This is a genomic window from Ezakiella massiliensis, assembly GCF_059862345.1.
Genome location: NZ_JCBCEO010000002.1, coordinates 286492 through 389883 on the forward strand (window position 1 = coordinate 286492; position 103392 = coordinate 389883).

General features: G+C 38.2%; 96 protein-coding genes and 5 tRNA genes (1 of these 101 only partly in view). 91 read left to right on the top strand and 10 right to left on the bottom strand.

Going from position 1 to position 103392, the window contains the following annotated elements; translation table 11 throughout:
* From AC6FXG_RS04350 to AC6FXG_RS04445, 20 genes are all read left to right on the top strand, one after another.
* A protein-coding gene (locus AC6FXG_RS04350; protein WP_500571714.1) for a hypothetical protein crosses the window boundary here: on the top strand, positions 1 to 111 show its 3' portion. It extends 96 nt beyond the left edge of the window; the window shows 111 of its 207 coding nt (coding positions 97–207); the start codon falls outside the window, past its left edge; the stop codon is at positions 109 to 111.
* A gap of 66 nt (positions 112 to 177) precedes the next feature.
* Positions 178 to 1188, top strand: a complete 1011-nt coding sequence (locus AC6FXG_RS04355) for a hypothetical protein (RefSeq protein WP_500571715.1) — start codon at positions 178 to 180, stop codon at positions 1186 to 1188.
* Between the two features lie 154 nt (positions 1189 to 1342).
* Positions 1343 to 1624, top strand: coding sequence for a hypothetical protein (locus AC6FXG_RS04360; protein ID WP_500571716.1), 282 nt, complete (start codon positions 1343 to 1345; stop codon positions 1622 to 1624).
* A 280-nt stretch (positions 1625 to 1904) separates the two neighbouring features.
* Complete coding sequence (locus tag AC6FXG_RS04365) at positions 1905 to 2627, top strand: hypothetical protein (RefSeq protein WP_500571717.1); 723 nt, start codon at positions 1905 to 1907, stop codon at positions 2625 to 2627.
* A gap of 11 nt (positions 2628 to 2638) precedes the next feature.
* The gene (locus AC6FXG_RS04370) at positions 2639 to 4489 is read left to right on the top strand and encodes a VirD4-like conjugal transfer protein, CD1115 family (protein ID WP_500571718.1); all 1851 of its coding nucleotides are present in this window, start codon (positions 2639 to 2641) and stop codon (positions 4487 to 4489) included.
* 416 nt (positions 4490 to 4905) lie between these two features.
* Positions 4906 to 5316: a single-stranded DNA-binding protein gene (locus AC6FXG_RS04375; RefSeq protein ID WP_500571719.1), complete on the top strand. Its 411-nt coding sequence runs from the start codon at positions 4906 to 4908 to the stop codon at positions 5314 to 5316.
* Positions 5317 to 5596: 280 nt separating this feature from the next.
* Complete coding sequence (locus AC6FXG_RS04380) at positions 5597 to 8950, top strand: stalk domain-containing protein (RefSeq protein WP_500571720.1); 3354 nt, start codon at positions 5597 to 5599, stop codon at positions 8948 to 8950.
* A gap of 82 nt (positions 8951 to 9032) precedes the next feature.
* Entirely contained in the window at positions 9033 to 9950 is a 918-nt protein-coding gene (locus AC6FXG_RS04385) for a CD1107 family mobile element protein (RefSeq protein WP_500571721.1), read from the top strand.
* Positions 9943 to 10401, top strand: a complete 459-nt coding sequence (locus AC6FXG_RS04390; RefSeq protein WP_500571722.1) for a single-stranded DNA-binding protein — start codon at positions 9943 to 9945, stop codon at positions 10399 to 10401. The genes AC6FXG_RS04385 and AC6FXG_RS04390 overlap by 8 nt, the downstream gene beginning before the upstream one ends.
* Positions 10402 to 10413: 12 nt before the next feature.
* Complete coding sequence (locus tag AC6FXG_RS04395; RefSeq protein WP_500571723.1) at positions 10414 to 10821, top strand: Maff2 family mobile element protein; 408 nt, start codon at positions 10414 to 10416, stop codon at positions 10819 to 10821.
* Positions 10822 to 10854: 33 nt separating this feature from the next.
* A complete protein-coding gene (locus AC6FXG_RS04400) occupies positions 10855 to 11781 on the top strand; it encodes a VirB6/TrbL-like conjugal transfer protein, CD1112 family (protein ID WP_500571724.1) in 927 nt (308 codons plus the stop codon).
* 14 nt (positions 11782 to 11795) lie between these two features.
* The gene (locus AC6FXG_RS04405) at positions 11796 to 12176 is read left to right on the top strand and encodes a PrgI family protein (RefSeq protein WP_500571725.1); all 381 of its coding nucleotides are present in this window, start codon (positions 11796 to 11798) and stop codon (positions 12174 to 12176) included.
* Entirely contained in the window at positions 12124 to 14565 is a 2442-nt protein-coding gene (locus tag AC6FXG_RS04410) for a VirB4-like conjugal transfer ATPase, CD1110 family (RefSeq protein ID WP_500571726.1), read from the top strand. Before AC6FXG_RS04405 ends, AC6FXG_RS04410 begins: the two co-directional genes overlap by 53 nt.
* A gap of 19 nt (positions 14566 to 14584) precedes the next feature.
* Positions 14585 to 17296 (top strand): peptidoglycan DD-metalloendopeptidase family protein, encoded by a 2712-nt coding sequence (locus AC6FXG_RS04415; protein ID WP_500571727.1) that lies wholly within the window; start codon positions 14585 to 14587, stop codon positions 17294 to 17296.
* Between the two features lie 13 nt (positions 17297 to 17309).
* Entirely contained in the window at positions 17310 to 17603 is a 294-nt protein-coding gene (locus AC6FXG_RS04420) for a hypothetical protein (RefSeq protein WP_500571728.1), read from the top strand.
* A gap of 190 nt (positions 17604 to 17793) precedes the next feature.
* On the top strand, positions 17794 to 19140 hold the full coding sequence (locus AC6FXG_RS04425; RefSeq protein ID WP_500571729.1) for an MBOAT family O-acyltransferase: 1347 nt from the start codon (positions 17794 to 17796) through the stop codon (positions 19138 to 19140).
* A gap of 7 nt (positions 19141 to 19147) precedes the next feature.
* The gene (locus AC6FXG_RS04430) at positions 19148 to 20098 is read left to right on the top strand and encodes a hypothetical protein (protein ID WP_500571730.1); all 951 of its coding nucleotides are present in this window, start codon (positions 19148 to 19150) and stop codon (positions 20096 to 20098) included.
* Complete coding sequence (locus AC6FXG_RS04435; RefSeq protein WP_500571731.1) at positions 20098 to 20349, top strand: hypothetical protein; 252 nt, start codon at positions 20098 to 20100, stop codon at positions 20347 to 20349. Before AC6FXG_RS04430 ends, AC6FXG_RS04435 begins: the two co-directional genes overlap by 1 nt.
* A 4-nt stretch (positions 20350 to 20353) precedes the next feature.
* Entirely contained in the window at positions 20354 to 22240 is a 1887-nt protein-coding gene (locus AC6FXG_RS04440) for an ABC-F family ATP-binding cassette domain-containing protein (RefSeq protein WP_500571732.1), read from the top strand.
* A 12-nt stretch (positions 22241 to 22252) separates the two neighbouring features.
* A complete protein-coding gene (locus tag AC6FXG_RS04445; RefSeq protein ID WP_500571733.1) occupies positions 22253 to 22909 on the top strand; it encodes an SIMPL domain-containing protein in 657 nt (218 codons plus the stop codon).
* A gap of 281 nt (positions 22910 to 23190) precedes the next feature.
* Here the strand turns inward: AC6FXG_RS04445 and AC6FXG_RS04450 are convergent, their stop codons facing one another.
* On the bottom strand, positions 23191 to 25320 hold the full coding sequence (locus AC6FXG_RS04450; protein WP_500571734.1) for an adenosylcobalamin-dependent ribonucleoside-diphosphate reductase: 2130 nt from the start codon (positions 25318 to 25320) through the stop codon (positions 23191 to 23193).
* A 201-nt stretch (positions 25321 to 25521) separates the two neighbouring features.
* Positions 25522 to 26121, bottom strand: coding sequence for a TetR/AcrR family transcriptional regulator C-terminal domain-containing protein (locus tag AC6FXG_RS04455; RefSeq protein WP_075574066.1), 600 nt, complete (start codon positions 26119 to 26121; stop codon positions 25522 to 25524).
* 171 nt (positions 26122 to 26292) lie between these two features.
* Between AC6FXG_RS04455 and AC6FXG_RS04460 the strand changes: the two genes are divergently transcribed.
* From AC6FXG_RS04460 to AC6FXG_RS04475, 4 genes are all read left to right on the top strand, one after another.
* Positions 26293 to 28353 carry an efflux RND transporter permease subunit gene (locus AC6FXG_RS04460; RefSeq protein WP_500571735.1) on the top strand — a complete coding sequence of 687 codons (2061 nt, stop codon included), beginning with the start codon at positions 26293 to 26295 and terminating at the stop codon, positions 28351 to 28353.
* A 6-nt stretch (positions 28354 to 28359) separates the two neighbouring features.
* A complete protein-coding gene (locus AC6FXG_RS04465; RefSeq protein ID WP_500571736.1) occupies positions 28360 to 30315 on the top strand; it encodes a hypothetical protein in 1956 nt (651 codons plus the stop codon).
* Positions 30316 to 30414: 99 nt separating this feature from the next.
* Positions 30415 to 31305, top strand: coding sequence for a glycosylasparaginase (locus AC6FXG_RS04470; protein WP_500571737.1), 891 nt, complete (start codon positions 30415 to 30417; stop codon positions 31303 to 31305).
* Between the two features lie 158 nt (positions 31306 to 31463).
* On the top strand, positions 31464 to 32033 hold the full coding sequence (locus AC6FXG_RS04475; RefSeq protein ID WP_500571738.1) for a hypothetical protein: 570 nt from the start codon (positions 31464 to 31466) through the stop codon (positions 32031 to 32033).
* Positions 32034 to 32084: 51 nt separating this feature from the next.
* Here AC6FXG_RS04475 and AC6FXG_RS04480 read toward each other — a convergent pair whose 3' ends face one another.
* Positions 32085 to 32216 carry a hypothetical protein gene (locus tag AC6FXG_RS04480; protein WP_500571739.1) on the bottom strand — a complete coding sequence of 44 codons (132 nt, stop codon included), beginning with the start codon at positions 32214 to 32216 and terminating at the stop codon, positions 32085 to 32087.
* Positions 32217 to 32341: 125 nt separating this feature from the next.
* Here AC6FXG_RS04480 and secA point away from each other — a divergent pair, with 125 nt between their 5' ends.
* The 12 genes from secA to AC6FXG_RS04540 all read left to right on the top strand — a co-directional run bounded on the left by secA (position 32342) and on the right by AC6FXG_RS04540 (position 44571).
* Positions 32342 to 35065, top strand: coding sequence for a preprotein translocase subunit SecA (gene secA, locus AC6FXG_RS04485; protein WP_500571740.1), 2724 nt, complete (start codon positions 32342 to 32344; stop codon positions 35063 to 35065).
* A gap of 5 nt (positions 35066 to 35070) precedes the next feature.
* Positions 35071 to 36184 (top strand): peptide chain release factor 2 gene (prfB, locus tag AC6FXG_RS04490; protein ID WP_500571741.1). Its coding sequence is split into 2 segments (ribosomal slippage): positions 35071 to 35145 and positions 35147 to 36184, totalling 1113 coding nucleotides; the frame shifts between segments, so codons are not numbered across the junction.
* Entirely contained in the window at positions 36177 to 36593 is a 417-nt protein-coding gene (gene tsaE / locus AC6FXG_RS04495) for a tRNA (adenosine(37)-N6)-threonylcarbamoyltransferase complex ATPase subunit type 1 TsaE (protein WP_500571742.1), read from the top strand. Before prfB ends, tsaE begins: the two co-directional genes overlap by 8 nt.
* The gene (tsaB, locus tag AC6FXG_RS04500; protein ID WP_500571743.1) at positions 36590 to 37216 is read left to right on the top strand and encodes a tRNA (adenosine(37)-N6)-threonylcarbamoyltransferase complex dimerization subunit type 1 TsaB; all 627 of its coding nucleotides are present in this window, start codon (positions 36590 to 36592) and stop codon (positions 37214 to 37216) included. Before tsaE ends, tsaB begins: the two co-directional genes overlap by 4 nt.
* Positions 37213 to 37593: a GNAT family N-acetyltransferase gene (locus AC6FXG_RS04505; RefSeq protein WP_500571744.1), complete on the top strand. Its 381-nt coding sequence runs from the start codon at positions 37213 to 37215 to the stop codon at positions 37591 to 37593. The genes tsaB and AC6FXG_RS04505 overlap by 4 nt, the downstream gene beginning before the upstream one ends.
* Positions 37587 to 38585 carry a tRNA (adenosine(37)-N6)-threonylcarbamoyltransferase complex transferase subunit TsaD gene (gene tsaD, locus AC6FXG_RS04510; protein ID WP_500571745.1) on the top strand — a complete coding sequence of 333 codons (999 nt, stop codon included), beginning with the start codon at positions 37587 to 37589 and terminating at the stop codon, positions 38583 to 38585. The genes AC6FXG_RS04505 and tsaD overlap by 7 nt, the downstream gene beginning before the upstream one ends.
* A 70-nt stretch (positions 38586 to 38655) precedes the next feature.
* On the top strand, positions 38656 to 39585 hold the full coding sequence (locus AC6FXG_RS04515; RefSeq protein WP_500571746.1) for a 2-keto-3-deoxygluconate permease: 930 nt from the start codon (positions 38656 to 38658) through the stop codon (positions 39583 to 39585).
* Between the two features lie 145 nt (positions 39586 to 39730).
* A complete protein-coding gene (locus AC6FXG_RS04520; protein WP_500571747.1) occupies positions 39731 to 41122 on the top strand; it encodes an MATE family efflux transporter in 1392 nt (463 codons plus the stop codon).
* On the top strand, positions 41109 to 41990 hold the full coding sequence (locus AC6FXG_RS04525) for a DegV family protein (RefSeq protein ID WP_500571748.1): 882 nt from the start codon (positions 41109 to 41111) through the stop codon (positions 41988 to 41990). Before AC6FXG_RS04520 ends, AC6FXG_RS04525 begins: the two co-directional genes overlap by 14 nt.
* 103 nt (positions 41991 to 42093) lie before the next feature.
* Complete coding sequence (locus AC6FXG_RS04530; RefSeq protein ID WP_500571749.1) at positions 42094 to 42690, top strand: type IV toxin-antitoxin system AbiEi family antitoxin domain-containing protein; 597 nt, start codon at positions 42094 to 42096, stop codon at positions 42688 to 42690.
* Entirely contained in the window at positions 42687 to 43526 is an 840-nt protein-coding gene (locus AC6FXG_RS04535; protein ID WP_500571750.1) for a nucleotidyl transferase AbiEii/AbiGii toxin family protein, read from the top strand. Before AC6FXG_RS04530 ends, AC6FXG_RS04535 begins: the two co-directional genes overlap by 4 nt.
* Positions 43527 to 43755: 229 nt before the next feature.
* A complete protein-coding gene (locus AC6FXG_RS04540) occupies positions 43756 to 44571 on the top strand; it encodes a pirin family protein (RefSeq protein ID WP_500571751.1) in 816 nt (271 codons plus the stop codon).
* Between the two features lie 66 nt (positions 44572 to 44637).
* Here the strand turns inward: AC6FXG_RS04540 and AC6FXG_RS04545 are convergent, their stop codons facing one another.
* Together AC6FXG_RS04545 and AC6FXG_RS04550 are read right to left on the bottom strand one after the other, a co-directional pair.
* Complete coding sequence (locus tag AC6FXG_RS04545; protein WP_500571752.1) at positions 44638 to 45549, bottom strand: hypothetical protein; 912 nt, start codon at positions 45547 to 45549, stop codon at positions 44638 to 44640.
* Position 45550: 1 nt separating this feature from the next.
* Positions 45551 to 46933, bottom strand: a complete 1383-nt coding sequence (locus AC6FXG_RS04550; protein WP_500571753.1) for a sodium:solute symporter family transporter — start codon at positions 46931 to 46933, stop codon at positions 45551 to 45553.
* A 180-nt stretch (positions 46934 to 47113) separates the two neighbouring features.
* Between AC6FXG_RS04550 and AC6FXG_RS04555 the strand changes: the two genes are divergently transcribed.
* Entirely contained in the window at positions 47114 to 47758 is a 645-nt protein-coding gene (locus AC6FXG_RS04555) for a cupin domain-containing protein (RefSeq protein ID WP_500571754.1), read from the top strand.
* 14 nt (positions 47759 to 47772) lie between these two features.
* The gene (locus AC6FXG_RS04560; RefSeq protein ID WP_500571755.1) at positions 47773 to 48228 is read left to right on the top strand and encodes a GNAT family N-acetyltransferase; all 456 of its coding nucleotides are present in this window, start codon (positions 47773 to 47775) and stop codon (positions 48226 to 48228) included.
* 205 nt (positions 48229 to 48433) lie between these two features.
* Here AC6FXG_RS04560 and AC6FXG_RS04565 read toward each other — a convergent pair whose 3' ends face one another.
* Genes AC6FXG_RS04565 through AC6FXG_RS04575 form a run of 3 tightly spaced genes read right to left on the bottom strand, consistent with a single transcriptional unit; the run spans position 48434 to position 52240 of the window.
* On the bottom strand, positions 48434 to 50164 hold the full coding sequence (locus tag AC6FXG_RS04565; RefSeq protein WP_500571756.1) for an NADH-dependent [FeFe] hydrogenase, group A6: 1731 nt from the start codon (positions 50162 to 50164) through the stop codon (positions 48434 to 48436).
* An 11-nt stretch (positions 50165 to 50175) separates the two neighbouring features.
* Positions 50176 to 51753 carry an NADH-ubiquinone oxidoreductase-F iron-sulfur binding region domain-containing protein gene (locus AC6FXG_RS04570; protein ID WP_500571757.1) on the bottom strand — a complete coding sequence of 526 codons (1578 nt, stop codon included), beginning with the start codon at positions 51751 to 51753 and terminating at the stop codon, positions 50176 to 50178.
* A complete protein-coding gene (locus tag AC6FXG_RS04575; RefSeq protein ID WP_500571758.1) occupies positions 51746 to 52240 on the bottom strand; it encodes an NADH-quinone oxidoreductase subunit NuoE family protein in 495 nt (164 codons plus the stop codon). The genes AC6FXG_RS04570 and AC6FXG_RS04575 overlap by 8 nt, the downstream gene beginning before the upstream one ends.
* 192 nt (positions 52241 to 52432) lie before the next feature.
* Between AC6FXG_RS04575 and AC6FXG_RS04580 the strand changes: the two genes are divergently transcribed.
* From AC6FXG_RS04580 to AC6FXG_RS04710, 27 genes are all read left to right on the top strand, one after another.
* Positions 52433 to 53821 (top strand): ABC transporter substrate-binding protein, encoded by a 1389-nt coding sequence (locus tag AC6FXG_RS04580; RefSeq protein WP_500571759.1) that lies wholly within the window; start codon positions 52433 to 52435, stop codon positions 53819 to 53821.
* Positions 53814 to 54551, top strand: coding sequence for an ABC transporter permease (locus AC6FXG_RS04585; protein ID WP_296255840.1), 738 nt, complete (start codon positions 53814 to 53816; stop codon positions 54549 to 54551). The genes AC6FXG_RS04580 and AC6FXG_RS04585 overlap by 8 nt, the downstream gene beginning before the upstream one ends.
* Entirely contained in the window at positions 54544 to 55104 is a 561-nt protein-coding gene (locus tag AC6FXG_RS04590; RefSeq protein WP_500571760.1) for an ABC transporter ATP-binding protein, read from the top strand. Before AC6FXG_RS04585 ends, AC6FXG_RS04590 begins: the two co-directional genes overlap by 8 nt.
* 93 nt (positions 55105 to 55197) lie before the next feature.
* Complete coding sequence (locus tag AC6FXG_RS04595) at positions 55198 to 55791, top strand: superoxide dismutase (RefSeq protein WP_500571805.1); 594 nt, start codon at positions 55198 to 55200, stop codon at positions 55789 to 55791.
* 95 nt (positions 55792 to 55886) lie between these two features.
* Positions 55887 to 57020: a THUMP domain-containing class I SAM-dependent RNA methyltransferase gene (locus AC6FXG_RS04600; RefSeq protein WP_500571761.1), complete on the top strand. Its 1134-nt coding sequence runs from the start codon at positions 55887 to 55889 to the stop codon at positions 57018 to 57020.
* Positions 57013 to 58110, top strand: a complete 1098-nt coding sequence (locus tag AC6FXG_RS04605) for a PP2C family protein-serine/threonine phosphatase (protein ID WP_500571762.1) — start codon at positions 57013 to 57015, stop codon at positions 58108 to 58110. Before AC6FXG_RS04600 ends, AC6FXG_RS04605 begins: the two co-directional genes overlap by 8 nt.
* The gene (locus AC6FXG_RS04610) at positions 58097 to 58318 is read left to right on the top strand and encodes a S4 domain-containing protein (protein ID WP_075574850.1); all 222 of its coding nucleotides are present in this window, start codon (positions 58097 to 58099) and stop codon (positions 58316 to 58318) included. Before AC6FXG_RS04605 ends, AC6FXG_RS04610 begins: the two co-directional genes overlap by 14 nt.
* The gene (locus AC6FXG_RS04615) at positions 58315 to 58602 is read left to right on the top strand and encodes an FtsB family cell division protein (protein ID WP_075574037.1); all 288 of its coding nucleotides are present in this window, start codon (positions 58315 to 58317) and stop codon (positions 58600 to 58602) included. Before AC6FXG_RS04610 ends, AC6FXG_RS04615 begins: the two co-directional genes overlap by 4 nt.
* Positions 58603 to 58610: 8 nt before the next feature.
* Positions 58611 to 59993 carry an asparagine--tRNA ligase gene (gene asnS / locus AC6FXG_RS04620; RefSeq protein WP_500571763.1) on the top strand — a complete coding sequence of 461 codons (1383 nt, stop codon included), beginning with the start codon at positions 58611 to 58613 and terminating at the stop codon, positions 59991 to 59993.
* A gap of 9 nt (positions 59994 to 60002) precedes the next feature.
* Positions 60003 to 62393: a leucine--tRNA ligase gene (leuS, locus tag AC6FXG_RS04625; RefSeq protein ID WP_500571764.1), complete on the top strand. Its 2391-nt coding sequence runs from the start codon at positions 60003 to 60005 to the stop codon at positions 62391 to 62393.
* Position 62394: 1 nt separating this feature from the next.
* Positions 62395 to 62922, top strand: a complete 528-nt coding sequence (locus AC6FXG_RS04630; RefSeq protein WP_500571765.1) for a hypothetical protein — start codon at positions 62395 to 62397, stop codon at positions 62920 to 62922.
* 6 nt (positions 62923 to 62928) lie between these two features.
* On the top strand, positions 62929 to 64302 hold the full coding sequence (gene glmU, locus AC6FXG_RS04635) for a bifunctional UDP-N-acetylglucosamine diphosphorylase/glucosamine-1-phosphate N-acetyltransferase GlmU (RefSeq protein ID WP_500571766.1): 1374 nt from the start codon (positions 62929 to 62931) through the stop codon (positions 64300 to 64302).
* Between the two features lie 12 nt (positions 64303 to 64314).
* Positions 64315 to 65262: a ribose-phosphate diphosphokinase gene (locus AC6FXG_RS04640; RefSeq protein ID WP_500571767.1), complete on the top strand. Its 948-nt coding sequence runs from the start codon at positions 64315 to 64317 to the stop codon at positions 65260 to 65262.
* Positions 65262 to 65837: an aminoacyl-tRNA hydrolase gene (pth, locus tag AC6FXG_RS04645; protein ID WP_075574033.1), complete on the top strand. Its 576-nt coding sequence runs from the start codon at positions 65262 to 65264 to the stop codon at positions 65835 to 65837. The genes AC6FXG_RS04640 and pth overlap by 1 nt, the downstream gene beginning before the upstream one ends.
* The gene (gene mfd / locus AC6FXG_RS04650; RefSeq protein WP_500571768.1) at positions 65838 to 69242 is read left to right on the top strand and encodes a transcription-repair coupling factor; all 3405 of its coding nucleotides are present in this window, start codon (positions 65838 to 65840) and stop codon (positions 69240 to 69242) included.
* Complete coding sequence (locus AC6FXG_RS04655) at positions 69239 to 70144, top strand: SurA N-terminal domain-containing protein (protein WP_500571769.1); 906 nt, start codon at positions 69239 to 69241, stop codon at positions 70142 to 70144. The genes mfd and AC6FXG_RS04655 overlap by 4 nt, the downstream gene beginning before the upstream one ends.
* A gap of 77 nt (positions 70145 to 70221) precedes the next feature.
* Positions 70222 to 70860, top strand: coding sequence for a 50S ribosomal protein L25 (locus tag AC6FXG_RS04660; RefSeq protein WP_075574030.1), 639 nt, complete (start codon positions 70222 to 70224; stop codon positions 70858 to 70860).
* A gap of 70 nt (positions 70861 to 70930) precedes the next feature.
* Positions 70931 to 72493, top strand: a complete 1563-nt coding sequence (locus AC6FXG_RS04665; RefSeq protein ID WP_500571770.1) for a putative polysaccharide biosynthesis protein — start codon at positions 70931 to 70933, stop codon at positions 72491 to 72493.
* Complete coding sequence (locus AC6FXG_RS04670; RefSeq protein WP_500571771.1) at positions 72493 to 73320, top strand: SAM-dependent methyltransferase; 828 nt, start codon at positions 72493 to 72495, stop codon at positions 73318 to 73320. The genes AC6FXG_RS04665 and AC6FXG_RS04670 overlap by 1 nt, the downstream gene beginning before the upstream one ends.
* 146 nt (positions 73321 to 73466) lie before the next feature.
* On the top strand, positions 73467 to 73766 hold the full coding sequence (gene hbs / locus AC6FXG_RS04675) for a non-specific DNA-binding protein Hbs (RefSeq protein ID WP_075574027.1): 300 nt from the start codon (positions 73467 to 73469) through the stop codon (positions 73764 to 73766).
* A 124-nt stretch (positions 73767 to 73890) separates the two neighbouring features.
* On the top strand, positions 73891 to 74568 hold the full coding sequence (gene gpmA, locus AC6FXG_RS04680; protein ID WP_500571772.1) for a 2,3-diphosphoglycerate-dependent phosphoglycerate mutase: 678 nt from the start codon (positions 73891 to 73893) through the stop codon (positions 74566 to 74568).
* Between the two features lie 9 nt (positions 74569 to 74577).
* Positions 74578 to 75078: a cob(I)yrinic acid a,c-diamide adenosyltransferase gene (locus AC6FXG_RS04685; protein ID WP_500571773.1), complete on the top strand. Its 501-nt coding sequence runs from the start codon at positions 74578 to 74580 to the stop codon at positions 75076 to 75078.
* Positions 75078 to 75929, top strand: coding sequence for a DMT family transporter (locus tag AC6FXG_RS04690; protein ID WP_500571774.1), 852 nt, complete (start codon positions 75078 to 75080; stop codon positions 75927 to 75929). Before AC6FXG_RS04685 ends, AC6FXG_RS04690 begins: the two co-directional genes overlap by 1 nt.
* 143 nt (positions 75930 to 76072) lie before the next feature.
* A tRNA-Gly gene (locus AC6FXG_RS04695) sits at positions 76073 to 76146 on the top strand.
* An 11-nt stretch (positions 76147 to 76157) separates the two neighbouring features.
* Positions 76158 to 76234: transfer RNA gene (locus AC6FXG_RS04700), tRNA-His, on the top strand.
* Positions 76235 to 76239: 5 nt separating this feature from the next.
* Positions 76240 to 76315: transfer RNA gene (locus AC6FXG_RS04705), tRNA-Lys, on the top strand.
* Positions 76316 to 76482: 167 nt separating this feature from the next.
* Positions 76483 to 76567 (top strand) — tRNA-Leu (locus AC6FXG_RS04710).
* Positions 76568 to 76904: 337 nt separating this feature from the next.
* Here the strand turns inward: AC6FXG_RS04710 and AC6FXG_RS04715 are convergent.
* Together AC6FXG_RS04715 and AC6FXG_RS04720 are read right to left on the bottom strand one after the other, a co-directional pair.
* A complete protein-coding gene (locus tag AC6FXG_RS04715) occupies positions 76905 to 77174 on the bottom strand; it encodes a hypothetical protein (protein ID WP_500571775.1) in 270 nt (89 codons plus the stop codon).
* Between the two features lie 17 nt (positions 77175 to 77191).
* The gene (locus tag AC6FXG_RS04720) at positions 77192 to 77812 is read right to left on the bottom strand and encodes a hypothetical protein (RefSeq protein WP_500571776.1); all 621 of its coding nucleotides are present in this window, start codon (positions 77810 to 77812) and stop codon (positions 77192 to 77194) included.
* 313 nt (positions 77813 to 78125) lie between these two features.
* Here AC6FXG_RS04720 and AC6FXG_RS04725 point away from each other — a divergent pair, with 313 nt between their 5' ends.
* From AC6FXG_RS04725 to AC6FXG_RS04850, 26 genes are all read left to right on the top strand, one after another.
* Entirely contained in the window at positions 78126 to 79055 is a 930-nt protein-coding gene (locus tag AC6FXG_RS04725) for an ABC transporter ATP-binding protein (RefSeq protein ID WP_500571777.1), read from the top strand.
* Positions 79052 to 80071 (top strand): ABC transporter permease, encoded by a 1020-nt coding sequence (locus AC6FXG_RS04730; RefSeq protein ID WP_500571778.1) that lies wholly within the window; start codon positions 79052 to 79054, stop codon positions 80069 to 80071. The genes AC6FXG_RS04725 and AC6FXG_RS04730 overlap by 4 nt, the downstream gene beginning before the upstream one ends.
* Positions 80058 to 81140, top strand: coding sequence for an ABC transporter permease (locus AC6FXG_RS04735; protein ID WP_500571779.1), 1083 nt, complete (start codon positions 80058 to 80060; stop codon positions 81138 to 81140). Before AC6FXG_RS04730 ends, AC6FXG_RS04735 begins: the two co-directional genes overlap by 14 nt.
* 163 nt (positions 81141 to 81303) lie before the next feature.
* Positions 81304 to 82395 (top strand): redox-regulated ATPase YchF, encoded by a 1092-nt coding sequence (gene ychF / locus AC6FXG_RS04740; RefSeq protein ID WP_500571780.1) that lies wholly within the window; start codon positions 81304 to 81306, stop codon positions 82393 to 82395.
* Positions 82395 to 83645: a polysaccharide deacetylase family protein gene (locus tag AC6FXG_RS04745; RefSeq protein WP_500571781.1), complete on the top strand. Its 1251-nt coding sequence runs from the start codon at positions 82395 to 82397 to the stop codon at positions 83643 to 83645. Before ychF ends, AC6FXG_RS04745 begins: the two co-directional genes overlap by 1 nt.
* Before the next feature lie 46 nt (positions 83646 to 83691).
* The gene (gene recD2, locus AC6FXG_RS04750; protein WP_500571782.1) at positions 83692 to 85896 is read left to right on the top strand and encodes an SF1B family DNA helicase RecD2; all 2205 of its coding nucleotides are present in this window, start codon (positions 83692 to 83694) and stop codon (positions 85894 to 85896) included.
* Complete coding sequence (locus tag AC6FXG_RS04755) at positions 85871 to 86473, top strand: ComF family protein (RefSeq protein WP_500571783.1); 603 nt, start codon at positions 85871 to 85873, stop codon at positions 86471 to 86473. The genes recD2 and AC6FXG_RS04755 overlap by 26 nt, the downstream gene beginning before the upstream one ends.
* Positions 86473 to 87465, top strand: a complete 993-nt coding sequence (locus AC6FXG_RS04760) for an FAD:protein FMN transferase (protein ID WP_500571784.1) — start codon at positions 86473 to 86475, stop codon at positions 87463 to 87465. The genes AC6FXG_RS04755 and AC6FXG_RS04760 overlap by 1 nt, the downstream gene beginning before the upstream one ends.
* Complete coding sequence (locus tag AC6FXG_RS04765; protein ID WP_500571785.1) at positions 87462 to 87944, top strand: hypothetical protein; 483 nt, start codon at positions 87462 to 87464, stop codon at positions 87942 to 87944. Before AC6FXG_RS04760 ends, AC6FXG_RS04765 begins: the two co-directional genes overlap by 4 nt.
* A gap of 12 nt (positions 87945 to 87956) precedes the next feature.
* Complete coding sequence (locus AC6FXG_RS04770; protein ID WP_500571786.1) at positions 87957 to 88184, top strand: hypothetical protein; 228 nt, start codon at positions 87957 to 87959, stop codon at positions 88182 to 88184.
* Positions 88185 to 88193: 9 nt separating this feature from the next.
* A complete protein-coding gene (gene murJ / locus AC6FXG_RS04775; protein WP_500571787.1) occupies positions 88194 to 89735 on the top strand; it encodes a murein biosynthesis integral membrane protein MurJ in 1542 nt (513 codons plus the stop codon).
* A gap of 9 nt (positions 89736 to 89744) precedes the next feature.
* Positions 89745 to 90668, top strand: a complete 924-nt coding sequence (locus AC6FXG_RS04780; protein ID WP_500571788.1) for a C39 family peptidase — start codon at positions 89745 to 89747, stop codon at positions 90666 to 90668.
* A gap of 222 nt (positions 90669 to 90890) precedes the next feature.
* On the top strand, positions 90891 to 91277 hold the full coding sequence (locus AC6FXG_RS04785; RefSeq protein WP_500571789.1) for an ATP-binding protein: 387 nt from the start codon (positions 90891 to 90893) through the stop codon (positions 91275 to 91277).
* 76 nt (positions 91278 to 91353) lie between these two features.
* Positions 91354 to 93159 (top strand): translational GTPase TypA, encoded by a 1806-nt coding sequence (typA, locus tag AC6FXG_RS04790; protein WP_500571790.1) that lies wholly within the window; start codon positions 91354 to 91356, stop codon positions 93157 to 93159.
* A gap of 21 nt (positions 93160 to 93180) precedes the next feature.
* Positions 93181 to 94629: a cardiolipin synthase gene (gene cls / locus AC6FXG_RS04795; RefSeq protein WP_500571791.1), complete on the top strand. Its 1449-nt coding sequence runs from the start codon at positions 93181 to 93183 to the stop codon at positions 94627 to 94629.
* A 17-nt stretch (positions 94630 to 94646) separates the two neighbouring features.
* The gene (locus AC6FXG_RS04800; protein WP_500571792.1) at positions 94647 to 95321 is read left to right on the top strand and encodes a trimeric intracellular cation channel family protein; all 675 of its coding nucleotides are present in this window, start codon (positions 94647 to 94649) and stop codon (positions 95319 to 95321) included.
* A gap of 36 nt (positions 95322 to 95357) precedes the next feature.
* Positions 95358 to 95434, top strand: a tRNA-Pro gene (locus AC6FXG_RS04805).
* 25 nt (positions 95435 to 95459) lie between these two features.
* On the top strand, positions 95460 to 95720 hold the full coding sequence (locus tag AC6FXG_RS04810) for a hypothetical protein (RefSeq protein WP_500571793.1): 261 nt from the start codon (positions 95460 to 95462) through the stop codon (positions 95718 to 95720).
* Between the two features lie 30 nt (positions 95721 to 95750).
* Positions 95751 to 95966, top strand: a complete 216-nt coding sequence (locus AC6FXG_RS04815) for a hypothetical protein (protein ID WP_500571794.1) — start codon at positions 95751 to 95753, stop codon at positions 95964 to 95966.
* Between the two features lie 63 nt (positions 95967 to 96029).
* Positions 96030 to 96206: a hypothetical protein gene (locus AC6FXG_RS04820; RefSeq protein WP_500571795.1), complete on the top strand. Its 177-nt coding sequence runs from the start codon at positions 96030 to 96032 to the stop codon at positions 96204 to 96206.
* Between the two features lie 423 nt (positions 96207 to 96629).
* Positions 96630 to 96878 (top strand): type II toxin-antitoxin system Phd/YefM family antitoxin, encoded by a 249-nt coding sequence (locus AC6FXG_RS04825; RefSeq protein WP_500571796.1) that lies wholly within the window; start codon positions 96630 to 96632, stop codon positions 96876 to 96878.
* 271 nt (positions 96879 to 97149) lie between these two features.
* Positions 97150 to 97812, top strand: a complete 663-nt coding sequence (locus AC6FXG_RS04830; protein WP_500571797.1) for a hypothetical protein — start codon at positions 97150 to 97152, stop codon at positions 97810 to 97812.
* On the top strand, positions 97796 to 100132 hold the full coding sequence (locus AC6FXG_RS04835; RefSeq protein WP_500571798.1) for a homocysteine S-methyltransferase family protein: 2337 nt from the start codon (positions 97796 to 97798) through the stop codon (positions 100130 to 100132). The genes AC6FXG_RS04830 and AC6FXG_RS04835 overlap by 17 nt, the downstream gene beginning before the upstream one ends.
* 1 nt (position 100133) lies before the next feature.
* On the top strand, positions 100134 to 101903 hold the full coding sequence (locus AC6FXG_RS04840) for a bifunctional homocysteine S-methyltransferase/methylenetetrahydrofolate reductase (RefSeq protein WP_500571799.1): 1770 nt from the start codon (positions 100134 to 100136) through the stop codon (positions 101901 to 101903).
* Positions 101904 to 102145: 242 nt separating this feature from the next.
* Positions 102146 to 102775 carry an Hsp70 family protein gene (locus tag AC6FXG_RS04845; RefSeq protein ID WP_500571800.1) on the top strand — a complete coding sequence of 210 codons (630 nt, stop codon included), beginning with the start codon at positions 102146 to 102148 and terminating at the stop codon, positions 102773 to 102775.
* A gap of 127 nt (positions 102776 to 102902) precedes the next feature.
* A complete protein-coding gene (locus AC6FXG_RS04850; RefSeq protein ID WP_500571801.1) occupies positions 102903 to 103292 on the top strand; it encodes a bleomycin resistance protein in 390 nt (129 codons plus the stop codon).
* The last annotated feature ends 100 nt before the right edge of the window (positions 103293 to 103392 follow it).

Genomic DNA, 103392 nt, shown 5'->3' on the forward strand with positions numbered 1-103392 from the left:
GACATAAGAAAATTTGCAGCTATGATGCTTAGTTCAGTAATATTTACTTCTTTAGCGTATTTTATTAATTTAAGTAAAAACAAATCCGATGAAGAAGAAAAAGAAAAATAAGCTCTTGCAGAGGACAGGGCAAAAATAAAAAATCAAGATATTTCAAGGTGATATCAGGAGGATAAAATGAATGAACTAACTAACTTTAATCGTAAAAAAATAAGAAATATAATTTTTATAGTTTTTGCAATATTGCTATTGCTCGTATATCGAAATTTGATACTTGATAAAATAAAGATTGGAGATACAGAATACGGAGAAAAGTTATTAGAAAATATTAGTCAAAATATGACTATAAAAAAAGATAAAAATTACACAAGCATAACACTCCCACCGTATATAACGAAAATACCATCGTATGAAATTCCACCAAATACAATATATATGAGGGTATTTGTTTTACTCACTCCACTTACCATTTTTACAATGTTATTCTGGTGTCCTTATTATGATCTCGTTGAAGAAAAAAAGGGTTTAAAGATAGGGATAGCTACATTGGCTATACACATTTTTATATGCTTATGTGCGTTGCCAATGCAGAAAAAAGAAACTAATTTAATAAAAGAAGTTGCAAAAGAGTACTCTTCAATCGAAAATAAAAATAAAGACGAATTCATAAATATAATTGAAGGCAAGAAAATTTTTGAAGAATCAACAGAATTAGTTGAGATAACAATTAGCAGCAACATTTCTAACGAAAAAAATGGCATTGAATATGTAGTAAATTTAGTAATACCTGAGAGGGTGGCTATACCAAATTCTGAAATAAGATGGAAAACTAGCTTAATACCAGCAGAAGACTATTTCAGTTACATTAAAGCTTATGCTGAAAATTCTGGTGGTAAATATATAAACAAAGAAAATGAAATAGAAATTTTATATAAGTACATGGGAAAAACATTCAACACAAAAGAAGATGCCAAAGATTACATTGACAAACTTGGTTTCAGTGCAGATGAATATAAAAAAATAATAGAAGAAAATCTCACCAAAGGTAACATTGTAATAAAAGTTCCAAAAACAGCTTTAGCAACTACTGAAACAAGGCTAAATGAACTAATATTAAAATATGTTTTAGAAAAAGAAAACTATAATAATATAGAGGTAGTTCCTGCAAAAACATTATTTGGATATTGAATATGTAGGATATAGAAAAATAAAAGCGTTTCAAGTCTGGGACCTGATGATTTAAGATAATTCCCGCACACGCATGGGTGATCCTAGATTGCTGGATAGAGTTCAAAACGAAATAAAGGATCAAAATATTTTTAAGTAATACGAGGAGGAAAACATGAAAAAAACAACAAAAAATATTAAAACAGTTAATATTAATACAAAATATGATGAGGCGGTACCAAAAGAGTTCTATGATATTTTGTTAACATTTATATTTTTATTATTTGATGTCACAGTGATAGGAGGACTTGTTTATTTTATTTCTATAGACAAAAAAGCTCTTACCTTGGAAAAACTTGTTATCCTTCTTCTTGTTTGGGTAATACTTGGCTCTATGGCTTTTTTAGTTCGTTCAAAGAAAAATAAATCTGGTGAAGAGCCTGTTGTGGAAAAGTAAGAATATGCTATAAAATTTGACAACACACTTATAACGTGATAAAATATATTTACAGTCTTTTAAGATTGTATTCCAATCAAATGAGGATTGAAGGCTATGCTTGCCTTTAGCCGAGCGAGGGCGTCGGAAATATTCGTCATTGGAAAAAGCATATCCGTTAAAGTTAATCGGAGGACTTAGGAGCTAGGGTAATCTTTGTTATTTAAAAGCAACTAAAACTTATAAAAGAGTTATGAAGTGATTCATAGCTCTTTTTTATTTACAAAAAAGGAGGAGTAAAATGAGCCACAAAGTTAATGATTTATACAATTGGTTTAGTCAGTTTAATGATAGGACTATTAAAATAAAAAGTGATAGTTTAGGTTTTGAAATAGATTTAAACAAGCGTTCATTGCTGCACTTAATAGGAGCACATTATATATTTAAAAATCCTAAATTTCTTCGGGGAAGCGATTTAATAAACGAAGTAATTAATAATAGATATGATGACAAAAAAATTATTGGATTGATTGCAAAGAATAACCCCAATATGGTTAGGGCATTTAAAGTAAGAACAAAATATTTAAGACCATTTCTAGAAAATCTAGAAAATGCAAGATTAGTAGAAATGACTAAAAATAATACAAAAATAAAAAGTAATTATCTAGCTATGCAGTCAAAGGATAAAGATTTCTTATTGCTGGGACTAGCTAGCAATGACTATGAAGATTATTTTGAAACTTTTATAGTCAGGCAAGATGATTTATATTTTAAAAACACAACAATAAATGAACCAGTAAAATCAATTACAGAAATTTTAGACGATGGGACGGAGGTCCCTTTTTCATTTTCTGAAGAAAAACAAAAACAACATCAATTAGAAAACAATAAAAACAATCAAACTATTAATAAGAAAAAATCTTTTAGAGATGAAATGATAAGTTGGCAAGAAAAAGCAAATGATTCAAATAAAACAGAAATTAATATTAACAAAAAAGATTTAGATCAAGGACGAGATTTATAAGGAGGTGAAAAATGGAAAACTTTAAAAAAGCAATAGATAAATACGTAACAAGTAAAACTGCAATAATAGTTATTTTTACAACATTAATATTTCATTTTTTCAGCAAAATAAGCTATATATTTCGTCATCAATTGTTTGGGAACATTATTGAAAAATTTGTATTCACTCTATCTAAGATAGATCAAATTTATTCAGAACCCTTGTTTACATTTAATATAAAAGATTTAATTTTTGCTTCTATGTGTACTTTAATATTTATTTTACTAATAAGAGCAAGGGTAAGCAAAGACAAAAGAGAAACCAGAGAGGGAGAAGAATACGGCTCTGCCAGATGGGGAACCAGCAAAGAAATAGCTGGCTTTATGGATAAAGATAAATTTCAAAATATTCTTTTATCAAAGAGCGAAGGTCTTACAATGAATTCAAGACCAAAAAATTGGAAAACCGCAAGAAATAAAAATGTTTTAATTGTAGGCGGATCTGGCTCTGGTAAAACAAGATATTATGCCAAGCCTAATATTGCCCAAATGCACTCAAGCTATGTTATTACAGATCCAAAGGGAACGCTTTTAAACGAGCTTGGATATATGTTAGAAAAAGGTGGTAGAAAAGAAAAAAGAGATAAAAATGGAAACATTCAAAGAGATAATAAAGGAGAAGTTATATATTTAAAAACACCAGATGGAAAATATATGAGAGATCCATACAAAATAAGAGTGCTAAATTTAATTAATTTTAAAAAATCTATGCACTACAATCCATTTTCATATATCAGAGATGAAAAAGACATTATGAAATTAGTTAATACGATTATTATTAATACAAAAGGAGAAGGAGATAAAGCTGGTGAAGATTTCTGGGTTAAGGCAGAAAGACTTTTATATATGGCTTATATTGGTCTTATATACTATGAAGCTCCTCCAGAGGAACAAAACTTTGAAACCTTAATAATGCTAATAAATATGAGCGAAACTCGCGAAAGTGATGAAAATTTTGAAAATGGAGTAGATCTAAAATTCAAAGATCTTGAAAAAAAGGATCCTAATCATTTTGCAGTGCTTCAATATAAAAAATACAAGCTTGCAGCTGGTAAAACAGCAAAATCAATTTTAATATCTTGTGGTGCAAGGTTGGCACCTTTTGATATTAAAGATTTAAGAGATCTAATGAGTTATGACGAACTGGAGCTTGATAAAATTGGAGATAGAAGAACTGCACTTTTTGTAATTGTGCCAGATACAGATTCAACATTTAACTTTATAGTCGCAATGATGTATACACAAATGTTTAATTTACTATGCACAAAGGCAGACGATGTTTACGGAGGCAGATTGCCTTATCACGTGCGATGTATTCTAGATGAGTTTGCAAACATAGGGCAAATACCTCAATTTGAAAAGTTAATTGCAACAATAAGATCAAGAGAGATATCAGCAAATATTATATTACAAACAAAATCACAACTTAAAGCTATATATAAAGATAGTTGCGACACAATTATAGGCAACTGCGATACAAGCATATTTTTAGGTGGTAAAGAAGAAACCACTTTAAAAAGCTTGTCAGAAGGACTTGGAAAGCAAACTATCAAAGCTTACACAAAAGGAGAAAGCAGAGGACAGTCACGTTCATCAAGTACAAATACTCAAGGCATAGGCAGAGAGTTAATGACACAAGATGAATTAAAAACAATGGAAGGAGATGAGTGCATTGTAGAAATTAGAGGTCTAAGACCATTTAAATCGAAAAAGTATTCTTTGGAAAGTCATCCAAATTATAAACTGATGTCAGATTATAGTGATAAGAATACTTTTAATGTAGAAAAAATACTAAGCAGTGAAAGAAAATTTATTAAAAAATAGGAGAAAATTATGAACACGAAACAATCGAAGAAAGAGCTTACAAAGGATATAAGTATATTGTTAAATATGTTTATACAGAGGCTCTTTCAGAAGAGTTAGCTAAGCTATATCAAATTGAAGAATATCCTGCTTGGTATTGTGGATATGTAGTAATTCCAAAAGATCATATTCTTTATGGAATAAAAAGATTTGATGATAAAAGGCTTATAAACCTAGATGTTCATGGAGGCATTACCTTCTCTGGAGTTTTAACAACGCTTAATGGTAAGAATGAGTTTTGCATTGGATTTGATTGTGCTCATTATAACGATAGTCCATTTCTTCAAAATCAAGACTACTTAAGAGAAGAATGTAAAAGCCTGATTGATCAAATAATTAAGAAAGAAAATTTATTAGAAAAATAGGAGGAATTAAAAATGAGAGAATTTGAAGGAAGATTAGTTGCAGCTCCAACTGTAAAAACTCAGGTAAGATCTTCAGATGGACAAGAGTTTCCAGTTGCATATTTTACAGTTGCAAGAACTGGAGAAGATGGACAAACCATATATGCAGATTGCAGAACTACTGGCAAGCTTGCAAAAGCCGCAGGTAAGTTTTTAAAAGGTGGAAAGGTAAAAGTATATGGTGAAGAAAAAGAATATACAAATAAAGATGGGAAAAATAAAAAGTTTTTGTCAGTAAATAAGGTTGATCTAATCAAAAAAGAAAAAGAAAAAACGAAAAACTCTTTTGTTAATGAAATGAAAGAATATGACAAACAAGCCAAAAACCAAAGTAGCAAAGAGGTTAATCACGACATAAAAAGAAGTGAAATGAAGGAAATTTAAAAATAAAAAAGATGTCCTTTAATGTCCGTGCAAGTTATGGTATTATATAAGTGTAGAAATAGGTTATGGGATAAAGCAGTCGTTGGCGGCTGCTTTTTTGCTAACAAAAACAGGAGGGATACCAATGTAAAAACAACTAACAAAACATAATGATTAACTCAGCACCGAAAGGTGCTTTTTTTATGCAAAGAGGTGGTTAAAATGATTTAATTAAAAAATTATTTTAAAAATTTTATTAAAAAAAAGTAATGTTAAAAATAATAAGGAGGAAATAAATAACATGAAAAATTTTAAAAACATTTTATCAGTAGCATTAGCAGTATTAATGCTTGTAGCACCAAACTTGGGAATGATTAAGGAAATCAGTGCAGCTGGTGAAGGATATGTAATTCCTGTAACTACTGAAGAAGGATATACAGTAACAGGATTAGATACTGCAATTGACGGCGAAGTAGACAATAGACAAGTAACAATTTCCGTAGACAATCCAGAAGAATTAACAGTTTATAATTTTGAACTTGAAATTACTAACCCAAGCAAACCAAAAAGAATAATTTTTTCATCGATTATGTATGGAAAAGATAATAAAAAAGAAATTGATTCTTCAACATACAACTTAGTTGTATTTAAGGAGGACAAAATAAATCTTAAAATTAATAAGGAAAAATTTATTTTTAAAGATTCCACTTTTAGTGACTCAGAATCACCAGAAACAAAATTTATTACTGACAATACAAAGTATTATGGTGCTGTAAATGGTACTATTAGATCTCATTATCATCCTTATATTCTTAAGGATAGAAAGCTAAGTATTACTATAACAAATAGAACAGTAACAAACAAAGCTGAAATTAAACTTTTTGCTAAACCTATAGAAGTAGAGGGATATGGTATAAAATTCTCTGAACTTTTTAAGTCTATGTATCAAAAAGACGGAACTTATAAAGCTAAAGAAGTTGCTATTGACACAATTAAATTGGCAATAGGTACTGAAATCTTAGATAAACAAAATCCTTGGTGGGAACCAGTTTCCAGTGTACTAAAATTCGGCCAAATACAAAGAGACGGAGCGCATGGTTTTGATCTAGATGTACTAGTTAATCAAAGCTATACTAAAAATTTTGATATTCCAAATGATTTGGAATACAGATATTTCTTAGAAAGAGGCGCTAGAGGACCTGTTAAATTTAAATCAAATGTTCCAACAACTATCACATATAGTATAAGCAAAGACTCTAAGGGCGATGTAATCAAGAGTGGTCGATTAAATCCTACAGAGGAAACTACATTTGATTATTCAAATGGAACTCAATTCAAAGTCGTAGTTACTGGAGCTGAAGCTCTTGAACCAAAAGATGGAGAAGATGATACCAAGCCATCAAATCCGTCTGAAGATGAAGAAATCACAAAGAAAATAACAATTCTTGAAGAAAAGATTGTTAAATATGAAAAAGAAATTGAAGAAAAGGATAAAACAATTTCAGATAAGACAACAGAAAATGACAATCTTAAAGAAGAGATTGATAAGATTAAAAAGGAAATCGAAAATCTTAAAAAAGAAAGAGATGAGCTCAAAAAACAACTTGAAGCTGGCGGAACAGCTGATGAAGCTACTAAAAAAGAACTAGAAGATACAAAGAAAAAATTATCTGAAGCAGAAGATGACCTAGAAAAAGCTAAAGCTGAATTAGAAGCTCTAAAGAAAGCTGACGCTGAATCACTAGAAAAAGCAAAAGAAAATGCTAAAGATCAAATTTCAAAAGACGAAAATCTAGATGAAGCACAAAAAGCTGAAGCAACTACAAAAATTGATAACGCACAAACCGTTGAAGAAGTCAATAAGATTGTTGGCGATTTAGCACTAGCTGATTTAGAAAAGAAATTAGCTGAAAAGGATAAGGCTCTTGAAGAAAAAGAAGCCGACCTTACAAAAGCTAATGCAGAGCTAAATAGACTTAAAAAAGAAGTTGAAGCTTTAAAGGAAAAACTAGCAACAAGTTCAGGCAGTGACGAAGAAACACAAAAACTTATCGAAGAAAAGAATAAGCAAATTAAAGACTTTGAAGATAAACTTGCAAAAGATGAAGAAGAATTAGAAGCAGTTAAAAAAGAAAATCAAGATCTAAAAGAAAGAATTGCTGACTTAGAAAAATCTATCAATGATAGCGATGATGAAAAGCTAAAAACAATTGCTGAGAAAGAAAAAGAAATTACTGACCTTAACAATAAAATTGCTGACCTAGAAAAAGCAAAAGCTGAATTAGAGGCTCTAAAAAACGCCGAAGCTGAATCACTAGAAAAAGCAAAAACAAATGCCAAAGATCAAATTTCTAAGAATGACAATCTAGATGAAGCACAAAAAGCTGAAGGAACTACAAAGGTTGACAATGCTAAAACAGTTGAAGAAGTCAACAAGATTGTTGGCGATTTAGCACTAGCTGGTCTAGAAAAGAAATTAGCTGAAAAAGATAAAGCTCTTGCAGAAAAAGAAGCTAATCTAGAAAAGTCTAACAAAGAACTTAAAGAAGCTAAAGAAAAGCTTGAAGGAAATCTAAAAGAAAAAGTTGAAGAACTTGAAAAAATTAAAAAAGAATTAGCTGATTTAAAGAAAAATAAATCTGATGAAGAAGCTAAAGAAAAAGAAGACAAGAAAAATGAAAATGATCCTGCTTATCAAAAGAAAAAACTTCAAGATTTAGTTGAATCAGCAAAGAGAATCAGATATCCATCAGAAGACCTTGAAAAGGCTATCGATCAAGCATACGATGTTCTTTATAATAGATATTCAGAACTTGAAGATTATAAATGGGCAATTGAAAACCTTGAAAGAATTCTTCAAAACATGAAAGATAATAGAAGAAATCGTTATAAACTAGAAGTAGAAGATATCAATGTCTCAAATAAAGAAATTACTGGCAAAACAGAAACTAAGTGGTATATTGATATCTACAATGGCAAGAAGAGAATTTTGAGCGGCCAAGCAGACTACAAAGGCAACTTTAGCATTGAAGTTAAAAAAGACAAATTTAAGGCTAAAGATAAGCTAAAAGTTGTAGCAACAGATCCAATGGACAACAATAAATACAAAGAAGTTGAAATTGTTGTAGGTGGAGAAACTACTTCTGTTACAAATCAAGAAGGAACTGTTATTACTCCAGATATGCTAAAAGCTGAAGGTCACGATCCTAACGAAATGGCAGTGTTCCCAATCAATAAGAGTTATTACAACATTATTAAGAATGGCGAAAAAACAACTGTCTATATGGATGTAAATTCATATGCAGTAAATGGAAGGACAATGCTTCCAATTAGATTTGCAGCTAATGCTTTAGGATTTAATGTAGAGTATGATGAAGTAAATAAAGAAGCTATCTTTACAAACACTTCAAATCCAGTATTGGCTAAGGCAACATTTAGGATGAATGTATACACAGGATACATTTATGGATCAAATGGCACAACTTACCAAATGGATCAAAGACCAGTTGTTAACAATCAAAGAACATTTGTTTCTATCTCTAATTTAGCGAAAGCTTTTGGAGGCTCACATGGAAACATTAACGATGGTGTTAAAAACACAATTGAATGGGATCAAGCAAACTACTCTGCAATCCTATTTAAATTTGCTAAATAATAAAATAATAAACTATTGCAAAAGCTATAATCCTCGTGGTTATAGCTTTTTGCTTATAGTCTTAAATTAAAGGAGAGAGTTAATGAAAAGCAAAAACAAATTATTAGCGTATATACTCCTAGCAGCAATTACACTCAATATAAATTCTGGCATAAGAGCTGAAGGCGAAATAACAGATATTTATAGTGAAAATAAGGAATCAGAAGTTATTTCTGTAGAAACTTATACTCAACCTGCAAGTGATTATTGGAATGCAGATCCACAAGATTTTAGACCGACAAGAAATGAGGATAATATCGTAGATCCAAATCCAAACAACTCAATACCTTTAACAGATCTAGATACTCAAAATGTCATTAAAAAATTACCAAGGGTTGAGGGTCGAAATATAAAGGCAACAAATATTCTTGCAACCAAGCCTAGCAAAGCAAGGGCAACAGTTATAGAAAATGTTGATCAAAATGCTGAGGACGTAACACCTAAAGTAGAAGAAAAACAAAAACAACCAGAAGAAAAAACTGACAATGAAATTGATATGCGTCAATTTATGAGGATTAAAACAGCTTCTGGAAAAGAATTTTTAATTGTAGTTGATCATGGAAAAGATAAAGAAAATGTTCAAATGCTTACAGAAGTCAGCGAACAAGACCTTTTAAACTTAATTGAAGGTCAAAGTGTTGAAGATAAAATGAAAGCCGAACAAGAGGCTGCAAGACTTCAACTTGAGCAAGAGAGAAAAGAATTTGAAGAAAACAAAAAAGCTGAAGAAGAAAGACTAAAACAAGAGAAAAACAAAAAGCCTGAAAAGACTAAGTCAGGCAGTTCAAATTGGATAACATTTCTTCTAATAGCAATATTTGCAGGCGGATTCGTATATTACAAGAAGAAAAAATCAGAAGATTATATTTCTGATGAAGGCAATGACGAAGATGATGACTATTATTCAGATTCAGATGAAATAGACTATGATGAATATTTTGAGGAGGAAGATGATGAATAGCGTAACGTTAATTGGAAGGCTTGCAACTAATCCAGACATAAGAAGTATTCCCTCTAATGGACAAATCTTTACTAGTTTTATCCTTGCTGTTGATAGGGGATACTCGAAAGAAAAAAGACTAGAGTGTGAATCAGAGGGTCGGCCTACAGCTGACTTTATTAAAGTAACATTCTGGGGAAAAATTGGAGAAACAATCGCAGAATACTTTTATAAAGGCAGAAGAATTGCCATAAAAGGAGAGATAAGAACTGGAAGGTATGAAACTGCTGAGGGAATAACCAGATATACAACTGAAATATTAGGACAAACTTTTGAATTTGTTGACTGGGCAGACGAGGATAAATTGCTAAGTCCTCAACCATACGCATCAAGAGAGTTGGACAACAAAAGAAATAGAAATGAAAATGTAGTGGAAGATTTTATTCCACGCAATGATGACATTCCATTTTAATAGGAGGAAAATATGAAAACATTTAAATATATATCGCTAGCACTAGTGTTTATGTTAACAATTTTTGCCATACCAACACTAGCAGAAGGAGCTGGCATTGGCGAAGCCGCGCTTAAATACATCGAAATATTATTTGATGATGTAATTAAAAACGTCGTAGCACTTTTTGGCGCTGGATTTTTGTTGTCAGGTGCCATGCAAATGATTGAAGGAACACAACAAGAAAATGCAGCTGCAAAAACACAAGGCTGGAAAATGCTAGGCGCTGGAGCAGGTATACTGCTAATAGCTTTTACTGCTGTTCCAGGACTTAAAAATCTTGTATTAGAGTTATTAGGTGGAGGAAGCTCAACAGGTGCTTTAATTATCAATAGTAGTGTTCAAAAAGCAATGACCAATGTGTTATCACCTCTATTTTAGGGGTGATAATCACTTTCAAGAGGTGATTAGATTATGAATATAATTACAATGTTAAGCTCTTGGTTTATTAATAATATAGTTATTGGAATACTTGGCATTGATACTTGGTTTGACAACTTAGTAAGAGGTGCTATAAAAAACAACTTAACAAATATTACGGCAGGTGATGGAATGGTTTCAATAAACTCCGTATCCGAACAAGTTAAGTTTATTCCTACTGACTATGGCGGAGTTTACGACATACTAAATAGACTTAATAAAGAAGTAATAATACCAATAGGTATAATAATATTATCATCACTGCTTTTTTATACTCTTATAGATGAAATATTAGAAAAAAATAAAATACAAGAGAGCATTACAGTTGAATTTTTAATAAAGCTTTTTTTAAAAGCTACATTAGGATTGTTTGTAATAAATAATGCTTGGAATATATCTGTTGCAATACTAGATTTTTCTGCACAAATTATAGAAAAAGTTGCAAGTGTAATATCTGCTGGAAGCACATCAAGCGGAACAGATTTCCAAGCTTTTGAATCAATGATAGATAGTATGAGTGGCGGTGAATTAATGTGGCCTCTTGTTCTTTCTATGATAGCAAGTCTTACCTTATCTCTTGGAACCATGTTTATGTATATTTTAATTTACTCAAGAATTATTGAAATTTACCTGTTGATATCTACATCTGCTATACCTATTTCGACATACATGAATAAGGAGTGGAGTCAAATAGGAAATAATCACATTAAAAAGATATCAGCAAAGGGATTGCAAGGAGTTTTGCTAGTAATGGTATTTGGCATAATGGGAGGACTACAACAAAGCATTCTTCAAAGCGTAGGATCAGGACAAACTGGAATTTCAAGTGCAATGTTGCAACTACTTGCCTTTTCAATAGTAACTATAATAATGCTAAGTAAAACAGGAAGCATAGCTAATTCAATAGTTGGTGCAAACTAAAAAGGAGGGATTTAATGGCGTATGTAGAAGTGCCTAAAGATTTAGGCGAAGTAAAAACAAAAATTATATTCGGACTAACAAGCAGACAACTTGTTCACTTGTTAGCGGGTGGACCTTTAGGAATAGGAACCTATTTAATAGCTAGAAACAAGCTGGGAGATTCCGCAGCATCGCTTTTATTAATGATAGTTAGTGGTCCTGTAATTGTATCAGGTTTTTACAGTAAAGATGGAAAAACTTTAATGCAATATTTAAAAATGATACTACAAGACAATTTAACACCAAGAAAAAGAATTTATCAAACAAATAATAAATATAAAATAAAGAAAGGAAGAGAAAACAGTGGCAACAAAAACATCAAAAACCGCAAAAAAGGCACAAGGGAAAAGCGTTAAGAAATCTACAAATAAAAACAGAGATATACAAAATAGAAGCAATAAGCCTAATTTTTTTCAAAGAATGTTTTTAAGTGGAAATTTGCCGTTAACTGTGCAGGAAACAATTCCGTACAAAAGAATGTACCCTGATGGTATTTGTGAGTTATATGATGGTACTTTTTCTAAAACTCTTAGATTTCAAGACACAAACTATTCCTTGGCTCAAGATGATGAAAAATTAAAAATATTTAATACCTATTCAAAGTTTTTAAATTACTTTGACGATTCTGTGCCCTTCCAACTTACTTTTTTAAACAGGAAAGGACAGGAAAAACTTCAAGGTGTTAATTATAAAGAAAAAGATGATGCTTTTAATGATATAAGAAAAGAAAGAATGCAAATGATTGACGATCAACTAAGCAAAGGAAATTCTGGAATCATTAAGCATAAATATTTAACCTTTGGAGTAAAAGGAAAGAATTATAAGCAAGTAAAACAACGTTTGCAAAGAATTGAAACAGACGTTATGAATAAATTCAAAAGAGAATTAAATACTGTTGCCGAGCCTTTAAACGGAAAAGAAAGGCTAGAGGTAATGTATAAAATAATGAATGTAGATAAACCATACAATCAATTTGCTTTTAATTGGAATAATATTAAGGGCGGAGGACTAGATACAAAAGATTTCATAGCTCCTGGCTCTTTTAACTTTGAGAAAAGATATTTTGAAACTGGAAATGCTTTTGGGTGTACAGTTGCTTTTAATATAACAGCACCTGAACTATCTGACGAGGTTTTGCTAGATTTTTTAAATATTAAAAATGATTTAGTTGTAAATATTCACGTTCAATCAATAGAACAAAGCAAGGCAATTAAAGAAGCAAAAAAGAAGATAATGGATCTAAATCAAACAAAGGCAGATTTACAAATGAAAAATATGCAGAAAGGCATATTTACAGATATTTCTTCGCCAACATTAAATAAGAATGTTGAAGAAGCTGAAAATCAATTAGATGCTTTGCAACAAAGAAATGAAAGGCATTTTTTAACCACTTTTATTATTACAGCTACTGCTGATACTAAAAAAGAGCTAGATGATATTATATTCTCTATCAATGGTGTTATGCAAAAATATAATTGCAATATGAGAAAATTAGATTATCAGCAAGAAAATGCTTTTATGTCATCTTTGCCCTTGTGCTATAACGAGGTAAGAGTTGACAGAAGATTATCTACATCTGCTCTTGGAATATTAATTCCATTTTCAGTACAGGAATTATATGATGCAAATGGAGGTCTTAGCTATGGAGTAAACGCACAATCAAATAATATTATCTTGGCAAATAGGCGATCACTAACTAATCCAAATGGACTAATAATTGGCATACCAGGTAGTGGTAAGTCTGTTACTGCTAAACTAGAAATAACAGATGTCTTTTTAAGTACTAATGATGACATTATTATTTCAGATCCTGAAGCGGAATATAGACCACTTGTAGAAGCTCTTGGAGGACAAGTAATTGAAGTTTCGATGAGTTCTAAAGATTATATTAACCCTATGGATATAAATGTAAACTATGGACTAGACCAAGATCCAATAGCTGTAAAATCAGACTTTATTATGGGTCTTTGTGAGCTTATATTAAAAAGGAACAATGTTGGAGGATTGAACCCAGTACAAATGTCTGTTCTAGATAGATGTGTTAGAAAAATATATACAGAATATTTTACAAATCCAACAGAAGAAAATATGCCGATACTTGAAGATCTATATAATGAACTTTTACAACAAAAAGATAATGCTCTAGACGCAAAAATAATCGCTGACGCATTAGAAATTTATGTTAAAGGTTCATTGAATGTTTTTAACAACAAAACGAATGTTGATCTAAACAATAGAATTGTTTGTTATGATATTAAGAACATTGGTAGAACTCAAGAAAAAATTGGAATGTTAATAATTCAAGATAATGTATGGAATCAGGTATCTAAGAATAGAGATGTAGGTCGTGCAACTTGGTTTTACCAAGACGAATTTCACAAACAATTAAGGGACGATCAGTCAACAGCCTACAGCTTAGATTTCTGGAAACGTTTTAGAAAATGGGGAGGAATACCAACAGGTATCACTCAGAACATAAAAGACTTATTAAGAAATTTTGAGACAGAAAATATTTTAGATAACTCTGACTTCTTGATTATGATGAATCAAGCAGCTGGGGATAGAAATATTATAGCTAAAAAATTACAAGTATCAGATGATCAACTTAGTTTTGTTATTGATTCTCCAGTTGGAGAAGGACTTATTAAATATGGATCTCAGATAGTTCCATTTAGAAACAAAGTTCCTAAAGACACAAAATTATACAAATTAATAACAACCAAACCAGGAGAATCTGAAATATAAAGTTTGAAAGGAGTTTGCTATGTCAAATGAAAAATTTAAAAGAGATATAGAAGATAGCTCTAAGTATGACCGAAGTAAAACAGAAAAATCTTTTGATAGTCAAAAGAAGAAAGCTGAAAACTTTAACGAGAATAAAGATAAAAAGCTTGACACAATAAAAGAAAAAGTTACGTCATCAGGTGCTAAAGGACAAGAAAACAAAAGCAATCAAAATAGCGACTATTCTTTTGACAAATATCAAGAGCAATGGGTAGCCAAGACGAAAGCAGAGGGTGTTAAGAATATGACCCCTCTGCCTTTTTATGATGAAGAAGATAATAGCCAGCCATCTTATGATGAGCAAAATAAAGAAAACTCAGAATCGCAAAAAACTAAAGAATCAAATGAAAATAAAGCTGAAGATCAGTTTTCTAGAGAAAAGTCATCAGAAGCTTATAAAAGCAAACAATCAGCTAACTGGAGTGAAAAAGAACAAAAAAGGTTTTTAAAGAAAAATAAAAAATATGGACAAAAAAGAGCTAAATATGCCAATAAAAAAGATAAGGCTGAAATAGAAGAATATGAAGCCGATTTAAAAAGGCCGCAATTCAACAGAGGTAGCATAGCTGGCGAAAGGTATCTAAATAGATCAAAAAAAATTGCCAGAACAATTGAGGGAAGAGTTGCTGAAGAATATGCAAATGACGAAGTAAACGAAGAATTCGAAGCAAAAGTAAAACATATCGCTGGAAAGACAGGAAGATTTACAATTATGATCCCTCATAATTTAAATGTTTTAAGTGAGCCAATTGAAGTATTTGTTAGAAACAAAGAAGATGGAAAAATCTATGCACTTAATGAATCTATGAAATGGAGCCATTTAGGCTATGCATTAAAATCATCTCCATTTTTAGCTGCGGACTATGCTCTCAATAAAACAGACGATAAATTTAAAGAATTAACTGCAACCGAAATAAAAAAAGATGAAGTTTATGAAGAGGTAGTTAATAAAGCTGAAGCTGTTGGCAGGTATGGTGAAGCAAAATTTAGACAAAGAAATGCCATTAAAAGAAGAAACAAAAATCAAGAAAAACAGTATTTCGAATTTAAAAAGCAACATTTTGAAGAGAAAAAATACATCAATCAAATGATGTCAGAAAATCCAGTTGCGGATAAAGCTAGTAAAAGTAAGCTAAAAAAGAAATATAAAAAAGAGTTTAATCAAAAAGCAAAAAACAATTTATTTAAAAGAATGAAAAATAGCTTTAAAAAGAAAACTCTTGCTAGGAAAATATATTATAGAAAAATTAGAAATATCACTCTATTAATTGCAGGGGGAATTTTAATTTTTATATTCTTGCTATCAAGTGCATTGTCTTGTCTAGGATCTTCTGGACAAACAGAATTTTCGGCTTTTAAAACTGACGATTCAACTGTTAGTGAAATAGAAGATAATTATAGTTTATCTACTATACAGCTATATGAAAATTGGACTAAAAGTGTTGTAGAACAATACCCAGAAGCAAATGAATTTAAATTTGATTCAGATCCTGGTGGGCATAATATTATGCAAATGCAGGCTTATTTTTCTGCAATAAACAATGGAGATTATTACGATTATAATTATGGAAATGCTCTAGCTGAGCAGCTATTCAACGAACAATATTTTATTAAAACTAATAAAATTATTGAAACAAGATATAAGCAGGAAATTAAAATCAATCCTGATGGCAGTGCAAGTTATGAACAAGTGCCATATGATTATGTCATAGTAGAAGGTTATTTACAAAATAACTATTTTGCACAAGGTGAAGAGTTTTATACTTCAAAACTGAATGATGACCAAAAATTTATTTATGAAAACATTAAATTTGGTTTAGGTTCCTTGGCGATGTTAGCTCAGCCAGGCGATGTAGAATTTGAAGATAGTATAACTTGGGAATATGGTTGGCATGGGCCACCAGCTACATTTTATGATCATATAACTGTATCAACAGGTAAAAATGTATACGCTCCATTTGATAGCTATGTAAAAGAAGTCAGCGGTGGAGAAATTAAATTTGAACACGCTGTAAATGATGGACCCACTTATGAAGTGACATATTCAGGATTAGGCAGTATAAATGTTAATTCTGGGGAGCATGTTACAAAAAAGCAAATCATTGGACAAGCAAGCAGTATTAACATAAAAATAGTTAAAAAAGATGAGAATGGGACTAAAACTATCAATCCGTATTTTCTTTTTTCCAGAACTTCTGAAGATATATCGGCATATTCTAAAACTCCTAGCTCTAAAAATTTAAATAGCTATGTTTATGGTAAAGGTGGCAATGTAGAGCAGCTAGAGCCAACAGATGGAGAGTTTGAATGGCCTTTGCCAGGTCATTATAAAATATCATCTGGATTTGGATATAGGATTAATCCAATCTATGGTAACCAAGAGGGTCATTTAGGCACAGATATACCTGCACCTAATGGAACAGAGGTTAGAGCTGCAAAAGATGGCAAAGTAATTTATTCTGGCTGGATTAATTCCTATGGATATATAGTGGTCATAGATCATGGAAAATATCAAACAGCTTATGCTCATTGCTCATCACTTATAGCTAGGGTAGGGCAAACAGTTAAGGCTGGTGATGTTGTATCGCTGGTTGGAAGTACAGGAGATTCTACTGGCAATCACTTACACTTTGAAGTTCGGATTGGAAAGCAAAGATTTGATCCAATGCTTTGGTTTAAAACAAAAAATTAATAAGGAGGAATATATGAATGCAATAGATAAAAAATTAGAGCAATTAGAAAAGAAAGAAGCTAATCTAACAAAAAAACTAGACAAAATTAAAAATGATCTAAAAAAAGTTCAAAATGAAAAAGAAAACTATATGAAAGATATGCTTTATAAAACTTTCGAAAAAACCGAAATAAGCTTATCAGAATATATAGAATTGATTGACTTAAATTTTGATGATATAATTAGTAACAATGAAGTTGATAAAAATGATTATATGAGCAATGACAAAGAAGCAGAATCAACATCATATAATATAGAAACTAATTAACAATTTTTGTAGTTATTTTGTAGTTATGAGAACTAAATAAGCTCATTTTTATTGAAAAATAAGAAAAATTTATAAAATACAGAAATTCAAGAATGGCGCAACATCAATGTATTAAAAGATATTATAAGATATTTTTAAAACACAGCACATTTGAATTTTACATGTTATAATAATGGATAGGAGTGTGAATATGGTTTTTTCATCGATTATATTTTTATTTTATTTTTTGCCTATCACATTGATAGTTAATTTACTTTTGCCAAGGCGGTATAGAAATGCCTGGCTACTTTTGATGTCCATGGTTTTTTACGCCTGGGGCGAGCCAAAGTACTTGGCAATCATGATAGTAAATATACTTTTAAATTATTTTTTGGCCCTCATGATGGAGGGGAAATCTCCAAAGACTCGCAAGGCCTTGCTCATTATTTCAATTTTATTTTCTGTGGGCAATTTATTTGCTTTTAAATACGCAGGACTCATTTCAAAGACCTTTGCAATTGACCTGCCAAAGCTGACCCTGCCACTGGGCATCAGCTTTTATACCTTCCAGACAATGTCTTATACTATCGATGTCTACAGGAAAAAAGTTGCAGCTCAAAAAAATCTGATTGACTTTAGTTTTTACATTGTATCTTTTCCACAGCTTATTGCTGGGCCGATTGTCAAATATACTGACATTGAGGAAGAGTTAAAGGCTCGGGAAGACTCTCTTGACGCGGTCTACGATGGCATGATGATATTTTTCCAAGGGCTCTTTTTAAAGGTCCTCTTGGCCAATAATTTTGGAGTGATTTTTAATTTGGTCGAATTTGAGGCGGCCAATTCTGTGGCCATGCTTTTAATCAAGCTCTTTGCCTACGCCTTTCAAATTTATTTTGATTTCCAAGGCTATTCTCTTATGGCAATTGGCCTTGGCAGGGCCTTGGGTTTTCACTTTCCAAAGAACTTCAACCATCCCTATATGGCGCAGTCGGTTACGGATTTTTGGACCCGCTGGCACATGACCTTGTCCTCTTGGTTTAAGGAATACGTCTACATTCCCCTGGGCGGTAACAGGGTAAAGCCTATTCGCCACATCTTTAACTTATTTATAACTTGGGCCCTAACTGGCCTTTGGCATGGGGCCAATTACAATTTTATTTTGTGGGGGATTTATTATTTTCTGGTTTTAATTATTGAAAAATATATTTTGTCGAAAATTTTTGCCAAAGCCCCAGTGTTTTTGAAGAGGATTTACACGCTCGCCATAGTTCTAATCGGTTGGCTAATCTTTATAGCCGAAGACTTTTCGATCCTAGGGACATTTTTTAGTGGCCTAGCTAATCTGCCCCTTACAGATATAAAGGCGGCGACGACCATCCTTCAATACGGCAGTCTCTTTGTCTTAGGATTTATTTTTGCCACGGACTGGCCAGAAAAGCTTTATGACAAAATGAGACCATGGGTAAGACATATTGTATTTTTAATTCTATTTGTAATTTCAGCCGCCTTTATAGTTTCGGGCAGCTTTAATCCATTTTTATATTTTAGATTTTAGGTGAAGAATGAAAAAGAAAATTGCTATAATTATTTTAATATTGCTTGCAGGCCTGCCTCTAATCTCGGCGGTTTTTCCTAGAGATTACGCGGATTATTTGCAGCGGCCGCTCAAGGACAAGGCAGAGTTTACTTTTGACAACCTGTCGACCGGGATCTATATGTCGGCCCTGGAGGATTATTTGTCCGACCGCTTTGCCTTTAAGCCGGAGTTTTTGTCTGTCCGCGCCTATACTAACTATATTTTTGGCGTCCGCGAATACGATAATATAATCGCCGGGAAGAATTTATATCAAAGGCCCCTGGCCAATGACCGGGCGGAGAAATTTATAAATGCCAATGACCAGGCCAAGGTCTTTGCCATTCCCTACAAGATGGTCTACGCAGAGGACCTGCCCAAGGTTATTCAGATGAATAATTTGCAAAGGCAGATGACCAAAAAATATTATAGTCTGGTCGGAGAAAATCTCTTTAAGACCTTTGACACAGAAGACTATTACAGGGGCGACCACCACTTAAACGAAAATGGAGTCTTGAAGCTCCTTGATAAGCTGGGCCTGGATGGAGATTATAAAAGAACAGAGGCTCACGATTTTCGTGGTGGCCTAAGTCGTAAGACTGGTTTTATAAAAAAAGATGACTTTGTTGGCATATATATCGAGGATTTTAAAAATAAAAAAATCATGGCCGATGGCAAGGAGATAAATTTATACAATTTTGATAAGCTGGATTCTGCTGACCCCTATTTATTTTATTTATCTGGCAACTACGGGGTCGTAGACATCGAGGGGACTGGCCAAGGATCTGTCACAATTATTAAAGACTCCTTTGCCAATCCGACTTTAGGATTTTTTGCAAAAAAATATAAGCATGTTCGGGCTATAGACCCTAGGTTCTTAAGAGAAAAAATTGAGGATAAGGTCTTGGATGGCGACATTTATGTAATCGGAGGATTTTAATGGATAAATTTTTAAAACAATACAATATTTATGGGGGAATTATGGCGGTCCTAGCCCTGGCCATTTATACTTTAAAATTTATTGTCTTTGAAGGCCTGATGGCGACGATTTTTGCTATAGTCTTTGTAAAATATTTTTTGGAAGTTATAAACGCTTATCAGAAAAAAATAAGCCCTCTGCCAAGTCATATTATCTTGGCCCTTGCATCGGGTTTTATGTGCGCTGTAAACATAGGAAGGCTGATCAGGTGATTTAATGTTAATACAAGTTAGAGATTTAGAATTTTCTTACAATATAAATGAAATTTTTAAGGACGTAAATTTTGTCATCAACGAGGGCGACAAGATCGGCATGGTCGGTGACAACGGGTCGGGCAAGTCGACCCTGGCCAAGTGCTTGGCTGGAATTTTGGAAGCCAAGGGCAAAATTTTTTACAAGCCTGAAATGAAAATTTCCTATTTGAAGCAGCAAATTTCTGTAAACGAAAAGCGGACTGTCATGGAATTGGCCCTGGAAAAGTACCAGGATGTTTTGGATTTGGAAAAATCAATGAGGGCTATGGAAGGGCAGATGGCGGACTTGGCAGAGGACCCAGACGCACTTGAAAGATTGATGGAAGACTACCAAGCGGCCCGAGACGCCTATGACAACTTAAACGGCTATGCTTATATGTCAGAAATCAAAGGCTACTTGGCCATGGTCGGCATGGGAGAAGATTTTTTTGACCGATCAGTCCATTCCTTATCGGGCGGGGAGAAGGCCAGGTTGGAACTCGCTTTAATCTTTATGGAAAAACCCGACTTACTTATACTTGACGAGCCCACCAACCACATGGATGTGGAAATGATCGCCTATTTGGAAAGGGTTTTGACCGATTTTAAAGGGGCGGTTTTATTTATTTCCCATGACCGCTTGCTCTTACAAAATGTTGCCCAAAGAATTTTTGATGTCAATAACGGGTCCGTCGAAGTCTATGACATGGGCTATGATAAATATCGTGAGGTCAAAAGGGCACGGATTGAAGAACAGCAAAGGCACTATGAGAGTTTCAAGGAAGAAGAAAAACGCCAGCTGGAAATCATCAGACGCTACCGGTCTTACGCCCGCGACAGATTTTATAGGCAGGCCAAGAGCCGGGAGAAAATGCTGGCTCGGATGAAAGCTGAAGAGCCACCCAAGGTCGACCAGGCTATTCGCTTTAGGTTTAAAGAACCACAGCGGACGGGTAACGACGTCTTGACAGCTGTCGGCTTGTCCAAATCTTTCCCTGACAAGAACCTTTTTAAGGATATAAATTTTGAAGTCAAGGCCCAGGACCGGCTGGCAATTTTGGGGCCAAATGGATCGGGCAAGACGACCCTATTTAATATTTTAAATGACAAGGCGACTTACAATGGGGAATTTTTGTGGGGAACTGGGGTAAAACTCGGCTACTTCAACCAAGAGCTAAAGGTCTTGGACGAGGAAAACACAATCGTCGACGAAATTTCAGACGAATATCCGCGGATGAACATTTATGAAATCAGGACCCTCCTTGGCAGTTTTCTATTTACTGGTGACGATGTCTTTAAGGAAATGAAAGACCTGTCGGGTGGTGAGAGGGCCAGGGTTTCCCTTTTAAAATTAATTTTGAGCGGGGCCAATGTCCTCATGCTGGACGAGCCGACCAACCACTTGGACTTGACAAGTAAAGAAGTTTTGGAAGAAGCCCTCTTAGCATTCAAAGGGACACTGATTTTTATTTCCCACGACCGGTACTTTGTAAAAAAACTTGCGACAAAAGTCCTTGACATGACTCCGGACGCCCAGCAAATTTACATGGGCGACTTTGATTATTATATGTCTAGAAAATACAAGAAGGACCAGGACGAATACGAAGAGGTTAACAAGACCCAAATTCAAAAGGACCGCAAGCGTGAACGCGAAGAGATCAGAAAGTCCCAGGCCATCCGCAGAAAAATTGCAGAGGTCGAGGCTGACATAGAAAAAATCGAAAATGAAATTGACCAGATCGACCAAGAACTTTCAAGGCCAGAGATTTACGAGGACCACGAAAAAGTTTTGGACCTGGATATGAGGCGGAAAGACTTGGCAGATAAATTAGAGAAAAAAATGGACGAGTGGACAGAATTATCTGAATAAAAGGAGGAAGCTATGAGGACAATTACAGTTACTGGCAAGGGACAAGTTTCCGTCAAGCCAGACACGATCAAGCTAAGGATCACGACAGAGGGGACCTACTATGAATACGAAGATACGATTAGGATTTCCGCTGACCAAACGAGGATACTGAAGGAAACTCTGGCAAGCGCAGGTTTGGACCCAGCGGATTTAAAAACAACGAGCTTTGACATTAACACGGCCTACGAATCCTACAAGGACAAGGAGGGTAATTACAAGTCCAGATTTGTTGGCTACAAATTTTCCCACAGGACCTATATTAAATTTGAAAATGACAACAAAATTTTAGGCAGGGTCCTCTATGCCATCTCCAAGTGCCCAGTAGATATCAGCTTTGACATCGACTACACAGTCTCAAATCCTGAGGACGCTAAAAATGAGATGCTAAAAAATGCCATCGCAGACGCCAAAGCCAAGGCCAAGATTTTGGCGGAGGCAGCAGAAGTTGAATTGGGTCAAATAGAGGACATCAGTTACTCTTGGAGCGAACTCCACTTTACGTCCAGCCCCATAGAGAACTTTGTCTTGGAGAAAAGTGTGATGGCAGCACCTGATGCTTACGACATAGACATCGAAGCCGACGACATAGATTTATCTGACACAGTGACCGTGGTCTGGGAGATAAAATAAAAAAATATTTGATTAAAATTTGCGTGGAATGTAATTAAAAACATCTCACGTCCACGAGGGACGATTGATGTTTTTCGGTCCACATAAAGATGGACCATACAACGCAGAGCGTTATAGAAAATGAAGAAATTTAATATTAATAGGGTTGCGTTATTATTTGTTTTTCGGCGTGGATGTAAATAATCATTTAACACAAAAACACTCATAACACACAAAAAAACCAGCGAGGACTATCGCTGGTTTTTATATTGGGAAAAAACGAAACACTTCTTATTTTTATTTTACACTGAGCATGGGGAGTAGCCGCAGGAGGTGCATTCTGCACAGCCGCCTGAGTGGATCATTTTGCCCCCACACATTGGGCAGACGTCTGGGTTTTGTTTGAGTTCTGTGCTGGCGATTTCGTCGATTTCTTTTTGGAGTTCTTGGATTTTGTCAGCAGATGATTTTTTGTTATCTGTGATTAAAATTCCTCCGCGTGCACAGCCATCACGATAGATTGTGACGCCCTTGAGGCCCATGTCATAGGCATACATATAGAGGCCTTCGACATCTTCGATTGTAAATTCGTTTGGCACATTTACGGTTGATGAAATTGATGCGTCTATATATTGTTGCCAGGCTGCTTGTACTTCGATCCTGTCCTTGTAGTTCAAGGTTGAAGTTGTAATTACATAATCTGGTAGGTCTTCTTCTTCGTAGATTTCCAATTTATCCATGAGCTCTTTGACAATACCTGTGTAGACTTTGTAGTATCTGTCTTCTGAGTGGATGGATTCAGTTTTTCTGGTGTAGGAAATTTGGAAGATTGGTTCAACTCCGTTGGAGCATCCGAGCAGGGTTGAAATGGATCCTGTTGGTGCAATGGTGAGGAGTTGTGAGTTTCTTAGTCCGTGCTCTTTGATGAGTTCTAGGACGTCTTCATCTGCGTTTGCTTGGATGAATGGTGAGGCTAGAACTGCTTCTGCGTCATACATTGGGAATGGGCCGTCTTCTTTAGCAAGTAAGGCTGATTGTCTAAGAGCAGAATTTATTAGAGAACGGCCGATTTGATGGATGAGTTTGATTGAGGACTCAGAACCGTAGGTGATGCCGAGTTTGATAAACATATCTGCCAGGCCCATAATGCCCAGGCCAATTTGTCTGAGGTCATCACTCATCTTCCTTTGTTCAGGAAGTGGGTGGAGATTTGTATTTTCATCCAGGATTCCATTTAGATAAATTACTCCAGCTGTTGCCATTTTTTCAAAGGCTTCAAAGTCAAAGCGTGCATAGTCTGTGAATGGGTCTTTGACAAATTCACTTAGGTTGATGGAGGATAGGTTACATGATCCAAAGGCTGGGAGCGGTTCTTCAGCGCATGGATTTACTCCGGCGTAAGAGAAGTTTTTGTCTTCGCTCATAATGTGCCAGGAGTTGATGCGGTCCCAGAAAAGTACGCCAGGCTCAGCCATATTCCAATTGTTTTTGGCTAGCTTGTGCCAGAGGGCACGGGCATCAATGGTCTTTTCGATTACTTCGCCTGTGGATTCCACTTGGAAGTGGAGGGTGTAATCTGTACCGTCCTTGACAGCCTTAATAAATTCGTCATTTATATTTACAGAAATATTTGCAGATGTAACTTTTTCCAGATTGTTTTTAACATCGATAAAGTCTTCGATGTCCGGGTGGGATACATCCATGTTTAGCATGAGGGCTCCGCGGCGTCCACGCATGCCGATTAGGGATGTGGTTAGAGAAAATAAATCCATAAAGGAAACTGCACCTGTAGTTGTGTTGGCAGCATTTCTAACGTGGGCTCCCTTTGGACGGAGCTTGGAAATGGTAAGTCCGCATCCACCGCCGTAGCTGTAAGTCCTGGCCAAGTATTTTGCAGTATCAAAAATAGATTCGATATTATCTTCAACTTGGGGCATTACATAGCAGTTGGACAGGGTGATTTTCTTGCCAAACTTGTCTAGGCCACGGCCTGCAAGAATTCTGCCAGCTGGCATAAATTTCTTGTCCTTGATGGCCTTGCCAATGAAATCGTCGCCGCCGGAAACTCTTCTGATAAATTCTTCAAAGCTTTCGCCGTCGTAACGGTATTTGTTGTTGTAGATATCCTTTTGCAGGTCGGACATTTGCCAGCCTTCTTCACGGAGCTTGGTGCGTTCTTCCCTGTAAAGAATATATTTTTTTGCAGCTTCTGGGCTGTGTTTCATGAGTTCCAATTCAACAAAGTCTTGGATATCTTCTATAGTAACTGATTCCTTGTCAGTAAAGTTGTCTTTAGCAGCTTTTGCCACCAGGGCTGCGACGTCTTCTTCAATTCCTTTTTGAGTTTCAGCCATGGCTTTAGAAACGGCTATTTCTATTTTGCCTTCATCAAATGGCACATTGCGGCCATCTCTTTTTATTACACTTGTCATGTCTTCCTCCAATTTTATTTCTAATAGATTGCACAATATCTTGTGCACATATTTCATTATACCCCTAAATGTACAAAATGTAAATGGATTTTGTAGGCAAAAATAATTAAATTTTAGTCACAATTAGAAAAAAGGCTTTAGACCAATAAAAAAAGCCTTAAAAATTTTTAAGGCTAAGATTTTAAAATTATTTGTAAGTTTTTATTTCAAACTAGACTTGGCATATTCGTCAATAGATGCTCTAATCGATGAGGACGCAATCAGCAATATATAGTCAGCGACCCTGTCCTTGTCGATGTTATTGTAATAGTCCTGCTTTTTGTTGAAATAATCTATAATCATAGTGGCTGTGGCCCCTGAAATCATCTTACACAAGAAGTCTTTGAACTCATCATCAACTTTTATATTGGATTCAACCAAGAATTTATTTAAAATTCCTTCGGAAATCTGATAGAAGTCTTTTAAAAATAACTTTCTCAAAGTCTCCCTACCCACGGAATTGTATGCACAGTTTAAAACTGTTTGATTGCTTTCGATATAGTTCATGGCAAAGATTATCGCTTCTTTGTAATCATTGGACTTATCAAAATTACGCAACCTTAACATTGCCTCGTCTTCTAGAGTCCATAAAAGCAGGTCGTCTATATCCTCAAAGTGATAGTAAAAGGTCTTGCGGTTGTAATTTGAAAGCCTAGTTATTTCAGATATGGTTATTTTATTTAGGTCTTTTTTTTCCATCATCTCTTTTAGAGCGAGCGACAAAGCTTTTTTTGTATTGTAAGAAATTTCTTCGTTTCTCATAATCCACCCCATTTTTATTTTTCTTGTGTTTATATACCCATTTTAGACTTATTAATCACATGTGTGTAAACAAAAAATATTTATTACACATCTGACCAACAAATGGCCATTTTAGTTTTCAATTTATGGGGGTATAATGAACTCTACAATTTATTTTTAGGGGGGATATTTTTGAACAAATATATCAAAAAAGTTTTGGATCATCCAAAAATGGTTGTTAGCATTTACGTTTTGCTTTTGATATTTTCAATTTTTTCATACACAAAAGTAGATGTTAACTACCACATAAACGATTATTTACCTTCAAAGAGCAAATCAACTATTGCCCTTAAGACAATGGAGGAAGAGTTTGATGAGATGATACCAAATGTTAGAGTTATGCTCAAAGACGTAAGCATCAATCAAACATTAGAGACTATAGAAGAATTGAAAAATGTTGACGGGGTTATGGATATTATTTGGTTGGATGATTTTGAAAATCTGATGAAGCCATCTAGCTTTATGGATGAAAAACATCTGGATAACTATTATAAGAACAACAGCGCCCTGATTGATATTACAGTTGACACTGACAAGGAAATTGATGCGGTGGAGGGCATTAGAGAAATTATTGGACCAGATAACGCCATGACGGGCTCGGCTGTAAATGCGGCCATGTCAACTACATCTTCTATCAAGGAGATTGCAATTGTAACGGCTATAGGATTTTTATTTACTATTTTAATTTTAATTCTAACAACAGATTCCTACATAGAACCATTGATTATTTTGATTGGTCTGGTTGCAGGGATTGTGATAAACGCAGGGACCAATATTATCTTTGGACAAATTTCATTTGTAACTAATGCGGCGGGCAATATTTTACTGCTGGCGGTCTCGCTTGACTACACGGTGTTTATCTTGCACAGGTACAAGGAGGAAAGAGGCAAGTACGACAACTACAGAGACGCCATTGAATCCGCAGTTGTAAGTAGCTATTCGTCAATATTTTCCTCGGCCTTGACTACTATAATTGGTTTTATAGCCTTGGTCTTTATGCAGTTTAAAATTGGTCAGGACATGGGCTTGGCCTTGGCAAAAGGGATTTTTATTTCCCTTATAACAGTCTTTACGCTAACGCCTGTAACAATTCTTTATATGGACAAGTTTATAGACAGGACTAGTCACAAAAATTTTATGCCAAGTTTTGACAAGCTGGGGAACTTTGTTTTGAAAAAGAAAAACCTTTTGGTAATTTTATTTGCACTTGTCATGATACCTTGCTTTTTGGCCTCACAAAACAATGATTATTACTTTGGCAACTCCCATGTTTTTGGTGAGAACACCCAAGTTGGTAGGGACAAAATTGCCATTGAAAAAGAATTTGGCAAGGGAGACAATTATGCCCTGCTTTTGCCCAAGGGGAATTTGGAAAAGGAAAGGGAACTTTCAAATGAACTGAAAAGTTTGCCTGAAGTTAAGTCCATAGTTTCCTATGTGGATAGCGTTGGCGAAACTATACCAGAGGAATTTTTGGACAAGGATTTAATCAAGAAGTTGAACTCAGACCAGTACACCAGGATGATCCTTTCAGTCTTGGTCGACTACGAAGGCGAAAAGACTGAAGCTCTTATTGAAAAGATTGAGGACATTTGCGAAAAATATTATGGAGACGATTACCATTTGGCAGGCGAAGGCATTTCGACCTTTGATCTTAAAAATACGGTTATAAAGGACATGGCGGTCGTAAATATTATTGCCATATCGGCAGTATTTTTGGTCCTCTTGTTTTCGCTCAAGTCCTTGCTCTTGCCAGTCCTCTTGCTTGCAACAATAGAGGCGGCAATTTTAATCAATATGTCTGTGCCGTATTTTAGGTCCAGTCCGATATTTTATATTTCATATTTGATTATCTCGTCTATCCAACTGGGAGCTACGGTGGATTACGCCATACTTTTGACCGAGAGATATGACGAGAACAGAAAGCTAATGGCCAAGGACTTGGCTGTAAAAAATACGATTTCCCAAGTTGCTGTTTCCATTATGACATCGGCTTCAGCCATGATTATAGTTGGATTTTTGCTGGGTAAATTCTCCAGCCACGGGATGATTTCACAAATTGGCTACAGGTTATCTGTGGGTGCTACGGCATCCTTTGTAAATGTACTCTTTGTATTGCCTGGCCTCCTGTACTTGTTGGACGGGGCAATTCAAAAGACGACAAAGGATACAAATTTTGTTAATGAAAGGTAGGATAAAATGAAAAACATTAAAAGAATAGGTGCAGGACTTCTTGCAGCTACAATGATTTTTACACAAGGCGCTCTGGTATTTGCAGAGGGCAAGGATTATAAAGAAGAAGTCGTTTACATCAATACCAATCAAAATGGTGGGATTGAGGATATAAATGTTGTAAATATATTTCCAAAATCTGAAGTAGAGGACTTTGGCGACTACAAGTCTGTTAAGATTTTAAATTCCTCTTTGAAGCCAGTGGTGGACGGAGATAAGATACAATTTACCAGCGACAAGGATAGGATTTACTATCAAGGCGAATTGAAATCCAAAGAGGCACCTTGGAAAATTGACATCAAGTATTTTCTGGATGGCAAGGAAATTGATCCAGCAGATTTGGCGGGAGCCAGTGGCCAGGTCAAGATTGACTTATCTATAAAGGAAAATAAAAAAGTCAGATCGGATTTTTACGACAAGTATGTCCTGCAAATTTCCACCAAGCTAGACACAAATAAATTTAAAAATATAGAAGCGACCAAGGCCACACTTGCAAATGAAGGTGAAAACAAGGTCCTGACCTTTTTGGTCTTACCAAAAACCGACTTTCACACATCTATTTTGGCAGATGTAGAGGACTTTGAATTTGCAGGTTTTTCCATCAACGGCCTTGAACTAAATGTGGATATCGATTCGGAAGAATTGGGTTTTAAAAATGATTTTGATAAATTTAAAGACGCAGTTTTTAAGATAAACGATGGAGCAAATCAATTAAAAAGCAATGGCGACAAGCTAATTCACGCAGCCGAAGAATTAAAGGGCGGCGTTCACGCTTATGTGGATGGTACTGGAATGATAGTTGGTGCCATAGAAAAATTAAACGAGGGCAGCGAAAAAATTTCCACTGGAGCCAAGTCCTTGGACGAAAAATCCGGAGACCTCATAAAGGCCTCAGAAGAATTTTACCAAGCCCTGAGACAAATAAGCGAAGCCACTTCTGCCATGGCTAATATGCCAGAAAACATCAAAGACTTGGCAGGGGCCACAGGAAAAATTGAAGGCGGTATGCAGGAACTAAGTCAGGGCTCAAAAAAATTCTCCGCTGCAACTAGCTTTGAAGCTTACTCGGCTGCTATGGCCCAAAATGGTTTGGATATTAGCTCTTTAGAAGCAAATTATAAGAATGAACTTGCCAAATTGATCGAGCAAATTAAAAGAGGCCAAGAACAATTGCAAAATCCAAAATTATCCGATGACCAAAGGCAAATTATCATGAGCCAAGTAAAGGCTGCTGAAGATGCATCAAAGATGATTCAAGCAAATCTTGGTCTGATTGCAGGCACAAGGGCATACTTTGATGGTCTCCAAACTTCTTACAAGAGCCTTGACGAAAACATTGACAAAGTCGCCATGGGTATGGGACAAGTAAATAAAAATCTCCAAGGCATTGAAAAATTAGCTGGCCAAGCCAAGAATGAAGGAGCAAATACCCTAAATCAAGCGCTGACAACTCTGACAGAAAAGTATGGACTCATCCACCAAGGCTTAGAGGCCTACACAGATGGAGTCGGCAGCCTGGCAGCAGGTCTTGGCGAACTCAAGGCTGGTTTGGATGAATTGACCAACAAATCCAAAGACCTCAATGAGGGCGGACTCAATTTGCAAGATGGGTCTGATGAATTTTACAAGGGCCTGAACGAATACATGAATGGCGTTTTGAAACTCAAAGATGGGACCAATAAATTTTACAAGGAAAGCCTTAATATCGATGAGGAAATTAAAAATAAAATCAGGGAAAAATTGCCTGCTGAAGACCATGAGGCACTTTCCTTTGCCTCAGAGAAAAATAAAAATGTAAGGTCAGTTCAATTTGTAATTAAAAGTCAAAAGATTGAAAAGCTAGAAAAAACTGTTAAAATCGAAGAAGATCCAGTGCAAAAGGAAAACTTTTTTGAAAGACTGACTGACTTATTTAAAAGATAATTTACAAGATGACCTGCAAGCCAGCAGGTCATTTTTTATTGGACGGACTTTACTATTTTTTCCATAAGATATATACTAGATTTATTAAGGAGGAATATTATGACAGTTATTGCTACTTGGGAAATCGCCTTTCAGGGCGTAAAGATTGCTAGAGATTTGCTTAGAGAAGGCAAGAGCGTTGAGGATGCGATTTGCGGCCTCATAAATCAAATTGAACTGGAACCCAGCTTTCACAATGTGGGCTATTCGGGTTGGCCAAATCAGGATGGAATTGTAGAGCTGGACGCAGCTATTATGAACGGGGACACCTTGTCCTACGGATCAATTGCATCCATTCGCAATGTCAAGACACCGGTGTCTGTCGCCAGACTTTTGGTCGATGAGCCTTACAATAATTTTTTAGTGGGCCCAGGCGCCTATGAATTCGCCATGAAAAATGGCTTTAAGCACGAAGAACTTTTGACAGAGCCTGCCAAGAAACGCTGGTTAGAAAAATTGGCTGAAGGCAGGAATGAAATCGAAGGGCACGACACAGTTGGTGCTGTAATTGCAAGTGGCGGAAGAGTTGTATCGGCCACATCTACATCTGGACTTTTTATGAAGTGGAAGGGGAGAGTTGGCGACTCACCAATTGTTGGGCCAGGCCTCTATGCTGATTCAGACATTGGCGGTGCAACCGCTACTGGCGTTGGCGAAGATATAATAAAAGGGACCTTGTCCTATGAAATCGTTCGACTCATGGGCGAAGGCAAGAGTCCAATGGAAGCTTGCGGGATCGCAGTAAAAGGCCTGGATGATAGGCTGAGAGCCAAAGGCAAAGAGCCAAGAGAATTTAGCGTAGTTGCAGTAAACAAAGATGGAGAATTCGGCGCCGCATCCAACCGCGAAGAATTTCCATTCGTCGTCTGCACAGGAGATGAAGTTGAATTTTTAATTTCAAAAGACTTTGGCAAGACCGTAGAAAAGAGAAAAAATAAATACGATATTTAATATATACAGCTGGGCAAAAAACCCGGCTGTTTTTTGTTTAAGTTAATTTGCAGGGAAACGGTAGCAGAGCACACAAATTGGGTATATGAAAGATGAATACATATTGTATTTTAAAATTAAAAGCGGTTGACAAAAACAAGGAACAAAAGGAGGACGGAATGAAAAAGAATAAAGGTTTTTTGAATTACAACACCCTAAAGGGCAGATTTATCTTTGCCTTGGTATTTGGACTGGCCATTGTAATTGGCTTTAGTATTATCAATTCAGAAGTTTTAAAGCCTGATGGACTTGAAAGCGACTTGAGGCAGATGGATCAATTTTTGAACTCCATGAGTATTTTAGCTTTTGTTTATGGGGTTGCCTTTACTTTTTATGCAGCCATGGGCGCCTACGATGGGATAAATTTTGTGGGATCTGAAAAATCCTACACACCCTGGATATTTTCTGCTTTGATGTTAGCCCTTGGATTGGCACAGACGCTTACAGGGTCCAATATGATAGTTAGGCTCCTGCAAATGTATGGAATTTTGCACAGTAGGGAGGTAAGCATCTTCAACAGCAATTATATTTTTGCCCCTGCTATCACTTGCTTGTGCCTGTCACTTGCCATGTATTTTGTCAGGTATTTAGCTGATTTAGTCAATAGAAAAAACCACAATAGAATGATGGCTGAAGACGATCATTTAAGGGCCAAGCAAAATCAAATGAAAGATTTTTTAAAAAATTAAAAATAATCGATAATAAAATTTTTATGGGGCTTTTTTAAAAAGGCTCCATTTTTATTTGCCTTTTGCAAAATCCATAGGAAGTTTTGCCTGTTTAACTGCAAAAATCATAGGAATATTTGACCACTCAGCTGCAAAAATCATAGGAATATTTATAGCTTTGTCTACAAAAATTATATGAAGCAAAAAAATAGAAAAAACAAAATTTATTTTTTACTTTCTGCTTGCCGGATTTTAATTGATAAATTTAGCTGATATCTTGTATTAATGACCGCCAACTGTTATAATGTATCCATAGAAAGGTGATTTTAATGGGAATGTTTAAAAAAATGTTTGGAGGTTTATTTAGTGATTTATCCACTAAAGAACTCAAAAAAATAGAACCCATAGCCGACCAGGTTATGGCTTATGAAGAAGAATATAAAAAACTAACTGACGATGCCTTAAAGGAAAAGACAGGTGAATTTAAAGAAAGATTGGCAAAGGGCGAGACCCTTGACGATATTTTGCCAGAGGCTTTTGCAACTATGCGTGAGGCCTCGGCTAGGGTTTTGAATATGCGTCCCTACAGGGTTCAAGTCGTTGGCGGTATTGTCCTCCACAAGGGGATGATTGCAGAAATGAAAACAGGTGAAGGTAAGACCTTGGTCGAAACTATGCCTGCTTATTTGAATGCTCTTGAAGGTAAGGGCGTGCACATCGTTACAGTTAACGACTACTTGGCCAAGCGTGACCGCAACTGGATGGGAAAAACTTTTGAATTTTTGGGCCTATCTGTTGGGGTTATTTTAAATGGCCTCGACAAGGCCGAAAGGCGGCAGGCTTATGCAGCTGATATAACTTACGGGACCAACAATGAATTTGGCTTTGACTATTTGCGTGACAACATGGTTATCTACAAGGAAAACATGGTTCAACGCGGCCAACATTACGCCATCGTTGACGAAGTCGACTCGATTTTAATTGACGAAGCTAGGACGCCTTTAATTATTTCTGGTCAAGCTGACAAGGCTAATGACTTATATGTTAGGGCCAGAAATTTTGCCAACACTTTATCATACAGGGAAGTTGATCCAGATGAAAAGCCATACAGCCCCTTGGATTTTGACACAGAACCCAAGGAAGAAACTGTGGATTATCTGGTGGATGAAAAAAATAATACGGTTTCCATTACAGAAAAGGGAACCAAGAAGGCTGAGTCATATTTTGGAATTGAAAACTTGGCCGATATTGACAATATAGAAATTATGCACCACATAAATATCGCCCTCAAGGCCAGGAGCCTGATGAAACGCGATGTCGATTACGTGGTTAAGGACGGAGAGGTCTTAATCGTTGACGAATTTACTGGGCGTATTATGTACGGCCGCAGGTATTCAGACGGCCTCCACCAAGCTATCGAAGCCAAGGAAAATTTGAATGTGCAAAACGAATCCATGACTCTGGCTACCATTACCTTCCAAAATTATTTTAGAATGTATGACAAATTATCTGGTATGACCGGTACGGCCATGACCGAAGAAGCAGAGTTTAGAGAAATTTATGATATGGAAGTAATTGCAATTCCAACCAACAGGCCAGTTCAAAGAATTGATTACGATGACGAAATCTATGCAACAATTGATGCCAAGGACAGGGCAATTGTTAGAGACATAAAGGCAGCCCACGAAAAGGGCCAACCAGTTTTGGTTGGTACAATTACAATCGAAGACTCAGAACACTTGTCCAAGCTCTTGAAGAAAGAAAGAATTGACCACAGGGTTTTGAATGCGAAATTCCACGAGAAGGAAGCGGAAATCGTTGCTCAAGCTGGTCGCTACGGGGCTGTAACTATTGCAACCAACATGGCCGGCCGTGGTACGGATATTATGCTGGGCGGCAATCCTGAGCACTTGGCTATAAATGAAATTAAAAAAGAAGTCGACGATGAAAATATGATAATTGCCATCGAAGGCTACGAAGAAACCCAAGATCCAGCTCTTATCGCTTACAGGAAAAAATATCATGATTTGATCGATAAATTCAGAGACGAAATCAAGGAAGAAAAGGAAAAGGTTATCGCAGCTGGCGGCCTTCACATAGTTGGCACCCAACGCCACGAGTCAAGGCGTATTGACAACCAGCTCCGCGGTCGTTCAGGCCGTCAAGGGGACCCGGGTTCATCCAAGTTCTTTATCTCAACTGAAGACGACCTCATGAGGCTCTTTGGTGGGGAAAGGCTAAAGGAATTGATCCAAAGATTTTCTGGTGAAGATGAAGAACCTCTCAAGCATAGCATGATTACCAAGCGTATTGAAACGGCTCAAAGAAATGTTGAAGCCAACAACTTTAGGTCGCGTAAACACGTTCTACAATACGACGACGTCATGAACCAACAAAGGACCATTATTTACGGTGAAAGAAAGAAAATCCTTGAAGGGGCTGACTTTAAAGATACGGTTAAGTCCATGATCGACACAGTCCTAGACAGGATGATTAAGCTTTATTCCTTTGAATTTGAAAAGACTGGTGAATGGCAAAAAGAAAAAATTAAATCCGAAACTGAAGGCATCTTTGGCGTGCCAATGCCTCTGGGAGATAATCCTGAGGACATGAAGGCCAAGATGAAGGATGCAATCTTAGATGAGTACAAGAGAAGGGAAGGGGAATTCGGCCCTGAAAACTTGAGAAACATCGAACGCATTTTGCTCCTTAGAGTTGTAGACGAAAAGTGGATGGACCACATAGACGCCATGGACCAATTAAAAACCGGAATTGGTCTACGGGCCTATGGGCAAGTTGACCCAGTTCGCGCTTACCAAATTGAGGGCTCGCAAATGTTTGAGGCCATGAATGAGGATATCCAAGAAACTTTCTTGAAATACCTCTTCCATGTTGAAGATCCACAAAAGGTTGAACGCAAGCAGGTAAACAAAAATATCCAAGCTGGGGCACCTAAGCAAGATACAGTTGTTAGAAGCGCTCCTAAGGTTGGAAGAAATGACCCATGCCCATGTGGATCTGGTAAAAAATATAAAAACTGTTGTGGGAGATAAAAAATATGGAGATTTTACAGACTGATTATAATTTGATAGATGAGATGATAGAGAGGGTTAAGAGAATCGGAGAGAGTCTTTGACCCGGAAAAAAAGAAGCTTAAGCTTGAAGAGTTAAAAAAAGAAAGCCTGGCGCCCAACCTTTGGGATGACCAGGAAAAAGCTTCAGCTTTGATGAAAAAAATAAATGATTTGGAGTCGGAGATAAATGAGTATTACGAGCTCTTAAATGGCTTGGAAGACGCCAGGGTGTTTTTGGAACTCTGCGAAGAGTGCGACGACGAGAATGAGTACAAGCTTTGGCAAAAAAGAGTTAAAGACCTGGCCAAGGAAGTCGACGACTATTCACTGACCCAACTTTTAACGGGTGATTACGATTCCCAGTCCGCTGTTATGCAAATTCACTCTGGTGCAGGCGGCTTGGAGGCCCAAGACTGGACCGAGATGCTCATGCGGATGTACAAGCGCTGGGGCGACGACCATCATTACAAGGTAACGGTCTTGGATCTTTTAAACGACACCGAGGGCGGAATAAAATCCGTCACCATGCTCTTTGAAGGCCGCAATGCCTATGGATATTTGAAGGGGGAGAAGGGCGTTCATAGATTAGTCCGCATATCGCCATTTGATACGGCCCGCAAACGCCACACGTCTTTTGCAAGCGTGGATGTCATGCCAAATCTTGACGACGACATTGTGGTAGACATCAACGAAAATGACTTGGAGATAAATACCTACAGGTCAAGTGGTGCCGGCGGCCAATCGGTCAACACAACTGACTCAGCAGTCCGCATCAAGCACATACCGACGGGCATTGTAGTCAGCTGTCAAAACGAGCGCAGCCAACTTAAAAACAAGGAAGTTGCCATGAAGATTTTGACCGGTAAGCTGATTGCCCTCAAGGAAGAAGAACGCAAGGAGAAAATCGACGAGCTGGCAGGAAACTATTCAAAAATTGAATGGGGCAGCCAGATCAGGTCCTATGTTTTTCACCCTTACCAAATGGTTAAGGACCACAGGACAAATGTGGAAACTGGTGACACCAAGGCCGTTATGGACGGAGATATAGACGAATTTATTAAGGGCTACTTGCTCATGAAGAAAGAAGACCATGATTAAATTAAAAAATCTTGAAGATACAAATAAATTTGCAGAAAAAATTGCAAGCCTGGTCAGTCCAGGCGCAATTATATTTTTGAAGGGAGATCTGGGGACGGGCAAGACAACCTTTGCCAAGGCCTTTGCCAAGGCACTGGGGACTGATGCCAAGAGCCCTTCTTTTGGCCTGGTAAATATTTATGAAGGCGACCAAGTGATTTCACATTTGGATTTGTATAGACTGAAATCTTACGAGGAAGCCCTTGGCATTGGCATAGAAGAAATTTTGGACGATGATTCAATCAAGCTAATCGAGTGGCCAGAAATTTTAGGCGATGAGCCCTACGATTTATCCATCACTTTTAGCCGGGAAGGAGAAGACGGCAGACTGGTGGAAGTTGACGGGCCATTAAAGGGAGAGGTCTTATGATTATTTTAAATCTTTTAACGGGGACAGCCGGAACGGGCGTTAGCGTGACCAATGATGGCGAGAGCCTAATATCAATCGGTATAGAAGGCGGCATCAGACAATCGGAAACGATTTTTAAAATGATTGACGATGCCTTTACTTATATAGATTTGGACATGAAAGACATAGACGCCATAAGTATTTTAAATGGGCCGGGGTCTTTTACGGGCCTCCGTGTTGGCATGGCTGCGGCAAAAGCCATCAGCTATTCCCTAAAAAAACCCATCATACCAGTGGACACTCTAAAGGCGATTATCGCTGAATCCTACACTGAAAATGCTTGCGCCATGATAGACGCACGCAGGGACAGGGTTTATTTTTCTGACGGCAAAATCGATTCGGCAGTTTATGAGATAAATGAATTGCCAGATGGAGAAGGCCGCTTAGTCTTTGGCGAAGGACTTTTAAAATATAAGGACAAATTAGAGGCCAAGGGCTACAAGCTAGCAGTCGATAAGGATATTTATTTGTCTGTCAAGGGACTGGCCAGAGCCAGCATTGACGTGGACGAAAAAGATTACGAAGACTATATGTCCTCAACTTTAAATTACCTAAAGACCAAGGAAGAAATTGTCAGCAAATGATTGAAATTTTAAATGAAAACGATTTTGCCTGGGTAAATGCAATTCACCATGAGGCCTTTGGCAAAAATTTATCCTCAAAGGATTTTAAGGCCCCTTATAAAATTATCGGCATAAGAAATTTGGCCTATATGATTTATACGGAGGTCCTAAATGAAGTGGAGATTATTTTTATAGCAGTCGATGCGGCCCACAAGAGGCAGGGATTAGCCACAGAAATAATAAATGCAATTGACGGTACTATTTATTTGGATGTGAATGAAAATAATTATGGAGCGATTAATTTTTACAAGGCCTGCGAATTTACAGAATATGCCAGGCGAAAAAATTATTATCCTGACGGGGATGCGATTTTGATGAAGAGGGAAGAGAGATGTTAACTTTAGCCATAGAAACCAGCTGCGACGAAACTAGCGTTGCGGTCGTAAAAGAAAATAGAGAGGTGCTTTCAAATGTAATTGCAAGCCAGATTGATACCCATGTCGTCTACGGTGGAGTGGTCCCGGAGATTGCTAGCCGTATGCACATTGAGGCGATTTCTCTTGTAATCGACAAGGCACTGAAAGACGCTGATGTCACTTTGGATGATATTGATTTTATTACTGTCACCCAAGGACCAGGACTTATTGGCGCACTTTTGGTTGGAGTTTCGTACGCAAAGGCTCTTGCCCTTGCAAACAATATTCCAATCGTGCCGGTTAACCACATGAAGGGCCACATAGCTAGCAACTACATTACACATAAAGACTTTGAGCCACCTTATATTGCACTTGTAATTTCCGGTGGCCACTCATATATAATTGACGTCAAAGACTACGATGACTTTGACAAGATGGGCGAGACCAGAGACGACGCTTGTGGCGAAGCCTTTGACAAGGTTGCTCGTGTAATTGGTTTTGGCTATCCGGGAGGAGCCCAGCTTGAAAAGGCAGCTCTGGATGGTCAAGCGACTATAGATTTTCCCCGCGTCTGGCTGGAAAAAGATTCCTACGACTTTTCTTTTTCAGGCCTCAAGACAGCTGTTATCAACCACATAAACACAGAAAAAATGAAGGGCCATGAGATAAATGTAAATGACCTGGCCAAGAGCTTTCAAGATGCGGTTATAGATGTCCTTGTTGAGAAGACAATTCGGGCCTGTCTAGAAAAAAATAGAAAGATAATTGCAATTTCAGGTGGGGTTTCAAACAACAAGGCCATACGTGAGGCCTTGCAAAAAGAGGGGGACAAGCACGGTATAAAAGTCTTGTATCCTCTACCAAAGTACACTTCAGACAATGCTGCCATGATTGGCATGCAGGGATTTATTAGCAGAAAATCAGAAGGCGATGGCGATTTGATTTTCACAGCCGACGCCAATCTGGGCTTGTAAGTTCATTACTAATGGATGATTCATTCATCCTTACATAGGCGAGAAAAATCTTGCTAAAAGGAGGTAGACTATGAAATTAATGAAAAAAATTCCAGGCGGGACCCTTTTGATCCCTATGCTGATTTCAGCTTTGATAAACACCTTTGTGCCAAATCTGTTTCATATAGGAGGACTGACTGAAGGATTTTTTGCGGGCGGGTCTTTGAACTTTGTCCTGGGCGCAGCCGTTTTTATGTCTGGCTGCGGGATCAAGCTTTCACTTATAAAAAATATTGTCAAGCGCTATGGTCTGCTTTTGATTTTTAGAATTTTAATTAACACCGTCTGCGGAGTTTTATTTGTAAAAATCTTTGGCCTTGAAGGTTTTTGGGGCCTAAGTGCAATCGCCTTTATCTGTGCACTGACATCCATCAACCCATCACTTTTCCTCGCCCTAAGTGAGGACATGGGAGATGAGACCGACCAATTGGCCTTTGGCTTTGTATCGATCTTTGCCCTGCCATTTATTCCAATGTTTATCTACGGACTTACCATGCCAACGCAAATGGATTTTATGCCGATCATTTCGACCTTAATCCCACTTATCGCAGGGATTGCAATTGGTAACCTAGACCCAGACCTTGGGAAATTTTTATCAAGCGGTATGAGCTTTATGATTTTGATGCTGGGTTGGTCAGTGGGAGCAAAAATTCACTTGATTGAAGCCGCCAAGGCTGGTATACCTGGTTTAATCATGCTGGTACTTTTCTATCTGTTATCAGCCCTACCTATGTATGGCTATGAACGCTTGGTTCAAAAGAGAGACGGCTTTTCATCAATCGCAATTTGTTCGGCTGCAGGTTTGTCTGCGAGCGTGCCTTTCCTAATGCTGGATTCAAATCCTGAGATTGCAGAGTACGCTTCACAAGCGAGCGCCATCGTGGCTCTTTGTGTAATTGCAACAGCAATAATCACTCCACTTTTGGCTAGACAAATTAGGCCAAGCGAAAAAAATAAATAAATTTTATGAATTTCAAAGAGGGTTAGCCAACCCTCTTTTTAATTGCATATGAGCCTATAATTTGTTATAATTACATATAAGTTATTTTAAAAACCAAGTCCCACTTACTTTTGTGGAGGCTTATTTAATTAGAAAGAGGAAAAGTATGAAAGACAAGGAACATGGACTAGGGACCCAGCCCATATCCACTTTGGTCTGGAAACTCTCCATACCGAGTATAATTGCCATGCTGGCAAACGCCCTGTACAGCGTGGTCGACAGGGTATTTATTGGCCAGGGAGTTAACGAACTTGCCATTGGCGGAGTCTATTTGATCATGCCCATACAAATGATAATCATGAGCGTGCAGATGCTAGCATCAAGCGGAGGCAGCACGCTTATGAGTATATCCTTGGGTGAAAAAAATAAAGAGAAGGCGGAAAAATATTTAAATATATCCCTTTATCTTTTAATAATTTTTGCAATCTTTATTCCTATAATTTTATTTATTTTTAAAGAGCAAATAATTAATCTATTGGGACCGACCGAATCCAATTACAAGTATGCAGCGACATATTTTGATTACACAATTCCAGGTATACCGGCAATTTTAATCGGCTTTGGCTTAAACAACTTCATCAGGGCGGCCGGTGATTCACGGGCAGCCATGACGACGATTTTGATCGGAGTATTTTTAAATATTATCCTGGACCCAATATTTATTTTTGTTCTTGATATGGGAGTCAAGGGCGCAGCTATTGCGACTGTCATCAGCCAATATGTAAGTATGATCTGGGTTTTAATGTACTTTATAAAGGATAAGCACATTTTAAAACTCAGCAAGCATTATATGAAGCTGGAAGGCAAATTGGTCGGAGATATTTTTGAAAACGGTCTGCCCTTATTTTTAATAAATGTGGCCAACTCATTTTTGATGATGTTTATAAACTTAAATCTAAAGAGATACGCTGGAGCCACAGGGCTTTCGGCCATGTCAATAGTCATGGGGATTTCGAGCGTTTTATTTATGCCCCTTTACGGAATCAACCAGGGCATCCACCCCATTATCGCCTACAATTACGGGGCCAAGAGCTATGATCGGGTTAAGGAAGCCTATTTAAAGGGAACGATTTACGCATCGATTGTAAGCGTCACGGCATTTTTGGCTATTATGATCTGGCCTTATGAACTGTGTTCGATTTTCTTTAGCGAAAAAACTGGACCGGTCCTAGAGCTTGCAGCAAGCGGATTAAAAAAATCTATGTATGCGTCCCCATTTTTGGGTATATCTATAGCAGGAACGGCATTTTTCCAAGCGGTAAAAAGGCCAAGGACAGCATCAATCACATCGCTTTTGAGGCAATTTATTATTTTGCTACCACTTATTTATATCCTGCCGTTATTTTATGGCATAGATGGATTTTGGTGGGCCTACACAGTTAGCGATGTCTTAAGCTCGATTATAGTATTTTTTGCAGTTATAAAAATAATGAAGCAAGTAAAGATGGAATGCCTTGCTAACAATAATTTAGGAGAGAATTATAATGAGAGAATTTAAAATTTGCACAACACCAACAGCTGATGTTTCAGCAGATTACATTTATGGCAACGATTGCATAGTGGTCGCCAATCCAATTATTCACGGCTCTGAAGTTTACATGGACGACTTTAAAAATTTTGACGCCATGAATATTTACAAGTGGATAGAGGAAGGGACTTATCCGACTACAGCATCCAACAATGCCAACCAATACTTGGAAGTTTGGAAACCATATTTGGACCAAGGCTATGATATTATCAATATCGATATTTCATCAGGACTTTCTCAAACTCAAACCAGCGTTCAAAGGGCTGCGGATATTTTAAATGAAGAATACGGCGAAACTCGTGTTTACCCAGTGGATGGAACTTCGATTTCAGGCGGACAAACCCTGCTCGTTATGAAGGCCGTGGAATTAAAAAATCAAGGCTGGTCAGCTGAGGAAATTTACAATTATTTAAATGAAAACGCTCTGAAGGTAAATCACTTATTTACATCAGGGGACCTCACGAGCTATTATCGCGGAGGTAGGATCACAAAAGCCCAAATGGTTCTTGGTAGCTCCTTAAATATATATCCCTTTATGGACGTGTCTGACCAAGGGAAACTCGTTCCCCGTAAGAAGGTAATGGGCAGAAAAAAAGCTTTGAAGACCTTGGTTAGCGTAATGGAAGAAAGGGCAGACAAGGGTTTGGATTATGATGATGCAGTTGTAATCGCCCATTCAAATTGCATTGATGACGCAGAATTTGTAAAGAAATTGATTGAAGAAAAATTCCCCAAGATCAAGAGCCTAGACATATATATGATTAGATATATCGGTGTTCATACAGGCCCAGGCACAACAGCTCTCTTCTTCTGGGGCAAGGAAAGAGATCCAGAATAAAAATAAATTTATGACCAGTCAGTGTAAATCACTGGCTGGTTTTTTGTTTGTGTTGTAATTGTGCTTATAAAATGTTATAATATAAGCACAGATACAACAGGAGGTGGGAAAAATTATTAGCAAGGATATAAATAATAAAATAAAAGAAAAGGGTGGAATAATAACAAGTGAAGACCTTCGTGTTGCTGAAATTCCAACGGTATATCTATCACGGATGGTGGAGGATGACAAGCTAATAAGAGTTGATAGGGGGATATATATAGATAAAAATGGAGACTATGACGAGTATTATTTTTTTAATAAAAGATACAAGGTCCCAGTTTTTTCTTATATGTCTGCTCTTTATATTCACGGCCTTAGCGATATAATCCCACAAAAAATGGAAGTGACTGTTTACAGCGGATATAACGCCCACCGCTTTAAAGATTATGTGGATGTTAACTACTCAAAAAAAGACATTTATGAGCTGGGTATAACATATAAAGACTCAATCTATGGCAATCCTCTCAAAGTTTATAATATCGACAAAAATATTTGTGACCTTATAAAGAAGAGAGAGGAAATGGACGCAGAGGTTTTTTCAAAGGCTTTAAAAAAATATATTGCTCATGAAGAAAAAGACCTCAAACAGCTGTATTATTATGCGAAAAAAATGAAAATATATGAAAAAGTTCAAAAGCTAATGGAGCTTATGCTATGAATAAAAATAAATTAAGAGATATTTGTCTGAATATTTCAGAAGAGACAGGTTTAAGTTTCAATTCCATACAAACTCATTATTTTTTGGAGTCAGTATTGAAGCGGATTGGAGAAAGTGATGATAGAGAAAACTTTATTTTTAAGGGTGGATTCTTGTTATCCAATGTAATTGGCATTGGTTCTAGATCTACAGTGGATATAGATTTTTCTATAAAGAACTTTTCTTTAACAGAAGAAAATATCAAGCAGAAGTTTGAAAAAATATTAGAGGCAAATTCAAATAGTGAGATTATATATAAAATTAAAAATATAGAAAAGATTAAAGACCAGGATGAATACGGGGGATTTAGAATAAAAATCCTATGCAAGCTCGATAACATTGAGCTTACTGTACCACTTGATATAGCAACAGGAGATCCAATTACTGGTGGTGAAATTGTATATGAATATAAGAGTATCTTTTCTGATGAATCCATAAATATTTGCGCTTATAATATAGAATCCATACTTGCTGAAAAATTGCATACTATTTATAGTCTGGGATCTTATACAAGTAGGTCTAAAGATTTTTATGATGTCTATGCTTTATATAAATATGAAGAAGCTAATATTGATTTTAAAAAATTAAGTCAAGCATGCATAAATACTTTTAAATATAGGCAAACGATTTATTCACCAAGTGAAATTATAAATACATTTGAGCTTATTAGAACTGATGGACAGGTTAAAAAGAGATGGGATAATTATCAGCGTAAAAATGCCTATGCACAGGGAATTGCATTTGATGATATAATTGACCAGGCAATTGATCTTGTTAAAAAAATGGAAAGAAATTAAAATATTACTCAAATCAACCAGCAAGTGTAAATCACTGACTGGTTTTTTCTTGCAAGAGTGCTTATTTTTTTGTTTCTATAAGCACAGATGCAAGATATATTAAAAAATACGAAGTTAAAGGTAGGACCTACTATCTTTAGCGTATGATTTTTTAAAAATAGTTTTATACACATAATATGGGGGTAATAGTAGGTGAGAAATAAAAGGAAATTAAAAAGGAGTTAAGCCTATGATTAGAAAAATTGAAAACAAAACTCAGGGTTTTGAGACCAGAGACGGAGCTGGGGTAAGACTTGTTCGTGTTTTGGGTAACGGGACTAAAGATATATACGATCCAATTTTGATGTTGGATTCTTTTGATACAGAAAATTATGACGATTACAAGGGAGGTTTTCCTGAACATCCTCACAGGGGGATTGAAACGATTTCATATTTAAAGCACGGCCGCATGCTTCACAGGGACAGCATGGGTTTTGAGGACGAGATTACAGACGGCCAGGTCCAATGGATGACCACTGGGTCGGGAATCTTGCACGAAGAGATGTTGCCAGAATCAGACAGGATGCTGGGAGTTCAACTCTGGTTAAATCTGCCGCAAAAACTAAAGATGGTAAAGCCCCATTATCAGCCGCTAAAAGACTTGCCAAGAGTCGAGGGCCAGGGCTTTAATGTGGATATTATTTCAGGTTCATACAAGGGAACCGATGGATATCAGGCGCCAAATCATCCATTAACATTTTATGCTATTGAATTTACAGACGAGGCTGAATTTAATTTGGGCGTTGAAGAAGATGATGTGGTAATTTTATTTACACTTTTGGGATCAGTAGACCTTGACGGAGAAATTTTAGAAGAAAAAACTGCAGCTACCTTATCCAAGGGAGACAAGGTCAGCTTTACAGGTAAAAAAGGCGACATAGTTTTACTTTTAAAATCCATCCGCCTGGACGAAAAAGTTGCCTGGGGTGGACCAATCGTGATGAACTCCATGGATGAAATCTATCAGGCCTTCAAGGAATTAAGAGAAGGGACCTTTATTAAATAATTTTAAAAAAATTTAATTTTTGCCATAAAAAAGTGACTGGAAATGTATCCAGTCACTTTCGTTTTTTTATTTACTTTTGATGACCAAGAGGTCGTCAGACACGCCATTTAAAATTCTATTTCTGTAGGAAATAGCCGCTGGGCTGTCCTTTGTCCAAAGCTGGTCGAACCACTCGACCATGGGCGCCTTATCATATTCTAAAGGCATGAGCTCTATATAAAGACCATTGATTTCCTTGGAATAAATTGCATGGGCAGATTTTTCCTGAGATACTTTTGTGTAGAGGCCATTTCCTCCGCCTTTTACACTATTCATGCCGCTGGCACCGTTGTTTACAAGGACCTGGTCTTCCCATTCGAAGATGACCTGGCTGCAGGTGTGGGTGCAGAGGACAGCATCAATGTTTTTCTTTTGGCAAAAGTCCTTGAGCTCTATTTGCCTGTCTTCGTCCACCAATCTCGACTTGTCGTTGTCCCAGCCGGCAACGGATTTTTCGTCACCGTGGATAATTAAAAATCTCAGCCCATAGTTTTCAATTATAAAAGCCTTGGGCCTATCTTTTAAAAATGCCTTAAGGTCCTTGTGGCCTACAAATATGGTCTTTAATTCTTTGTGGATTTGGTTGGACCTTTCGACTGATGCATCAGATGCAAAAGTCGGATAAGCACAACCGCAGCCAGCACCGATATCGTCGTTCCTTCTGAGCTCGCATTCAACATTGCCGACAATTTTTAAATCGTCTGAAATTTTTTCCTCTACATATAAAAAGTCCTCGTAATCTTTGTCAAACCAATGGATATCTCCGTTTAAAATCATCTTGGCTGACAGCGATTTTTGTATTGCCTTGAGCTCATCAAGGGCAAAGCGGTTGCCGTAAAGTCCGCCCACTACAAGCATGGGCTGGTCATTTAATTTTATTTCTACAAAGTCTTCATCGATTAAGTGGTAGTCGATGGGACAAGTTCTACCTGCTATCATCTTAGCGGTCCTTGTAGCAATCTGTGCAGGTGGATGGGAAGATAAAGCTGGCTAGTATATATAGGCCAAAGCAGATTAACGAACCGTAGAGGTTTACACCGAGGAGCATGGCGCTATCGCCTGTGCCAATTGCAAAGGATTCTGGAATTAATTTAAAGGTATAGAGGATACCGATGATCATACCAGACCAGAAGGACAGGTGGAAGCCTGCCTTGGTCGGTTTAAAGATTCCGTGCAAGAGGAAAATTGGTGCCAGACCAATGACCATGGTGCCGGAAATTGTGGTAGCAGCCAAGATATTTGTACCAAATAAAGTTGGGATGTTACCGATAATTGCAAATAAAATAATAATTAATTTTCCAAGTTTAAAGGCTTTTTCTTCGCTTATGTCTCTTTTTAAAAAGTGTGGAACGTCCACAGCCAAAAGTTTTGAAAGTGCTGAAAATGAAGAGTCAAGGGTTGAACCAGCAGAGGTCATCATTACGATTGACATAAATAAAAGCATGAGCTGACCGATTTGACCGGCAACTTGAACTGGGATATTGCTTGTTAGTGGCAGGCCCTCAAGTTTAGAATAAACGCCGACCAGTGAGAATAAAACGATTACTATAAAGCCACCGATACCTGAAATGAAGAAGGCCTTTAGCATTTTCTTTTCATCTGTTAGGAAGGCCCTGTCTGTTAAAACTGGGTCGTGGAAGGGGTAGGAGAAAATTTGTATAAAGGATACAAGAATCAAGTCAACTCCGTGTTCCAAAGTCCAAATGCCGCTTGATAGGTATTCTCCAAAAGGTCTCTTTGGCAGTATAACCCCAAGGGCAATGATGATAAAAATTACAAAAATAATTGTCTGCACAAAGTCTGTAATAATTGCAGATCTCATGCCGCCCTTAACCGAATAGATTGCAGTAATTGCGGTAAAGAGAATAGCAGCGACTATAAAAGATGTTGATCCGCTGGCGCCAAAGTATTCGCCAACAACTGTTGTGTTTGACCAAACTTCATTGAATAGTCTAATGAAAATTGCCAGTGAGAAAAATGCAGCAGCTGCAGCCCCATAATTTTGTGTGAGAAAGGGAACCAGGCCCTTGGCTTGATAATTTTTTCTCAAACGGTAGATCATAAGCCCTCCCAGAGGAATGCAGAGCCAGTAAACTCCGTAGGCAACACCGCCTACAATCCCATATTTTGCGCCGAGGTTGGCAGCGTTTGTAACGGATTTTGCAAAAATCCATGATATAAAGGTGCTGGCTGTGAGCATTGCAAGAGAAGTTTCCTTACCCTTGTCGTCAACGCCGTGGAAAAAACCAGCGAAGTTAACTGTTTTTGGTGAAATAACAAAAACTAAAATTGCATATAAGACCAAAAAAATCCATGTACTCATAAGTACCTCCTAAAATATTATTACGAGTCTATTATAGCATAGTGATTTATATAAATGATAAGTTTTTAGAGATAAAAAGCCCTTATAAGAATTTCTAATAAGTGTAAGCTGCCTTATAGTTTTTATCTATAGCTATAAGTAGATTTTATCAAAAATGGGTAAGAAATTAGTGGAGGCAATATGAAAGACAGATATAAAAATGGAATTTTTTCTTATAAAGACCTCCTGCCAATAAAAGCTGGCCACACTTTATCTTTGAGCCTATCAAAGAGGAACGACATAAATATTTACCTCTTTGGCCTGGCCAAGGGGACGGATATTAGTGAGGAGCTTTATGACAATATGAGTCTTTATATAAACTTGGACGGGTCTATTAGGATTGGCGACCACAAACTTTCGGCCGACCAGGCGTTTTTTTCTGACGACCTAAATTCTTACGCGATTTTTGCAGATGAGGATTCTTATTTGCTGGAAATTTCTTATAATAAAAAGGAGGACAAGATGTTAAAATTAGAAAATATGGGACAGGTTTTTTCACTCAAGGATGTAATTACTTATTTAGACGGGGGGATTTCAAATTACGATGTATTCTCACGTGATGATTTAAAGATTGTCTTAATGGCTTTTGATGCAGGCGAGGGACTCACTCCCCACACAGCACCTGGCGATGCACTTATCTTTGCCCTGGAAGGCGAAGCAGACATGGAAGTTGGAGATGAAATTCACAGGATCAAGGCAGGAGAGCAAATTGTTTTCCCTAAGGGCGTCCGTCACAATGTAACAGCAGTGACGAAATTTAAAATGGCCCTGATACTTGTAAAATAATCAGAGTTAAGATTATGAGGATATACAGACCAAAATTGGAGGACCTATGGTTTAGGCAAGAGATGATGGAAGACCAGGCAACCATGTCCTACAATCACGCTTACGGTGGAACGATTCCCTTTCCAAAAGATAAGTGGGAAGAGTGGTACAATCGCTATATGTTTGACGACAGTAAATTTTATGCCTATATTAAAGACGAGGATAATAATTTTGTTGGCAGCATGTCTTACCGCTATGATGAGGAAGATAAAATTAATAAGGTCTCCATACTTATCCATGCCAAATACCGGGGCAAGGGCTACGGTGACTTTGCTTTAAAAAGTCTTTGTGAAACGGCTAAGTCAAAAGGAGTTAAAGAGCTTTACGATGACATTGCAATTGACAATCCATCTATAAAATTATTTTTAAAAAACGGCTTTGTCGAAGACTACAGGACCGATGAATATATCATGGTCAAAAAAGTCTTGTAGGTTAAGATTTATAAAATGTCTGATAAAGAAAATTAAAATGAAAAAAATCGCCATGTAAAATTTGCATGCAGAAAAAATCATGACTTAGAATTTATATGTAAAAGATTTTTGTGATTGATAAATAACAATCAAATAATTTTTGCCAACAAAAAACCAAGGGGTGGAGGATTCCACTTGCCTTGGTTTTATTTTTATGAATTTAATTTTATAATTTTGGTTTAGCTTCGTAGCTGGTGTGGAGGAGTTCGTGGGCTAGTGGGCCGCCAACTTCTCCCAGATAGTCTTCGTAGAGTTTTTTAACTTGTGGATTTTCGTGAGATTTTCTCAAGTGCTTGCCCTCGTCAATTGAGTAGATGCCTTCAGCCCTTCTCTTTAGAACTGAGATGTCTCCGTGGTGGTAAGGCTGTCCGCCGCCGCCAATACATCCGCCTGGGCAGGCCATGACTTCTATGGCGTCAAATTTTTCTTCGCCGCTTCTAACTTTGTTTAAAAGTTTTCTGGTATTGCCCAGTCCGTTTGCAACTGCAATTCTCACGTCGCGGTCGCCAATTCTAACTGTGGTTTCCTTGATGCCGTCAAAGCCTCTGAGAGCTGTAAACTCAAGTGCCTGTAGTTCTTGGCCGGTGATGGTTTCATAAGCAGTCCTAACTGTCGCTTCGATAACTCCGCCTGTGGCTCCGAAAATTGCACCTGCACCTGTGGATTCGCCGAGCGGATTGTCGAACTCTTGGTCTTCGAGTCCAACAAAGTCTATGCCAGCTTCTTTGATCATGGCTGCAAGTTCACGAGTTGTAATTACTATATCAACATCTGAGTGACCATTTTTTTCTAATTCAGGACGGGCTGATTCAAATTTTTTGGCCACGCATGGCATAACTGAAACTACGCACATATTTTCTGGTTTTACATTAAGCTTCTCGCATAAATATGATTTGGCAACGGCCCCGAACATTTCGTGTGGGCTCTTGCATGAGCTTGGAATATCAATCATGTCTGAGAATTGTTGTTCCATGAAGTTAACCCAGCCTGGGCAGCAGGAGGTTAAGATTGGAAGTTTGTCAGCCTTCATTCTATTTACAAATTCGTTTGCCTCTTCGACTATTGTAAGGTCGGCTGCAAAGTTGGTATCAAAGACCATATCAAAGCCGAGTTTTTTGAGGGCTGCAACCATTTTTCCCGTAACGACAGTGCCCGGCTCCATACCAAACATTTCTCCAATGGCAACACGGGTTGCAGGAGCGGTTTGTACGACAACCAGTTTGTCGGAATTTAATTCGTCCCAAACTTTTGTTACATTTGAAACTTCAGTCAGAGCTCCTGTTGGGCAAACGCTTACGCATTGGCCGCAGAAGGTACAAGTGGTTTCAAACATAGACCTGTTAAAGGTCGAGCCAACGTGGGTGTAAAAACCGCGGCCGACTTCTGCCAGGGCGCCGACTGTTTGCACTTCATTACACATGGTTTCACAACGCCTGCAAAGTATGCACTTGTTTGGATCGCGGACAATTGAGTAAGAGTCCTTATCAATTGGCAGCTGACGCATTTCACCAGTGTATGGGATTTCGCGGACGCCAAGATCGTGTGCAAGGGATTGCAATTGACAATCCAAGTTTTTTGCACATGTTAAACATGAATTTGGATGGTCGGATAGCAGTAGTTCTACAATGGCCCTCCTAGATTTAACAGCGCGGGGTGAATCGGTTTTGATATCCATACCCTCTTTAACTGGAGTTGCACAAGCTGGGAACATCTTGCCGGACTTTAAGTCTTCGACAACACATACCCTGCAGGATGCAAGTTTATTTAAAAACTTTATATCGTGTAAGTCCAAGTGACAGAGAGTTGGAATTTTTATATTTATTTGATTTGCAGCTTGTAGGATTGTCGTTCCCTTTGGAACTGAAAGCTCAATATCATTTATTTTAAAATTAATCATTAACTGACCTCCTATTCGAATACTATTGCATCTACTGGACAAGAAGCCATACATTCGCCACATTTAATGCACTTGTCTTGATTAATTACGTGCTTCTTCCTTGCTTCACCTGCGATACATGAAACAGGGCAGGCCCTCGCACACTTGCGGCAGCCAATACACTTGTCGGTGATCATGTAGTGCATGAGGCCCTTACATCTGTGGGCTGGACAAGTTTTATTTTCGCCAATGTGGGCATTGTATTCGTCTTTAAAGTATTTGATGGTGGATAGAATTGGGTTTGGACTTGATTGGCCTAGACCGCATAGACTTGTGTCGACAACAATATGTGAAAGCTCTTCGAGTTTCTTGATTGTCTCTTCGTCGCCCCTACCTTCAGTTAAATCTGTGAGGAGTTCAAAGAGTCTCTTGTTACCGATCCTGCATGGTGTGCACTTGCCGCATGATTCGTCTACGGAAAATTCCAAGAAAAACCTGGCAACGTCGACCATACAATCGTCTTCGTCCATTACAACCATACCGCCAGAGCCCATGATCGATCCGATTTTCTTTAGCGATTCAAAATCGCAGCCGGTATCAAAGAGGTCTGTTGGTATACATCCGCCGGATGGTCCACCGGTTTGAACGGCCTTGGCCTTTTTGCCGTTTTGAATGCCTTGGCCAATGTCGTAAACAATTTCATTTATAGTCGTACCCATAGGAACTTCAACCAAGCCTGAGTGAGCAATCTTACCTACAAGGGCAAAGACCTTTGTGCCTGGAGAATCCTTGGTACCAATTGATGTAAACCAATCTGCACCCTTGTTAATAATTTGTGCAATATTGGCAAAGGTTTCTACGTTATTTATAACGGTTGGCTTGCCCCAAAGTCCGCGTTCAGTTGTGCGGAATTCTTTGTTCCTAGGCATGCCGCGTTTGCCTTCGATTGATTCCATCAGAGCAGTACCTTCGCCACAAACAAAGGCTCCAGCACCCAGTCTTAATTCAATGGTAAATGAGAAATCGCTTCCCATAATATTTTCACCAAGGAGATTCATCTCTTCAGCTTCTTTAATTGCGTGCTTCAAAGCTTCGACTGCCTTTGGATATTCGGCACGCACATAGATAAATCCATGGTCAGATCCAACGGCGAGCCCTGCTATGGCCATTCCTTCAAGGACACTGTGTGGATCGTATTCCAAGACAGACCTATCCATAAAGGCACCTGGGTCGCCTTCGTCAGCATTGCAGATTATATATTTTTGTCCTTCCGGTTGAACAAAAGCAGCTTCCCATTTTCTTCCAGTTGGGAAACCTGCACCACCGCGTCCGCGCAAGTTGGATTTTTTTATTTCGTCAATAATTTCTTCTTTAGTTAACTCGTTTAGGCATTTTTCTAGGGCGAAATATCCATCGCGAGCTATGTATTCCTCAGTTGATCTAGGGTCTATTACTTGACAGTTTCTAAGTACGATTCTTTTTTGCTTTTCATAAAAGTCGCCTTTAAGTTTAATATCTTCTCCATCTACGATGTACTTTTCTGGATCCAGTCTATCGATTAGCTTTGGAAGAGTTTCCTTTTTTATAGATAATAATTTTTCTTTATTCATTTGCACCTTCCTCCGCATCAAATAGTATTTGGTGAACCTTGTTGGTGTCTACAAATGGAACGTTTGTGCCGTCTACTGTAACGACAGGAGCGTCGCCGCATTCGCCAACACATCTGGTTTCTATAATTGAGAAAAGTCCATCAGCAGTTGTAGAACCAGCTTTTACGTTAAGGGTCTTGCAAAATTCATCTAGGAGTTTGTCAGCACCCTTTACATAGCAGGCTGTGCCCATGCAAACGCAAATTTCGTGTTTGCCCTTAGGTTCAAAGGTAAATTGTGAATAAAAACTTGCAACCCCATAAATTTCACTGGAAGGTTTTTCAAGTTCAAGGGCCATATAGTCAACGATTTCTTCTGGTATGTAGCCGAAAATTCTTTGTGCCTCTTGGAGGACCGGCATTATAGCACCAGGAGTATCCTTGTTGTTTTGGACAAATTTATTGAACTCATCAAACTTGTCCTTATCTTTTTTTAAACAAAAACTCATTTAAATCTCCTTTCAAAATGTAATCCTAATCACATTATATAATTAGTTGCTCACTTTGTCAAGGTAAAACGTACAATCATTAAAAACTTTTACCCTCAAATATAAATAAAAAAACTTATCATTTTACTTTGCTTTTTTGATGGCCATGGTCTATAATTATTCTATACAATAAATTCTTAAGGAGGATTTACAATGAAAAAAAGATTTTTATTAATAATTGCCATGCTTATGGCTTTTACAATTTGCCTTAAGGCAGATGAAGGCAAGGAAGCAGTTAGTACTTACCAAGCCTTTATCCTTGACGGAGAAAAAGTTGAAATTGCAGGTTATTTAATTGAAGGAAATAATTATTTTAAATTACGTGACATGGCTGCAATTTTATCAAACACAGATAGGAAATTTAATGTTGAATACGAAAAAGGTCAAATTAAAATTAAGACCAATGAATCCTATAAAAAATTGCCAACAGACCTACAAGTGGCAAAAGATGAAAAGCTAAGAGCTAGTATGGTAACCAACAAGGTTCTCTTTGACAACGGGGTAGCAGAGAAACTTGTCGACTTGGATGCTGCCCTTATAAAACAAAATAATTATGTAAAGTTGCGGGACCTGGGAAAATATATTGGCTTTGAAGTTGGCTATGACAAGAAAACACAAGATATTATTGTAAATACCAAGTCTGACAAAAACAAAAAAGAAGAAATGACAGAGAAAAAAGCAGATGATAAGACTGAGCAAATTAAAGCTCTAAAAGTTTTGGCTATGAATGGGCCAACAGCTATGAGTCTGGCTCCTTTAAAGGATGTCTTGGGAGAAAATTTAATTATTTCTGCATCTATTCAAGAGCAGATCGCAGCCCTTAAGAAAAATCAAGGTGATATTTATATTATCCCATCAAATTTATATGCTAAGCTCAGAAATTCTGGTGAAAACATAAAGGCCTTGTCTTCAAATGCGGGTCTTGTTGTAGACTTACTTGGCATGAATGAATTGAAATCAGTTGAAGAGCTTAAGGGTAAAACCCTGGCCATTATGGGCAGGGGAGCTATTCCTGAAATCATTTTGAGAAAGCTTTTGGAAGTGAACGGCTTAACAATTAAGGATATCAATTTAATTTATTTGGGTAGCCCAGAGGAAGCAGCTCCAATTCTAAAGAAAAACAAGGAAGCTTATGTTTTGGTTCCTCAGCCATTTGCGACGGTTTTACCAGCTAAGATTAAGGGATTAAAATCCGCTTTGGATATTGACAAGGAATGGAAGGATAAAAAATTACCAGAAATTATCACAGCTCTTGTAGTTGTTAAAGAACCAGTATATAAGGAAAAACAAGATGCTATCGACGCATTTGTTAAGGCCTACAAGGATGGGGTAGACAAACTACTTGCAGGTCCAAAGGATTACTCCAAAACAATTGAAGAAATTATGGGACTCAAGGCTCCAATTGCTGAAAAAGCCCTAGGAAAAATCAAATATATAGACCTACAAGGAAAAGATTTAACCAAGGCCCTTGATGATTTCTTCTCAATCTTGCTAGAAAATAACGCAGAATTAATTGGCGGAAAATTACCTATACATGAGTAAGAATATAAAAAAGATAATAGGAGCCGCAGGCCTTGTAAGTATATGGGCTATAGCGGCTCTTCTTATTGATGATGAAATAATTTTGCCATCAATTTATAGGGTGGGTCAAAGAATAGCTTTTATGGCCAAGGAGACCATGCTGGTAAATCCTATACTGACAACGACTTATAGGGTGCTTCTGGGGATTTTTTATTCTTTAATTTCAGCAAGCCTTTTGGCCTACATTTCCTACAAATTTTCTTTGGAAGATTATTTATCTCCCCTCTTGTCCTTTATGAGGGCGATTCCTGCGATTAGCATGGTCTTAATTGTTTTGTTTTTTACCAACAAAAACGCCCTCTCAATGATTGTTATATTTTTTGTATGCTTTCCTATTATTTATGAAAATGTTTTAAATGGACTAAAGTCAATCCCAAAAGAAAAAATTGAGTTGGCGGAAATCTTTGATTTAAAATCGTCAAAAATTTTTGAATACATTGAGCTTCCTGCCATTATAAAGTCGATTTTGTTTGCGCTTACAATTGCCTTTGGCCTGGCCTTTAAGGCGGGGGCGACTGCAGAGGTCATTGCTGGAGCGGCAGGAGGCTTGGGCGACCTGCTTTATATGGCCAAGCTATCTTTTGAGATGGCCGACCTTCTCGCTGTGACTTTTATAATAATCATTTTGTCCTTTGCCTTTGAAACCCTGGCTAAATATTTATATAAAATCTTTGGTGAAAAATATGCTTAAATTAAACTTAAAAGAAAAAGCCTTTGACGGCAAGCTAATATTATCCGACTTGCAAATCGAAATAAAAAATGGTGAAATTTTTCATATAATAGGTCAGTCAGGGATTGGCAAGACCACTCTTATGAGGATCCTGATGGGGGTGGACCGGGACTTTGAAGGCGAATTTGAAAATAATTTTTCCTCCATGGCCGCCACTTATCCAGAACGAGTTTTTATGGGCGGAATTTCGGTTTTGAATGAAATTAAAATTTTCACCGGCAAAACAAGGGAAGAAATAAAAAGTGCTCTGGAATTTTTAAATATGGTCGATGCTAAGGACAAAAAGGCCAGCGAATTATCGACGGGCATGAGGTCCAGGGCTTCTATTATACGGGCCATGTTAAAAGATGTGGACATAGTTTTCTTGGACGAGCCGCTTTTGGGCCTGGACCCCAAGACCAAGGACTTGACTATTGATTTTATCAAAGATCATAGCAATGGCAAGGCCATTGTATATACTGGCGATCAAATTTTCACCAATGAAAATCGGCTTTGTCTGCAGGAAAACAATTAATTTATAAAAGGTGTTTATAATTTTCTCAACTGGGGTAGATATTAATCGTAAGGAAAACAAACATTATTAGATAATAAAGATCTCAAGGAGGAAATTATGATCGAATTAATCAAATTACCATATTCATACGAAGCACTAGAACCAGTTATCGGAAGAGAAACTGTTGAAACACACCACGACAAACACCACCAATCATATGTTGATAACCTAAACAAACTTATCGAAGGTACAGACCTTGCTGATATGTGTGTTGAAGAAATTCTAAAGGACTTAGACAAGGCTCCAGCAGACAAAAAGCAAGCTATCATCAACAACGGTGGCGGCGTTTACAACCACAACCTATATTGGGAAGAATTAATTCCTGGCGGAGCAAATGAACCAACAGGAGCTTTAAAAGAAGCTATCGACAAGGCATTCGGTTCATTTGAAAAATTCAAAGAAGAATTTGAAAACGCTGGTAAATCACAATTTGGTAGCGGTTGGGCATGGCTAGTAAAAGATGGCGATGCAGTTAAAATCGTAAAGACTGCTAACCAAGATTCACCAATTTCTCAAGGCCTCACACCACTTCTAGCAAACGACGTTTGGGAACACGCATATTATCTTGACTACAAGAACAAACGCGCAGCTTACCTCACAGAATTCTGGAAGATTGTAAACTGGGATAAGGTTGCTGAAAGATTCTAGGATAAATTAAATAATTATTTAAGGTCGCAAATGAGCTTGCGACCTTTTTTTTATTTATAAAACGTGTTATAATGTTCATATATATAGGAGGAGATATGGAATATACCCTTACTGCTACCTGTCACTTTGGTGTGGAGGCAGTTTTAAAAAGAGAAATTACAGATTTGGGTTTAAAAATAAAATCCACTACAGACGGCCGAGTTGAATTTTACGGCCAAGCCGAGGATATTTTTAGGGCCAATCTTTTTTTAAGGACCGCCGAAAGAGTTTTTGTAAATCTAATTGAATTTGAAGCTTTTACCTTTGAAGATCTCTATCAAGGGATTTTTGCATTTCCATGGGCGGATCTTTTGGAGGAGGACGCCAACTTTATAATTAACGGCAGGTCATACAAGTCAAAATTATTCTCTATCTCCGATTGTCAAAGGGTGACAGAGCGGGCTATTATCGACAAGCTAAATCTGTCTTACAATAAATCTTATTATGAAAAAACTGGCAAGATTTATTCCTTTGAAATTTCAATGCTAAACGACCAGGCGACTTTGTACTTAAACACATCTGGCCCTGGCCTTCACAAGCGGGGCTACAGAAAAAAACAAGGGGCAGCGCCCATCAAGGAAACTTTGGCCTCTGCCATGATTCAGTTGTCAGTTTGGAATCCCGATAGGGAACTTTTGGATCCCTTTACAGGTTCGGGCACCATTCCAATTGAAGCGGCCATGATTGCAAAAAATATTCCATCAGGAATTTTAAGAAGATTTGACTGCGAGCATTTTTCTTTTATGAATGAAGTTGATTTTAAAGCTATCAGAGACCAGGCCTTTGCAAATATAAATCAGGACCGCCAGATTAATATCAAGGGAAGCGATTACGACCGCAATATGATTATGACTGCACGGGAAAACGCTGCAAGCCTCAAGCTGGACGATATATTTTTCTTTACAAAAGAAGTTAGAAAAATCGAGGACCTGGGTGAATATGGGGTTATTATTACAAATCCACCCTACGGGATCAGGCTCTCGGACGAGACCTTAGACAGGACTTATGAGAATTTTAATTCGCTAATAGAGAGTATTCCTACTTGGTCGATCTATATGATTACAGATTACGACATTAAAGATGTTATAAATAGAGAGATAAACAAGAATAGAAAATTATACAACGGCAAAATCAAGACCTACTTTTATACAATGCTAGGCCCAAGGCCGCCGAGGGAGGACCATGTTTAATTTAATTAATTTGGAAAACAATGTAGAAATATTGGATCTTATCCCCGACTGGATTAAAATCACTAGCATATCGGGTGTGGTTTTGTATGCCAACAAGCCCCTTAGAAACAAATTGGGCTTTAATCCTCAGGGAATGAGGATAGGCACGCTTTTAAATTCAACTGCAGCTGGACTTTTCAGGGAAGAGCTGGCTGAAGAAGATTTTAAGGGAGAAGATTTGCCTCGGTCAGATGTATTTTTTGAAGGCAGGCACTACAACAAATTGTCCTCGCCTATTACAGATGACGAGGGGACAATCTATGCCATAGTAGATATTTATAGGGACGAAACCGATCGCAAGCATATGGAACGCAAGATGTCTATGACAAACGAGATGATGAAGAGGGATCTGGAATTTACCAAGACCATTCAAGAGTCGATACTGCCTAAGCAAAGTCAATTTGGACATTTGAAGGTGGATTATCTATACAATCCTTGTGAGCAGCTAAGCGGAGATATCTTTGACGTAATAGCTACTGGTAAGAACAAGGTCTCAGCTTACATTTGCGACGTGAGCGGTCACGGGGTTCCTGCAGCTATGATTACGGTTTTTGTCCGTGAGACCATGCGGAATATGGAAAACTTTTATTCCTCAGCCCACGATCTTAAGGAACTTCACAGGAGGTTTTTAAATCTCAGGCTGGATATAAACCACTACTTGACTATGTTTCACATTCTTATTGACACAGATGAAAACACGGTTTCATATTCAAATGCTGGCCACAATTGCCCTATGTTTTTGTATAGGGACGGGGGTGTGGAAATAATTTCCATCACCGGCAAGCCAGTTACAAATTATTTTGACGAAGTCAACTACGATGAAAAGATTGCAGAATTTAAGCCAGGTGACAAGATCCTACTTATTACGGACGGAATCACCGAGTGCAGGAATATAAATGGAGAAGAATTCGGAGAGGAGAGAGTTAGGGACTTATTTCAAAAAAATCCAGATAATATTCTAAAGGCCATTGAAGAAGCGGTTTATGAATTTTCTGGAAATGATAAATTTGACGATATGTGCGCCCTACTGATTGATTATGAGACTAGATAAGTTTTTAAAAGAATCGAGAATTATAAAGAGACGGACTGTTTCCAAGGAGGCTATCTTAAACGGAGCCATCAAACTAAATGGCCTGGAGCCAAAGCCAGGAACAGAGGTAAAGGTTGGAGACGTTATAAGTTTTCAGACGCCAAGGCAGCTTATGGAATTTGAAGTTGTTGGCTTGGACAAGGAATCTGGATATGTGAGGTCGAAATGAAGGTTAAAAAAATGGCAAACGCTGTGTTTACAGGGATTTTGGTTTTGGTCCTGCTCTTTGCAGGTCTAAATCACTTTAAGGTTCGCAGCGAAATCAATAAATTAAGAGTGGTAGAGCGTGAGCTGGACCAAAGGTCTATGGAATTAAATGACAAACTCAAGTCGCTTAATTACGATTTGGAAAATTCAAATACTTATGAGTTTATAGAGAAGGCAGCTCGCAAGCAAGGTATGATAAAGCCAAGGGAGATTATTGTCTACGACTTGGATAAGGATAAAAAATAGGAGGACTTATGGAACTAAGAATATTGTTAAATGATTTTAAAGAGTACGACGGCAAAGAAGTGGTTGTGGAGGGTTGGATTAGAAACCTTCGCGATTCAAAAAATATTATGTTTATTGAGCTCAGTGATGGAACGGATTTTAGAAACGTTCAAGTAGTTGTGGATGCTGATCTTTCAAATTATGATGAAATCAAAAGGCAATCTTTAAGCGCCAGCATTAGCGTACGCGGTTTAGTGAAGTTAACTCCTGAGATGAAACAGCCATTTGAAATTGCGGCTAAAGAAATTACAGTCCTTGGAGAAAGCGACCCAGACTATCCACTGCAAAAGAAACGCCACTCCAAAGAATACATGAGAACTATTGCCCACTTAAGACCAAGGGCAAATCTATATAAGGCAGTATTTAGGGTTAGGAGCGTGCTTTCATTTGCCATCCATCAATTCTTCCAAGAACGTGGCTTCGTTTATGCACACACACCAATCCTATCCGCTTTTGATGGAGAGGGCGCAGGCGAAATCTTCCACGTAACAAGCATGGATTTAAATAATTTACCAAAGACTGACGAGGGCAAGGTAGATTTTTCCAAAGACTTCTTTAACAAGGGAGTAAACTTGGCAGTAACTGGCCAACTCGAAGGCGAATGTATGGCCCATGCCTTTAGAAATATTTATACTTTTGGACCAACTTTTAGGGCTGACCATTCAAACACAAGGGCTCACGCAGCAGAGTTTTGGATGATTGAACCTGAAATGGCCTTCTGTGACCTCTCAGGAAACATGGATGTGGCAGAAGCCATGATGAAGTACATTATCAAATATACACTTGACAAGTGCCCAGAAGAAATGGCCTTCTTTGACCAATTTGTTGAAAAGGGCCTACTTGACAAGCTAAACAAGATTGTAAACTCAGAATTTAAAAGACTTACCTATACAGAAGCTATTGATATCCTACAAAAATCCGGCGTAGAATTCGAAGCCTATCCAGAATGGGGCGACGACCTTGGCCGTGAACACGAAAGATACTTGGCAGAAGATGTATTTGACGGCCCAGTATTTTTAACCGACTATCCAAAGGAAATCAAGGCCTTCTACATGAAGTTAAACGAAGACAAAAAGACTGTTGCAGCTTGTGACTTGCTTGTCCCAGGCATCGGAGAAATCATTGGCGGCAGCCAAAGGGAAGAAAACTTTGAAGTTTTAGAGCAAAAGATGAAAGACTTTAACCTCTGCCCAGACGATTACTACTGGTATTTGGAACTTAGAAAGTACGGCACAACAGTCCACAGCGGATACGGACTTGGTTTTGAGAGAATGGTCATGTATATGACAGGCGTTGACAACATCAGAGACGTTCTCCCATTCCCAAGAACAGTTGGCGTTTGCGAATTTTAGGAGATAAAAATGGAATACAATCATTTACAGATAGAAAAGAAATGGCAAGATATTTGGGATGAGAAAAAAGTTTTTGAACCTTCAGATGACTTCTCAAAACCAAAATATTATATTTTAATAGAATTCCCTTATCCATCAGGAGAAGGCCTCCACGTTGGTCATCCAAGGTCATACACAGCCCTTGACATAGTTGCAAGGGTCAAACGTATGCAGGGTTACAATGTGCTTTTCCCAATCGGCTTTGACGCTTTTGGTCTGCCGACCGAACGCTACGCCATCAAGCACCACGTGGACCCAAAGGAAGTTTCCAAGAAAAATATTGCAAACTTTACCAAGCAATTGAAGTCACTCGGAATTAGTTTTTGTTGGGACAGAAAGGTAACCACCTGCGAGCCAGATTATTATAAGTGGACCCAATGGATTTTTAAACGCATGTTTGAAAATGATTTGGCTTACAAAAAAGGCATGACCATTAACTGGTGCCCAGATTGTAAGATTGGCCTTGCCAATGAAGAAGTTGTGGATGGTTGCTGCGAAAGATGCGGCCACCCAGTTGAACACAGGGACAAAAACCAATGGATGCTGGCTATTACCAAATACGCAGACAGACTTGTCGACGGTTTGGACACAGTAGATTTTCCTGATCGGGTAAAATCTCAACAAAAAAATTGGATTGGCAGATCTTACGGGGCTGAAATTGATTTTAAAACTACAAATAATGAAACCCTAAGAGTTTATACAACCAGACCTGATACAATTTTTGGGGCGACCTTTATGGTTATCAGCCCTGAACATGGTTTCTTGAATGATAATAAAGATATTAAAAATATGGACGAGATCAAAGCCTACCAAGCTGAGGCCAAACGCAAGTCCGATTTTGAAAGGGCAGAGCTCAACAAAGACAAGACTGGCGTTTTAATAGACGGGGTCAAGGCCATTAATCCATTTACCGGCAAGGAAATTCCAATTTTCGTTGCCGACTATGTGCTCATGACTTATGGCACAGGCGCCATTATGTCAGTGCCTGCTCACGATACCAGGGACTACGACTTTGCCAAAAAATTTGGCGTGGAAATAATTCCAGTTATCGAAGGCGGAGATATAGAAGAAGGTCCTTATATTGAGTCGGGCGTTTCAAAACTCATTAACTCAGGCGAATTTACAGGTCTCACTTCAGATGAGGCCAAGGAAGCCATTATTAAAAAGATTGAAGCAGAAGGCATTGGCGAAAGAAAGACCAACTTTAAATTAAGGGACTGGGTCTTTAGCCGTCAAAGATATTGGGGAGAACCAATTCCTGTTGTAAATGTGGACGGCAAGTGGGAAGCAATCGATGATAGCGACCTGCCACTTACCCTGCCTGAAGTTCAAAATTATGAGCCAAATGACGAAGGCGAAAGCCCTCTTGCAGATATAGATAGCTTTGTGAATACCACTTGGCACGGAAAAGCCGCTAAACGCGAGACAGATACCATGCCAAACTGGGCGGGTTCATCTTGGTATTATCTAAGATACATTGACCCACACAACGACAAGGCTTTGGCCGATATGGAAAAATTAAAATACTGGTTGCCAGTTGACTGGTACAATGGAGGTATGGAACATACAACCCTCCACTTACTCTACTCCAGATTCTGGCACAAGTTCCTCTATGATATTGGCGTTGTGCCAACTGAAGAGCCTTATCAAAGAAGGACCAGTCACGGTATGATTCTGGGCGATAACGGCGAAAAGATGAGTAAGTCCAGAGGCAATGTTGAAAATCCAAATGAATATGTAGAAAAATTTGGCGCTGACGCCCTGAGATTATACGAAATGTTTATGGGCGACTATGAACAAGTAGCCGCTTGGTCAAAAGATGGCCCAAAAAATCTTAGAAAATTTATTGAACGCGTAATCAGACTTGAAAACATGATGATAGATGGAGACATTCGTGAAGACATGCGGACAATTTTCCACCAATCCATCAAGAAGGTCACCTACGATTACCTAAATATGAAATACAACACAGCTATTGCTCAGCTAATGACTTTGGTAAATGAAATCTATCTGAAGGAAAGCGTGACAAGAGGAGAATACAAGGTCCTCTTGCAATTATTAAATCCAGTTATCCCTCATATTACAGAAGAGCTCTACCAAAGAATGGGTAACGACAAGATGATTTTGGAAGAAAAATGGCCAGAATACGTCGAAGAATACACAGTTGAAAATGTAATTGAAATACCTGTTCAATTTAACGGTAAGGTCCAAGCCACAGTCAAGATTAAACGCGACTGCGACAAGGACGAGGCCTTAGAAATTGCAAAGACAGATGCCTTTATAGCTGAAAAACTCCAAGGCAAGACAATCGTAAAAGAAATTTACGTTCCAAATAAAATTATTAACCTGGTTGTGAAATAATATGAGATTAGAAGTTAAACCTGTAATAGAAGATTATGTAAAATTTACTACCATGGCTATGTTTAAAGAGCCACAAACCAAGAGGTCAATGTGGCTTCAAACCGCAATGCTACCTATAATTGCCATGCTCCTAACCCTTTTGGCCAAGCCAATCAACTGGCTAAATGTAGTAGTAGCGGCTGGCTTGTCAGCCTTGTGGATCTTTATCTATCCAAAATTATTTAAAAGAATGATTAGAAAGAGAATTGAAAACGCCTTTAAGTCAAGGGTCATTAATAACGAAAGTTTCCTCATGCCCTATGTGGTTGAAAAGGTCGAAGGCGGCCTCAAGGCCACCAGGAATGGCGAGGAGTTTACGGCCCTTTATGACTGCTTGGACATGTATGAGTCAGACGATGACCACCTGCTCTTAACAGGCGGTGGCTTTGACTTTATCATCCCAAGAAGGATTTTTGATAGCCAGGCAGATTTTGAAAATTTTAAAGAACAAATCGACTTTGCAATTCAAGTTGCAATCAAGAAGCAGTAGGTGAATATGTTTAAATCTATTATTTTAGCAGCAGGAGAAGGCACTAGGATGCGGTCAAAAAAATCCAAGGTCCTCCACGAAATTGCGGGCAAGCCTTTGATTAAGCACGTCCTTGATTCGGTGAGCCATGCTGGTTTTGATAAGACCATTACAGTCCTGGGGAAAAATTACGACCAGGCAAAGGAAATTGTTGAGGCGGCTGGTAGTGAAATCGTCATCCAAGAAGTGGGCCCAGGCAAGCCCTATGGAACGGGTTATGCGGTCAAACTTTGCAAGGACTTTGTAAATGAGGACGACGACCTCCTGGTTATCTATGGAGATACGCCACTCATTGACAGCGATACAATCAAAGAATATTTTCTTTACCACAAGGAAAATAAAAATGACATTACAGTTTTGTCGGCAGTTTTGGATGATCCAAAGGAATACGGTCGCATAGTTCGCAAGGATGGAGAGTTCGAAGCCATTGTCGAGTACAAGGAGATGGAAGAGGGACTTTCGTATACCAATGAAATTAATTCAGGCATCTACCTCTACACTGGCAAGGCTTTCTTGGATACCATCGACAAGATTGACGACAACAATAAAAAGAAAGAATACATGTTAACAGATACCATTCACATAGCCAAGGACATGGGCTACAAGGTGGATTCATATATAAGCGACAACACAGACATAGTGCTGGGAGTTAACGACCGCGAGGACTTGCTTCTTTGCGAAAGAGTCTTGGTGGCCAGGGAAAACAAAAAGCGTTTAAAAGCTGGAGTTATGATCCACAATCCTGAGACAACTTACATCGACCCTCAGGCTATTATCGAAGAGGATGTTGAGCTTTGGGGTTTTGTAAAAATTATTGGCGCTTGCGAAATTAAATCCGGCACAGTTATTTACAACAGCATGATAAAAGATATGAAAATCGGCCACGACTGCACTTTAAAAAATGTGGACATGGAAGACTCGATTATTGGCAACAATGTAAGCTTCGGGCCCTTTGCAAGGGTTAGACCGGGTTCAAATGTCGAAGACAATGTCAAAGTTGGCAACTTTGTTGAAATAAAAAATTCCAATTTTGGCCAAGGTTCCAAGGCCGGCCATCTTGCTTATATTGGCGACGCTGATGTGGGCGCGGATGTAAATATTGGTTGCGGAGTGGTTTTTGCAAACTACGACGGAAAAAACAAACACAGGACGACAGTTGAGGACAAGGCATTTATCGGTTCCAATTCGACTCTTGTGGCACCTGTTAAGGTGGGTGAAAATGCTTTTATCGCAGCGGGAACTGTTGCGACAAAGGATACAGATGATTTCGCTTTAAAAATTGAAAGAAGCGAAGAGAGAGAAATCAAAGATTGGGTTATAAAAAGAGGACTCAAAAAGTAGGTGGAGGTAAAAATGAGTATTTATAAGGGGATTAAAATTTTAACTGGCAATTCCAACAGAGAATTGGTTAAAAACATTGCATCAAGACTTGGCTTAGACCTTGCCAATTGTGATGTAACAACATTTTCAGACGGAGAAATCAATGTTGAAATTAATGAAACAGTAAGGGGTGCTGACGTATTTATTATTCAGCCAACTCACGCACCTGTTAATGACAACTTGATGGAGCTATTAATTATGATTGACGCCTGCCACAGGGCAAGTGCTGGCAGGATAAATGCAGTTATTCCTTACTATGGCTACGCTAGACAAGACCGCAAGACCAGACCTAGGGAACCAATCACAGCTAAGCTTGTAGCAAATTTACTTGAAAAAGCAGGAGCAGACAGGGTTGTTCTTATGGACTTGCACGCTGGACAAATTCAAGGTTACTTTGACGTACCAGTTGATCACTTGTCAGCTATTAGAATTTTGGCTAGATATTTTAAGGACAAGGTCGATGAAAATTCTGTTGTAGTAAGTCCTGACTTGGGCGGTGTAACTAGGGCAAGAGAATTTGCAAATTACTTAAATCTCCCAATCGCTATTATAGAAAAGAGAAGACCAAAACCAAACGTCTCAGAAGTTATGAATATTATCGGTGACATTGAAGGCAAGACTTGTATTTTGGTTGACGATATTATCGACACAGCAGGAACCATTTGCCAGGCAGCCAAAAAGCTTGAAGAACTCGGCGCCACAAAAGTTTATGGGGCAGCCAGCCACGGTGTATTAAGTGGTCCAGCTATTGAAAGAATTATGGATTCATGTCTGGAAGAGTTTGTAATTACAGATTCAATTCCCCTACCAGACCTACCACAAGTTAGAGAAAAAATCAAAGTTGTTTCTGTTGCAGAACTCTTTGCAAGGGCCATTAGGATTATCCACGACAACGATTCCATAGCCACAATTTTTGACTAATGAAAATAATAATTGGCTTGGGTAATCCCGGCAGGCAGTACGAGGATACCAGACACAATGCTGGCTTTATGGTTGTGGATAAGTTTGCTGACAAACACGGGGTCGACATTTCAAAGGCAAGATTTAACGCTCTCTTGGGCGAGGTCTTTGTAAATGGAGAGAAAGTTGTTTTGGTCAAGCCCATGACCTATATGAATAACAGCGGCCAGGCTGTGGGAGAGGTTTTAAATTTCTACAAGCCCGACTTGGAAGATATAATAGTTGTGGTTGATGATATAGAAATTGAGCTTGGTATGCTTAGGATTCGTGCGAAAAATGGCAAGGGAACCCACAATGGCCTAAAGAGCATCTATGCACATTTAAAGACAGATGATTATGCAAAGATGAAATTGGGCGTTGGAAAATTTAAAAGAGATATGGATCTGGCTGATTTCGTTTTGGCTCGCCCATCAAAAGAGGACGATGAGATTATTGACGATTTAATCGACAGGGCGGTCGAGGCCTTGGACGAATTTACAGCCAGTCCAATAGACATAGTTATGAATAAATTTAACGGATCGGTGTTGGAAAAGTAAATGAAGGTACTGGAAAAACTTTTACACGATAAGAATATTAAAAATCTAATTGAGTCCATTGGGAGTAATTCAAATGGGCTCTTTTGTGGTGTAAGTGAAGAAGTTTTTCCAAACCTCTTATACATATTGGACAAAAAATCTTATTTTGTAATTATGCCCACAGAAAAAAAGGCCATGGACCTGGCAAAAACTTTGGACATGTACAAGTTAAACGCCGATTACCTACCGCCACGCGACAAGGTTTATTATAATTTAAAAATTATAAATGACGAGAACATGAACGACCGTTTGCGGATCATCAGGTCGCTCATATATGACCAAGTGGACTTTGTTGTCATGAGTCTCTCGACCTTTTTGGATGAAAATCTAAGGGTGGATACTTACAAAAAACATATTATAAAATTCGAGCCTGGCAAGGTTTTTGATTTGGAAGAATTGTTTAGCTCTTTTACTGAAAGCGGCTACAAGAGAGTCAGCTCCATAGAAACCAAGGGGGAATTTTCCTTTAGGGGAGGAATACTTGACGTCTTTCCACCGAGCAGCGAGGAAATTTTTCGGGTGGAATTTTTTGACGACGAAGTCGATACCATAAGAAAGGTTGACCCTGAGACTAGGTTATCGACCGATTTTATTGATGCCTGTGAAATTTTTCCAGCCCTTGAAATAATTCTTGACGATGAAGATAAAAACAAAATAAAAAAACAAATGGAAGATGAAATCTCTGGGAAAAATCCAGAGGACACTATTAAGTTTAAGGGCCTAATAGAAGGACTTGAAGAGGGCCTCCAAGGCGAGCGAGAAATATTTTTTGCTTATTTGGACGCTGACAAGAGGTCCTATATATATGAAGACTTCAAGAGGCCAGTAATTTTTTACGACCCGGTCTATGCCCACAAGGAATACAAGAGCAAGAATGAATTCTTTGACTTTGAATACAAAAATCTCTTTGAATCGGGCGAGGTTTTAAATGCTGGCCCAATTGAAAATAGGCCAGAAGATTTTTATAGTCTAAATCTAAATGCGACCTACATTCAGTACATGAACCAAGAACTCCCACTTGATCTTAAGGCGGTCGAGATAAATTTACGAGACGGGCAAAGATATTCCAGGGACTATTTGGAATTATTTAAAGATGCGGCCGACCTTAGAGACAGTGGCTATGATGTCAGCCTAGTTGGGTCTGACAAGGCTAAGTACGACGCCTTGATTGAAGCGGCTGAAGACTTAGGGATAAGATACAGTGGCCAAGAAGACGACGAGGAAAATATTAAAATTTATTTGGCCGCCTTAAAAAATGGTTTTATAAATGAAGATATTAAGCTGGCTGTTTTTGGCGATTTAAATATTTTTGGCGCTTCCAATAAAGGACGAAAAAAAGCCAAAAAGAAATCGTCCAAGCACAGGCTCCAAGATATTTCCAAGGGCGACTATGTCATCCACGAGGAACATGGGATTGGCGTTTACAATGGAGTAGCCACTCTTGAAATCAAGGAAGTCAAAAAAGATTATCTGGAAATTCTCTACAAGGGATCGGATAAATTATATGTACCAGTTGAAAATATAAATTTAATCGACAAATACATGTCCAAGGAAGGGGCCAAGCCAAAAATCTACGGCCTCTATTCTGCCCAATGGAAAAACACAAAATTAAAGAGCAAGAAGGCCATTGACGAAATGGCTCGTGAGCTTATCGATCTTTATGCTAAACGTACAAGTGAAATCGGCTACCAGTTCTCCAAGGACACTCCTTGGCAAAGGGACTTTGAAGACGCCTTTAAATACGACGAGGCAGATGGCCAGCTGATAACGGCCAGCCAAATAAAAGAGGATATGGAGTCGCCTCATCCAATGGACAGGTTGCTTTTGGGTGACGTCGGTTACGGGAAAACCGAAGTTGCCTTTAGGGCTGTCTTTAAAGCGATTATGGATGGCAAACAGGTGGCCATGCTGGCGCCTACAACCTTGCTTGCCGAGCAGCACACGCAAACGGCAATGGAAAGGTTTAAATCTTTTCCAATTAGAATTGGAAATTTAAGTCGCTTTAGGACTAGCAAGCAAATTAAATTGACTCTTGAAGAATTGGCGGCCGGCAATATTGATTTTGTAATTGGAACTCATAGATTGTTGTCTAAAGACGTTCACTTTAAAGATCTGGGCCTTCTGGTAATTGACGAAGAGCAAAGGTTCGGTGTCAAGCACAAGGAAAAAATCAAGGAGATGAGCCAGGGGGTTGACGTTTTGACCTTATCGGCTACGCCTATACCGCGGACTCTGTCCATGAGTTTGTCGGGCATCAGGTCCTTGTCTGTAATAGAAGATCCGCCGCAAAATCGCTTGCCAGTACAAACTTATGTGGCCCAGTACAATGATTCGATTATTCGGTCGGCCATCTTGCGTGAGCTAAATCGGGGCGGTCAAGTTTACTTTTTATATAACGACGTAAAAAGCCAAGCTCGTATGTTGGAAAATTTGCAAGAGCTTGTGCCTGAAGCGAGTATTCAAATTGCTAATGGCCAAATGCCAGAACGTCAATTGGAAGACATATTTATTAAATTTAAAGAAAAAGAATACGATGTCTTAATCACATCGACCATCATAGAGACGGGCATGGACATACAAAATGCCAACACCCTTATAGTCTACGAGGCCGACAGGCTTGGACTCTCCACACTTTATCAGCTGCGAGGCCGCGTTGGTAGGAGCGAAAAACTTGCCTATGCTTATTTCACTTACAAGGACGAATCAGTTTTAAATGAAAAAGCCATCAAGAGGCTCATGGCCATGAAAGAATTTACAGATTTCGGTAGCGGTTACAAGATTGCCATGCGGGACTTGGAACTCAGGGGAGCCGGCAATGTTTTGGGCCTCAAGCAAAGTGGCCACATGATGGAAATAGGCTATGAACTCTATATGAAATATTTAAATTTGGCGGTCAAGGAAATCAAGGGCGAAGAAATTATCGAAGAGATCAACACCAAGGTCGACTTGGAAGTTGAATCCGCTCTGCCAGAAAATTATTTGGACGATGCTTTAATTAGGATGGAAATTTACAAGCGCATAGCCGTACTTTCTAGCCTAAAGGACATGGATGATTGGATTGATGAATTGGTCGACAGATATAACGAAGTACCGAAGTCACTTGAAAATTTGATGTATATTGGTATAATTAAAAATTGGGCGTCCAAAGTTTTCATAAAAAGTATTAGTCAAAAGGGCGAGTGGGTAAGAATAGAGTATGAACCGAGGATGCTCGAGAAGATTGACATGCAATCTTTTATGGAAAACTACAAGGATGACGCTGTCTTTGATAATGTAGTTCCGGTTTTAAGATTAAGAGTAGATAACCCCTTGAGGGATTTGATAAAGTTTATGAAAATTTCTTTTGAAGGATTGGAGGAAAAATGAAGAAGAAAATATTATTGATACTTGCCCTTGTCCTCTCCTTTGTCGGCTGCAAAAAGCCGCCTGAGGGAGCAGTGGCAGAAATAGATGGCAAGGTGATAAGCCAAGATGCCTATGATTTTGAATTTAAAAATTACAAAAATATTTACCAGTCCAATGCCGATGAGGAATTTTCAAAGCTGACCACAGACCAGGCTGAAAGCCAAGACCTAATTTTAAAAAAAGGCGTCTTGGAGCAATTAATTATGCGGGCGACCATTGAAAAGGAATATCAAAAAAATCATGAAGAAATCGATGAAAAAACCTTTGAAAAAGTCTTTGAAGCCAAGATAGAAGACCTGGGTGGCCACGATAATTACAATAAGTTTTTGGAAATGAATAAAATTGACGAAGAGTTTTTTAAGGCCAGCATTATAGAAAATATGATGGTCGACGCTATAAAGGCCGACTATAAAAAAGAATTTAGTCCCGCTGATGAGGACTTGAAGGCCTATTACGAAGACCACAAAGAACAACTTTATAGATACGATATCTCAATGATACTGACTGACACAAGCGACAATGCTTACAAGATTATGAGGTCGCATGATTCCTTTAGAAATTTGGCGATTTTAAATAGCAAGGACCCATTTTCAGCTGTAAATGGTGGAGAGCTCAAGGCTGTTGACCCCGTGGATTTGCCTGATGAATTGGTGGACTATGTAAAGAATGGTCCTGTTGGCGAATACGCAGATCCAATCGAAAGTCCAGAAGGCTTTTATGTCCTTAGAGTTGACAAGGTTTACAAGGACTATGACAGCCTGATTGAAGTCGTCAAAGAAAAGTTATTTGAAGAAGAATTCAAAAAACACTTGGAAGAATTAAGAGATTCCAACCATGTAAAAGTATATATGGACCTAAAATAATTATTTTTATTTAAAAATTTGCATACTTTAAAAAAATGTGGTATAATAAACGCTAGGATTAAATAAGGAGGCACATTATGGCAAAAATAAAAATAGATGCACAAGAAAGGGAAGGCCTCGGCAAAAATAAAGTTAAGAAGATTAGAGCCGAGAAGAATGTCCCTGCTGCAATATTTGAAAAAGGTGAAGAAACTCACCCAATCACAGTTTCAGCTAGAGATTTTGACATTGTCTTTAACGAAGCCGGCTTTACAAATATTGTAGATGTTATGATTGATGGAAAAGCATATCCAACAATTATCAAAGAAATAGATAGACACCCATTCAAAAACCAAGTTTTACACGTAAACTTCCAAGGTATTAAGATGGACGAAGCAATTAGAGTTGAAGTTCCTATCGACTGCTTAAACAGAGACGATATCAAGGTTCAACCATCTGTATTTATTCAAACATTAAATACTCTTCACATCGAATGTTTACCTGGAGACCTACCAGATGTTATTACTCTTGATGTAATCGACATGGAAATTGGCGACCAAATTACAGTTGCTGACTTGGATATTGTTAAAGATGAAAAGATCACTGTACTTACAGATTTAGACGAAACAGTATGTCTTCTAACACATGAAACTGAAGAAGCTGAAGAAGAAACTGAAGAAGCAAGTGCAGCTGACGTACCAGAAATCGGCGAAGACTCTGAAGCTGAAGAAGAATAATTTTTGAATGTTTGAGACTGAAGGATTTCAGTCTCTATTTTTTTATATTTTTTATTAGAAAGAGGAAGTTATGGAGAAAAAAGTAAAATCCATTGGCAAAAATGCAGCCATGCTGGGCATAGCGGGAATTATTGTAAAGATTATCGGAGCCATTTACAGGATCCCAATCACCGCTATGATAACCGACGAGGGCCTGGGCTATTATCAAACGGCTTATCCGATCTACGAGATGATGCTGGCGATCTCAACGGCAGGACTCCCCGTTGCCATTTCAAAAATGGTGGCGGCAAGCGTAGCCCAAGAAAAATTTCGTGAGAGCAAAAAAATATTGAGGTTGTCTATGTATCTTATGGGAGCCTTAGGAATATTTTTTGGCCTGATGATTTTTATCTTTGCTGAGAGATTGGCAAATTTTTATAAAAATCCCGCCGCCTATTATTCTATGGTGGCCCTTGTACCAGCAATGGTTGTTTCACCGATGCTTGCTGGCATCAGAGGATATTATCAGGGCAGGCAAATTATGGGGCCAACGGCTATCAGCCAAGTCTTGGTACAAGGCTTTAGATTGATCTCTGGCCTTGTCCTTGCCAAGTTGCTCTTGCCAAGGGGTTTGGAATTTGCAGCTGGCGGCGCAACTTTGGCTGCTGGTATTGGCTCTATAATTGGACTTTTATATATGTTTGCTGTTCATTTTAGATACAGGGCAGACTTAAACAGCGAAGTTACTATTGGTATTCAAGAGACATCTGAGTCCAAGGAAATTTTAAAGGAAATGATAATGATCGCCCTGCCAATTTCTATTGGTGCGGCCATCGTTCCAATTATGGACTCCATTGATATTTATTTGGTCATGGATGGCCTCCAAGCAATTGGTTTTAGTCCAGAAGAAGCCAACTTGCGTTTCGCCTGGCTCAAGGGTATGGCCCAAACTTTAATTAATATGCCCCAAGTTTTTGCAGTTGCCCTTGGCGTTTCAATTATACCTGTTATTACAAGCTTGATTGAAAAGAAAGAGCATAAGGAATTGGAAGACAAGCTGTCCATGATTTTTAAGCTTACATTTTTACTGGCCTTCCCTTGTATGGTTGGATTATTTTCCCTATCTTATCCAATCATCTCTTTGATTTACCCAACCACCAGCGCCATGGCCAAGGAGGGGACGGCTTTAATTTTAAAAATCTTATCACTATCCACTCTCCCGCTTATGCTAATTACAATTACCAGTTCAATTATGCAGGCCTTTGGCAAGGAGAGGGTACCAGTTTTAAATCTTTTAATTGGGGCAGTCGTTAAAATTATTTTGACAATTTATTTGACCAGGATTCCAAGCGTGAATGTCTACGGGGCAGCCATCGGATCAGTTGTAGGCTATTCTATAACGGTTGGACTAAACATTGCGTCGGTAAATAAGTACATGTCCTTTAGCCTGGATAAAAAAATTATAATTTATTTTATAGCTTCTATTATAATGGGCTTTGCCGCTTATTACAGCCAGGCTCTTGCCAGCGGATTTATAGGCCCAAAGCTTGCGACCCTAGCTGCAATTATAGTGGCAGTGGTCATCTACTTTGGAATTTTACTTGTGACCAAGTCTTTTACAAAAGAAGACTTTGAAATGTTGAGGAGAAAATAATGATTACTATAGCAGGGATAGGTTTCGGAGAAAAAAATGCCGTTACAATTGAAGCCATAGGGGCCATGAAGGAGGCGGACAAAGTAATACTTAGAACTGTCCACCACCCAAGCGTAGACCTTTTAAGGGAAGAGGGCATTGACTTTGAAGCCCTAGATTATATGTACGAGACAATTGAAGATTTCGAAAAATTATACCAGTCCATAGCTGAATACGTCTTTGACCAGGCTAAGGACAAGAGCGTCTGCTATGTTGTACCGGGCAGCCCGTCGATTGCAGAGTCCACAGTTAAGAGACTTAGAGAAATGACCGACGACATCAAATATATAGAGGCAGTTAGCTTTATAGAGCCGTGTTTTTCTTTGGCCAAGATTGATCCAGTTGAGGGGGCCCTATTTTTGGACGCCATGGATGTGGATATTGCAAATATAAATCCTAGACTCAATATAATGATCACCCAAGCTTGGAATGAATTTTTGCTAAGCGATGTCAAACTCAAACTCATGGAAATTTACGACGACGAAAAAATTGTCTACGCTATTAATAACGCCGGCATAAAAAATGAAGAGACTTGCGACAAAATTTTCCTCTACGAGCTTGACAGGAAAGTAAAGGCAGATATCAGGCTCACGATTATTGTTCCAGCTGAAAAAATTAGCGGGCCCATGGATATTATTAAGGCAGCCATGGAAGGCAAGGCTTTGAAAAAGACAGGCTTTGATGAGGTCGACCGAGATAAAGAAAATTTATATAAAATATTATTTGAAATTGCCGAAAACATTAATGAAGGCTTGTATGATTTTAAAGATCTATTTACAGAAGACTAAGTTCGTAAAAACGCAAAAATTTTTGTAAATTTAAATTTATTATTATTAAAATTGGCTAAAAGGCTTGATATATCCAACAATATGGGGTAAAATATCAATAGACGAACAGGGAAGCTGTTCGCAAAGCAATAATAGGAGGTAAATTTATGAATAAATCCGAATTAGTTGCAGCAATTGCTGAAAAAACTGAAATGACAAAAAAAGATTCAGAAAGAGCATTAAACGCTACAATCGAATCAATCACAGAAGCTCTATCAAGTGGTGACAAAGTACAATTAATTGGCTTTGGTACATTTGAAGTAAGAGAAAGAAAAGCTAGAGAAGGCAGAAACCCAAGAAACCCAGAAGAAGTTATCAAGATTCCTGCAACAAAAGCTCCAGCTTTCAAAGCAGGTAAAGCTCTTAAAGAATCAGTTAACACAAAGAAAAAATCAAAAAAGAAATAAGAATCTAAAATTGCTCCCTAGGGAGCTTTTTTATTAGTTAAAATTGGGGTATATTAGAAATACAGTTTGCATATTAATATTATAAATGATAAAATATTTGTATAGTAAAAAATAAGGAGGACTTATGAAACTTGTACTTGTAAGACATGGCCAAAGCGAATGGAATTTGCAAAATAAATTCACAGGCTGGGTTGATGTTGATTTAAGCGAAAAAGGATACGCCGAAGCTAAACATGCTGGCGAAATCCTAAAAGATCATGGTTTAGAATTTGACAAGGCTTATACCTCGGTATTAAAACGCGCTATAAAGACTTTAAATATAATATTAGAAGAAAGCGACCAACTTTGGTTGCCAACTGTCAAGTCCTGGAGGTTAAACGAAAGACACTACGGTGCCCTCCAAGGTTTAAATAAGGCAGAGACAGCCGAAAAATATGGAGATGAAAAAGTTCACATTTGGAGGAGGTCCTACGACACCCTACCACCACTTATGAATGCAGACGACGAGTTGAGTCAGATGAACGACAGACGTTATCTCAAAGACGTGGTTCCTATGGCAGAAAATTTAAAGATCACCCTTGAAAGGGTAATGCCTATTTGGCAAGACCAAATTGAACCCGACTTAAGAGATGGAAAAAATATAATTATAGCAGCCCACGGCAACTCTCTAAGAGCCCTTACCAAACACCTGGAAGGAATTTCAGATGAAGACATTATGGGCCTTGAGATACCGACAGGCAGCCCAATTATTTACGAGCTCGATCACGATTTAAAAGTAATTGATAAAAAGACATTTAAATAGGAGGACAATATGTTATTTTGTATTACAGGAAACGGGAAAGGCAAGACCACCTCATGCCTAGGCATGGCCATAAGGATGCTTGGCAATGGCGGCAAGGTATTTTTTATGCAATTTATGAAGGGCAGCGAGTACAGCGAAATCAAAGCCCTCAAGACCTTTGAAAATATTGAAACACATTTGGCAGGCAGAAAAGGCTTTATCAAAAGAAACGCCGAAGAAGAAGACAAAAAAGCAGCCCGCGAAGGTTGGGATTTATTTGTCAAAAAGCTTGACGAAGACTTTGACCTTTATATTCTAGATGAGTTAAATGTTGCAATGTTTTATGAACTCCTGCCAATGGACGAAGTCAAAGGCGTCTTAGAAAAGGCAGCAGAAGAAAAAGATATAGTAATCTCAGGCAGGTATGCACCAGAAGAACTCCAAGAAATCGCAAAGATGGTTTCCAATGTTCAAGAGGTTAAACACCACTACCAAGAAGGAATTCCTGCCAGAAAGGGAATTGAATTTTAATGGAAGAAAATATTAAAAAAGCCAGTATATTAATGCTGCTATCTGCATTTTCCTTTGCGATTATGCAGATGGCAGTAAAATATTCTGCGCAGACAGTACCAGTTGTAGAGCTTGTTGTAATGAGAAACTTGTTTTTGGTATTTACATCTGTAATATCATTAGAAAAACAAGGCAAGCCATATGTAAGGGATAAAAAGAATATACCAAAACTATTTTTAAGAGGATTTTTTGGCATGCTTGGCGTGCTTTTGTATTTTATAGCTACCAAATACCTGCCAACAGCTGAGGCGGCAATCTTACAAAAGTCTAGTCCATTTTTTGTAGTGGTCTTTGCAGCCATACTATTAAAGGAAAAAGTTACAAAAATCGATGTAATCTCATTGCTCTTAGCCTTTGTGGGCGTGGCCATAATCACCAAGCCAACAGGGGACTTTAATATCTATTCTATAGTCGCATTTTTATCAGCCCTCTTTGCAGCCATGGCCTATGTAATAATTGGCATGCTCAAGGGCAAGGAAGAAGGCGAGACAGTAATGTTAGCCTTTGGTTTGGTAACGGTTGTACTCCTTGCACCATTTATGGTCAAGGGCTTTAAAATTCCAAATGCCAAAGAAGCACTGGGTATGTTAATGGTAGGAATCGGCGGAGCTTGCGGCCAATACTTTTTGACCAAGAGCTATCTCATGGCGCCTGCTTCGAAGGTAAGCATTTACAATTACTCAAGTGTAGTCTTCTCATCAATCTTTGGTTACTTCCTATTCGGAGATAAGATTGATTTCGCAACAGGAATTGGAATGATCCTTGTATTTGTGGCGGCATTCATATCTTTTAAGTCAACACAAAAGGCATAAAATCAAGGGTTAAATATAAAAATAATAGTAGAGAAACTCTTTTAAAAATTTTTAATAAATATATAAAAAATGCTTGACAAAGTATTTTTATTAATGTATAATATATTTTGTCAGTGGTTGAGACACCAGAGCAAGCCCCATTTGCGGGTGTAGCTCAATGGCAGAGCGTCAGCTTCCCAAGCTGATTACGAGGGTTCGATTCCCTTCACCCGCTCCAACCCAAGCATGGTGGATGTGGCCGAGTTGGTTAAGGCGCCAGATTGTGGTTCTGGAGATCGTGGGTTCGACTCCCATCATCCACCCCATTTATGACCCATTAGCTCAGTTGGCAGAGCACTTGACTTTTAATCAAGGAGTCCCGCGTTCGAGTCGCGGATGGGTCACCAATTTTTTTAAAAGGTGTAAAAAGTAAAGGGACAATAAGCTAGCTCAGTTTGAGAACACTTGCCTTTAATCAAGTAGTCGCCGCGAACGAGCAAGCGAATTGGTCACCAATTTTTTAAAAAAGATATTTTCGATGATATAAGTTGCAAGCACTGACAAAATTTAATATGCGGGAATGGCGAAATTGGCAGACGCGCTGGATTTAGGTTCCAGTGCCGCGAGGCGTGGGGGTTCAAGTCCTCTTTCCCGCACCAGAAATAAAAAACCGATATGCAAAAGCATATCGGTTTTTTATTTCTCTAGTGCGGGGACTGATTGTGAGTGAACCCCCACGCCTCGCACTTCAGTACTTGCAAATATCGACAGCTAACCCTAAGCACTCTGCTCGTAACTTAATCGCCCTAGAAAAAAACGAAGAATTTTGCGAACTGCAGATTTTTTTCGACTGAGGCGTATGCCTATACGCCGCAAGGAGAAAAGAAATCGAAAGGAGTGAAAGGTGAGTTTTTAGCAGGGCGAGGGTCAAGTCCTCGCCACCTGCACCAAAACAAAACCGAGGTTTTATACCTCGGTTTTTCTTATAAACAAAAGTTATTTATCTTCTTCTTTGCCGAATTTATACATTAAGTATAGCTCTCTTGCCATTAATATATAAAATATAAGGGCAATTATATTTGCTATTACACTAACAACTATCAATTTAGAATTATGTTGAAATTCTAATGCAGGATTGTCACTACCTATAAGTCTAAAAAGATTATATGGCCCTAGAATTTCTCCCCATGCAAAGCTATTTAGACCTTGTAGGGTCAGTATTAGCATTATTAAGAGAGCGATTAATCTTTGAAATGACTTCATCATACAAATTACACCTCATTTTATTTAAATTCAACTGTATGATTATAAGCTCGCCTTAAATGATAAACCTTACCAGAACTATGAGTTATTGAAAATCCAACACTTTCTAAAAATTCTAATGAAAATTCACCATTATCTTCTTCATCTATATCAATTTCCATTGTCCCTGAGCATTGAATTAAGCTATTATTTATCTTAGTTGTTTTTTTATTTTTTAACTCAAAGTAACCAGATGATGATATATAGTGATCAGATGATAAAATTTGTATGACATGAGTTACATTTCCAGAAGAGCTGCATTCATCATAGACCTTACAATATGCTCTAACTGTAACCTCTACTGGATTGTCATAAAATGTTGCAGTTATATCCCTATATGAATATTCACCACATCCTGCTAATTGAATGCTATTTGGCTTTTGTTCTTTGTAGCTAACTAATATATCTCCTGTTTCCCTTGAGTAAACATCAACAATATAGTAATTATCATTTTCGTGTTTAACTAAGTAATTCTCGCTCAAATCGTATGGAGAAACAACTGTTATACTTCCTACTTTTATTTCACTTTCTTTTGCGTTTATTATGCTTGTGCTGATTAATAATGATAGAATCACTATTATTATAGCAGATACTTTTTTCATTGTATCCCTCCTTATTTATATTTAGTAAATTATTTATTTTAATTTACTATAGTAATTGTATACCCTAAAAAATCAATTTTAAACATCTAATTCTTAAATGGATACTATATACAATAAATTAAGGTTATTAAAATAAATAAGAATATAAACTAAAAGTTTAAAAAATTGTACCTATCTGAAAAATCAAATTAATTAAAGCAAAATATATACTTAAATAATTTTTTGGGTTAAATATATTTTTATTAAATTTCCTTTACCTATTCTTATTTACTTCTTTACCTAAATAGTTTATAATAAACTTAAGGAGGTTTGTATGGTTGTTGAGATTAGAGATTTAGTTAAAAAATATAAAGACCTGACTGCTCTTGATCATTTTGATTTGTCGATCAATGAGGGGGACAGGCTGGCTCTTTTGGGGCCCAATGGTTGTGGCAAGACTACTGCCATCAACTGCATTATGGGTTTACTTAAATTTAATTCGGGCTCGGTCAAAGTTTTTGGTGAAGACATGGGGCCGGATAAAAATGATATAAAGGCGAGGATTGGTTTGGTTCCTCAGGATATTGTGGTGTCCGACAATTTAAATGTTCGTGAAAATATCGATTATTTTTGTGGCCTTTATGAAAAGAATTCTGTCAAGAGAAAAGAGATGGTGGATGAGGCTATTCGTTTCACCCAGCTCAAGGACTATCAAAAGTTTTTTCCAAAGAAATTATCGGGAGGTCTGAAGCGGAGGTTAAATATTGCCTGTGGCATTGCCCACAATCCGGACTTTTTAATTCTGGACGAACCGACTGTTGCTGTTGACGCACAAACCAGGAGTTTTATTTTAAGCGAGATCAAGACCCTTTGCGACAAGGGGATGACTATTTTATACACCACCCACTATCTGGACGAAGTTGAGCAAGTTGCGGAAAAAATCGTCATTATGGAAAAGGGAAAGTCAATAGCATCGGGCACAGCTGATGAGCTCAAGGATATGATTTCCACCAAGGAACTCATCAGTATAAAGTTAGATACTGACCAAGACATGACAGAAGCTTTAAAATCTATTGTAAATGTAAGCGAATTGACAAAGGAAAATGGCCTTTATAAGTTGGCCTTTAACAAGGGCAAGGATAATTTAAAACATCTGATGGACTTCTTGGAAGGCAAAGGCTTAAAATACGATGCAATTTATTCTGAAAGGCCTAGTTTGGAACATGTTTTCCTAGAGCTAACTGGTAGGGATTTAAGAGAATGAAGTATGCATTTTTAAATTTTATTAGGGACAAGGTAACAGTTTTTTGGATGATACTCTTTCCCTTGTTTTTGATGACCATATTGATTTCGGCCATGCCAGACGAGGACACAAAGCTTGAAATCAAGGCTTATATGAGTCCCGAAAATGTGGCTGCAAATTATATGGAGGAGACGGGAATTTTTAAATTCACCCTGTCCAATGACTACAAAGACCCGCTAAAAAATGGCGACATAGCTGGTTATATTGACAAGGATTCCAATGTAATCTTGGCCGGCAATGGTTTTTCTGATAGCTTACTAAAGTCCTTTGCAGATAATATTTTAAGGGCACAAAAAGATCCTCAGGCCCTTCAAGTTGCAATGCAAACAAATCCTATAGAAAATAAGAGCAAAAATGTTTCCTATAAGGCGTCATTTTTCTTTGCCCTTATGGCCATGATCTCATATATGTGCGCCTATAGCGGGGTGTCGTCGGTCGAACTTTACCAGGCCAACATCACCAAGCCTGCTATGAGATTTTTAATAAGTCCGTCTTCAAAGCTAAAGGCCATTGTAGATCAATTTATTATCGCCATGCTTATGCAGGCTGTGGTTCTCACTATATCAATTTTTTACGCCAAGTATGTCCTCGGCGAGGATTTTATTTCCAATTACAAGATGACTTATTTGATTTTTATGGTTGGATCAATTTTTTCTTATTCCTTGGGCCTAATGACCGTGTATCTGGGAAATATTTCTTCCAACGCTCGTGGGGCCATAGTCCAAACAACTATGATGATTTTATCTGGAGCAGCTGGCTTATACGGAATTTATTTTAGGCAGGTCTTAAACAAAGTTTTTGGCAGATTTGCAGACTACAATCCTGTTAAGATGGTTGGGGATGGAATTTATCAGGCCAACACCCTGGGAAGCGTGGAAGGGATAAAATCACAAGTCTTTATTATCCTTGGGATCAGCCTGGCCTTTATATTACTCGCCGCCCTTAAGATGAAGGAGAATCGCTATGATAGTATTTAAACATTTTATGAAAGCGGTCAAGAAAAATATTTTTGCAATTTTAATATATGCTTGCATTTTTGCGGGAGTTATTTTTAATATGGCAAATGAATTGGACGTCTCGGCTTTCAAGAAGGCCAAGACCGATATAATAATCGATGATAGGGCAAGTGATGAGGTCTCCGCTGCTGTTAAGGATTTTTTGGCAGACAACAATATAAGCTATAAAAATTTGACTGAGGTTGAAAAGGAAAAGGCGATCACTTTAAAAGATACGGCCCTCATTGTGACCATAAATGAAAATGCCAAGGACTTGCTCTTGTCCGATTCGGGTCCAGCCATCTCCACTTATACCAACAATGAGTCAGCCGGCCAGAGTGCGGCCTATGATTTGACCCAGTTCATGGGCTATCTCAAATACTATGACTTGGATGTGGCCAAGGCCAAGGAAATGATGGATGTATCTTCAAATGTAAGAATCGAGTCCAAGGGCGGAAGTGAAGTCGACATTAATTATATGTACAAGTTTGCTGGCTTTATTATGATTGGCATGCTCATGTTTAATATAAGCATGGTAAATGCCGAGTTAAATAAGATCGATTTCTACAAGCGGTCCATTGCTTCCCCGATTACAAGTGGATCTTACAACGGGCAAATGTTTTTGGGTCAGGCGACTATTGGTCTTGCCTTAAATCTTATTATGCTAACGGTAATTGGCCTTTTGATTCCAGAGACCAGGGCTCACATGGGAATAACAGCTGTAAACTTCCTAGTCTTTACACTTTCAATCTTAGGCATGGTAAATCTGGCCACGGCGATTTCCGATAAAAAATCCGTCTTGGCTGGAGTTACCAATGTATTTTCTATGCTCCTTGCCACAACTGGCGGAGCCTTTATACCAATGGAATTTTTACCAGACTGGATGATAAATCTGGGCAAGGTCTTTCCATATTATTACTTTGGTCAAAACGCAGGCGTCGCAGACTTTGATAAGAAATTTATAATGAATCTGGTTATTATGCTTGCCATGGGTTTTGTATATTTCTTAATCTGCAATTTGGTTTTAAAGAAAAAAAGAACTATAGAATAAAAATTTTAAAAAAATATTTTTTTTCTGGCCGTCATGGCCAGTTTTTTTATTTGCAATAAAAATATTTTTTAGGAGTTAATTGGTCTTTTTGCGACTGGCTTTTGTTGTTTAAATCCCGCCTTTATGGTATAATTATGATAATAATGAGGAGGAGTGTTTATAAATGAAATTAGGTATTGTTGGTTTGCCAAATGTTGGCAAGTCTACTCTTTTTAATGCGATTACAAAGGCGGGTGCAGAAGCTGCAAACTATCCTTTTTGTACTATAGATCCAAACGTGGGTTTGGTTAACGTGCCTGATGAGAGGCTGGAGGTTCTTCACAAGCTGGGCAACACCAAAAAGGTTGTGCCTGCTGTTATAGAGTTTTACGATATAGCAGGTCTCGTCAAGGGTGCCAGCAAGGGCGAAGGTCTGGGTAATAAATTTTTGTCAAATATCAGGGAGACAGATGCAATTGTTCATGTTCTAAGGGCCTTTGATGATCCAAATATCGTCCACGTTGACGGGGATGTCGACCCTATTCGCGACATCGAAACAATTGATACTGAGCTGATTTTATCAGACATGGCTCAGATGGATAATATTTATACAAAACTTGAAAAGCAAGCTAGGGCTGACAAGAAATTGCAAAAAAATCTGGAGATTTTAAAACGCGTCAAGGACCACTTGGACGAGGGCAAAAATATCCGTGAATTGGAATTTGATCAAGAAGAAAAAGCTCTTTTAAACCAATACCAATTCCTAACTGCCAAGCCTTTAATTTACGTGGCTAATGTTTCCTACGACGACTTGATTGCAGGCGGCAACAAGTATGTTGAAGATATCAAGAAATACGCGGCTGACCACAAGGAAGAGGTCATCGAAGTTTCTGTTAAGATTGAAGAGGAAATTTCTCAGCTGGACGACGATGAAAAGAAGGAATTTTTACAAGAAATGGGCCTGGAAGAATCAGGACTCGACAAACTTGTCAGGGCTTCTTACAAGACTCTTGGCCTCATGAGTTTTATAACAACTGGGGAAATGGAGACCAGGGCTTGGACCATTAAACAAGGCACTCGTGCCCAAGACGCTGCAGGAAAAATCCACACTGATATTTCACGCGGCTTTATCAAGGCTGAGGTTATTTCTTATGATGAGCTGGTTAAACTTGACGGGTCCATGGCTAGGGCTCGTGAAGAGGGCAAGATTCGCCTGGAAGGCAAGGATTATATCATGCAAGAGGGCGACGTAGTTTTATTTAGATTTAACGTATAATGAAAAGAATAAGAAGAATTTTAATTTTATTTTTTGCCTTGCTTTTAAGTGGCTGTTCGATTGTAGACGACTACTCAAAGGGGACCTACGAAAACGAATACCAGGTCCAAGGTCAAGGGGCTGAGCCTAGTAAGGACGCGTCTGCAAGTGATCAGGCGTCCACTAGTGAAAGCACGTCCACCAGTGAAGACTCGAAGGAAGCTGAAAATAAAAAGGACTTAGCCGATAAAAAGGACCAGCCAGAAGAAAATACAGATAAAAAAGAAGATTCAAAGGACAGTCCAAAGGTCGAAGAAAAGCAAGAAGAAAAGACCGAAGAGAAAAAATCTGAGACGATCGATCTACTTGTAGAGGATAAAAAAGATTCTGACAAGGACGAAAAGCCTTCTGAGGATCCAAAAAAAACAGAAAATAAAGACAAGGTAGAGGACAAGAAGGAAGAGAAAAAAGATCAGACAAAAACCGAAGAGAAAAAATCTGAAACTACAACAATTGATCTCACTCAAAAGTCTGAACCGCCAAAGGCTATTGAAAAATCCGATATAAATGTAAGGGGGCTTTCAAACAAGGCTCTTTCTTGGTGGTATAGGCCAGGTCAACCCAAATCAACAATTGATGAGGGTATAGCAAGTTTGATTTCAAAATACGGGGCCATCTGGCAAAGGCCGACTGGCGCCAACAAATTATATTTGACTTTTGACGAAGGCTATGAATACAATAATAATACAGCCAAGATTTTGGATACTCTGGCAGAGAAAAATGTCAAGGCCCTCTTTTTTGTAACTGGCCACTATGTAAAGAGCCAGCCAGAACTTGTTAGCCGCATGGTTAACGAGGGCCACTATGTGGGCAACCACACCGTGAACCATTTAAATCCACCAAAAGCTTTGGCAGAAAATAAATTTGTGGCCGATATCCAAGGCCTAGAGCAAATTTATGCGGATATTATCGGGGGAAACATGAGTCCCTTCTACCGTCCGCCTGAAGGTGGATACAGCGAAGCGACCCTATCAGCTGCAGAGAGTCTAGGTTACAGGACAGTTTTTTGGTCCTTTGCCTACAAGGATTGGGAAACCAAAAATCAACCAGGCGAGCAGGCGGCTATTGAAAAGATCACTTCGAATTTTCACGACGGCTCCATAATTCTCTTGCACGCAGTTTCAGATACAAATACAAAAGTTTTGGGCCAAATTATCGATAAGGCGCGCGAGATGGGCTACACTTTTGGAGACATAAGCGAACTTAAATAAAATTTTAAAGAAAAAATAAAAAAGCTAAGGAGGCTTTGGTAAATAAATGCAAATTTCCGGTATAGTTGAGAGAGTAATTTTTACGAATAGTGAAAACGGATACTCCGTCTTTGTAATGGATACAGAGGACGGTTCTCTGACCTGTACCGGAATTTTATTTAACCTTTATCCGGGCGACGCACTCGAACTGGAGGGGGATTTTACTTACCATGACCGCTACGGCGAGCAATTCCAATTCACTTCTGCCGAAAGGGACAAGGAATACAGTTCAGCCGGCATGAGAAATTATTTGATGGCTGGCAATGTGAAAAACATTGGACCGGTAACTGCAAAAAATATTATTGACCATTTTGGCGACGAAACGGCTGACATAATTGAAAATAATCCTGAAAGGTTGATTGAAGTCAGGGGCATTGGCCCTGCAACCTTGGAAAAAATCTTGGATTCTCTTGAAGAAAGCCAAGCAAGCCGCAAGGTTTTTGTTGAGCTGGCCGAATACGGAATTACGGGTTTCGTGGCAAAAAAACTCTACGATAAATTTTCGGGGGACGCCGTAGATATTTTAAAGGAAGATCCATACAGGGTCTCAAGGTCTGTGCCTGGTTTTGGTTTTGTGAGGGCGGACGCCCTGGCAAACAAGATGGGCATAGAAAAAAATGATCCGCGCAGGGTAAAGGCAGCCATTGTTTATATCCTGCAAGAGGCCCAGCTAAATGGGGACATGTTCCTTTATGAAGAGGAGATAAAAAATTCAGCGATCAGATTGGTCGATGACCTGGGCGACATAAATAGGATTTTTACTGAGCTGGTAATTGGCGGCGACATAGTCCGCGAGCCGACTGAAAATGACACCAGGGTTTATTTGTCAGATTTAAATTATCTGGAAAATACAGCTGCAAGGTTTACGGCGGATTTAATTATGCGGGACCGGGAAGAAAATCCAATTATTGACCAAGTTATAAATAAATATTTGGCTGAGACGACTCAGCCCTATGATGAGACGCAAAAGTCTGCTATCAAGATGGCCCTTACAAATAATATTTCCATTATAACTGGTGGGCCGGGCACTGGTAAGACCACCATTGTCCGCGCTATTATGGATATCGCTCATAAGATGAAGCTGGATATAAAACTTTCGGCTCCAACTGGCAGGGCGGCCAAGCGCCTGGAGGAAACTACAGGTGGCCAGGCAAAGACCATCCACAGGATGTTGGGATTAAAGCCGAGGTCTGAGGACGATTACGATTTGCCAACTGAGGAACTCGAAGCCGATATTATTTTGGTGGATGAGATGAGTATGGTGGACACAGAATTATTTGCAGGGCTTTTGACTGCCATGCAAGACCACACGTCTTTGGTCCTTGTTGGCGACAGTGACCAGCTGCCAAGCGTTGGGCCGGGCAATGTCTTAAAGGACTTGATCGAAGTCGACGCTATTCCAAAGACCAGACTTACAAATATTTACAGGCGGGTTGACACATCAGAGATTTCAATCGCCTCATCTGATATAAAAAATGGCAGGATTCCTGAATTTAACAAAGAGGCTGGCGACGTATTTTTTATGGGCCAGACTGATGAAGACGAATTTTTGTCGACCATCTATGAACTCTTATCTGAGAGACTGCCATCTTACTATGGCTTTGATCCAATTAATGATATACAGATTTTGGTTCCGACCAAAAAAGGCAAATTGGGCACAGATAATTTAAATGAATTTTTGCAAGAGCATTTAAATTCTGATTCTCAGTCAAAATTAAAGACCAAGCACGGGATCTTTAAAGTCGGCGACAAGGTAATGCAAATAAAAAATAATTACGAACGCAAGATCAGATACAAGAGCCTGGTCAAGGACGAGGACATGGGCGTTTTTAATGGAGATATTGGAATCGTAACAAACATTGACAAGGCCCTAAGGACCGTTACGGTTTTATTCTCTGACGACTACTACGCTGAGTACGAAGAAGAAGACTTGGGCGAACTAAGGCTAGCTTATGCAATTACAGTCCACAAGTCCCAGGGTTCAGAATTTGCCTGCGTAATATTTATAGCATGGAAGTCCAATTATCTTTTGAACAACAGAAACCTGCTCTACACTGGCTTAACTAGGGCTAAGGAACTCCTCTTGGTAATGGGGTCTATGGACACCTTTAAGCAGATGATTAAAAACACAAATATACAAAAGAGAAACACCTCTTTAAATATAAAAATTGAGGAGGCACTTGACTTTGCAAGGGAATTGTCCGATATGTAAGAGGGGTAAGGGCATGGTCTGTGACCAGTGCTTCAGCGAATTTAAGAGAAATGATGCCCAGGTAAAATTAAAATATGTGGACCAAGTGATAACGCCTTTTACCTATGACGGAATTTTAAAAGACATAATGCTGGATTTTAAGTTTGGGAAAAATTACGCCTGGGGAAAAATTTTGGGCGAGATTTTGTACAGGGCTTTGGCAGAAGAGGATTTTGATTTTAAATCTTATGATTTGGTGACATTTATACCCAGCGATTTTATTCGCATGGCCAAGCGGGGCTTCAACCAAGCAGAGCTTATGGCAGAATCTTTTGCAGAGTGCGCAGGTTTGACGTGTAAATCCACTATGCGGAGGACAAAAATTCAAAAAGAGAGCCACAAGGTCACTGGAAAGGTAAGGGAAAACATAGATCACAAGTTTAAGGCCAAGGAGTCTGGACTTAAGGGGGCAAAAAGGGTTATAATTATAGATGATATAATTACGACTGGCAGAACCATTAGTGAGGCTGGCAAGTGTATCAAGCTTGCTACAAATGCAGAGGTTTTGGCCCTGGCATTATTAGGAGATTACAAGTGATGAAAAAAATATTTATATTATTAATTGCAATTTTATTATTATTTACAGGCTGCAAGAGTGAAGACCGTTTTGAAAAAGTCGACATGGAATACTACGATTACTTTGATACGGTTATTACTATTACTTATTATGGGGACTCCCGCCGCAAGGACGAAGTCAAAGAGGCAGTCGAAGAAAAATTAAAATACTACCATAATCTCCTCACTGATTACGAGGGCGAAGGCGTGGTTGCTACCATCAATCGCGAAGGTAGGGGAGACAACAAGGAGCTTGTCGCCCTCACTAAGCAAGTCCTCCAAGATGAAAAAAATGTGGACTATGTGGTCGACCTGTCAAAAGGAAAATTATTTAGGCTTTGGAAGGATGCGATTTTAAATGAAGAGCTTCCTGACAAAGAGAGAATAGTAGCAGCTATGAAAACTGGCGGCCCTGATTCAGTTGAAATTGTTGATGAGGAAATAATTTTAAAAAATTCTGCCCAGCTCGATTACGGGGCATTTTGCAAGGGCTATTTAAATGACGAATTGGTCAAGCTTATGAGGGATTTAAAAATAGATAATTATATTTTAAATTCCGGTGGCAATATTACCGTTATGGGTAAGCCTGCCGCTAACCGCGATAAGTTTACAATTGGTATCCAAAGTCCCTTTGATACCAATGACTATGTGGACACCATTACAACTAGCAATATGTCCGTGGTTACATCTGGCGACTACCAACGCTATGCTGTAATCGACGGTGAATACTACCATCACATTATTGATTTAAAAACTGGATATCCAGCCCACAATCACAAGAGGTCCATTACAATTTTAGGGCCAAGTGCTTATGTGTGCGACTTTTTGTCCACGTCTTTATTTTTAAAATCCGAGGACGAGGTAGAGGAAATTTTAAAGGCCTATCCAGATTATTATTACTACACGGTTTATGATGATCAGACTTTTACATGCTCTGAAGAATTAAAGCCTATACTAGGGAGTTTTAACAAATGAAAAAACTGACCAAAGAAAATTTTATGAAGCTCTTTATCATCTTTGCCATACCAGTTATTTACTCAATGATCTATGATTTTTTGATGAGGATTACGACTTACAAAAGCTGGGTTGGCATTGGGCTTTCTCTGATTTTTTTAATCATTTGGTATTTTGCTGGCAGATATATTGGCAAACAAAAGATAGATTACAAGACTGCAGTTTATGGGATTCACGGCCTTCTAATAATTGGCTCGGTCCTATCGCTAATTGCAGTTCTTATGTACCCACAAGCGCCAACTTTTTTAGAGATGATAATGGTTTATACAAACTTGTATACCTTGGCACTCGAGGCCATCACAACGCCTCTTATAATAATGTTAACATACTTTTTTGAAGTAGAAGATTATTTTATATACTTGAATCTGGCCTGCATTATCTCATGTATAACTATGATGGGGATTTTTACAGCGGGCTATGAAAGAACCATAGACGATTAAAGGAGGATCAATATGGAAGACAAATTTGAAAGAATTAAAGAAGAATTAAATGCAAAAATCGATGGACTTATGCATAAATTAGACACAGTTTACACACCAGTTGTAAAAGAAACTCGCGTTTTAAAGACTGTTGAGGCAGAATCAGTTAGCGAAGAGCCAGTCATGGACCACAAGGAAGAACTGCGTATCCGCCACCAACAACAAGAAGCAGAGTTAAAAAACAAAGAAGAGGAAAACTAACCTATAAAGATGAGTAAAAAAGACAACACCAGGAAGTGGGCGGCCGTTGTATCCTTGTTTTTAATGATTTCAAAAATCCTTGGATTCGTCCGCGAGGTTTTGATTGCCCGTGGTTTTGGTGCAAGCCAGGACTCTGACATCTATTACACAGCCACCAATGGTATAATTATTGTAATGGGACTTTTGGGCGGAGGTTTACAGACGACCTTGGTCCCAATCTTTGCTGAGGTCAAAAGAAAATACGGCAGAGAGGGCAAAAACAATTTCTATTCTAATATTATGAGCATAACCCTGGTCATAACGCTGGCGCTTATGGCCCTTGTTTTCGTGCTTGCAAGGCCTTATGTAAAATTATTGGCAGTTGGTTTTGAAGGCCGTGTCTTTGATGCGGTTGTCTACCTGCTAAGACTGGGCCTGCCCATGATTGTATTTTTATCCTTCACCTATGTGTCGAACGCTTACCTGCAGTCCGACCAAGTCTATGGACCTCACGCATTAATGGGGATTCCCTACAATTTTATTTTTATAATCTATTTGTTGGTTCAAAAAAATCCTTCTGTAACAGGACTCATGGTCTGTACACTTGTGGCTTCGTCCAGCCAATTTTTTATACAAATTCCAGCCCTCAGAGAGCGGGGGCTCAAATACAAATTTAAACCGCAAATTCACGATGAACACATAAGTGAGACCTTTAAATTGGTCATGCCAATAATTTTATCCAGCGCAGTCTACCAATTAAATATGCTAATCGACCGGTCGCTTGCTTCAAAGCTAGTCGAAGGTTCGGTTTCATCGCTTGGCTACGCGTCAAAGGTAAACACCATGGTCATCTCTGTTTTTGTTGTGGCCATCACTTCGGTTGTATTTCCTAAACTCGCCAAGGCTGTTGAAGAAAGAGATGTCAAAAAAACTGGCGACCTCTTTGAATCATCCATGAGCTTGGTAGCCCTTGTAGTTTTGCCGGCGACCGTTGGCATGATGATTTTATCCACGCCAATTGTCAAAGTCCTCTTTGAAAGGGGCCGCTTTGACCAAACGGCTACGATTTTAACATCGGGTGCACTTTTATTTTACGCACCGGGACTTATAGGGCAAAGCTTTAGGATGACCCTGGAAAATATGTACTACTCAATGAAGGACACTCGAACGCCGATGATTACGGGAATGATTTCTGTCGGCATAAATATCCTCTTGAATTTTTTATTGATAGGATTTTTGGCCCACAGGGGTCTTGCACTTGCAACTGCAATTTCATCTTTGTTTTCAGCGGTGACTCTTTATGTACTCCTTAGAAAAAAAGTTGCCTTTAATGAGGCAAATGTCCTCATAAACATGGCCAAAATGGCTTTAGCAAGCCTTGTTATGGGAGTATTTACCAGGTTGATTTACGATGCCATTATAGTTTTTGCAGTGGGCAGGGGCATGCAAGCCTTGATGCTCTTAGTAACAATTGCTTTGTCAGTTATAATTTATATTCTAGCCTGCAAGGCGCTAAGGGTAAGGGAAGTCCACTTGCTAATCGAAACTGTAAAAGCTAAATTCAAAAAATAAAGGAAGTTTATGCGTAAAATAAAAAGAACAATTTTTTATATGTTTGGTCTGATCGCTGCGGTCGTAATGATTTATATAGTCCTTGAGGACAAGTATATAGCAAGGACCGAAGGGAGCAAACAAAATATAAAAATAGTAGAAGATACAAGAACAAATACAGAAAAAAACGGGGACATTGAGATCGTAGAAAAGAAAGATGCAGATGTCCAGCCAATTGAATTGCAAGAAAAACTTGTCGATAACAAGGAGGCGGCTCTTCAAAGGCTAAAGACTTACGGAGAAAAATCCGATGACGCCAAATACATTTACGACCACGCCGACCTTTATCCGGATAGCTTTTTAAAGCTGGGAGCCAATCGGCCAAGGGCCCTTGCCTTTGTGCGTGGATACGCTGATAAGAAAAATACCTTTGAAAACATTTCGTCAAAGCCTGAGGAGACCTACGAATTAAATAGGAAATTTCCTTTATACATTCTCTGGGATGAGCGTTGGGGCTACAGGGAATATGAAGAGCCCTACGCTATTATTGGCTGTGGACCAACAACTGCGACCATGATTATAAACGGCTACGGCGGCTCGGAAAATCCTCTTGCAATAATGGATGAGATGAGGGAGAAGAATTATTATTTAAAAAATATTGGGACTTCCTGGGAGGGCATTCGAGATCTTCTAGCCAGCCGGGGTATAGGTTCTGACAATTTGCCAACAGTAGAGTCCAAGTACAAGAGGCACTTGGATACGGGTAATCCCATACTTATAAATATTGGCAAGTCTAAGTTTACAAATATTGGCCACTATATGTTAATAGTTGGCTACAATGACAAGGGCTTTATAATAAACGATTCCAACTCAATCGAGTATTCGCTAAGGGAACTCCCATTTGATGAGCTAACTCAAATTGTAAAAGGCGCCTGGACAATTTATAAAAAATAAAGATTATAACTGCATGGCTTTTTAAAAGTTAATGCAGTTTTTTTGTGGGTAAATTTTCTTAATCAAAAACATTTATCAGAAAAAATTTATTTTTTGCAAAAAACAAAAGAGACTTTTGTTAAATAAAATTAATAAAAATGAGTGAAAATTGCAATTTAAAGGCTTCTGCTGTTTATAAAATTTTAAAGCTGGGTATAAAAACTCTAGGAAAGGAGTGAGTCTATGAGTTTTGATTACTATGCGTCGGTTAGCTCAAACATTGATGACATAAAAAATTTTAACCGCAATGTCATAGACCTGATTAGCAATTACATAAATGATGACGAAGAGCTTTTTGATATTAGGCTCATACTTAACGAACTCATGATTAACTCGGCCATGCATGGGAATATGATGGATGAGAGAAAAAATATTTGGCTAGCCATCCACATTTTGGACTCGCAAATCACCATTGCAGTCAAGGATGAGGGCAAGGGAATTACAAGGCCTCTAAGGCCAAGGTCAGACGCGTCACTTATGGGTGGCAGGGGACTTGGCATTGTGGGAGCACTGACTGATGAGCTCCAGGCTTGTGCAAATATTGTCACTTGTATTAAATATATTAAGTAAAAACTGATTATAAACGCTTTGGCACTTGTAAAGAGTGCCTTTTTTGTTGTATAATTACGGGTGAAAGGAAGTTTTTATGGAAGATATTAGAAATATAGCAATTATCGCTCACGTTGACCACGGCAAGACAACTTTGGTTGACTCCATGCTCAGACAATCTGGGATTTTTAGACAAAATCAAGTTGTCAAAGACAGGGTCATGGACTCGGGCGATATTGAACGCGAACGCGGAATTACAATTACAAGTAAAAATACAGCGATTTATTATAATGATACCAAGATTAATATTATTGATACACCGGGCCACGCCGATTTTGGTGGCGAGGTTGAGCGGGTTTTAAAGATGGCAAGCGGAGTTCTCTTGCTGGTAGATGCCTACGAGGGACCAATGCCACAAACCAAATTTGTTTTGAAGAAGGCACTTGAACTGGGCCTCAAGGTTATAGTAGTTATTAATAAGATTGACAGAAAAGATGCCCGCATTGACGATGTCATTGACGAGGTTTTGGATTTATTTATCGAACTGGGCGCCAGCGACGATCAATTGGATGCACCATTTTTATTTGCATCAGCCAGGGACGGTTACTGCGGCTACAGCGCTTTAGAGCCAGCCAAGGATATGAAAGATCTCTTTGATGCGATTATAAAATACATTCCAAGGCCAAACGGAGATGTGGATGCAAATCCAAAACTCCTTATCTCTACCATTGACTACAGCGATTTTCTGGGCCGTATTGGTATTGGTAAAATCGAAAGCGGGACTATTAGCCAAAAGCAAAATATGGTCGTTATCAACAAGGCTTATCCTGATAGGCACGCCAAGGCAAAGATCAGTGGACTCTTTGAATTTGATGGCTTAAATAGAGTTGAAGTCGAAAATTCAACAGCCGGCAATATTGTAGCTATAAGTGGCATTGAAGATATAGAAATTGGAGACACCATAACAGTTGAAGGCGAAGAAGCTCTTGAATTTGTTAAAATTTCAGAGCCAACAATTTCTATGACCTTTAGCGTAAACGATTCACCATTTGCAGGTCGCGAGGGCGATTTTGTAACCAGTAGGCAGGTACGTGCACGCTTGATGAAGGAAATAGAAACCAACGTTTCCATGAAGGTTAAAGAAACTGACACGACAGATAGCTTTATCGTTTATGGTCGTGGTGAACTCCACATCTCAGTTTTAATTGAAACAATGAGAAGGGAAGGCTATGAATTCCAAGTTTCAAAACCCCAAGTTATCTATAGGGAAATCGACGGCAGAAAGTGCGAACCAATTGAAAGGGTAACGATTGACGTTGACCAGGCCTACATTGGTCCTGTTATGGATAAGCTTGGCCAAAGACGGGGCGAGCTCCGCAATATGACCGAGTCAAGGGGCGGCTATTCTAGATTGGAATTTGATATTCCTGCTCGAGGCCTCATCGGTTACCGCCAAGAATTTATGACAGACACCAGGGGCGAAGGAATTTTAAATACAGAATTCAAAGCCTATGAACCTTACAAGGGTGACATTCCAAAAAGACAAATGGGATCTTTGATTGCATTTGAAACGACAACTTCAACTTCTTACGGCCTCTACCAAGCCCAAGAACGTGGCAACTTATTTATTGGACCAGGCGTTGAAGTTTACGAGGGCATGATTGTGGGAGAAAACCCAAAGGGCCTTGACATTGAAGTAAATGTCGGCAAGGAAAAACAAAAGACAAACATGAGGGCAGCTGGTACTGATGACGCATTGAGGCTTGTGCCTCCAATCGTTATGAGCTTGGAAGAAGCCCTGGAATTTATAGAAGACGACGAATTGATTGAGGTAACTCCAAAATCAATTAGACTTAGAAAGAAAATTTTATCAAATCAAAAGAGATACAAGAGTAAAAAGTAAAAGGATTTAAAGAGATAGAAGATGACTGCTGCAAAAATTTTTTCTAACTTATTGTGGATAAATACAGTTTTAGCCATTGTAATTATAGTTATGGAAAGGCGGAACACCAGGTCGACCTGGCTGTGGATCATGATTATGGTCCTCTTGCCAGGCGCCGGTTTCTTTTTGTATTTGTGGCTGGGCCGTGACTTTAACAAGCGGAAGATGTTTGAATCGAAGGGCATCAAGGACCTAGGCACTAGTAAGGGGCACTTAGATGTAAGTGAGGATTTTCTGCTTTCATATAATGGGGCTCTGGCTAATCGAGATTACATGGGAAGATACGAAAGCCTCTTTCAAATGCTCTATCTAAACTCTCAAAGCAAACTCACTTTTAACAATGAAATTCAAACTGTTTTTGAAGGTGAGGAGCTCTTTGACCAACTTTTTGAAGATATCAGAAATGCCAAAGAATATATTTACATTCAGACTTATATTATGAGGGCGGACAAGATTGGCCAAGAACTTGTTGACCTGCTTATCGAGAGGGCCAAAGACGGCCTGGATGTTAAACTTTTATCAGACGGCATGGGCGCCAGAACTTTTTGGAAAAAGCATGTCAAAAGGGCTAGGGCTGGCGGAGTGCAAGTTGAATTTTTCTTTCCCTTCTTTATTTCTTTTATATCGCCGCGAATCAACTACCGCAACCACAGAAAAAATTATGTAATTGATGGTAAAATCGGTTATGTTGGCGGATACAATATTGGCGATGAATACATCACTGGCGGCAGGAAATTTGATGGCTGGAGGGACTCGGCCATTCGCGTTATGGGAGATGCTGTTCAAAAATTCCAATATCGTTTTGAACTGGACTTTTCATTTGCAGCAGGCAAGGAAGTTCAATATAAAAAACCAATTAGAAATCCAGAAGCCTCAGGTAAAATCCCCATGCAAATCGTAAGTGCTGGGCCTGACTCCATTTGGCCTAGTGTAAAAGACGGCATGCTAAAGATGATCTCTTTGGCAGAAAAAACTATTTATATAGAAACGCCTTATTTCATTCCTGACGATTCGGTCCTTGAAGGTCTTAGGGTTGCAAGCCTATCTGGAGTTGACATCAGAGTCATGCTCCCCTACAAGGGCGACCACCCATTTATCTACTGGGCCAACCTGTCTTATGTGGGAGATCTATTGAAGGCGGGAGTCAAATTTTATTTTTATGAAAAGGGCTTCCAGCATTCCAAGGTCATGATAATTGACGACGAAATTTTAACGGTTGGGACTTCCAACATGGACGAACGCAGTTTTCATTTGAATTTTGAAGTCAATGCCTTTGTCTATGATAGGGAAACCGCCCTTAAATTTTCTAATAAATTTTTGACAGATATAGAAAAAAATTCAAGCGAGATTACCAAGGAAATCTACGACAAGAGATCTAAGATTGTCAAGGTTAAGGAAAACTTTTCCAGATTGTTAAGCCCATTATTATAAGAAAGAGGAGGACCTTAGTGGACTTTGATAGGCTATACTATATTTTAGAAATAATAGGTACAATTGCATTTGCATCATCTGGGGCCCTGGTTGCAATCAGAAAGGGCATGGATATCTTTGGCATAATTGTCATCGCAGTTATGACTGCAGTAGGTGGGGGCGTATTTAGAGATATAATCTTAGGGATAACACCACCAACCGCTTTTATAAAAACAATCTACACCAGCGTTTCAATTGTAACCGCCATTGTACTCATATTATTTTTTATGCACAATAATAAATTTAATAACAAACAATTTATGGTTATGTATGTAAAAGTAGTATCGGTCTTTGACGCCATTGGCCTTGCCATCTTTACAATAAATGGTATTAGCATGGCCATGAGAATGGGCCACGGGCAAAATAAATTCCTCTTGATCTTTGTGGGCATAGTCACAGGATGTGGCGGAGGATACATGCGGGATATATCATCAGGTTTCATCCCAATTATTTTTACCAGAAATACAATTTACGCCATGGCATCCCTTGTGGGCGGACTTTCATTCTTGTACCTTAGACCAATAATCAGAGAGCCCAAGGCTTTTTTAATCAGCGTAATAATAATTATCCTGATCAGACTTCTGTCAATAAAATATAGGTGGAGCCTGCCAAATGTCAACAGTGACCTACTTGATGGCAGTGTCAATAATTGACAAGGAAAAATGCCAGTGCTATAATGAAAAAGTTGTCGGGATGTAGCGCAGGTCGGTAGCGCGCGTCGTTCGGGACGATGAGGCCGCAGGTTCAAATCCTGTCATCCCGACCATTTTTGTTTTTGGGAATGAAATAAAATGAAAGAAATGTATGAAAGAATAAAAGAGATAATTGATAACTGGGATCCGTATGATTTGTTAGATTTTGCACCTGATGATGAGTATAGCGGTGAAATTAGAGAAATAGCAGAATATCTAAATAAGAATAAAAGCGTAAATGAAGAATCTTTTAAGAAATTTATTGAAAATCTTTTTGATTTTGAAGATATAAAAGAGGATAAAAGAAACATAGAAAATCTTATTAGGCTAATATTAGACATAATGGACAATGTCACTTAATTCCGCCAAATACTAAAAGGAAGTGACTTTATGAAACTTGAAGAAATTAATAAATTATTGGATAGAATTATAACTATAAAATTAGATGACAATAGAAACTATTCGGGATATGCCAGAGAGATAGTTATGCCTGAAGAAGATGATGAAATACAAGAACCAATATTAGTGCTAGAAATATATGGTCGAAAAGATGGAACAATTGACGGTTTTTATATCAAGGATATAATTTGGGCAGAAATTGTATAGCGATTTTTATCTAAAGAAAATAGTCAACAATGTATTGGATATATATACTAATGAGGTGATTTTATGGAAAAATTATCAAGCAAAGAAAAATATGAAGCTTACAGGGCAAGGATAGACTCAGAAAGCTACCATAAACTAACCCCTGAACAAATTAAGCGCAGTGAAGAAATTGCAAAAAAAGTTCAAGAGCATGGAAGAAAATTATATGGCAAGGATTGGCTAGGAGACAAAGCACGCTAAATAGATTTTAGAGGTGCTTTTTTAATAATAAGGATGTTTGTATGGGCAAAATAGTAGATATAGTTTTATTGATAAGATTATGATAATTGAAGATTATGTACTAAGAGGTATTTACAAAAGAAAATAAACCAGGATAATTCTCAGTATAAAGAGAAAATCCTGGTTTATAGACTAAGGCCCACCCCCTCAAACTAAAGAAATTACTATCAGTAGCCTTTGGTGGGAAGAGGACGACCTTTTGTATATGTATTATACCCATTTTTACAGAAAAAATCAAGCAGGATTTAATGGAAGAAGCAATGATTCCAACATTTAAATGTTGGTGTTTAAAGAATGAAAAAGATATAAAAAATACAATAGAATCATCTATATATTGATATCTGCAATTGCGTACTATATAATGCACATATAAGGAGGAGTGGTATGCATAATATAAATGTCACTAATTTTAGAAAAAATATTTTTGAGCTCTTGGATGGGACTATAAAATATAATGAGGTTATTAATATTAGCACTAAGTCTGGCAACGCAATTGTGATGAGCGAAGAGGACTATAGGGGTTTAATGGAGACCTTGTATTTGAATTCCCTTCCTGGCATGAAGGAAAAAATCGAAGATGGGCTCAAGGTTGATGTCGAAGATACGATAAGGGAAAAAGATGTCGACTGGTAATTATGTATTTTTAGTGTTTATGAAATGGCAATGGAACACAATATAATTTTTTCCCAGGTCTTACAAGAGGGTTAAAAAAGAGTTGAATATTAAATAGATTTTAAAAGATAAAAGTTCTTTGCACGCTTAGGCGTGCTTTTTTATTGGCAAAAATTAATTTTTGTTTTTATATGGCTAAGAAATTTCGAATTATGAATAGAAATTTATTTGTTATCTAATTTTTTGTAAATTTTTTTAGGATTTTGCCTGAATCTATGGTATAATGTAGGCTATGAACAATTTTTTTGAATCTATAAATAAAAATGCAATATTAAAATATTTGTCCTACAGGTCTGGTGAAATTCCTGGGGAAATTATGGATGAGATTGATCGGGCTTTGGCCATTGTAGAGAAGGTTTCCCGGCCCAAATATGTTTACAGGGTCTTTGACAAGGATGATCCCACTTTAAAAGATATTCTCATGGGCCAAGATATAAATGACCTGGTAAAGGATTCTTTTAAGATCATTTTGCTGGCTGTAACTTTGGGCCAAGAGATTGAAATGGAGGTCCGCCGTTTATCTTTCACAGATTTGAGCCTAAGCGTGGTTACAGATGCGGCGGCCAGTGCTGCTGTGGAAGCATTGGTTGACCATGTGGCTGAGACCTTGCAAAAGGACTTCGAGGGTTTTTATTTTACTGATATGTTTTCACCGGGCTATGGCGACCTGCCAATTGGCATTCAAGATAAATTTTTGACTTTGATAAATGCAAAAAAAGAATTGGGACTTACGACTACAAGAGAGGGGATTATGGTTCCCAGGAAGTCCATAAGTGCACTTTTGGGAGTATCTAAAAACAAACAGATTCACAGGCACAGGGGCTGCGAGTCTTGCAGGTTATTTATGGATTGTGAATTTAGGAAAAGGGGGGAAGATTGTGGATACCAAAAATAAAGTTGTGATTTTGGATGGGGCCATGGGAACCATGCTGCAAAAGGCCGGCATGGAAGTAGGCGAAATTCCAGAATTATTAAATATAAAAAATCCTGATATGGTAAATGGAGTTTACCAAAAATATATTGACGCAGGGTCTGATATAATTTACGCTTGCACTTTTGGTGCCAACAGGCGGAAGATAGGATCTAAAAAAACCCTAGAGGTGGTCAAGGCTGCGACTGCAAACGCCAAAAATCTTGCCCAAAAAACTGGCGCACGTGTGGCCCTCGACATAGGACCAATAGGGGAAATGCTTGAGCCCATGGGGGCCTTGAAATTTGAAGAGGCCATTGATATTTTCAAGGAAGTCATCAAGGCTGGCGAGGAAAATTCTGATCTTATTGTAATAGAAACCATGACCGACCTTTTGGAAGTTAAGGCGGCAATTTTGGCTGCCCACGAAACTACTGACAAGCCTATTTTTGTAACCATGACTTTTGAAGAAGACGGTCGAACTTTTACAGGCGTGAGCATGGAGACTTTTGTTAACATGGTCCAAGGCCTGGGCGTGAGTGCCCTTGGCATCAACTGCTCCCTGGGGCCGGCTGAGATGGTTAAGATGGTAGAAAAGCTTGCTGGCTTAACAGATATTGATTTAATAGTTAAGCCCAACGCTGGTTTTCCAGACATGGACGGCAATTATAATTTATTGCCCGAAGATTTTGCCAAGACTATGGGGCAAATTTTAGACTTGGGCGTCAAATACATTGGTGGATGCTGCGGTACAGACCAAAGATTTATAAAAATCTTGGCTTATTCATACAAGGGCAAGCCAGTTAAGACAAGAAAGATAAATAAAATTTCTGGTCCATCATCAGCCTTGAAAATTTTAAATAATTATGCCTTTAAGGTGGTTGGTGAACGCTTAAATCCAACTGGCAAAAAAAGATTCCAAGAGGCTCTCAAAAACGAGGACATGGACTTTTTTATCAGAGAAGCAATCGCCCAAGTAGATGCTGGGGCTCAAATTTTAGACGTAAATGTAGGTTTTCCTGGCATTGACGAAGCGGCCATGCAGGCAAAAATAGTGAAGGCCTTACAAGGAGTTTTGGATACGCCCCTGCAAATTGACTCGACCAATCCTGCGGCCATAGAATCTGCCCTTAGAGTTTATAATGGCAAGGCTATCGTCAATTCAGTTAACGGTGAAGAAGAAAAACTCACCACCATCTTGCCACTTGTAAAAAAATACAATGCCCAAGTCATCGCCCTCTTGATAGATGAAAAGGGGATTCCAGAGAAGGCCGAAGACCGTTTGGCCTTGGCGAAAAAAATTGTAAAGAGGGCCGAGGCTGAGGGGATTGATAGAGAAGATATATACATCGACTGCCTGACCTTAACCGTCTCTTCTAATCCTGAAGGGGCCATGGAGACCATTAAAACCATGGAATTAGTCAGGGATGAGCTGGGCGTAAAAACCCTACTTGGCGTTTCAAATATTAGTTTTGGTTTGCCGAGTAGGGATATTATTAATGCCAGCTTTTTGACTTTGGCAATGAATGCCGGCCTCAACATGGCAATTATAAATCCAAATTCCGCCAGGATGATGGAGGCTATTGCCGCCTTTAAAGTCCTGACCAACCAAGAAGGGGCTGTTGATAATTTTGTAGAAAAGTTCTCCCAAATACAGGCGACTGATAAAGAAAAAAATGTAGACATGGATGTTCAAACAGCCGTCTACAAGGGGCTCAAGGAAAATGTTAAGGACCAAGTGAAAGTCCTCTTAAAGGAAAAAACTGAGCTGGAAATTGTGGATAATTATTTGATTCCAGCCCTTGATAAGGTAGGCGACGATTTTGAAAGGGGAATAATTTTTCTTCCCCAACTAATAAAAAGTGCCAGCGCAGCTGAGGCTGGTTTTGAAGTTATCAAGGCCTCAATTGTCAAGTCCGGCAAGGAAACTATTTCCAAGGGCGATATCATAGTCGCAAGTGTTAAGGGGGACATCCACGACATTGGAAAAAACATTGCCAAGGTCATATTAGAAAACTACGGCTATAATGTCATCGACATGGGCAGGAATGTGGACCCAGAGACAATTGTGGCTGAGGCCAAGAAGAGAAATATTAAACTCATCGGCTTAAGTGCACTTATGACGACGACCTTGGAAAACATGAAGATAACAATTGAGCAAATAAAAAAAGAATTGCCCGATGCCAAGATAATGGTTGGTGGAGCGGTCCTAACCGAAGCTTATGCAGAGGAAATCCAGGCGAATTATTATCTCAAGGATGCCAAGACAAACGTAAGCGTGGCGAAAGAAATTTTTGGTGAATAAAATGACGAATGTAAAAAATATAAAATTTCCCCTGGTCTTTGACGGGGCCATGGGGACCTATTATCCGGACAAATCGACTAGGGTCATGCCCGAGTGCGAGATGGCAAATCTCTTTGACTCTGAAGTGATATATGAGATTCACAGGGAGTATGTGGACGCTGGAGCCATGGCCATTAAGACCAACACCTTCCAGGCCAACACGGTCTCACTGGGGACGGATTTTTCTGTTGTAAAAAATGTAATAGAAGCTGGGATTGATCTGGCCAAACGGGCGGTGGCAAAGACGGACACACTAGTCTTTGCTGACATTGGCCCAATTCCTAAGACCAAAGAACACTCGATTGACGAAGACTTGGCTGAGGGCAAAAAAATTATAGATATATTTTTGTCCAAGGGAATTAATGATTTTTTGTTTGAAACTTTTTCAGATTTAGATAAACTTTTGGACCTAGCTAAGTATATCAAGGGCAAAGATTCTGATGCCTTTATCATCACTTCCTTTGCGGTTGGAGCTGACGGACTCACGCGGACTGGGGAAGTTGGCGAAGATTTGATTTTCAAAGCGGCCGAGTCCAAGGACATAGATGCAGTTGGCTTTAACTGTGTGTCCGGGCCTTTAAGACTTCGTGAATACATTGAAAAAATAAATTTGCCGGATAAAATTATTTCCATTATGCCAAACGGCGGCTATCCTACAGTTATAAAAAATCGGACTTATTACAGTGCTAACAAGGATTATTTTTCAAATGCAACCCTGCAATTCTTAGAATACGGTGTGCAAATTATTGGTGGCTGCTGCGGAACCCGTCCTGAATTTATTAAGGAAATTACAGAGAGGATTTCTGAGTATCGTTACACAAAAGTTAGACCGACCAAGAAAAAACAGTTTCGTCTTGATACTCCATACACAGAAAATCTCTTTAGGAACAAACTTGAGCACGGGAAAAAGCCAATAGTCGTTGAGTTTGATCCGCCCAAGGATTTAAATATGAAAAAATATATGGAGAATGTAAAGGCACTGGCCAATGCTGGGGCCGACGGAATTACAATTGCCGACTGCCCAGTTGCCAGGGTCAGGGTGGACGCCAGCCTCACTGCATATAAAATAAAAAATGAAATTGGTATTGAGCCTATTGTCCACATGACTTGTAGAGATCGAAATGTAAACGCATCCAAGGCCTTGCTTTTGGGATTAAATTTGGAAAATATTTTAAATATTATTACCATTACAGGCGACCCAGTGCCAACGGCAGAAAAAGACGAAGTCAAATCGGTCTTTCAATTTAATTCCACCAAATTTGCAGGCATGGTAGCGGACATGAACGAGAAAGTTTTTACAAATGAGATGAATATCGGCGGCGCCTTAAACTTAAATGCCAATAAGTTTGATTTGGAAATAAAGAGGGCCCAGGCCAAAGAAAAAGCTGGAGTAAAGGTCTTTTACACTCAGCCAGTCATATCCAAAAATGCTGTGGAGAATGTAAAAATTGCCCGCCAAGAGCTAAGCGCCTATATAATGGGCGGTGTCATGCCAATCGTTAGTTACAATAACGCAATCTTTATGAATTCAGAAGCCTCGGGCATTAGACTTGACGATGAAATTATCGACCGTTACAAAAACTTGGATAGAGACCAGGCCTCAAAGCTTGCAGTGGAAATCACCGCAGATTTTATGAAAGAGATTGAAGATCACGTAGATGGTTTTTATATAATCACGCCTTTTAGTAGGGTGGATATAGTGGGCGAGCTTATAGGAATATTTAAAAATTAAATTTAAAAATTTTGGGAGAGTCATTTAAAAATGGGTCTCCTTTTTTATTTTATAAAAAATTGCTCTATGAAAATGAATATAAAATTTGTTTTAATAGATATTAATATTTTTTGTTTAGTTTTATAAAATGATCTTATTTTTGCCTAGAAAAAACTGAACAACTATTTAATTTTGTTGCTTATTTCTTACTTTTAGCCTATAATAATAAGTAGATTTAATTATTTTTGAGAGGTGGTTATTCAATGGAAATTGGTATCGATTTAGGCACGACAAACTCATGCGTGGCTTATATAAACTCAGATGGTAAGCCAGAGGTAATTCCCAACAGCGAAGGCGGACGCACAACTCCATCTGTTATATTTTTTGAAGACGAGAGCGTTATAGTTGGGCAAGCCGCTAAGGAAGAGGCTTTGATAAATCCCGAGGACACTGTGAGCTATATCAAAAGACATATGGGGGAACCATCCTTCAAATTTAGCAATAAGGATAACGAGCTCTTTACACCTGAAGAGCTATCGGCAATTATTTTGAAGAAAATGAAAAAAAGTGCCGAAGATTTTTTAGGGGAAGAAGTTACAGAAGCAGTTATTACTGTTCCAGCTTATTTTAATGATGCTCAGAGAAAGGCAACTCAAGACGCTGGAAATATAGCAGGTCTAAAAGTACTTAAAATAATTAACGAACCGACGGCTGCAGCTCTTGCCTATGGGATCAGTCAGGATTCGCAAAATCAAAATATAATGATCTATGACCTGGGTGGGGGGTTTCGTGTCATAATAGTGATAGAGGCAAATAGTTATGTAAATATAAGGAGTTCAAGACTTCTACCAAAGTTTAAAACTCAAAAAATAAATAGTTGGTGTGCTGCTTAGAGTATCCATTTTAACAATGGGTATTGTAAATAGCATACCAATAAAACTAAGGATTCTTTAAAGAGTCTTATTTTGTGATGAAAATTTAAAGCGGTTTGGATAAATTAGTATTTGTCAAGGAGGGAATATGGATTTTAGTAGGATGATTCCTGAATTATCAGTTTTTGATATTAATCTGACTAAAAAATTTTATAGTGAATTAGGATTTAAAATTGAATATGAACGTGTTGAAGATAAATTCGTTTTCATGTCTTTTCAAGAAAGTCAGTTTATGTTCGAACAAATTCATGATGATGGTTGGAATATAGGTGAGCTAGTATATCCTTTAGGAAGAGGAATAAATTTTTCAATAGCTGTCGATGATATTGAAGAACTGTATCAATTAGTGAATAATTTGAATATAAAATTATACAGAGAGCTAACCAGAAACATATATCAAGTTAATGGAATAGAAAAAATGCAAATAGAGTTTTTAATTCAAGATCCCAATGGGTATTTGTTAAGATTTACAAATTAACAAATACCAGTTTGTCGAGCTAAATAAAACTAAATACTAAAGATACAAGACGATAGAAAGTAATAATTCTATCGTCTTTTTTATTTCAAAGAAAGGAGGA

Bases quoted from the DNA above. Each gene is read 5' to 3' on its own strand.
- AC6FXG_RS04520 (WP_500571747.1), top strand. From the start codon at position 39,731: ATGAAAGACAAGGAACATGGACTAGGGACCCAGCCCATATCCACTTTG.
- AC6FXG_RS04400 (WP_500571724.1), top strand. From the start codon at position 10,855: ATGAATATAATTACAATGTTAAGCTCTTGGTTTATTAATAATATAGTT.
- AC6FXG_RS04745 (WP_500571781.1), top strand. From the start codon at position 82,395: ATGAAAAGAATAAGAAGAATTTTAATTTTATTTTTTGCCTTGCTTTTA.
- recD2 (WP_500571782.1), top strand. From the start codon at position 83,692: ATGCAAATTTCCGGTATAGTTGAGAGAGTAATTTTTACGAATAGTGAA.
- AC6FXG_RS04370 (WP_500571718.1), top strand. From the start codon at position 2,639: ATGGAAAACTTTAAAAAAGCAATAGATAAATACGTAACAAGTAAAACT.
- AC6FXG_RS04715 (WP_500571775.1), bottom strand. From the start codon at position 77,174: ATGATGAAGTCATTTCAAAGATTAATCGCTCTCTTAATAATGCTAATA.
- AC6FXG_RS04455 (WP_075574066.1), bottom strand. From the start codon at position 26,121: ATGAGAAACGAAGAAATTTCTTACAATACAAAAAAAGCTTTGTCGCTC.
- AC6FXG_RS04385 (WP_500571721.1), top strand. From the start codon at position 9,033: ATGAAAAGCAAAAACAAATTATTAGCGTATATACTCCTAGCAGCAATT.
- AC6FXG_RS04735 (WP_500571779.1), top strand. From the start codon at position 80,058: ATGATAGTATTTAAACATTTTATGAAAGCGGTCAAGAAAAATATTTTT.
- glmU (WP_500571766.1), top strand. From the start codon at position 62,929: ATGTTTAAATCTATTATTTTAGCAGCAGGAGAAGGCACTAGGATGCGG.
- AC6FXG_RS04545 (WP_500571752.1), bottom strand. From the start codon at position 45,549: ATGATAGCAGGTAGAACTTGTCCCATCGACTACCACTTAATCGATGAA.
- AC6FXG_RS04785 (WP_500571789.1), top strand. From the start codon at position 90,891: ATGAGTTTTGATTACTATGCGTCGGTTAGCTCAAACATTGATGACATA.
- mfd (WP_500571768.1), top strand. From the start codon at position 65,838: ATGAAGGTACTGGAAAAACTTTTACACGATAAGAATATTAAAAATCTA.
- AC6FXG_RS04565 (WP_500571756.1), bottom strand. From the start codon at position 50,164: ATGATTAATTTTAAAATAAATGATATTGAGCTTTCAGTTCCAAAGGGA.
- AC6FXG_RS04395 (WP_500571723.1), top strand. From the start codon at position 10,414: ATGAAAACATTTAAATATATATCGCTAGCACTAGTGTTTATGTTAACA.
- AC6FXG_RS04515 (WP_500571746.1), top strand. From the start codon at position 38,656: ATGAAATTAATGAAAAAAATTCCAGGCGGGACCCTTTTGATCCCTATG.
- AC6FXG_RS04830 (WP_500571797.1), top strand. From the start codon at position 97,150: ATGAACAATTTTTTTGAATCTATAAATAAAAATGCAATATTAAAATAT.
- AC6FXG_RS04475 (WP_500571738.1), top strand. From the start codon at position 31,464: ATGAAAAAGAATAAAGGTTTTTTGAATTACAACACCCTAAAGGGCAGA.
- AC6FXG_RS04760 (WP_500571784.1), top strand. From the start codon at position 86,473: ATGAAAAAAATATTTATATTATTAATTGCAATTTTATTATTATTTACA.
- AC6FXG_RS04685 (WP_500571773.1), top strand. From the start codon at position 74,578: ATGTTATTTTGTATTACAGGAAACGGGAAAGGCAAGACCACCTCATGC.
- secA (WP_500571740.1), top strand. From the start codon at position 32,342: ATGGGAATGTTTAAAAAAATGTTTGGAGGTTTATTTAGTGATTTATCC.
- AC6FXG_RS04570 (WP_500571757.1), bottom strand. From the start codon at position 51,753: ATGAATAAAGAAAAATTATTATCTATAAAAAAGGAAACTCTTCCAAAG.
- AC6FXG_RS04660 (WP_075574030.1), top strand. From the start codon at position 70,222: ATGGCAAAAATAAAAATAGATGCACAAGAAAGGGAAGGCCTCGGCAAA.
- pth (WP_075574033.1), top strand. From the start codon at position 65,262: ATGAAAATAATAATTGGCTTGGGTAATCCCGGCAGGCAGTACGAGGAT.
- AC6FXG_RS04590 (WP_500571760.1), top strand. From the start codon at position 54,544: ATGCTTAAATTAAACTTAAAAGAAAAAGCCTTTGACGGCAAGCTAATA.
- AC6FXG_RS04390 (WP_500571722.1), top strand. From the start codon at position 9,943: ATGAATAGCGTAACGTTAATTGGAAGGCTTGCAACTAATCCAGACATA.
- AC6FXG_RS04630 (WP_500571765.1), top strand. From the start codon at position 62,395: ATGAGATTAGAAGTTAAACCTGTAATAGAAGATTATGTAAAATTTACT.
- AC6FXG_RS04360 (WP_500571716.1), top strand. From the start codon at position 1,343: ATGAAAAAAACAACAAAAAATATTAAAACAGTTAATATTAATACAAAA.
- leuS (WP_500571764.1), top strand. From the start codon at position 60,003: ATGGAATACAATCATTTACAGATAGAAAAGAAATGGCAAGATATTTGG.
- tsaB (WP_500571743.1), top strand. From the start codon at position 36,590: ATGATTATTTTAAATCTTTTAACGGGGACAGCCGGAACGGGCGTTAGC.
- AC6FXG_RS04465 (WP_500571736.1), top strand. From the start codon at position 28,360: ATGAAAAACATTAAAAGAATAGGTGCAGGACTTCTTGCAGCTACAATG.
- AC6FXG_RS04810 (WP_500571793.1), top strand. From the start codon at position 95,460: ATGAAAGAAATGTATGAAAGAATAAAAGAGATAATTGATAACTGGGAT.
- AC6FXG_RS04440 (WP_500571732.1), top strand. From the start codon at position 20,354: ATGTTAATACAAGTTAGAGATTTAGAATTTTCTTACAATATAAATGAA.
- AC6FXG_RS04555 (WP_500571754.1), top strand. From the start codon at position 47,114: ATGAAAGACAGATATAAAAATGGAATTTTTTCTTATAAAGACCTCCTG.
- AC6FXG_RS04815 (WP_500571794.1), top strand. From the start codon at position 95,751: ATGAAACTTGAAGAAATTAATAAATTATTGGATAGAATTATAACTATA.
- AC6FXG_RS04730 (WP_500571778.1), top strand. From the start codon at position 79,052: ATGAAGTATGCATTTTTAAATTTTATTAGGGACAAGGTAACAGTTTTT.
- AC6FXG_RS04765 (WP_500571785.1), top strand. From the start codon at position 87,462: ATGAAAAAACTGACCAAAGAAAATTTTATGAAGCTCTTTATCATCTTT.
- AC6FXG_RS04430 (WP_500571730.1), top strand. From the start codon at position 19,148: ATGAAAAAGAAAATTGCTATAATTATTTTAATATTGCTTGCAGGCCTG.
- AC6FXG_RS04355 (WP_500571715.1), top strand. From the start codon at position 178: ATGAATGAACTAACTAACTTTAATCGTAAAAAAATAAGAAATATAATT.
- AC6FXG_RS04535 (WP_500571750.1), top strand. From the start codon at position 42,687: ATGAATAAAAATAAATTAAGAGATATTTGTCTGAATATTTCAGAAGAG.
- AC6FXG_RS04585 (WP_296255840.1), top strand. From the start codon at position 53,814: ATGAGTAAGAATATAAAAAAGATAATAGGAGCCGCAGGCCTTGTAAGT.
- AC6FXG_RS04840 (WP_500571799.1), top strand. From the start codon at position 100,134: ATGACGAATGTAAAAAATATAAAATTTCCCCTGGTCTTTGACGGGGCC.
- AC6FXG_RS04435 (WP_500571731.1), top strand. From the start codon at position 20,098: ATGGATAAATTTTTAAAACAATACAATATTTATGGGGGAATTATGGCG.
- AC6FXG_RS04525 (WP_500571748.1), top strand. From the start codon at position 41,109: ATGAGAGAATTTAAAATTTGCACAACACCAACAGCTGATGTTTCAGCA.
- AC6FXG_RS04640 (WP_500571767.1), top strand. From the start codon at position 64,315: ATGAGTATTTATAAGGGGATTAAAATTTTAACTGGCAATTCCAACAGA.
- AC6FXG_RS04850 (WP_500571801.1), top strand. From the start codon at position 102,903: ATGGATTTTAGTAGGATGATTCCTGAATTATCAGTTTTTGATATTAAT.
- AC6FXG_RS04405 (WP_500571725.1), top strand. From the start codon at position 11,796: ATGGCGTATGTAGAAGTGCCTAAAGATTTAGGCGAAGTAAAAACAAAA.
- AC6FXG_RS04605 (WP_500571762.1), top strand. From the start codon at position 57,013: ATGTTTAATTTAATTAATTTGGAAAACAATGTAGAAATATTGGATCTT.
- AC6FXG_RS04450 (WP_500571734.1), bottom strand. From the start codon at position 25,320: ATGACAAGTGTAATAAAAAGAGATGGCCGCAATGTGCCATTTGATGAA.
- AC6FXG_RS04780 (WP_500571788.1), top strand. From the start codon at position 89,745: ATGCGTAAAATAAAAAGAACAATTTTTTATATGTTTGGTCTGATCGCT.
- typA (WP_500571790.1), top strand. From the start codon at position 91,354: ATGGAAGATATTAGAAATATAGCAATTATCGCTCACGTTGACCACGGC.
- AC6FXG_RS04665 (WP_500571770.1), top strand. From the start codon at position 70,931: ATGGAGAAAAAAGTAAAATCCATTGGCAAAAATGCAGCCATGCTGGGC.
- AC6FXG_RS04445 (WP_500571733.1), top strand. From the start codon at position 22,253: ATGAGGACAATTACAGTTACTGGCAAGGGACAAGTTTCCGTCAAGCCA.
- AC6FXG_RS04425 (WP_500571729.1), top strand. From the start codon at position 17,794: ATGGTTTTTTCATCGATTATATTTTTATTTTATTTTTTGCCTATCACA.
- AC6FXG_RS04415 (WP_500571727.1), top strand. From the start codon at position 14,585: ATGTCAAATGAAAAATTTAAAAGAGATATAGAAGATAGCTCTAAGTAT.
- AC6FXG_RS04615 (WP_075574037.1), top strand. From the start codon at position 58,315: ATGAAGGTTAAAAAAATGGCAAACGCTGTGTTTACAGGGATTTTGGTT.
- AC6FXG_RS04470 (WP_500571737.1), top strand. From the start codon at position 30,415: ATGACAGTTATTGCTACTTGGGAAATCGCCTTTCAGGGCGTAAAGATT.
- AC6FXG_RS04505 (WP_500571744.1), top strand. From the start codon at position 37,213: ATGATTGAAATTTTAAATGAAAACGATTTTGCCTGGGTAAATGCAATT.
- AC6FXG_RS04560 (WP_500571755.1), top strand. From the start codon at position 47,773: ATGAGGATATACAGACCAAAATTGGAGGACCTATGGTTTAGGCAAGAG.
- AC6FXG_RS04375 (WP_500571719.1), top strand. From the start codon at position 4,906: ATGAGAGAATTTGAAGGAAGATTAGTTGCAGCTCCAACTGTAAAAACT.
- AC6FXG_RS04420 (WP_500571728.1), top strand. From the start codon at position 17,310: ATGAATGCAATAGATAAAAAATTAGAGCAATTAGAAAAGAAAGAAGCT.
- ychF (WP_500571780.1), top strand. From the start codon at position 81,304: ATGAAATTAGGTATTGTTGGTTTGCCAAATGTTGGCAAGTCTACTCTT.
- AC6FXG_RS04580 (WP_500571759.1), top strand. From the start codon at position 52,433: ATGAAAAAAAGATTTTTATTAATAATTGCCATGCTTATGGCTTTTACA.
- gpmA (WP_500571772.1), top strand. From the start codon at position 73,891: ATGAAACTTGTACTTGTAAGACATGGCCAAAGCGAATGGAATTTGCAA.
- tsaE (WP_500571742.1), top strand. From the start codon at position 36,177: ATGATTAAATTAAAAAATCTTGAAGATACAAATAAATTTGCAGAAAAA.
- AC6FXG_RS04550 (WP_500571753.1), bottom strand. From the start codon at position 46,933: ATGAGTACATGGATTTTTTTGGTCTTATATGCAATTTTAGTTTTTGTT.
- cls (WP_500571791.1), top strand. From the start codon at position 93,181: ATGACTGCTGCAAAAATTTTTTCTAACTTATTGTGGATAAATACAGTT.
- tsaD (WP_500571745.1), top strand. From the start codon at position 37,587: ATGTTAACTTTAGCCATAGAAACCAGCTGCGACGAAACTAGCGTTGCG.
- AC6FXG_RS04770 (WP_500571786.1), top strand. From the start codon at position 87,957: ATGGAAGACAAATTTGAAAGAATTAAAGAAGAATTAAATGCAAAAATC.
- AC6FXG_RS04845 (WP_500571800.1), top strand. From the start codon at position 102,146: ATGGAAATTGGTATCGATTTAGGCACGACAAACTCATGCGTGGCTTAT.
- AC6FXG_RS04655 (WP_500571769.1), top strand. From the start codon at position 69,239: ATGAAGAAGAAAATATTATTGATACTTGCCCTTGTCCTCTCCTTTGTC.
- murJ (WP_500571787.1), top strand. From the start codon at position 88,194: ATGAGTAAAAAAGACAACACCAGGAAGTGGGCGGCCGTTGTATCCTTG.
- AC6FXG_RS04365 (WP_500571717.1), top strand. From the start codon at position 1,905: ATGAGCCACAAAGTTAATGATTTATACAATTGGTTTAGTCAGTTTAAT.
- AC6FXG_RS04690 (WP_500571774.1), top strand. From the start codon at position 75,078: ATGGAAGAAAATATTAAAAAAGCCAGTATATTAATGCTGCTATCTGCA.
- AC6FXG_RS04820 (WP_500571795.1), top strand. From the start codon at position 96,030: ATGGAAAAATTATCAAGCAAAGAAAAATATGAAGCTTACAGGGCAAGG.
- AC6FXG_RS04540 (WP_500571751.1), top strand. From the start codon at position 43,756: ATGATTAGAAAAATTGAAAACAAAACTCAGGGTTTTGAGACCAGAGAC.
- AC6FXG_RS04600 (WP_500571761.1), top strand. From the start codon at position 55,887: ATGGAATATACCCTTACTGCTACCTGTCACTTTGGTGTGGAGGCAGTT.
- AC6FXG_RS04720 (WP_500571776.1), bottom strand. From the start codon at position 77,812: ATGAAAAAAGTATCTGCTATAATAATAGTGATTCTATCATTATTAATC.
- AC6FXG_RS04610 (WP_075574850.1), top strand. From the start codon at position 58,097: ATGAGACTAGATAAGTTTTTAAAAGAATCGAGAATTATAAAGAGACGG.
- AC6FXG_RS04725 (WP_500571777.1), top strand. From the start codon at position 78,126: ATGGTTGTTGAGATTAGAGATTTAGTTAAAAAATATAAAGACCTGACT.
- hbs (WP_075574027.1), top strand. From the start codon at position 73,467: ATGAATAAATCCGAATTAGTTGCAGCAATTGCTGAAAAAACTGAAATG.
- AC6FXG_RS04670 (WP_500571771.1), top strand. From the start codon at position 72,493: ATGATTACTATAGCAGGGATAGGTTTCGGAGAAAAAAATGCCGTTACA.
- asnS (WP_500571763.1), top strand. From the start codon at position 58,611: ATGGAACTAAGAATATTGTTAAATGATTTTAAAGAGTACGACGGCAAA.
- AC6FXG_RS04575 (WP_500571758.1), bottom strand. From the start codon at position 52,240: ATGAGTTTTTGTTTAAAAAAAGATAAGGACAAGTTTGATGAGTTCAAT.
- AC6FXG_RS04825 (WP_500571796.1), top strand. From the start codon at position 96,630: ATGCATAATATAAATGTCACTAATTTTAGAAAAAATATTTTTGAGCTC.
- AC6FXG_RS04380 (WP_500571720.1), top strand. From the start codon at position 5,597: ATGAAAAATTTTAAAAACATTTTATCAGTAGCATTAGCAGTATTAATG.